The 115,343-nt window shown below is 69.5% G+C and carries 94 protein-coding genes and 1 pseudogene (2 of these 95 cut by a window edge); 50 read left to right on the top strand and 45 right to left on the bottom strand.

Annotated elements, in window-relative coordinates:
* Positions 1-884, bottom strand: the 5' portion of a protein-coding gene (locus ABZ824_RS01760; protein ID WP_356961087.1) for an LLM class F420-dependent oxidoreductase. The gene continues 109 nt to the left of window position 1, outside the view; the window shows 884 of its 993 coding nt (coding positions 1-884); the start codon lies at positions 882-884; its stop codon lies beyond the left edge, outside the window.
* 209 nt (positions 885-1,093) lie between these two features.
* Between ABZ824_RS01760 and ABZ824_RS01765 the strand changes: the two genes are divergently transcribed.
* Positions 1,094-1,642, top strand: a complete 549-nt coding sequence (locus ABZ824_RS01765; RefSeq protein WP_355078745.1) for a hypothetical protein — start codon at positions 1,094-1,096, stop codon at positions 1,640-1,642.
* Positions 1,643-1,757: 115 nt separating this feature from the next.
* Here the strand turns inward: ABZ824_RS01765 and ABZ824_RS01770 are convergent, their stop codons facing one another.
* From ABZ824_RS01770 to ABZ824_RS01785, 4 genes are all read right to left on the bottom strand, one after another.
* Positions 1,758-2,705: a TauD/TfdA family dioxygenase gene (locus tag ABZ824_RS01770; protein ID WP_355078746.1), complete on the bottom strand. Its 948-nt coding sequence runs from the start codon at positions 2,703-2,705 to the stop codon at positions 1,758-1,760.
* Between the two features lie 170 nt (positions 2,706-2,875).
* Entirely contained in the window at positions 2,876-3,766 is an 891-nt protein-coding gene (locus ABZ824_RS01775) for an ABC transporter permease (RefSeq protein ID WP_356961088.1), read from the bottom strand.
* The gene (locus ABZ824_RS01780) at positions 3,759-4,619 is read right to left on the bottom strand and encodes an ABC transporter ATP-binding protein (protein ID WP_356961090.1); all 861 of its coding nucleotides are present in this window, start codon (positions 4,617-4,619) and stop codon (positions 3,759-3,761) included. The genes ABZ824_RS01775 and ABZ824_RS01780 overlap by 8 nt, the downstream gene beginning before the upstream one ends.
* A complete protein-coding gene (locus ABZ824_RS01785) occupies positions 4,616-5,698 on the bottom strand; it encodes an ABC transporter substrate-binding protein (protein ID WP_356961091.1) in 1,083 nt (360 codons plus the stop codon). The genes ABZ824_RS01780 and ABZ824_RS01785 overlap by 4 nt, the downstream gene beginning before the upstream one ends.
* A gap of 781 nt (positions 5,699-6,479) precedes the next feature.
* Here ABZ824_RS01785 and mgtE point away from each other — a divergent pair.
* Positions 6,480-7,844, top strand: a complete 1,365-nt coding sequence (gene mgtE / locus ABZ824_RS01790; protein ID WP_355078750.1) for a magnesium transporter — start codon at positions 6,480-6,482, stop codon at positions 7,842-7,844.
* Between the two features lie 25 nt (positions 7,845-7,869).
* Here mgtE and ABZ824_RS01795 read toward each other — a convergent pair whose 3' ends face one another.
* The 9 genes from ABZ824_RS01795 to ABZ824_RS01835 all read right to left on the bottom strand — a co-directional run bounded on the left by ABZ824_RS01795 (position 7,870) and on the right by ABZ824_RS01835 (position 29,001).
* Positions 7,870-8,829 carry a hypothetical protein gene (locus tag ABZ824_RS01795; protein ID WP_356961093.1) on the bottom strand — a complete coding sequence of 320 codons (960 nt, stop codon included), beginning with the start codon at positions 8,827-8,829 and terminating at the stop codon, positions 7,870-7,872.
* Positions 8,830-8,959: 130 nt separating this feature from the next.
* Positions 8,960-9,922: a class 1b ribonucleoside-diphosphate reductase subunit beta gene (nrdF, locus tag ABZ824_RS01800; RefSeq protein WP_355078753.1), complete on the bottom strand. Its 963-nt coding sequence runs from the start codon at positions 9,920-9,922 to the stop codon at positions 8,960-8,962.
* A 231-nt stretch (positions 9,923-10,153) separates the two neighbouring features.
* A complete protein-coding gene (locus ABZ824_RS01805) occupies positions 10,154-11,041 on the bottom strand; it encodes a dioxygenase (RefSeq protein ID WP_356962415.1) in 888 nt (295 codons plus the stop codon).
* A gap of 148 nt (positions 11,042-11,189) precedes the next feature.
* Positions 11,190-12,008 (bottom strand): ABC transporter permease, encoded by an 819-nt coding sequence (locus ABZ824_RS01810; protein ID WP_356961095.1) that lies wholly within the window; start codon positions 12,006-12,008, stop codon positions 11,190-11,192.
* Entirely contained in the window at positions 12,008-12,829 is an 822-nt protein-coding gene (locus ABZ824_RS01815) for an ABC transporter permease (RefSeq protein ID WP_355078755.1), read from the bottom strand. Before ABZ824_RS01815 ends, ABZ824_RS01810 begins: the two co-directional genes overlap by 1 nt.
* Positions 12,826-13,812 (bottom strand): ATP-binding cassette domain-containing protein, encoded by a 987-nt coding sequence (locus ABZ824_RS01820; RefSeq protein WP_355078756.1) that lies wholly within the window; start codon positions 13,810-13,812, stop codon positions 12,826-12,828. The genes ABZ824_RS01815 and ABZ824_RS01820 overlap by 4 nt, the downstream gene beginning before the upstream one ends.
* On the bottom strand, positions 13,809-27,110 hold the full coding sequence (locus tag ABZ824_RS01825) for an amino acid adenylation domain-containing protein (RefSeq protein WP_356961096.1): 13,302 nt from the start codon (positions 27,108-27,110) through the stop codon (positions 13,809-13,811). The genes ABZ824_RS01820 and ABZ824_RS01825 overlap by 4 nt, the downstream gene beginning before the upstream one ends.
* 198 nt (positions 27,111-27,308) lie before the next feature.
* On the bottom strand, positions 27,309-27,770 hold the full coding sequence (locus tag ABZ824_RS01830; protein WP_355078758.1) for an AMP-binding protein: 462 nt from the start codon (positions 27,768-27,770) through the stop codon (positions 27,309-27,311).
* Positions 27,771-27,906: 136 nt separating this feature from the next.
* Complete coding sequence (locus ABZ824_RS01835) at positions 27,907-29,001, bottom strand: ABC transporter substrate-binding protein (RefSeq protein WP_356961098.1); 1,095 nt, start codon at positions 28,999-29,001, stop codon at positions 27,907-27,909.
* A gap of 188 nt (positions 29,002-29,189) precedes the next feature.
* On the opposite strand from ABZ824_RS01835, the gene ABZ824_RS01840 reads away from it, so the two are divergent.
* A complete protein-coding gene (locus ABZ824_RS01840) occupies positions 29,190-29,672 on the top strand; it encodes a hypothetical protein (RefSeq protein WP_356961100.1) in 483 nt (160 codons plus the stop codon).
* A gap of 109 nt (positions 29,673-29,781) precedes the next feature.
* Positions 29,782-30,309, top strand: a complete 528-nt coding sequence (locus ABZ824_RS01845) for a hypothetical protein (RefSeq protein ID WP_356961101.1) — start codon at positions 29,782-29,784, stop codon at positions 30,307-30,309.
* A 48-nt stretch (positions 30,310-30,357) separates the two neighbouring features.
* Here the strand turns inward: ABZ824_RS01845 and ABZ824_RS01850 are convergent, their stop codons facing one another.
* Positions 30,358-31,164, bottom strand: a complete 807-nt coding sequence (locus ABZ824_RS01850) for a VOC family protein (RefSeq protein ID WP_356961102.1) — start codon at positions 31,162-31,164, stop codon at positions 30,358-30,360.
* 240 nt (positions 31,165-31,404) lie between these two features.
* On the opposite strand from ABZ824_RS01850, the gene ctaD reads away from it, so the two are divergent.
* From ctaD to ABZ824_RS01895, 9 genes are all read left to right on the top strand, one after another.
* Positions 31,405-33,147, top strand: a complete 1,743-nt coding sequence (ctaD, locus tag ABZ824_RS01855; RefSeq protein ID WP_355078763.1) for a cytochrome c oxidase subunit I — start codon at positions 31,405-31,407, stop codon at positions 33,145-33,147.
* A gap of 182 nt (positions 33,148-33,329) precedes the next feature.
* Positions 33,330-34,547 carry a phosphoserine phosphatase SerB gene (gene serB / locus ABZ824_RS01860; protein WP_039795339.1) on the top strand — a complete coding sequence of 406 codons (1,218 nt, stop codon included), beginning with the start codon at positions 33,330-33,332 and terminating at the stop codon, positions 34,545-34,547.
* A 279-nt stretch (positions 34,548-34,826) separates the two neighbouring features.
* Complete coding sequence (locus ABZ824_RS01865) at positions 34,827-35,231, top strand: protease inhibitor I42 family protein (RefSeq protein WP_356961103.1); 405 nt, start codon at positions 34,827-34,829, stop codon at positions 35,229-35,231.
* Positions 35,228-36,031, top strand: a complete 804-nt coding sequence (locus tag ABZ824_RS01870; protein ID WP_356961105.1) for a peptidyl-tRNA hydrolase — start codon at positions 35,228-35,230, stop codon at positions 36,029-36,031. The genes ABZ824_RS01865 and ABZ824_RS01870 overlap by 4 nt, the downstream gene beginning before the upstream one ends.
* Positions 36,032-36,167: 136 nt before the next feature.
* On the top strand, positions 36,168-37,001 hold the full coding sequence (locus ABZ824_RS01875; protein WP_356961106.1) for an ABC transporter ATP-binding protein: 834 nt from the start codon (positions 36,168-36,170) through the stop codon (positions 36,999-37,001).
* 493 nt (positions 37,002-37,494) lie between these two features.
* The gene (locus ABZ824_RS01880) at positions 37,495-38,265 is read left to right on the top strand and encodes an NUDIX hydrolase (protein ID WP_356962416.1); all 771 of its coding nucleotides are present in this window, start codon (positions 37,495-37,497) and stop codon (positions 38,263-38,265) included.
* A 245-nt stretch (positions 38,266-38,510) separates the two neighbouring features.
* Positions 38,511-39,287: an enoyl-CoA hydratase-related protein gene (locus tag ABZ824_RS01885; RefSeq protein ID WP_355078767.1), complete on the top strand. Its 777-nt coding sequence runs from the start codon at positions 38,511-38,513 to the stop codon at positions 39,285-39,287.
* 37 nt (positions 39,288-39,324) lie between these two features.
* The gene (locus ABZ824_RS01890; RefSeq protein ID WP_355078768.1) at positions 39,325-40,302 is read left to right on the top strand and encodes a class I SAM-dependent methyltransferase; all 978 of its coding nucleotides are present in this window, start codon (positions 39,325-39,327) and stop codon (positions 40,300-40,302) included.
* Positions 40,303-40,499: 197 nt separating this feature from the next.
* Complete coding sequence (locus ABZ824_RS01895; RefSeq protein WP_356961107.1) at positions 40,500-41,663, top strand: class I SAM-dependent methyltransferase; 1,164 nt, start codon at positions 40,500-40,502, stop codon at positions 41,661-41,663.
* Between the two features lie 262 nt (positions 41,664-41,925).
* Here ABZ824_RS01895 and ABZ824_RS01900 read toward each other — a convergent pair whose 3' ends face one another.
* Positions 41,926-43,224: a PQQ-binding-like beta-propeller repeat protein gene (locus tag ABZ824_RS01900; RefSeq protein ID WP_356961108.1), complete on the bottom strand. Its 1,299-nt coding sequence runs from the start codon at positions 43,222-43,224 to the stop codon at positions 41,926-41,928.
* 232 nt (positions 43,225-43,456) lie between these two features.
* Here ABZ824_RS01900 and ABZ824_RS01905 point away from each other — a divergent pair, with 232 nt between their 5' ends.
* Entirely contained in the window at positions 43,457-44,206 is a 750-nt protein-coding gene (locus ABZ824_RS01905) for an acyltransferase (protein ID WP_355078771.1), read from the top strand.
* Positions 44,207-44,239: 33 nt separating this feature from the next.
* Complete coding sequence (locus ABZ824_RS01910; RefSeq protein ID WP_355078772.1) at positions 44,240-44,785, top strand: DUF1697 domain-containing protein; 546 nt, start codon at positions 44,240-44,242, stop codon at positions 44,783-44,785.
* 4 nt (positions 44,786-44,789) lie between these two features.
* On the opposite strand, the gene ABZ824_RS01915 is transcribed toward ABZ824_RS01910, so the two are convergent.
* From ABZ824_RS01915 to ABZ824_RS01925, 3 genes are read right to left on the bottom strand one after another with little or no spacing between them, the layout of a single operon-like run.
* A complete protein-coding gene (locus tag ABZ824_RS01915) occupies positions 44,790-46,043 on the bottom strand; it encodes a glycosyltransferase family 4 protein (protein WP_356961110.1) in 1,254 nt (417 codons plus the stop codon).
* Positions 46,040-47,707, bottom strand: a complete 1,668-nt coding sequence (locus ABZ824_RS01920) for a glycoside hydrolase family 57 protein (protein WP_356961111.1) — start codon at positions 47,705-47,707, stop codon at positions 46,040-46,042. Before ABZ824_RS01920 ends, ABZ824_RS01915 begins: the two co-directional genes overlap by 4 nt.
* Positions 47,704-48,522 (bottom strand): methyltransferase domain-containing protein, encoded by an 819-nt coding sequence (locus ABZ824_RS01925; protein WP_356961113.1) that lies wholly within the window; start codon positions 48,520-48,522, stop codon positions 47,704-47,706. Before ABZ824_RS01925 ends, ABZ824_RS01920 begins: the two co-directional genes overlap by 4 nt.
* 262 nt (positions 48,523-48,784) lie before the next feature.
* Here ABZ824_RS01925 and ABZ824_RS01930 point away from each other — a divergent pair, with 262 nt between their 5' ends.
* The 4 genes from ABZ824_RS01930 (at position 48,785) to ABZ824_RS01945 (ending at position 52,657) form a co-directional block, all read left to right on the top strand.
* Positions 48,785-49,570 carry an electron transfer flavoprotein subunit beta/FixA family protein gene (locus tag ABZ824_RS01930; protein WP_355078775.1) on the top strand — a complete coding sequence of 262 codons (786 nt, stop codon included), beginning with the start codon at positions 48,785-48,787 and terminating at the stop codon, positions 49,568-49,570.
* A gap of 36 nt (positions 49,571-49,606) precedes the next feature.
* Entirely contained in the window at positions 49,607-50,563 is a 957-nt protein-coding gene (locus ABZ824_RS01935; protein WP_355078776.1) for an electron transfer flavoprotein subunit alpha/FixB family protein, read from the top strand.
* Between the two features lie 242 nt (positions 50,564-50,805).
* The gene (locus tag ABZ824_RS01940) at positions 50,806-51,027 is read left to right on the top strand and encodes a hypothetical protein (RefSeq protein WP_356961115.1); all 222 of its coding nucleotides are present in this window, start codon (positions 50,806-50,808) and stop codon (positions 51,025-51,027) included.
* 574 nt (positions 51,028-51,601) lie between these two features.
* A complete protein-coding gene (locus ABZ824_RS01945; protein ID WP_356961116.1) occupies positions 51,602-52,657 on the top strand; it encodes a cobalamin-independent methionine synthase II family protein in 1,056 nt (351 codons plus the stop codon).
* A 270-nt stretch (positions 52,658-52,927) separates the two neighbouring features.
* Here the strand turns inward: ABZ824_RS01945 and ABZ824_RS01950 are convergent, their stop codons facing one another.
* Positions 52,928-53,785 carry a LysR family transcriptional regulator gene (locus ABZ824_RS01950; RefSeq protein ID WP_355078783.1) on the bottom strand — a complete coding sequence of 286 codons (858 nt, stop codon included), beginning with the start codon at positions 53,783-53,785 and terminating at the stop codon, positions 52,928-52,930.
* A 112-nt stretch (positions 53,786-53,897) separates the two neighbouring features.
* Here ABZ824_RS01950 and ABZ824_RS01955 point away from each other — a divergent pair, with 112 nt between their 5' ends.
* The 3 genes from ABZ824_RS01955 to ABZ824_RS01965 all read left to right on the top strand — a co-directional run bounded on the left by ABZ824_RS01955 (position 53,898) and on the right by ABZ824_RS01965 (position 57,309).
* Positions 53,898-55,190 (top strand): NAD(P)/FAD-dependent oxidoreductase, encoded by a 1,293-nt coding sequence (locus ABZ824_RS01955; protein WP_356961118.1) that lies wholly within the window; start codon positions 53,898-53,900, stop codon positions 55,188-55,190.
* Between the two features lie 263 nt (positions 55,191-55,453).
* Entirely contained in the window at positions 55,454-56,281 is an 828-nt protein-coding gene (locus tag ABZ824_RS01960; RefSeq protein ID WP_356961120.1) for a GNAT family N-acyltransferase, read from the top strand.
* Positions 56,282-56,286: 5 nt separating this feature from the next.
* The gene (locus ABZ824_RS01965) at positions 56,287-57,309 is read left to right on the top strand and encodes a lysophospholipid acyltransferase family protein (protein ID WP_356961122.1); all 1,023 of its coding nucleotides are present in this window, start codon (positions 56,287-56,289) and stop codon (positions 57,307-57,309) included.
* A gap of 253 nt (positions 57,310-57,562) precedes the next feature.
* Here the strand turns inward: ABZ824_RS01965 and ABZ824_RS01970 are convergent, their stop codons facing one another.
* Positions 57,563-57,877, bottom strand: a complete 315-nt coding sequence (locus ABZ824_RS01970; RefSeq protein WP_356961124.1) for a hypothetical protein — start codon at positions 57,875-57,877, stop codon at positions 57,563-57,565.
* A gap of 262 nt (positions 57,878-58,139) precedes the next feature.
* Here ABZ824_RS01970 and ABZ824_RS01975 point away from each other — a divergent pair, with 262 nt between their 5' ends.
* From ABZ824_RS01975 to ABZ824_RS02000, 6 genes are all read left to right on the top strand, one after another.
* Positions 58,140-59,369: a cysteine desulfurase family protein gene (locus ABZ824_RS01975; protein WP_356961125.1), complete on the top strand. Its 1,230-nt coding sequence runs from the start codon at positions 58,140-58,142 to the stop codon at positions 59,367-59,369.
* Positions 59,369-60,484, top strand: coding sequence for a tRNA 2-thiouridine(34) synthase MnmA (gene mnmA / locus ABZ824_RS01980; protein WP_356961126.1), 1,116 nt, complete (start codon positions 59,369-59,371; stop codon positions 60,482-60,484). The genes ABZ824_RS01975 and mnmA overlap by 1 nt, the downstream gene beginning before the upstream one ends.
* Before the next feature lie 72 nt (positions 60,485-60,556).
* A complete protein-coding gene (locus ABZ824_RS01985) occupies positions 60,557-61,675 on the top strand; it encodes a methionine synthase (RefSeq protein WP_356961127.1) in 1,119 nt (372 codons plus the stop codon).
* Between the two features lie 358 nt (positions 61,676-62,033).
* Positions 62,034-64,148 carry an NAD-dependent DNA ligase LigA gene (gene ligA / locus ABZ824_RS01990; protein WP_356961128.1) on the top strand — a complete coding sequence of 705 codons (2,115 nt, stop codon included), beginning with the start codon at positions 62,034-62,036 and terminating at the stop codon, positions 64,146-64,148.
* Between the two features lie 68 nt (positions 64,149-64,216).
* The gene (locus ABZ824_RS01995; protein ID WP_356961129.1) at positions 64,217-64,912 is read left to right on the top strand and encodes an SDR family NAD(P)-dependent oxidoreductase; all 696 of its coding nucleotides are present in this window, start codon (positions 64,217-64,219) and stop codon (positions 64,910-64,912) included.
* Positions 64,909-65,955, top strand: a complete 1,047-nt coding sequence (locus ABZ824_RS02000; protein ID WP_356961131.1) for an S-adenosylmethionine:tRNA ribosyltransferase-isomerase — start codon at positions 64,909-64,911, stop codon at positions 65,953-65,955. Before ABZ824_RS01995 ends, ABZ824_RS02000 begins: the two co-directional genes overlap by 4 nt.
* On the opposite strand, the gene ABZ824_RS02005 is transcribed toward ABZ824_RS02000, so the two are convergent.
* Both ABZ824_RS02005 and ABZ824_RS02010 read right to left on the bottom strand, forming a co-directional pair.
* On the bottom strand, positions 65,942-66,295 hold the full coding sequence (locus ABZ824_RS02005) for a hypothetical protein (protein ID WP_157170886.1): 354 nt from the start codon (positions 66,293-66,295) through the stop codon (positions 65,942-65,944). The genes ABZ824_RS02000 and ABZ824_RS02005 overlap by 14 nt on opposite strands.
* A 109-nt stretch (positions 66,296-66,404) precedes the next feature.
* Positions 66,405-66,761, bottom strand: coding sequence for a Uma2 family endonuclease (locus ABZ824_RS02010; RefSeq protein WP_356961133.1), 357 nt, complete (start codon positions 66,759-66,761; stop codon positions 66,405-66,407).
* A 413-nt stretch (positions 66,762-67,174) separates the two neighbouring features.
* Here ABZ824_RS02010 and ABZ824_RS02015 point away from each other — a divergent pair, with 413 nt between their 5' ends.
* From ABZ824_RS02015 to ABZ824_RS02025, 3 genes and pseudogenes are all read left to right on the top strand, one after another.
* Positions 67,175-68,419 (top strand): ATP-binding protein, encoded by a 1,245-nt coding sequence (locus tag ABZ824_RS02015; RefSeq protein ID WP_356961135.1) that lies wholly within the window; start codon positions 67,175-67,177, stop codon positions 68,417-68,419.
* A gap of 19 nt (positions 68,420-68,438) precedes the next feature.
* A complete protein-coding gene (locus ABZ824_RS02020; protein ID WP_355078797.1) occupies positions 68,439-68,762 on the top strand; it encodes a hypothetical protein in 324 nt (107 codons plus the stop codon).
* A 41-nt stretch (positions 68,763-68,803) separates the two neighbouring features.
* Positions 68,804-69,268: pseudogene (locus ABZ824_RS02025) on the top strand (GNAT family N-acetyltransferase); the annotation flags it as partial.
* Between the two features lie 110 nt (positions 69,269-69,378).
* Here ABZ824_RS02025 and ABZ824_RS02030 read toward each other — a convergent pair.
* Positions 69,379-70,029, bottom strand: a complete 651-nt coding sequence (locus ABZ824_RS02030; protein WP_355078799.1) for an amino acid-binding protein — start codon at positions 70,027-70,029, stop codon at positions 69,379-69,381.
* Positions 70,030-70,344: 315 nt separating this feature from the next.
* Between ABZ824_RS02030 and gatC the strand changes: the two genes are divergently transcribed.
* Positions 70,345-70,644 (top strand): Asp-tRNA(Asn)/Glu-tRNA(Gln) amidotransferase subunit GatC, encoded by a 300-nt coding sequence (gene gatC / locus ABZ824_RS02035; RefSeq protein ID WP_067797657.1) that lies wholly within the window; start codon positions 70,345-70,347, stop codon positions 70,642-70,644.
* Complete coding sequence (gene gatA, locus ABZ824_RS02040; protein WP_356961137.1) at positions 70,641-72,134, top strand: Asp-tRNA(Asn)/Glu-tRNA(Gln) amidotransferase subunit GatA; 1,494 nt, start codon at positions 70,641-70,643, stop codon at positions 72,132-72,134. Before gatC ends, gatA begins: the two co-directional genes overlap by 4 nt.
* A 60-nt stretch (positions 72,135-72,194) precedes the next feature.
* Here gatA and ABZ824_RS02045 read toward each other — a convergent pair whose 3' ends face one another.
* Positions 72,195-73,097: an SDR family NAD(P)-dependent oxidoreductase gene (locus tag ABZ824_RS02045; protein WP_356961139.1), complete on the bottom strand. Its 903-nt coding sequence runs from the start codon at positions 73,095-73,097 to the stop codon at positions 72,195-72,197.
* Positions 73,098-73,205: 108 nt separating this feature from the next.
* Here ABZ824_RS02045 and ABZ824_RS02050 point away from each other — a divergent pair, with 108 nt between their 5' ends.
* Positions 73,206-73,793: a TetR/AcrR family transcriptional regulator gene (locus tag ABZ824_RS02050; RefSeq protein ID WP_356961141.1), complete on the top strand. Its 588-nt coding sequence runs from the start codon at positions 73,206-73,208 to the stop codon at positions 73,791-73,793.
* Between the two features lie 108 nt (positions 73,794-73,901).
* Here the strand turns inward: ABZ824_RS02050 and ABZ824_RS02055 are convergent, their stop codons facing one another.
* The 3 genes from ABZ824_RS02055 to ABZ824_RS02065 are packed head-to-tail and all read right to left on the bottom strand — an operon-like array spanning position 73,902 to position 76,559.
* Entirely contained in the window at positions 73,902-74,348 is a 447-nt protein-coding gene (locus ABZ824_RS02055) for an SRPBCC domain-containing protein (RefSeq protein ID WP_356961143.1), read from the bottom strand.
* A 55-nt stretch (positions 74,349-74,403) separates the two neighbouring features.
* A complete protein-coding gene (locus ABZ824_RS02060) occupies positions 74,404-75,768 on the bottom strand; it encodes an alpha/beta-hydrolase family protein (protein ID WP_356961144.1) in 1,365 nt (454 codons plus the stop codon).
* Entirely contained in the window at positions 75,765-76,559 is a 795-nt protein-coding gene (locus ABZ824_RS02065) for a hypothetical protein (protein ID WP_356961146.1), read from the bottom strand. Before ABZ824_RS02065 ends, ABZ824_RS02060 begins: the two co-directional genes overlap by 4 nt.
* Before the next feature lie 167 nt (positions 76,560-76,726).
* On the opposite strand from ABZ824_RS02065, the gene ABZ824_RS02070 reads away from it, so the two are divergent.
* Together ABZ824_RS02070 and ABZ824_RS02075 are read left to right on the top strand one after the other, a co-directional pair.
* Positions 76,727-77,956 (top strand): histidine kinase, encoded by a 1,230-nt coding sequence (locus ABZ824_RS02070; RefSeq protein WP_356961147.1) that lies wholly within the window; start codon positions 76,727-76,729, stop codon positions 77,954-77,956.
* A gap of 314 nt (positions 77,957-78,270) precedes the next feature.
* Entirely contained in the window at positions 78,271-78,936 is a 666-nt protein-coding gene (locus tag ABZ824_RS02075; protein WP_356961148.1) for a response regulator transcription factor, read from the top strand.
* A 6-nt stretch (positions 78,937-78,942) separates the two neighbouring features.
* On the opposite strand, the gene ABZ824_RS02080 is transcribed toward ABZ824_RS02075, so the two are convergent.
* Positions 78,943-79,845 (bottom strand): hypothetical protein, encoded by a 903-nt coding sequence (locus ABZ824_RS02080; protein WP_355078807.1) that lies wholly within the window; start codon positions 79,843-79,845, stop codon positions 78,943-78,945.
* A 240-nt stretch (positions 79,846-80,085) separates the two neighbouring features.
* Between ABZ824_RS02080 and ABZ824_RS02085 the strand changes: the two genes are divergently transcribed.
* Complete coding sequence (locus ABZ824_RS02085; RefSeq protein ID WP_356961150.1) at positions 80,086-81,870, top strand: protein kinase; 1,785 nt, start codon at positions 80,086-80,088, stop codon at positions 81,868-81,870.
* Positions 81,871-81,880: 10 nt separating this feature from the next.
* Here ABZ824_RS02085 and ABZ824_RS02090 read toward each other — a convergent pair whose 3' ends face one another.
* The 3 genes from ABZ824_RS02090 to ABZ824_RS02100 are packed head-to-tail and all read right to left on the bottom strand — an operon-like array spanning position 81,881 to position 85,489.
* Entirely contained in the window at positions 81,881-84,373 is a 2,493-nt protein-coding gene (locus ABZ824_RS02090) for an FtsX-like permease family protein (protein WP_356961152.1), read from the bottom strand.
* A 46-nt stretch (positions 84,374-84,419) separates the two neighbouring features.
* The gene (locus tag ABZ824_RS02095; RefSeq protein ID WP_355078810.1) at positions 84,420-85,127 is read right to left on the bottom strand and encodes an ABC transporter ATP-binding protein; all 708 of its coding nucleotides are present in this window, start codon (positions 85,125-85,127) and stop codon (positions 84,420-84,422) included.
* Between the two features lie 53 nt (positions 85,128-85,180).
* Positions 85,181-85,489, bottom strand: coding sequence for a hypothetical protein (locus tag ABZ824_RS02100; RefSeq protein WP_355078811.1), 309 nt, complete (start codon positions 85,487-85,489; stop codon positions 85,181-85,183).
* 157 nt (positions 85,490-85,646) lie between these two features.
* Between ABZ824_RS02100 and ABZ824_RS02105 the strand changes: the two genes are divergently transcribed.
* The 3 genes from ABZ824_RS02105 (at position 85,647) to ABZ824_RS02115 (ending at position 90,238) form a co-directional block, all read left to right on the top strand.
* Complete coding sequence (locus ABZ824_RS02105) at positions 85,647-86,960, top strand: histidine kinase (protein WP_356961154.1); 1,314 nt, start codon at positions 85,647-85,649, stop codon at positions 86,958-86,960.
* A 181-nt stretch (positions 86,961-87,141) separates the two neighbouring features.
* Positions 87,142-87,795, top strand: a complete 654-nt coding sequence (locus ABZ824_RS02110) for a response regulator transcription factor (RefSeq protein WP_355078833.1) — start codon at positions 87,142-87,144, stop codon at positions 87,793-87,795.
* 70 nt (positions 87,796-87,865) lie between these two features.
* On the top strand, positions 87,866-90,238 hold the full coding sequence (locus ABZ824_RS02115) for a protein kinase (protein WP_356961156.1): 2,373 nt from the start codon (positions 87,866-87,868) through the stop codon (positions 90,236-90,238).
* A gap of 18 nt (positions 90,239-90,256) precedes the next feature.
* Here the strand turns inward: ABZ824_RS02115 and ABZ824_RS02120 are convergent, their stop codons facing one another.
* The 7 genes from ABZ824_RS02120 to ABZ824_RS02150 form a co-directional block, all read right to left on the bottom strand.
* Entirely contained in the window at positions 90,257-90,655 is a 399-nt protein-coding gene (locus ABZ824_RS02120; RefSeq protein WP_355078813.1) for a rhodanese-like domain-containing protein, read from the bottom strand.
* On the bottom strand, positions 90,652-91,200 hold the full coding sequence (locus tag ABZ824_RS02125) for a cysteine dioxygenase family protein (protein ID WP_356961158.1): 549 nt from the start codon (positions 91,198-91,200) through the stop codon (positions 90,652-90,654). Before ABZ824_RS02125 ends, ABZ824_RS02120 begins: the two co-directional genes overlap by 4 nt.
* A 165-nt stretch (positions 91,201-91,365) precedes the next feature.
* Entirely contained in the window at positions 91,366-92,466 is a 1,101-nt protein-coding gene (locus ABZ824_RS02130; RefSeq protein WP_355078815.1) for a cytochrome P450, read from the bottom strand.
* A 660-nt stretch (positions 92,467-93,126) separates the two neighbouring features.
* Positions 93,127-94,086 (bottom strand): SRPBCC family protein, encoded by a 960-nt coding sequence (locus ABZ824_RS02135; protein WP_356961160.1) that lies wholly within the window; start codon positions 94,084-94,086, stop codon positions 93,127-93,129.
* 60 nt (positions 94,087-94,146) lie between these two features.
* A complete protein-coding gene (locus ABZ824_RS02140) occupies positions 94,147-94,734 on the bottom strand; it encodes a TetR/AcrR family transcriptional regulator (protein ID WP_356961161.1) in 588 nt (195 codons plus the stop codon).
* A gap of 55 nt (positions 94,735-94,789) precedes the next feature.
* Positions 94,790-95,917: a Gfo/Idh/MocA family oxidoreductase gene (locus ABZ824_RS02145; RefSeq protein ID WP_356961163.1), complete on the bottom strand. Its 1,128-nt coding sequence runs from the start codon at positions 95,915-95,917 to the stop codon at positions 94,790-94,792.
* A 605-nt stretch (positions 95,918-96,522) separates the two neighbouring features.
* Positions 96,523-96,672, bottom strand: a complete 150-nt coding sequence (locus ABZ824_RS02150; RefSeq protein WP_355078819.1) for a hypothetical protein — start codon at positions 96,670-96,672, stop codon at positions 96,523-96,525.
* 124 nt (positions 96,673-96,796) lie between these two features.
* Between ABZ824_RS02150 and ABZ824_RS02155 the strand changes: the two genes are divergently transcribed.
* From ABZ824_RS02155 to gatB, 5 genes are all read left to right on the top strand, one after another.
* Complete coding sequence (locus tag ABZ824_RS02155; protein WP_356961164.1) at positions 96,797-97,684, top strand: hypothetical protein; 888 nt, start codon at positions 96,797-96,799, stop codon at positions 97,682-97,684.
* Positions 97,685-97,766: 82 nt separating this feature from the next.
* Positions 97,767-98,801: an ATP-dependent 6-phosphofructokinase gene (locus tag ABZ824_RS02160; RefSeq protein WP_355078821.1), complete on the top strand. Its 1,035-nt coding sequence runs from the start codon at positions 97,767-97,769 to the stop codon at positions 98,799-98,801.
* 255 nt (positions 98,802-99,056) lie between these two features.
* Positions 99,057-99,500, top strand: coding sequence for a hypothetical protein (locus tag ABZ824_RS02165; RefSeq protein WP_356961165.1), 444 nt, complete (start codon positions 99,057-99,059; stop codon positions 99,498-99,500).
* 37 nt (positions 99,501-99,537) lie between these two features.
* Positions 99,538-100,914, top strand: coding sequence for an alpha/beta fold hydrolase (locus tag ABZ824_RS02170; RefSeq protein WP_356961167.1), 1,377 nt, complete (start codon positions 99,538-99,540; stop codon positions 100,912-100,914).
* 64 nt (positions 100,915-100,978) lie between these two features.
* Complete coding sequence (gatB, locus tag ABZ824_RS02175; RefSeq protein ID WP_356961168.1) at positions 100,979-102,484, top strand: Asp-tRNA(Asn)/Glu-tRNA(Gln) amidotransferase subunit GatB; 1,506 nt, start codon at positions 100,979-100,981, stop codon at positions 102,482-102,484.
* Here gatB and ABZ824_RS02180 read toward each other — a convergent pair.
* From ABZ824_RS02180 to ABZ824_RS02190, 3 genes are read right to left on the bottom strand one after another with little or no spacing between them, the layout of a single operon-like run.
* Complete coding sequence (locus ABZ824_RS02180) at positions 102,481-103,422, bottom strand: superoxide dismutase (RefSeq protein ID WP_356961170.1); 942 nt, start codon at positions 103,420-103,422, stop codon at positions 102,481-102,483. The two genes, gatB and ABZ824_RS02180, sit on opposite strands and share 4 nt — an antisense overlap.
* A 54-nt stretch (positions 103,423-103,476) precedes the next feature.
* Positions 103,477-104,136, bottom strand: coding sequence for an NAD(P)H-binding protein (locus tag ABZ824_RS02185; RefSeq protein ID WP_356961172.1), 660 nt, complete (start codon positions 104,134-104,136; stop codon positions 103,477-103,479).
* Positions 104,133-105,074 (bottom strand): EamA family transporter, encoded by a 942-nt coding sequence (locus ABZ824_RS02190; protein WP_356961174.1) that lies wholly within the window; start codon positions 105,072-105,074, stop codon positions 104,133-104,135. Before ABZ824_RS02190 ends, ABZ824_RS02185 begins: the two co-directional genes overlap by 4 nt.
* A 79-nt stretch (positions 105,075-105,153) precedes the next feature.
* Between ABZ824_RS02190 and ABZ824_RS02195 the strand changes: the two genes are divergently transcribed.
* The gene (locus ABZ824_RS02195) at positions 105,154-106,041 is read left to right on the top strand and encodes a LysR substrate-binding domain-containing protein (protein WP_356961176.1); all 888 of its coding nucleotides are present in this window, start codon (positions 105,154-105,156) and stop codon (positions 106,039-106,041) included.
* Positions 106,042-106,584: 543 nt separating this feature from the next.
* Here the strand turns inward: ABZ824_RS02195 and ABZ824_RS02200 are convergent.
* Positions 106,585-107,691 (bottom strand): PQQ-dependent sugar dehydrogenase, encoded by a 1,107-nt coding sequence (locus tag ABZ824_RS02200; protein WP_356961177.1) that lies wholly within the window; start codon positions 107,689-107,691, stop codon positions 106,585-106,587.
* Between the two features lie 119 nt (positions 107,692-107,810).
* On the opposite strand from ABZ824_RS02200, the gene ABZ824_RS02205 reads away from it, so the two are divergent.
* Positions 107,811-108,692, top strand: coding sequence for a DoxX family protein (locus tag ABZ824_RS02205; protein WP_355080636.1), 882 nt, complete (start codon positions 107,811-107,813; stop codon positions 108,690-108,692).
* Between the two features lie 210 nt (positions 108,693-108,902).
* Here ABZ824_RS02205 and ilvD read toward each other — a convergent pair whose 3' ends face one another.
* Both ilvD and ABZ824_RS02215 read right to left on the bottom strand, forming a co-directional pair.
* Complete coding sequence (ilvD, locus tag ABZ824_RS02210; RefSeq protein WP_356961179.1) at positions 108,903-110,744, bottom strand: dihydroxy-acid dehydratase; 1,842 nt, start codon at positions 110,742-110,744, stop codon at positions 108,903-108,905.
* Positions 110,745-111,080: 336 nt separating this feature from the next.
* Positions 111,081-111,590 carry a PH domain-containing protein gene (locus ABZ824_RS02215; RefSeq protein ID WP_356961181.1) on the bottom strand — a complete coding sequence of 170 codons (510 nt, stop codon included), beginning with the start codon at positions 111,588-111,590 and terminating at the stop codon, positions 111,081-111,083.
* A gap of 426 nt (positions 111,591-112,016) precedes the next feature.
* Between ABZ824_RS02215 and ABZ824_RS02220 the strand changes: the two genes are divergently transcribed.
* The 3 genes from ABZ824_RS02220 to ilvC form a co-directional block, all read left to right on the top strand.
* Positions 112,017-113,951 (top strand): acetolactate synthase large subunit, encoded by a 1,935-nt coding sequence (locus ABZ824_RS02220; protein WP_355080631.1) that lies wholly within the window; start codon positions 112,017-112,019, stop codon positions 113,949-113,951.
* The gene (gene ilvN / locus ABZ824_RS02225; RefSeq protein WP_039799659.1) at positions 113,948-114,451 is read left to right on the top strand and encodes an acetolactate synthase small subunit; all 504 of its coding nucleotides are present in this window, start codon (positions 113,948-113,950) and stop codon (positions 114,449-114,451) included. Before ABZ824_RS02220 ends, ilvN begins: the two co-directional genes overlap by 4 nt.
* Positions 114,452-114,677: 226 nt before the next feature.
* Positions 114,678-115,343: the 5' portion of a ketol-acid reductoisomerase gene (ilvC, locus tag ABZ824_RS02230; protein ID WP_174372187.1), read on the top strand. It continues 336 nt past the right edge of the window; 666 of the gene's 1,002 nt are visible here — the first part of the coding sequence; its start codon is at positions 114,678-114,680; its stop codon lies beyond the right edge, outside the window.

Consider the following 115,343-nt stretch of genomic DNA (forward strand, 5'->3'; position numbering starts at 1 on the left):
CGGCGCAGGTTCTCGGCGATCTGCTCGGGGGTGCCGGTGGCGGCGCCGCTGTTGTACAGCTGCTCGAAGTAGGACTTGGCCGCGTCGGCGCCGATGACGGGCGTCAGGCGGGCTTTCAGCGCCTCCAGGCGATCCTCTACTTCGGCCTGCGTGGAGCCGATGACGACATTGAAGTTGGAACTGCGGGTGATCGCGTCGAAGTCGGTGCCGACGTCGGCGCAATGCGCGCGCAGCACCTCGGACTTGTGGGTGAACTCGTCGGGATTGCCGCTGAAGTTGGTGTACTGGGCGTATTTCGCCGCGATGCGCAGCGTCTTCTTCTCGCCTCCACCAGCGATCCACAGCGGAATCCCGCCCTGCTGGAGGGGAAGCGGGCGCACGATCGCGCCGTCCACCTGGTAGTACTTGCCGTCGAGGGTGGCCGAACCGGTGGTCCACGCCTGCCGGAAGATCTGCACGCCTTCGTCGAGGCGGCCCAGCCGTTCGCCCGCGGACGGGAATCCGTAGCCGTAGGCGCGCCACTCGTGTTCGTACCAGCCACCGCCGATGCCCATCTCGACGCGTCCGCCGGAGATCAGGTCGACCGTCGCGGCCACCTTGGCCAGGTAGGCCGGGTTGCGGTAGCTGATCGCGGTACACATCTGGCCCAGGCGGATACGCGAGGTGGTCGCGGCGAACGCCGACATCAGCGACCACGCTTCATGCGTCGCCTCCTCGGTGGGCACCGGAACGGTGTGGAAGTGGTCGTACACCCACAGCGATTCCCACACCGGGTTCGCATCGGCGCGCTGGGCGAGGTCTCGCATCACCCCCCATTGGTCCGCCGGATCGATGCCCACCAGATCGAGCCGCCAACCCTGCGGGACGAAGATGCCGAAGCGCACGAATATCTCCTTCGTGTGTACCCGAAACGGCCGCGGCGAGCGCCGCGGCCTCTACCTCACTGTTACCAGTGCGCCGCGCGCTGGCAACCGTTCGGCGCTCGACGCATCGAATTCACGCGATCGCCCTGGCCGAATGGGCCATTCCGGAAGGCTGCTCACCAACAGAATTCGCTGGCGGTAGGCGGGCGAATATCGCACGCTGGAAACGTATGAACGAGGAAAGAAGACATCGGGACAAAGAAACGCAGCCTCGGCTCGGCGTCGATTTCGGCCGGGTCATCCAGGGGGCCGCTCTAGCGCCCGGGGACGAGGACACAGTGTTCCTCTCCGGCGGGCTCGAGGAGGCGCTGCGCACGCCGCCCAGCGTGGGCGCTTTCGAGGTACTGCCGCGCCTGGTCCGGCGGTTCGAGGGGCGCGCCTGGGTGATTTCCAAATGTGGCCCGCGGATCGAGCAGCGCACCCGCCAGTGGCTCGATCACCACGACTTCTACGACCGCACCGGGATCGCCCGGGAGAACGTGCGCTTCTGCCGTGCCCGGGCGGACAAGGCGGTGCACTGCGCCGAACTCGGCATCACGCACATGATCGACGATCGCGTCGACGTTCACCGTGCGCTGCGTGAGGTAGTGCCGCACCGATTGCTGTTCGGCGCGCAGTCGGAGCCGGTCCCCGAGTGGGTGCGACACGTCCCGACCTGGGAGGACGCGGAGCGGGCCGTGCTGGAGACGACGGATCGGTTTCCGCGGGCGCACCTGTAGTCCGGTGCGCGGGGCCGGGAGCCGGTTTCCGGTTCGAGCGCTTCGGCTCGCGTGCTGTGACCGCACGAAATCGGCCGGGAGCTCGCGCGCCCGGCCGATCGCGTCTGTTCGATCCCTACGCGCCGGTGAACTTCTCTCCGGCCACGGACTTCGACGGCTCACCGTCGACGCCGACCGGGATGTCGCCCTCGAGGGTGGTGCGGTACAGCACCCGGGTGACATCGAGGTGGTCCAGATCGCTCGGGGCGAGATGCGCGGTGACCCGGTTGTCCCAGAACGCGATGCTGCCCTTCTGCCAGCGGAAGCGGACCGTGTAGGCGGGGTGGGTGACCTCGTCGAACAGCAGCTTCAACACCGCGTCGCTCTGGTTCGGGGTGAGCCCGACGATCCGGGTGGTGAAGCCGGGGTTGACGAACAGCGCCCGCTCACCGGTCACCGGGTGCACCCGGACGACCGGGTGCTCGGTGACCAGCGGCGCGGCCGCGACCTTCTTCGCGTAGTCGCTGTCGGAGTTCCAGGCCGGCCTGTTGCCGCCGAAGCGGTGCTCGGCGCGCAGCCCTTCGGCGAAGCGCTTGAGCGACTCGGGCAGGTTCTCGTAGGCGGCGACGAGGTTCGTCCAGCCGGTGTCGCCGCCGCGCTCCGGGGCGATCTCGGCGCGCAGGATGGAGGCCGCGGGCGGGTTGATCAGCGCGGAGACATCGGTGTGCCAGTGGTTGGTGTAGCTGTGCTTGCGCACACCGAACCGCTTCTCGTACAGCCGGCTGTCGACCGCGAGGATCTCCGGGTACTCCGTGGGCGCGTCGTCGTCGTACGGGTGCGACGGCGTGACCGCGCCGAAGCGGCGGGAGAAGGCGATCTGCTGTGCGTGATCGATGTGCTGATCGCGGAAGAACAGCACCTTGTAGGTGTGCAGCGCGTCGGTGATGGCCTCGACCTGCTGGTCGGTCAGCGACTCACGGAGATCGACGCCGGAGATCTCGGCGCCGATGTGCCCGGCGACGGGAGCGACGTGCACCGCGCCATCGGTAGCGGTCGAGACGGGGGATTCGTGTACAGCGGTCATCGGAAGAACTCATTTCGGATCAGAGGATCGGGCCGGCGGCAACCGGAGAGGCGGGGTCTGCGGCAAGGCGACAAGCGCTGCCGCAGACGCGCATGAAGTCGACGACGCGACGTTTGGTCAGCGCCTGCACGACGACTGCCTTCCGAGCGCGGGGTGGGCGGGCATGGTTATCAGGCGTTCGCCGGGGCGCGCCACCGCGACAGGCGGCGTTCCAGGGCGACCAGCAGGCCGTTGAAGGCGAGGCCGAGCAGCGAGATGGCGAGGATGCCCGCGTACATGTTCGGGATCGCGAAGTTCTGCTGCGCGGCGGTGATCAGATAGCCGAGACCGGCCCTGGCTCCGAACATCTCGGCGGCCAGCAGCACGAGGATCGAGCTGGCGGCGGCCATCCGCAGGCCGGTGAAGATGGACGGCAGCGCCGCGGGCAGGATCACCTTCTGGAACAGCCGCAACGGCGAGAAACCCAGGGAGGCGGCCGATTTGACGAGCAGCGGATCGACGGTGCGCACGCCGGTGATGGTGTTCAGCAGAATCGGGAAGAAGCTCGCGTAGACGACGATGGCGACCTTCGAGGTCTCGCCGATGCCCAGGATCAGCAGGAACACCGGCAGCAACGCCAGCGCCGCGGTGTTGCGGAACAGTTCGAGAATGGGGTTCAGGAAGTCCGCGACCGGCTTGTACCAGGCGATCGCGATGCCCACCGGAATGCCGGCTATCAACGCGAGCGAGTACCCGGCCAGCGAACGGTTCAGGCTCGCGGAGAGGTGGGTCCACATCTCCCCGCTCGCCACCAGATCGGCGAACGCCTGGGCGACCACCGAGAACGGCGGCAGGAATACCTCGTCCACCAGGCCGAGGGTCGGGGCGAGCTGCCACAGCAGCAGGAACAGGGCGATGACGACGGTCGGTTTGAACACCCGCCAGGCCAACCGGCTCACCGCGCGGATGGCTTGCGTTCCGGCGGAGGGCGCGGTCTCGGCCCTGCGCACCGGGACAGGCCGGGCCTGCGCGGCCGCGCTCTCCCGTACCGGCCGTTCGCTCAGCTGAATGGCACTAGACATTGGCCGTCCTCTCGGTGGTGGATTCGACGTCGGCCGTGTGGTCGGACAAGGACTTCAGTTCCAGGCTCGCGGCCCGCTGGACCTCGCTGTGCAGCAGCGTCCAGATCTCGTGGCGGTAATCCCGGAAGCGTTCGGAGGAGCGGATGTCGTCGTCGGTGTCCCGGTCGATCTCGACGTCGACGATGGCCTTGATCCGGCCGGGTCGCGAGGTCAGCACGGCCACCCGCTGGCCCAGGTACACCGCCTCATCGATGCCGTGGGTGATGAACAGGACGGTCTTGCCGGTGGCACGCCAGATGCGCAACAGTTCGTCCTGCAACGACTCCCGGGTCTGCGCGTCGAGCGCGGCGAACGGCTCGTCCATCAGCAGCACCTCGGGATCGAACGCGAGACTGCGCGCGATCGCGACGCGCTGTTTCATGCCGCCGGACAGCTCGTGCGGGTAGCGGTCGCCGAAACCGGCTAGCCCGACCAGCTCCAGATAGTGCTCGGCGAGTTCGCGGCGCGCCTTGCGGCGTAAACCCTTGGCCTCCAGTCCGAATTCGATGTTGGATCGGGCCGTCCGCCATGGCAGCAGCGCGTACTGCTGGAAGACGACGCCGCGATCCAGGCCGGGGCCGGTGATCGGCTTGCCGTCCAGCAGGATCTCACCGGAGCTGGGCTTGCTCAGCCCGCCCAGCAGGTCCAGCAGCGTGGACTTGCCCGAACCACTCGGGCCGACCAGCACCAGGAATTCGCCCTCGCGCAGCTCCAGCGAGATGTCGTCGAGCGCGGTGAATCGCTCGTGCGAGCCGCGCACCGCGAACTGCTTGCTCACTCCGGTGAGCGACAGTTTCGTCGCCGTCGTGGTCATTTCGCGGCCACCACCTCTCCGGTCGGCCCGGCCTCCGGCTTGTACTTGCCGTTGGCGTAAGGGTTGAACTTGTTGGTGAACAGATCCGCTGCCTTCAACTTGCCGTTCGGCAGTTCGCCGTTGCGCACCAGCCAGTCGATCCAGATCTGCAGTTCCTTGTCCGCGACCACCGCACCCGGCACCGGGATTCCGGAGCTGAGCCAGTACGGCACCAAGTTGGTGTTCTCGTTGCGGCCGCGCTTGTTGATGATCTGGGTGAACCGCTCGCGCACCTGCTCGCGGGGCGTCACCTGGAGCCAGCGGATAGCGCGTGCGGTGCCCTGCACGAAGTCCTCCACCGCTTCGGGATTCTTGGCGATGTAGTCGTTGCGGAAGACATAGGTGCCGTAGTCGAACGTGCCGAAGATGGCTTTGTCGGTGTAGAGCGGGTGGATGCCGCCGCGCCGGAGGGCGGTGTCCCGGAAGACGCTACCCAAGGCCGCGACGTCGACCTGTCCCTTGCGCAGCGCGTCCTCGGTGTTGGCCGGCGGCACGACGATCAGTTGCACCTGCTTGATCTCGTCTTCGGTCAGGCCTTGCTGATGCAGCCACTCCCTGGTGATGAATTCGTGGTGCGCACCGAGGGTGTTGACCGCGACCTTCTTGCCGATCAGATCGCGCGGCGAGTTGATGCCGGAATCGTCACGCACGTAGTAACCGGTGAACGACTGCTCGTCCGCGCCATAGGAACTGAGCACGGAGGTGACCTTCGCGCCGCCCGCGATCAGCTTGACCACCGCGCCGTTGAACGCGCTGCCGAACTCGACTTGGTTCGTCGCCGCGGCCTGGATATTGGCGGGGCCACTGGTGGTGTCGCCTTCCCAATGCAGGCTTACCTTGCTGAAATAGCCTAGGTCGTCGGCCAATTCGAAGGCGCTCACCTGCCCGGTGGAGCCTTGGTAGCGCAGCACGGTCTTGCCGTCCGCGGTCTTGGCGGGTGCGGACTCGCCGCAGCCGGTGAGCACGGACAGCCCGGTGAGCACCGCTACGGCGGCGGAGAGAGCGCGGGCGACGCGCCGGGACGAGGGGAGGAAAGGCATTGTTGTTCTTTCGAAGACGAGAAGACGCCGTGCGATTCGACGCTCGGCGTCCGGAGACACCACAGCGGGAGCGATGCGGCGGTGGACGACCGTGCGGGATCCGGTCGGAAACGAGGGCCGCGTTGCCTCAGCGGCAACAGATTCCGTGCGGAACGCGCATGAAGTCGACCGCGCGACGGCGGATCAGGGCGGTGGCTGTCGACACTTCGAAACTTTCGTGAGCTGTACTGGTGCCTGCGTGCGCCGATGTGTTTCGGCACTTGCCTGGCAAACACTGTCCCGGTTCCCAAGCATGGGAGCAACAGTTCGACGCCGACTGCGTATAACCCTGTTTTACGGCGGCCGATGGACTACGAAGGGGTCAGGCTGACGCGCGGTAACGCATCGCCCGGTTCCGGTCGTCCCGGCGGTCGTCGCTTGCGCTGCGGACGAGTCGCGTCGCGGTTTCCCGGTGCGGAGGTCTCGTATGACGCGCGGACCCCGGTGTGGAGCGGCTTCGGTCACAACACCCTGTCGTAAGGTGATCATCATCTCCGAAGCGATGTAAGCTGCACGAGGACATTTTCGTGTCCGTGAGATGTTGATCCGAACGGTGCGGATATCCGAGTTCCGCGGCGGCGACGAGAGGGAGGTGGGGTAGCGATGCGCAGCGAACCTCCCAGTCGAAGGCCGCGCGGCGCCGCCCCTTCGCATTCCTAGTCAGGTCGCGACGGCAGGGGCCGGCGCCCGCGGTGTGAATTTCGAGCTCTCCGTTCACTCACGCATGTGCTGAGGTCCTCTCATGTCGCAGACCGACATCATCGAAGTACGCCCGACGCTGTCCGAATCCCTCCAGGACATCGTCGAAACCCGCCGCGTGGACGCCGCGCTGGACTGGCTCGGCAACCACCCGCCGCACGTCATCGCCGATCAACTCGCCCGGATGGATGCCGTGCGGGCCGGGATGGCGTTCCGCCTGCTCGACAAAGACCTGGCGCTGGCCGTCTTCGAGGAACTCGAGCCGGTGGACCAGCAGCAGATCCTGCAGGGGCTGCGCGATCAGAGCTTCCGCGACCTGGTCGAGGGCATGGCGCCCGACGACCGCGCCCGAATGCTGCGCGAGGCGCCCGCCAAGGTCGCCAAGAAGGCGCTGGCCGGGCTGAGCCCGCGCGAGCGGCGGATGACCGCGAGCCTGCTCGGCTACCCGGAGGGGTCCGCGGGGCAGTACATGACACCGGAGGTGGTGGCGCTGCCGCGCGACCTCACGGTGGCCGAAGCGCTCGGCATGGTGCGGGCCAAGGGCGGCAACGCCGAGACGGTGTACACGCTGCCCGTCGTCGACGCGGGCAGGCGGCTGACCGGCATCGTCGAGCTGCGCGAACTGGTGCTCAGCAAGCCGGAGACGATGGTGTCGGAGCTGGTCGTCACCGAGCCCGCCTTCGCGCGCGCCACCGACGCCGCGGAGAAGGCGGCCCGCTTGATGCGCGAGACCAACGACATCAACCTGCCGGTCGTGGACAGCGAGGACCGGCTGGTCGGCCTGCTGACCATCGATGACGCGGTCGAGGTGATCGAGGCCGCCGACAGCGAGGACGTCGCGTTGCAGGCGGGATCCGCGCCGTGGGAAGGCCACTACATGGCCGCCGGGGTGTTCCAGCTGGCCCGCTACCGCGCGCTGTGGCTGCTGCTGTTGCTGTTCGCGGCGACCCTCACGGTGAGCGTGACGGACTTCTTCGAGGGCACCTTGCAGCAGGCGGCGCATCTGGCGCTGTTCATCCCGCTGCTGATCGGCGCGGGCGGCAACGCGGGCGCGCAGGCCGCCACCGCCTGCGTGCGCGCGGTGGCGGTCGGCGAGGTCCGGGTGTCGGACCTGTTCCGGGTGATCTGGCGGGAATGCCGGGTAGGTCTGGTGCTGGGATCACTGCTGGCGTCCGTCGGCCTGGCCATCGGGGCCTTGTTCGTCGGTCCGCGCATCGCACTGGTCGTCGGGATCACACTGGTCTTGATCTGCGGCTGGGCCGCCACCATCGGCGGCACCATGCCCCTGCTGGCCAAGAAACTGCGCATCGACCCCGCGGTCGTCTCCGCCCCGATGGTCACCACCCTGGTCGACGCCACCGGTCTGATCATCTACTTCACGACGGCCAAACTGGTCCTCGGTATCTGAGGGCGCGGTGTGCTCGACGATCGCCCTACGGAAAGAGCGTGAGTACTTGGCGCACAACATCTTCGAGGGCCGCGTCAGCCTTGCCGGTGAGCGAGATGGCGGGTAGGCGCGGCCCGAGCGAACCGCGGTTCTCCGATGCGAGCGGCGGTCCGACCGCGACGTTGTAGAACCGCAGTTCGTCGGCGGCATCTCGGTAGACGGTGCGGTCGCCGACGGTGAAAGCCGGACTGCCCGCGGTGACCAGCGACTCCGCGCTGTATTCGTACGCGAGACGAATCTCGTCGCCGTGATACGAGAACGTGCAGCTGGAGACCCGCTGTTGCGCGGGTTCCGCCGTGACGCCGAGCCGCGGCAGCACCGCGCAGGGGTCGGCGCCGGTCAGCACGGTGGTGATCGTCTCCGCCGCGCTGCCCTGACGTGGCTCCCGCTCCCATTCGGATACCGCCGTGGTGATCAGTGACTTGGCGATCGGGCACGGCTCGACCCCCAAGGGCGTGTCCACCCACAGGCCGATCGCGGCGAAGGAGGGGAAGCGTGCGGTGGCCGAACAGGAGCGCTGGACGAGTTGCCCGGCCTGTTCGGCGCTCAGTGTGTCCTTGTCCGCCAGCAAGGTGATGGTCACGTCGCCGAGTCGCTCGGTAGTACCCCGATCGTTCTTCACTTCCGGCGCCGGTCCCCCCATGGCCCAGCGGACGGATTTTCCCTTGTAGCGTTCCGAGCTGTCGAGTTCGGCCCTGCACGAGTTCAGCCCGTCGGTGCCGACGGTGCGCAATTGCCCGACTTCGGCCAGTTCGGCTCGAGGCAGCAACGCGCAGGTGTCCATCGCGCGCATGCGGCGCAGCACTTCCAGACGCTGGTCGTCGGTCTGCGGCACGGTCGACCAGAAGGATCCGTCACCGGTCTGCGGAGTCGCCGCCGGACCGTCGTCCTGACACGCGGCAGCGGTCAACAGCACCGCCGCGATCAGAGCCAGTCGTCGGTACATCGAGAAACCCCCTCTTCGGATCGGAATACAGTTGTGGCGCGGAATCTTCGCCGCCGGGTCGGCGATCGGAGACAAGGCGAGGGCCCGGCATCGCTGCCGGGCCCCGTTGTCCCACACCATAACTGATGGTTCAGAACTCCCAGTCTTCGTCCTCGGTGTTGACGGCCTTGCCGATGACGTAACTCGAGCCGGAGCCGGAGAAGAAGTCGTGGTTCTCGTCGGCGTTGGGGGAGAGCGCCGAGAGGATGGCCGGGTTCACCTCGGTTTCGTCCTTGGGGAACAGGCCCTCGTAGCCGAGGTTCATCAGCGCCTTGTTGGCGTTGTAGCGCAGGAACTTCTTCACGTCCTCGGTGAGGCCGACTTCGTCGTAGAGGTCCTGGGTGTAGTCGACCTCGTTGTCGTAGAGCTCGAACAGCAGCTCGAAGGTGTAGTTCTTGAGCTCGTCGCGCTCGGCCTGGGTGACCTGCTCCAGGCCCTTCTGGTACTTGTAGCCGATGTAGTAACCGTGGACCGCTTCGTCCCGGATGATCAGCCGGATCATGTCGGCGGTGTTGGTGAGCTTGGCCCGCGACGACCAGTGCATGGGCAGGTAGAAGCCGGAGTAGAACAGGAAGCTCTCCAGCAGCGTGGAGGCGACCTTGCGCTTGAGCGGATCGTCGCCCCGGTAGTACTCCAGCACGATCTCGGCCTTGCGCTGGAGGTTGCGGTTCTCCTCCGACCAGCGGAACGCCTCGTCGATCTCGCGCGTGGAGCACAGCGTGGAGAAGATCGAGCTGTAGCTCTTGGCGTGCACCGACTCCATGAACGCGATGTTGGTGAGTACCGCCTCTTCGTGCGGGGTGAGCGCGTCCGGGATCAGGCTCACCGCGCCGACCGTGCCCTGGATGGTGTCCAGCAGGGTCAGGCCGGTGAAGACCCGCATGGTCAGTTGCTTCTCGTCGGCGGTCAGGGTGTTCCACGACGGAATGTCGTTGGAGACCGGGACCTTCTCCGGCAGCCAGAAGTTGCCGGTCAGCCGGTCCCAGACCTCGGCGTCCTTTTCGTCGGGCACCCGATTCCAGTTGATGGCCGACACCCGATCGATCAGTTTCATCCTGCCTCCACGCCTTTCCCGAGCACCTGTCGTCACGGAATGTCTACCCTCGGGACACTACTCCTTGTGGCCGACATGTCCGCTCAGCACAACACCTTGTGTCGCCGCGGCAGGCGTCTACGTCGGGAAGAACGCTGTGACGCGCCGCGCGCGGCCCCCTATTGTGCGGCAAGCGGTGAGCCGCCGTGGCTCGGCCCCTGGCCCGTGGCGGTCGGGCACGGGGGCCGCCGGTCACCGCGGCGGGCGACCGCCGGGTGCGCCGCCGCCGGGTCCGCCGGGCGGGCGCCCACCGGACTGCGGCCCGGCACCGTTGTCCGACTGCGTGTTCTGTGATTTCTCGGCGACGCCCACGGTGAGCGCCACCCGGAGCCCGGAGGACGGCGTGCCCGTCACGGTGGCCAGTTCCGCGTCCCAGCCGTCGCCGAAGACGTTGTCGGAGGCCAGCGTGACCTGCGAAAGGTTGGTGACGCTGCGCGCGTAGCCGGAGTCGTGGGCGAACACCGCCTCGCAGATGTCCTGGGGCAGGGCGATCTGCGAGGTCAAACGGGCGTTCTGGCCCGCGACCGCGGTCTGCAGCGAGTCGTAGACCTCGAAATGGATGTGCGGCCACCGGCCCGAGTAGCAGGCGGGGAAGATCGAGGTGAAGGTCACCTTCCCGTCGTCGCCCGCCACCTGCACGCCGCGCAGATAGTTCTGCTCGGTGATGCCGCTGCTGTAGAGCGAGTAGCTGCCATCCCGGTCGCAGTGCCACACGTACACTGCCATGCCCGCCCCGGCGGCGCCGTTCTTCGCCAAGTCGCGCAGCGTCAGCTCGAGTGTCATCGGGACGCCCTGCGCGACATCGGAATAAGAGCCGAACGAGGTGGTGATGTCACTGCGCACCACGCCGGATTCGATGAGGATGTTGGGTCCGTTCGATCCGTCGCCCGGGTACGGACCCGCGGTCTCCTGCGGGGCGGCGGTGGCGCCGCCGGATTGTGTGGCGGTGGCGGACGCCGTCGCAGTGGCCGTGGCCGCGGTGTCGTTCGATCCCGACGCGCAACCGGCCGCGACCGCCGCCGCGCCCGCGGTCGCCCCGAGGAAGAACAGGGCGCGGCGGCGCGACACCATCACCTTCATGTCATGTGCGAGGCCGAGATCGTGCTCGTGCGCCTCGCCGCGTCGTTCGCCCACTGTGTGCCCTTTCGTTCGTCGACATCGTCCTTCGCGACGTTAGGAACGGGCGCTGCTGTCCGGCTGGGTTCACGCTGGGAGTTCGCTGTGCGACTCAGCGCCTGCTGGCCCTGCGATAGCCGATGCTCGCGGGCACCGCGAACACGACGATCGCGCCGAGCGACCACACGACGGTCAGGGTGAGCGGGCGGGCGAGCGGCCCGCCGTAGGCGAGCGCGCGCATGGCGTCGACCCCCACCGACATGGGCTGGTTGTGCACCACCGGCTGGATCCATTTCGGGAACGCGACCAGCGGCACGAAGCCGGTGCTGAAGAACATCATCAGTGAGGTGAGGATCGTGATGCTCTCCACCAGAGTCGATTTCGCGGTGAACACGGCGACCGAGGTGACGATGGTGGCGAATGCCACGCCGAAGAACGTCGGGAGGAACAGGAAGACGATCGTCGCCGCGACACCTTCGTGGAAGCGGAACCCGAGCACGAAGCCCACCAGCACGACGGAGACGGTGCACGCGAAGATGCGGCAGCCCTCGGCGAGCACCCGCGAGGCGAGTCCGGAGGCACGGTGCACGGGCAGCACCCAGAAGCGGGCCAGCAGGCCCGCGTCACGTTCGCGGCCGAGCAGAACACCTCCAGCGACCGCACCGGAGAGCGCGCCGACCAGAGCGACCAAGGGCACCGAGCCGTACAGCGCGCTCTCGCCGGTGAACTTCCTGATCTGCCCGCCGATGACGGTGTTCAGCATGATCAGCAGTAGGCACGGGATGATCAGCGTCTCCAACAGCGTGACCGGGTTGCGCGCCCAGCGCAGCAGCAGTCGATGGGTCTGGATCAGCGTGTGCCGCACCAGTGCCGACCCCGATATCTCCGAGCCGGTGAGCAACTCGTCCGAGTGTTCGATCAACAGTGCCATCACGCCCTCCTCGAGCTCAGTCGCATCGACAGCAGGACGGAGGTGGCCAGATAGCCCAGCGCCCAGACCAACGGCGGACCCATCAGTGACCAGGTCACCTCACCCGCGTTCGGTCCCTTGTCCCCGGCCAACGCCCGCAAGGCGATGGCCCACTGCGACACCGGCTGATTGCGCACGAACGGCTGCACCCATTCCGGGAACTGATCGGCAGGCGCGATGCCGGTGGACAGCATGCCCAGGATCAGCGGCGGCAACACCAGCGCCTGTGCCGTCGCCTCCGGGTTGTGCGACAAGGTGCCGATCACATCCCCGCCCCAGATCAGCGCGATCCCGACGAGCACCGAGAACAACACGAAGCCGACTGTGTGGGCGGGGCTGAGGTAGAAGCGGAACCCGATGACGTATCCGCAGATCAATCCGCTGATCAAGGCGATGATCAGGCGGAAGACGCTGCCGGCCAGGCGCGCGGTGACCGGGACCAGCGGGCCGATCGGCATCGAGCCGAAGCGCCGGTTCAGCCCGGCCACCGAATCGGTGGCGGCGCGGAAGGCCGCCGAGACCGCGGTGAACGCGGCGGCCTGCAGGATGACCAGCGGCATCATGTACTGCGCGTAGCTGCTGAATCCCGTGCCGATGACGGTCATGATGGTCTTCAGCGGGATGAAGAAGCTGGCGGTGAACGTCACGGGCGCGAGCACCGAGGTGAGCACCTCGCCGGTTCGCATCGACGGTGCGATCAACCGGGTGGTCAGCACCCACCACTGCTGCGGCCGCAGCGGCGTCGCACGGGTCTGGCTGAGCCAGGTCGCCGCCGCCGTCACGACGCGGCCTCCCGCCGTGCGATCTCTTCCGTCGTCGCCAGATGCCCGGTCAGCTGGAGGAATACGTCGTCGAGCGAGGGCCGACGCAGTGCGACGTCCACGAGATCGAAGCCCGCGCTGTCCAGCCTGCGCAGCGCCTCCAGCAGTGTCTTCGCACCGTCCGGGGCCGGTATGGCGATCCGATCGGAATCGGGACCGAGCGCGTCCCGATTCTCCTGCGGCAACAGGTGGCCCAGCGCGGCGGCGATGGCGGGCAGGTCCCGCAGATTCAGCGGCACCACCTCGCAGTAGCTGCCGCCGGTGCGCGCCTTCAACTCGTCGGCGGTGCCCTGGGCGATCACCACGCCGTGATCGATGACGATGATCCGGTCGCTGAGCGCGTCGGCCTCCTCCAGGTACTGGGTGGTGAGCAGGGTGGTGATGCCAGCCTTCTTGAAGCCGGCGACCAGATCCCACACCCCCTGCCTGCTGCGCGGATCCAGGCCGGTGGTCGGCTCGTCGAGGAACACCACGTCGGGCCGCACGACCAGACCGCAGGCGATGTCGATGCGCCTGCGCATGCCGCCGGAGTAGGTGCCGACCCGGCGGCCCGCCGCGCGTTCGAGGTCGAACTCGGCGAGCAGTTCGTCCGCGCGGGCGCGGGCGGTCCGCTTGCGCAGGCCCATCAGCCTGCCGAACATCACCAGGTTCTCGTAGCCGCTGAGCATGTCGTCCAGCGCGGCGTACTGGCCGGTCAGCATGATGCTGCGGCGGACAGCCGCGGGATCGGCCAGCACGTCGTACCCGGCGACCGTCGCCCGGCCGCGATCCGGCCGGACCAGTGTGGACAGCACGTTCACCATGGTGGTCTTGCCCGCGCCGTTCGGTCCCAGAATGCCGAGCACCTCGCCCGGCTCGGCCGCGAAGTCGACTCCGCGCAATGCCTTGACCGCGCCGAAGGATTTCTCGATCCCTTCGACTACGACTCCTTGGTCGGAATTCATCCTCGGCCTCCCAGATGTGCATCGAGCACGCGCGCGACGACCGGCAGCACGTGCGGCGCGGTCAGTTCGTCGTGGGTCGCCTCGATGTCGTGGTTGATGATCTCGCCGGTCACGTACGGCCCCCAGCCGTCCGGACCGAAGATGTCGGAGGTGTAGACGATCGCGCTGAAGTACACGATGTCGCCGTCGAACACCGGGCGGCGGTAACCGGTTCTGGTCCGCGCGGCGGCGTTGTAGGACGCGGCCATGCGCTCCAGCGTCGCGGCGTCGATCAGCGACACGCCGAGCCGATCGCGGATCAGATCGGCCGCCTGCTGCGCGGTCGCGTCCGCGGGGACGTCGTGGATGCCGAACACCGCGCCGAAGGTGTTCACGAACGAGCCCGCGGTGAGCCGTTCGATACTGTCACCGTCGATGTCGGCGGTGTCGGCGTCCAGCAGCGCGACCACGCCCACCTCGGCGCCTTCGGCCTTCAGCTTCGCCGCCGCCGCGTGGGCGATGAGGCCGCCGAACGACCAGCCGAGCAGGTGGTACGGCCCCTCGGGTTGCAGGGCCCGGATCTCCCGCACGTACCGCTCGGCGAACTCGTCGATCGAGCGCGCGGGCGGTTCGTGGCCGCCGAGGTCGGGCGCTTGCAGCCCGTAGATCGGGCGGCCGGGTGCGAGCGCGTCGGCGAATCCCAGGTAGGTCCAGGACATCCCGGACGACGGGTGGATGCAGAACAGCGCGGGTTGCTCGCCCCCGAGCCGGATCGGCAGCACCACGTCCAGCCCGAGGCCGCCCGCCGCGGGCACGGCCGGAGACGCCGTGGCCGCCGCTTCTTCCTCGGCGGCGGTCCGCGCCGCCGGGGTATGGGCGAACCGGGCCGCGGCGCTCAGGGCGTCGATCCACAGATCGGCCAGTTCGGCGACCTCGTCCTGGTCGAGCAGCGTGGACGGGAAGCCGAAGCTCGCCCGCAACCGGTCGCCGATCACGACCGCGTTCACGTCGATCGCCGATTGCAGCGGCACGCCGGGGTCTTCGGCGACGTGCACGTCGCCGAGTTCGTCGGTCGGCAGCCAGCCCAGGCCCTCGAGTCCGGCCGGGATGTCCCCGGTGGAGTAGCGGCCCAGGTAGTTGAAGCCGACCCGGCCCGGCAGCCGCCGCGGCAACTGGCGCGCGGTCTCGGCGTTGAGATAGCGCAGCAGGCCGAAGCCGATGCCTTTGTCGGGCACCGCGAGCAACTGGTGCTTCACGGCGCGGATCGCGGCGCCCAACGCGGGTCCGCCGGCCAGCGCGTCGTCGATGTCGATCTGTGCCAGATCGAGGCGCACCGGGTAGACGCTGGTGAACCAGCCGACGGTGCGGGACAGATCGGCGCCGGGCACCACTTCTTCCTGACGGCCGTGACCTTCCAGGCGCAGCAGCGCCGACGGGTCACCGGCGCGCCAGCGCACCAGGGCCAGCGCCAAGGTGGCCAGCAGCGTGTCGTTGACGCTGCCCTGGAACAAGCCGGGCAGGGTGGTGAGCAGCGCGGTGGTGACCTCGGCGGACACCTCTCGCTCGACCATGTGCAGCGTGCCGGTCCGGTCGACGGCGGGATCGAGTTCCCGGCCGCCGATCAGCGGATCGGGTCCGGCGAGCACGTCGTGCCAGTACGCCAATTCGGCGACCCGCTGTTCGGAGTGCGCCTCCTCGGTCAGCGCGTGGGCCCACCGGCGCATCGAGGTTCCGGTCTCCGCCAGCACCGGGGTGGCGCCCGCCGACACCTGGGCCCACGCGGCCACCAGGTCCGGGATCAGGATGCGCCAGGACACCCCGTCGATCACCAAGTGGTGCGCCAGCACGATCAACCGGCCCGATCGGGTGCGCGAGCCCGCGTCGCCGACCGGGTCGAGCCAGATGAATTGCAGCACCGTGCCGTTGGCCGGGTCGAGCCGGTCGGCGGCGGCGTCCAGCTCCGTCATGGCGAACTCGTGCAGTTCGATCGGGTCGACGGCGGTGAACTCGACGCGGTGCACCAGCGCGTCCACGTCGACCGATCCGGGGGAGCCGACCAGTATGCGCGGGCCGTCCGCGCCGTCGGTCACCAGCCGGGCGCGCAGCATGTCGTGCCGGTCCACCGCGGCGGCGAGCACGGTGACGATCTGCGACCGCTCGATGCCGACCGGTAGCTCCAGGACCGCCGTCTGGGCGAAGCGGTCGTGGTTTCCGCCGCGCTCCAGCATGTAGTGCGCGATCGGCGTGAGCGGCAGTTCGCCGACGCCGCCGCCGGGCAGCTCGTCCAACGTCACCGCGGCGCCCGCGGCGTCGACGGCCGCGGCCAGCGCCGCCACCGTGCGGTGCTCGAACACCTGCAGCGGGGTGCAGGTGATGCCGTGCTGCTTGGCGCGCGACACCAGCTGGATCGCCAGGATGCTGTCGCCGCCCAGCGCGAAGAACGAGTCGTCGGCGCCCACCCGCGCCACTCCCAGCAACTCGCCGAAGATCGCGGCCAGCTGCTGTTCGGTCGGCGTTTCGGGCGCGCGGTACTCGGTGCGGTCGGCGCGGAACTCCGGCGCGGGCAGCGCCTTGCGGTCCAGCTTGCCGACCGCGTTGAGCGGGATCTCGTCCAGCACGACGAACGCCGAGGGCACCATATAGCCGGGCAGGATGTCGGCGGCGAAGGCGCGCACCTTCGCCACGTCCAGCTCGGAGCCCGGCGTGCGGACCAGGTAGGCGGCCAGCGCGGTGGCCCCGGTGGGGCCGGGTACGCCGAGCGTCACCGCGAAGTCCACGCCGTCGGCGCGGCCGAGCACCGCGTCGATCTCGCCCAGCTCGATCCGCTGTCCGCGCACTTTGACCTGGAAGTCGGTGCGGCCCAGGTACTCCAGTTCGGGTCCGGAGTCGCCGCGGATCCAGCGCACCAGATCGCCGGTGCGGTACATCCGTTCACCCGCCGTGCCGAAGGGACCGGCGACGAAGCGGGCAGCGGTCAGACTCGGCCGCGCGTGGTACCCGCGCGCCAGCGACGGCCCGGCGAGATACAGCTCGCCCGCCACGCCGAACGGGACCGGGCGCAACCGGTCGTCGAGGACCAGGACCTGGGCGCCCTGCACCGGCGTGCCGACGGTTACCGGGGCGCCCGCCGCCAGCGGCGCCGAACCCGTTGCCCAGATGGTCGATTCGGTGGGTCCGTACAGGTTGACCATGGTGCGTCCGGTGGCCCAGCGCTCGACCAGTTCCGCGCCGACCGCCTCGCCTGCCACCGCGAGCACCCGGACGCCGGTCACCTCGGCGGGGTCGAGGGTCGCCAGCGCGGAGGGCGTGATCACCATGTGGCTGACCTGTTCGGTGTCGATCAGCTCCGCCAGCGCGCCGCCGCCGAACACCTCCGGCGGTGCCACGACCGACGCGCCGCCGGAACCGAACGCCATGATCGCCTCGAACACCGACGCGTCGAAACTCGGTGACGCCACCTGCAGCACCCGGGAGTGCTCGTCCAGGCCGAGCGAATCCCGTTGCGCCGCAACCAGATCGGCGATACCGCGATGGGATACCGAGACGCCCTTCGGTGTGCCGGTCGAGCCGGAGGTGTAGATCATCCACGCCGCGTTGTCCGGCCGGATGGGGCCCGGCAGCTCACGCTCGCCCAGCGGCCGGCTGCTCGCGGCGCTCCACCGCTCGACGAGCGCGAGGTCGTCGAGCACCAGCCAGTTCGTGCTGTCGGGCAGCATGGGCCGGAACGCGGCGAGGGTCAGACCGAGCGTCGCGCCGGAGTCGGTGAGCATGTGATCGATGCGCTCGACCGGGTGCTTCGGATCGACCGGAAGGAACGCCGCGCCCGCTTTCGCCGCGGCCCACATGCCGATGAGCAGTTCCGGCGAACGCGGCAGCCCCAGCGCGACCACGGTTTCCGGGCCGCCGCCCGACTCGAGCAGCACTCGGGCCAGGCGATCGGCGTGCGCGTCGATCTCGGCATAGGTGGTGGTCTGCCCGTCGGACACCAAGGCGATGCGGTCCGGGTACCGCCGCACGGTGTCGGCCAGCAGGTCCGGCAGGATCGTGGTCGCCGCCGCGGCGGGGCCACGCACGGGTACCAACGTCGCCCGTTCGGTGTCGTCGAGAATGTCGATATCGGCGATGCGTACCTCGGGCCGCGCCAGCACCGCCGCGAGCACGCGCCGCCACCGGGTCGCGAACACGGCCACCGTCGCCTCGTCGAACAGATCCGTGGCGTAGGTCAGCACGGCCTCGATGCCCGCCGGACCGCCGGCGGCGAAGCGCTCGCGCAGATCCAAGGTCAGGTCGAACTGGGAGGCGTCGCGCTCGAAGTCCTCCACCTCGAACCGCAGGCCGGGCAGTTCCAGCACGGGTTCGACGAAGTTCTGCAGCGACAGCGAGACCTGGAACAGCGGGTGGTGCGCGGTCGAACGAGCCGGATCCAGCACCTGGACCAGCCGCTCGAACGGCACGTCCGCGTTGGCGAAGGCGTCCAGGTCCGTGGACCGGACGGTGTCAAGGAACGCGGCGAAGCCCGCGCCCGGATCGACCGGGGTGCGCAGTGCCAGGGTGTTGACGAACATGCCGACGAGCTGGTCAAGCGCTTCCTCGCCGCGTCCGGCGACCGGGGTGCCGATCAGCACGTCGTCGGTGGTGGCGAGGCGCGCGAGCAGCACCGCGAGCGCCGCGTGCACGACCATGAACGGGCTGACGTGGTGCGCGGTGGCGAAATCCACCAGCGCTCGGTGCGTCTCGGCGTCGACGGTGAAGCCGAAGTCGGCGCTGTGCATGGTCTGCACCGCGGGGCGTGGCCGATCGGAGGGCAGTTCCAGCACGTCGGGCGTGCCGGCCAGGGTCGCGCGCCAGAACTCGATCTGCCGCGCCGCCAACGATTCCGGATTCGTTTCGTCGCCGAGCACCTCGCGATGCCACAGCGCGAAATCGGCGTACTGCACCGGCAGCGGGACACGGACGGCGTGCCCGCCCGCGGACCGTTCGGAGTAGGCGGCGACCAGGTCGGCGGCCAGCGGTGCCATCGACGCGCCGTCGGCGCTGATGTGGTGCACCACCAGCACGACGACGTGCACCGGCGGCGTGGCGGCGGCGATCTCGCCGGAACTCGCGGTGTAACTCGATGAGACCGGTGCGGTCGCGCTGACGGGCCCGGACGAGATCGGTGCTTCGCCGGTGGAAGGAGCCGACGACACCGGTCCCGCACTCGCGGAGGGCTCGACGTCGCCGTGGATCCGGAAAAGGCCGACCCGCAGCGGCGGCTGGGTGGCGAGATCGAAGCCTGTTCCCGCCAATTCGGTGATCCGCTCCCGCAGTTCCGCGCCGTCCTCGGTGTCGGTCACCGGCATCGCGGGCACGGCCACGTCGGCGTCGACCACGACTTGACGCGGCCCTTCCGCGTCGGCGGGGTAGAGCGTGCGCAGGCTCTCGTGCCGGTCCACGACGTCGACGAGCGCCGCGCGCAGCGCCTGGACGTCCAGCTCTCCGGTTAGCCGCAGTGCCACCGCGATGTTGTAGGCGGCGGAAGCCGGATCCATCCGGTTGAGCACCCACATGCGCTGTTGCGCGGGAGACAGCGGAACCCGGTCCGGCCGGATGCGGGGCGCGAGGCCGAACCCGCCCGGTGCGGCGCCGGTGGCGGGCACCACCCGGGCCGACAGCTGGGCCACGGTCGGCGCGTCGAACAGATCACGCAGCGCGATCCGCGAGCCGAGCGCCGCGTTCACTCGCGCCACCACCTTGGTCGCGCTCAGCGAGTTGCCGCCGAGTTCGAAGAACGACTGGTCGACGCCGACGCGCTCCCGTTCGAGCACCTCGCCGTACACGGCGGCCACCGCCTCCTCGACGGGCCCGCGGGGTGCGAGGTAAGGCCGGTGGCTGTCGGAGAAGTCCGGCACCGGAAGGGCTTTGCGATCCAGCTTGCCGACCGGGGTGAGCGGGATGGTCTCCAGCACGACGAGGTAACCGGGCACCATGTAGCCGGGCAGTTCGGCGGCCACCTGCGCGCGCAGCCGCTCGACGTCAAGCCGCGCGCCTTCGACGGGCAGCACGTAGGAGACCAGCACGGTCGTCCCGGCGGGGCCGGTGCGCCCGATGGTCACCGCGTATTCGACCTCGTCGTCGCGGGAGAGTACCGCGTCGATCTCGCCCAGCTCGATCCGCAGGCCGCGGATCTTGACCTGGAAATCGCTGCGGCCCAGGTACTCCAGCTCGGGACCGGCGCCGTTGTCGACCCAGCGCACCATGTCGCCGGTGCGGTACATCCGCTCGCCGGGTTCGCCGAAGGGGTCGGCGACGAACCTGCTCGCGGTCATCTCGAACCGGTTGAAGTAGCCGCGCGCGAGCGCGGGACCCGCGAGGTACAGCTCACCGGGCACTCCCATCGGCACGGGACGCAGCCAGGCGTCCAGCACCACAGTGTCCGCGCCGCGGATGGGGCCGCCGATCGTGATCGGCTCTCCGCTGACGAGTTCGCCCGGCCCGGTCGCCCAGATGCTGAACTCGGTGGGGCCGTACAGGTTCACCATCCGCCTGCCCGGCGCCCACCGCTCGATCAGCTCCGGCGTCGCCGCTTCGCCCGCGACCGCGAGGACGCGCAAGTGTTCCAGCCCGGCGGGTTCCATGGTGGCCAGCGCCGACGGCGTGATCACGGCGTGGGTGACGCGCTGGGTGCGCAGCAGCGTCTCCAATTCCGTCCCGCCGTAGACATCCGGCGGCGACACCACCAGCCTGCCGCCCGCGCCGTGCGCGATGAGCAGTTCGAACACCGAGGCGTCGAAACTCGGCGAGGCCACTTGCAGCGCGCTGGTGGTGTGGTCGAGCGCGAGCGTCTCCCGTTGCGCGGTCACCAGATTCGCGATGCCGCGGTGGCTGAGCAGCACGGCCTTGGGCTTGCCGGTGGAGCCGGAGGTGTAGATCAGGTACGCCGTCTGATCGAGGTCGATCGGCCCGCCGCGCTCCTCGTCGGTGATCGGCGCTTCGGACACCGTCATCACCCGGCGGATGGTGTTCAGGTCGTCGAGCAGCAGCCAGTCGATCGTGCCGGGAAGCGTCTCGCCGGTCGCGGTGACCGTCACGCCGATCGGGGCCTTGGAGTCGGTGAGCATGTGCTCGATGCGTTCCACCGGGTAGTTCGGGTCCAGCGGAGCGAACGCCGCGCCGGTCTTGGCCAGCGCCCACACGGCGACCACCGATTCCAGCGAACGGGTGAGCGCCAGCACGACGAACACCTCCCGCCCGACGCCGCGGCGCAGCAGTACCCGGGCGAAGCGGTTGGACCAGGCGTCGAGTTCGGCGTAGGACATGGTGAGCTCGCCCGCGGTGATCGCGATCGCGTCCGGATCGATGCGCGCGCCCGCGGTGAGCAGCTCGGGCAGCGTGGCAGGCGGCACGGACTCCGGGCCGCGTACCGGCGCCAGCGCGGCGCGCTCGGCGTCGTCGCAGTATTGCAACTGGGAGACCAGCGCGTGCGGGTTGTCCGCGAGCTGGGTCAGCAGCCGGACGAAGCGATCCAGCAGTGGCCGGGCCTCCTCCGCCGGAAGCTGGTCGGCCATGTACTTCAGCGTGATCCGCAGCGTGTCCCGGCCGTCGTCGCCGCGCAGCGGGATCACCATGAGGTTGAGCGGGTACGGCGTCGCGTCGGTGCCCTCCACGTCGAGCACCCGCATGCCCGCGATGTCCAGCGCCTGCGACAGCGCTTCGCGGTCGATGGGATAGGACTCGAATACGGTCAGCGTGTCGAACAATTCGGCGAGGCCGACCGCCTGGTGGATGGCGGCCAATCCGACGTGCTGATGGTCCATCAGCCGCGCCTGCTCGGCCTGCACGCGCGCGAGCAGGTCGGCGACCTTTTCCGCCGGATCCAGCCGCACCCGCACCGGCAGCGTGTTGATGAACAGGCCGACCATCTCCTCGACCCCGGCCAGCTCCGGCGGTCGTCCCGAGACCGTGCCGCCGAACACCACGTCGGTGCGTCCGGTGAGCATGGCCAGCAGCATCGCCCACGCGGCCTGCACCAGGGTGTTCACCGTCGCGCCCGCTTCCCGGCCCGTGGCCTCCAGCCCGGCGACGGTGTCGCGGGACAGGTCGACGGAGGTCATGCCGGTTTCGGTCGATTCGATCCCGGCGAGGGTGGGCACCGCGCGGGTCGGCGTGTCGACACCGGCCAGCGACTCGGTCCATGCGGCGAGGGATTCCGCGTCGTCCTTGGTCTCCAGCCAGGTAAGGAACTCACGATAGGAATGCGCGGGCGGCAGGGCCGCGGCGTCACCGTCGGTGACGTAGAGGGTGAGCAGTTCGCGTACCAGCAGCGGCGTCGACCAGCCGTCCAGCACCAGGTGGTGGTTGGTCAGCACGAAACGGTAGGTGTCCGGGGCGATCCGGATGAGCGTGCAGCGCAGCAGCGGGGGCCGGGTGAGCTCGAACCGAGTGCGGGCGTCCACCGCGATCAACCGGTCGACTTCCCCGGCGCGCTCGGCCTCGTCGGCGATGCCGGTGAGATCCGCTTCCCGCCAGTCGATCTCGGCGTCGGCCAGGACGAGCTGGCGCGGACCGTCCTCGGTCTCGACGAAGGCGACGCGCAGGTTCTCGTGGCGGGTCACCAAAGCCTGTGCGGCACGGCGCAACCGGGCCGCGTCGACGGTGCCTGCCAAGGTGAGCAGCGACTGCACCGTGTAGCCGTCGGCGGTGTCGGAATCGTAGAGCGCGTGGAAGAGCAGGCCGTACTGCAGTGGCGAGAGCGGCCACACGTCGGCGATGTTCGGGTAGGCGCGCTCCCAGTCGTCGATCTGCGCCTGTGTGACGGTGACCAGATCGAAGTCCGACGGTGTGCGTCCGCCCGCGCTCGCGGACGCGACGTGCCGAGCCAGCGCGCCGAGCGCCTGCTCCCACAGCGCGGCGAGTTCGCCGAGATCCGCCTCCTCGAAAAGCCGTCCGGCGTAGGCCCAGGTCACCTCGAGTCCGGCATCGGTGAGCACGGCGTTGATGTCGACCGCGGCGGCCAGCGGCGCGCGGTCGTCCTGGGTCGCGGCGAACCGGCGCGGCAGCCACGGTTCCGCTTCGCCGCCGGTGGACGCCCGCCCGAGGTAGTTGAAGCTGATCTGCGGGGTGGGCGCGTCCGCGAGCGCAGCCGCGGTGCTCGGGACCAGGTAGCGGAGCATCCCGAATCCGATGCCTTTGTCCGGCAGCGCGCGCAGCTGTTCCTTGGTCGCCTTGATCGCGGCGCCCGCCGCGGCCCCGCCCGCGAACGCGTCCGCCACGTCGATGCCGGTCAGATCGACCGCGACGGGGTAGACGCTGGTGAACCAGCCCACCGTGCGCGCCACGTCGGCGCCCGGCAGGACGGTTTCCGCGCGGCCGTGGCCCTCCAGCGTGAACAGCGTGGAGCTGCGCTCGCGCCACCGTGCCACCGCCAGCGCGAGGGCTGCCAGCAGCACGTCGTCGGCCCCGCAGTGGAAACGATCCGGCGCGGTGGTGAGCACGGACTGCGCGATGTCCGGCGGTACGACGGTCGCCAGGTGCGCCATGGAGCCCACCACATCGACGGCCGGGTCCATCGTCGCCGAGCCGAGCGCGGGGTCGGGTGTCGCCAGGACGCGTTGCCACAACGGCAGTTCGCCGGTGCGCGAGGCCGCGTGCTCGCGCTGGCCGTGCGCCCAGCGCCGGAACGAGGTGCCGACCGGAGCGAGCTCGGCGCCCAGCGCGGCGGTGGCGAGGTCCGGCAGCAGGATCCGCCAGGAAACGCCGTCGGTGACGAGGTGGTGCAGCACAAGCCACAGCAGCGGCGCGGCGTCGGCACGCTCGATCCACACGAATCGCGCGACCACGCCTGCCTCCGGGTCGAGCAGGTCGGCGGCGCGCTGCAACGCACGCTCGCAGGTCGCGTCGAGGTCAGCGTCCACGGGCACGATTTCCAGCAGGGCGCCCGCGTTCACCGCACCGGGCTCGGCGACCACCCAGTTCCAGCCGTCGCCGGTGCGGCGCAGCGTCGAACGCAGCAGGTCGTGCCGGTCGAACAGCGCTGCGAGCGCGGCGACGAGATCCGTGCGTTCCATGCCCGACGGCAACTCGATCAGCACCGCTTGGGCGAACCGCCGCCAGGTGTCACCGGTCTCGAGCATCGCGCGCACGATCGGCGTCAGCTCAACGTCGCCGACTCCGCCGCCGGGCAGCTCGTGCACCACTCCGGTCGGCACATCGGTGGCCACCGCGGCCAGCGCGGCGACGGTCTTGCGCTCGAAGACATCCCGTGCGCCGAACCCGAGCCCGGCCGCCTTCGCCCGCGACACCAGCTGGATCGAGACGATGCTGTCGCCGCCGAGCGCGAAGAAACTCTCGTCCACTCCCACCGATTCCAGGCCGAGCACCTCCGCGAACAGCGCGGCGAGCGTCTCCTCGCGCGGTGTGGACGGCGGCCTGCTCGCGGTGGTGCGCGCGCCGAATTCCGGTGCGGGCAGCGCCTTGCGATCCACCTTGCCGAGCGGCGTGAGTGGAAGACGGTCGAGCACCATGATCACGGCGGGCACCATGTAGGCCGGAAGCGACTCTCCTACCGCGGCTTTCAGCGCCTCGGGGTGGATCTGCGCACCCGGCTCCGGCAGCACGTACGACACGAGCGCGGTGGCGCCCGAACCGGTTTCGACGCCGAGGGTGAGTGCGAAGTCGACGTCGGGCTGCCGCTGTAAGGCGGCATCGATCTCGCCGAGCTCGATGCGGAAGCCGCGCACCTTCACCTGGAAGTCGCTGCGTCCCTGGTACTCCAGTTCGACGCGGCCGTCGTTGTGCACCCAGCGCACGAGATCGCCGGTGCGGTACATCCGCTCGCCCGTGCCGTACGGGTCGGCGACGAAACGGTCGGCGGTCAGCCCGTTGCGCCGGTGGTAACCGCGCGCGACGCCGGGACCGGCGAGGTAGAGCTCGCCGACGGTGCCCGGCGGCAGCGGACGCAGCCACGGATCGAGGACCACCGCCGACACGTCGCGGGCCAGACTGCCGATGGTGACCGGACCGTCCGGCGTCAGCGGGGCGCTGAGGGTGACGGTGATGGTGGTCTCGGTGGGCCCATAGCCGTTCAACAGGGTCCGGCCCGCCCATTTGGTCACCAGCTCGGGCGGGCAGGCGTCGCCGCCCACGATCACGGTGCGCAACTCGGGCAGGCTCGCCGGGTCCAGCGAACCCACGACGGCCGGGGTCACGTTGAGGTGGGTGACGCGGTGGGCGCGCAGTACCTGGGCCAGCTCCTCGCCCGCGTACGCCGACGGCGGCACCACGGCCAGCGTCGCGCCCGTGGCCAGGGTGACCAGGATCTCCTCGACCGAGATGTCGAAACTCGGCGACACGGCGTGAGCGACGACGGACTCGGCGTCGATGCCGAATCCGGCGCCGGAGCTCGCCACCAGGTTGGCCAGCCCTCGGTGCGGGACGAGCACGCCTTTCGGGAGCCCGGTGGAACCGGAGGTGTAGATGATGTACGCGGCCTGGTCCGGGTGCGTCGCCGCGGTGCGGTCGGCGTCGGTCAGCGGCGCGGCATCCTGCTCGGCCATCGCCCGTTCGGTGCCCTCGTCGTCGAGCGACAGCCAGGACACCCGGCGCGGCAACGACTTTCGCGCGGCCGCCGTCGTGATGCCCGCGACGACGCCGCTGTCGCCGACCATGTGCTCGATCCGGTCGGCGGGGTAGGTCGGGTCGATCGGCACGAACGCCGCGCCGGTCTTGGCCACCGCGATCGTCGCCAGCACCGACCCGATGGACCGCGGGATGGAGATCGCCACGGTGCGCTCGGGCCCGGCGCCCGCGGCGATCAGCACCCGGGCCAGCCGGTTGGTGTAGTCGTCGACCTGACGGTAGGTCAGCGCGGTCTCGCCCTCCACCAGCGCGGTCGCCAGCGGATCGCGGGCCGCGCCTTCGGCGAGGAGGGCGGGCAGCGTCCGCGCCGCGACGCCGGCGGGTCCCCGGGCGGGTGCGAAGCCGGTGCGCTCGTCGTCCGACAGCACCGGCACACTCGCCAGCGGCGCGTCCGGCCCGGCGGCCAGGAAACGGTGCAGGAACGACAGGAAGCGGCGATGCTGGCCGGTCAGCTCGGCCTCGGTGTAGAGGTTGCCGTTGGCCTGGAAGTCGATGTGCGTGCTCTCGCCGCCGACGCCCGGATACAGGTTGACGAACAGGTCGTCGATCAACCCGGAGGTCAGCACGTGCAGCCGCCCGGTCACCGGGCCGAGCTGGATTCTGGTGTCGACCATCATCAGGTTCACCGACGGGCCGAACGACCCGGCCTCGTCCATCGGCCAGCCCAGATCGCGGAAGATGTCCTCCTGCCGGTAGCGCTGGCGCCGCAGCGCCCCGGTCAGCTCGCCCTGGGCCGCCCGGATCACCTCGCCGACGGTCGTGGCGGGCGTCAGCCGCAGCCGCAGCGGGACCACGTTGGCGATCATGCCGCCGGAACGCCGCAGCGTCGCGGTGGTGCGCGCGGACACCGGCAGGCTCAGCACGACTTCCGGCGCGCCGGTCATCGCGGACAGATACGCGCCGAAGGCGGCGACCACGGTCGGCGCGACACCGGAGGACACCTGCTCGGCGACGGCGTCCAGCAGGGTGCCGGTGTCGGCGGGCAGCGCACCGGTGACCCGCCGCGGATGCCCGTCCACGCCCGCGGTGCGGCCGGCCAGGCTCACCGGATCGGCCATGCCGTCCAGATGCGCCTGCCAGTGCTCCCGGTCCGCGCCGAACCGCTCGGAACTGCGGTAGGCCAGATCGGCCTCGACGATCTTGCGCAGGTCCTCGGCCTTCGCGGGCGACGCTTCGCGGCCCTCGACGGCGGCGTTGTACAGCTCTCCGGTGCGCTGCACCATGGTCAGCGCGCCCATGCCGTCGAGCACGATGTGGTGGATGCGCGAGTACCAGAACCAGCGGTCCGCGCCGACGCGCAGCATGGCGATGCGCACCAGCCGGTCGCGGGTCAGCTCCAGCGGGGCCTCGTACTCCGCGCGCATCCACGCGTGCGCGGCCGCCTCGGGATCGGGTTCGGAACGGAAGTCCAGCGTTTCCAGACTGTCGTCGAGCGTGGGGTCGACGAATTGGAACGGATGTCCCTCCACCTCGACCAGGCGCAGGTAGCCGGTGCCGAACTCGCGCCCGGCCTGCCGCGCCGACCGCGCGAGCAGGTCGAGGTCGATCGGACCGTTCAGTTCGACGTACTGGGCGATCGAGATCGGAGTATCACCGGCGACGTGCTGGGCGAACCAGATGCCGCGCTGTGCCGCCGATAGGGCGAAAGCCCCATCGGGAAGAACTGTGTCGGAATCTTTCGCCGAAAGGGAAGGCTGTTGCATGACGTGTCCTACGTTCTGACCGCGATCCGGCCGATCGGCAGTGACCGCCCGTAGCCACCGCGGTAGCGGTAGTACCTGCCGCCGCACAGCACGCGGCAACTCAATTCTGAACCGGCGCGGTCGACGCTGCGGGGGTATTGGGCACACTGCGCGACCCGAACATCGCTGTTCGGGTCGCGGGGGAGGGGTTGTGTCCGGTCAGGCGGCTTTCGGGAGAAGATCCAGGTCGGCCGCGCCCAGCGGGGCGGCGGAGCTGGTCAGGTAGCGCTGCAGAGTGGAGCGCTCGTCCAACACCAGCCAGGTGATCGCTTCCGCGGACTCGGGCTGCTGGTCCTTGGTGGTGACGCCCACCGAGGTGCCGAGCGCGTAGGAGCCGTCGTCGGTCACCGGGACGGCGATGGCGCCGATCTTGGTGGCGGCCCGCTCGGCCACGACGGACTCGATCGCCTGGTCGATCGCGACCGCGATCCGGGTGCCGGGTCCGGCGCCGAGGCGCAGCAGCAGCCGGGCCAGGCGATTGGACCAGCGGTCCAGCTCGGCGTAGGTCAGGTCGCAACCGGCGGTGGATGCCACGACCGCGTGCGGATCGACCTCGGCGACGGGCTGTGCCACCGGCAGGGAGTACAGGTTGTCGGCGAGCGAATCGGTCAGCGTGTGCATGTCGTGTCCTCGGGGTCGATTGAGAGGTTCTCGGCGTACCTCTGAATCTCGTCCTCGAGCGGACTTTTCGACAGCAACCCCAGCGCTGGTCCGCGCACTCCAAGGGTGCGGGAAACCTCACCCAAGGGGTGGGCGGTCAGTCGGTCACGTAACCGTTGAGCGTGTTCCGCAGGTCGGCGAGCAGGGCGCGGGCGGCGGTGAGGCCGTCGCCGTGCCAGACGCTGTCCTCCACGGCGAACACCCGGCGATCGGTGGCGGCGCCGAGTTCCTTCCACTCGTCGGTGCGCAGCACCGCTTCACCGTGTTTCTTGCCCTCCTGGCCCGCGAGGATCACGTAGATCAGGTCGCCCTCCGCCTTGGTGGCGAACTCGCTCTCGCGCACGTCGAACGAGGCGCCGCGCTGCGCGGCAGGACGCTGCACGCCCGCGTCGGCGAGCACCTGGCCGGAGAAGCTGTCACCGCCCTGTACTCGCTGGGCGTCGGCGGTGAACCGGAGGATCGATGCCTGGGTCTGGCCCGCCGCCAGCGTGGTGCCGGTGTCGCGCGCCTCGGTGCGGTAGTTCTGCAGTGCGGTCTCCGCCGCGTCGCGCCGTCCCATGCCCGCCGCGAACGCAGCGAACTCGGCTTGCCAGCTGTTGTTCGAACCGACCAGCACGGTCGGTGCGATGGCTTGCAACGCGCTGAAACTCGCTGTGCCGGTGGGGTTCTCGCCCAGAATCAGATCGGGATGCAGGGCTGCGATCCGGGCCGGGTCCGGCTGCGCGGCGGTGCCTACGCCGGGGATCTTCAGCACGCCGGTGCCCAGATAGGCCGGTTGCGGGCTCGGGCCGTCGAGGGTCACCGTCCCCACGACCCGCTCCCACAGGCCGACCGCGCAGACGGCGTCCAACGCGGAGGTGCTGAGCACGACGATGCGCTGCGGGTCGGCGGGGACCTCGGACACGCCCGCCGCATGGGTGACGCTGCGGGTGTCCCCGCCCGCCGGGTCGGGCGCGCTCGGCAGCGCGCACGCCTTGGTGGTGTCGCGCTCCAGCCCCACCACACCCGCGCCCGCGATGTTGGTGGTGGTGCGCACGATGGAGGCGGAGTCGTCGGTGGCGCCGCCGCAGCCCGCGAGCGCGAGCGCGGCACACCCGGCCACGACCGCCCGGAACCGATGACCGGCCGCGCCGTTCCGATGACGAATCGCGCGAATTCGGGTGCGTACCTGCATCACGTCGCTCACCGGCATGCGAGTGAGGGTACATGTCGGCGGTGGCGGGTCCCTGGCAGAGGTCGCGGCGGTTGGCGGCAGGCGTGCTGGTGCAACGGGTTCCGCTGTTTCGGCGGCTCCGATCGTGCTTTCCGGATGCCGACCGTTATGTTACTGTCTCGGCAAGGTCGCGAACGGGGAGTTGCGCGACATCGCAAGGGGGAATCATGAGATTGTATTTCGGTCGGTTCGCGCTGTTCTTGTTCATGATCGTCTGTACATTCGCTGCGGGCGCGACGGCAGCCGCGACGCCTCCGCCGGGGTCGAATTTCGACTATCAGAAATTCGCGGCCGATATGGCGGCTTGCGATGCGGACGGCAGCACTATGAACGAGAACCAGGTCCTGTACGGCGCCGTTCATCCGAACGGATCCAAAATGCAGTTCCGATGCTACGCGTTGCGCCACATGGTCGACGGTGGGCACGATCCGTTCGTCAACCCGAAGGCCTTTCTGGACTGCATGGATCGTTTGGTGAGCTTCGGATTTCCCCGGGATGGGAACAAGCCGGGTCATAAACAGCATATTTTGCAGTACAACGGCACCAGCAGTCGAGCGAAGCTCGCCTACGACACGAACCGCGGCAACGACATCCTGACTGTCTATACTGAGCCGCGGGACAACGAGTGGCTCGCCTGCGCGACCATGTAATTCACTCGAACGGGGGTGCTGAACGCAGATGGGCATACGCCGACGTGAGCTGGTCGCCGCTGCCAGGCGTGATGAGGACGAGATCGAGGAACCGCTGGCGCGTTTGCGGATGCACCTCACGGAGATGGTCCGTTTCTGTGGGCGGGTATATTGCGGCGAATCCTCCAGCCACGCTCTAGCGGTCCATGCCATTCGTGCACGCGACGCCATAGGGTTTGTCGATTCGATGGAGGCATTGACCGAGTTCGATCGCCTGCGGCTGGCGGCGTTGGAAAGCGTTTCCGGTGAGATCGAAGGTTTGGACGCCGATACTGTCGACTTGGCGAACGCGGACCGGTTGGCAGACGGGGTGACGCGGTTCTTCCGGCAGAAAAAAGTGACGGAACGCGCGATGACAGGGATTTTCCTGATCTGTCTGAACGAGGCGTACGCTGTCGCCGGAGGATATCGGGATCCCTATCTCGGGGCGAGGAACATCGCCGAGATGAGGTTGTTCACCGATTCCGAAGACGAGCCGTTCGTCGCGTCGTGCGACGAATTGGCGGCCCGATTCGAAGAATCCGCCGGCGACAACCCGGAAGTGGTCGCGCGGATCGAGGACGTCATGGCGGCGTACACGCGCGCGAATCCGGTGTGAGCGTGCCGTACGCCGAGGCGACAAGCGGCCCGTGCGGGCCCGCCGGGCTCAAAGCCGATTGCCCCCGATGCTGAAGCGGGCGCCGGTGGCGTCGGTGACCGCGGCCATCCGGCCGTAGGGCGTGTCCTGGGGCGGCGAGAGCACCGTCCCGCCCAGTTCGGTGAGCCGCTCGACGGTCTTGTCCACGTCGTCCGCGCCGAAGTAGACGATCCAGCCCGCGGGTGCGCCCTCGGGCAGGAAGGCGGACGCGTCCATGACGCCGCCGAGCATCGGGCTCTCGGCGTGGATGGTGGAGTAGCGGAACTCCGGGGCGTCGGAGACGGTGAAGACGTCCGACCAGCCGAAGACCTCCCGGTAGAAGGTCAACGAGGCGTCGTAGGCGCGGGTGTGCAGCTCGAACCAGGACGGCGCGCCGGCGTGCTCACGCCACTCCCCGCCGGAGACCAGACCCATGGTCTCGAAGCCGGGGAACGTCCCGGCCTGCCAGATGCCGACGCCCGCACCCCCGACGTCGCCGAGCACGGCCATCGTGCCCAGCTCGCCCACCGCCATGGGCGGCACGACCAGCGACGCCCCCGCCGCCGTCGCCGCGTCGGCGGTGGCCTGTGCGTCGGAACTGGCCAGATACACCGTCCACTGTTCCGGGCTGTCGGTGTCGCCGGGCATCCTGGCCATCGCGCCCGCCACCGCGCGCCCGTCCTTGCGGAAGGTGACGTACCCGCCGAACTCCTCGCCCGCGCTCTCGGCGGTCCAGTCGAACAGTTCGCGGTAGAACGCGATACTCCGATCGAGGTCGGAGCTGTACAAATCGACCCAACAGGGATCGCCGATCTTCGTGCGGTTGGTTCCGGTCATCGCTGCTCTCCTGGCCTGAGGTGAACTCGTGTCACCTCTACAGACGCCCGCCACCGACAGAACTCATCGGTCCCGGAAAACAACACAGCTACGACAGAGAGTAGGACCCGTTCGGTCGGGCGCATCTTCACGGGTTTACGATTCGGAGAGCGCAAGCGAACTGTCGTCTGTTCCGACATCGGGATGGATGCGATCAGCGGAGCCTGCGGAGCGACCTAAAGGCACCTTTCAGGAGGATCAGTGACTGCCGTAGAGCCCCAGCCAGTCCCTCAGTTGGAAGCGACTCGGCCTTATCCGGCTCGGACCGGGCCGAAGGGCTCGTTCATCTACAAGATGGTCACCACCACGGACCCGAAGGTCCTGGGTGTCATGTACCTGACCACGTCGATGGGCTTCTTCCTCATCGGTGGCCTGATGGCCCTGCTGATGCGCGGTGAGCTGGCCCGGCCGGGCCTGCAGTTCCTCTCGACCGAGCAGTTCAACCAGCTGTTCACCATGCACGGCACGATCATGCTGCTGTTCTACGCGACCGCGATCGTGTTCGGCTTCGCGAACATCATCCTCCCGCTGCAGATCGGCGCCCCCGACGTCGCCTTCCCGCGCCTGAACGCCTTCAGCTACTGGCTGTACGCGTTCGGCGCCAGCATGGCGACCGCGGGCTTCATCACCCCGGGCGGCGCCGCGGACTTCGGCTGGACGGCGTACGTGCCGCTCACCGACATCCTGCACTCCCCGGGCGTCGGCACCGACCTGTGGATCCTGGGCCTGGCGGTGTCCGGTCTGGGCACCATCCTCGGTGGCGTGAACATGCTGACCACGGTGGTCTGCCTGCGTGCTCCCGGTATGACCATGTTCCGGATGCCGATCTTCACCTGGAACATCGCCGTGACCAGCGTCCTGGTGCTGCTGGCCTTCCCGCTGCTGACCGCCGCGCTGTTCGGCCTGGCCTACGACCGTCACCTGGGCGGCCACATCTACGACCCCGCGACCGGCGGCATCCTGCTCTACCAGCACCTGTTCTGGTTCTTCGGCCACCCCGAGGTGTACATCATCGCGCTGCCGTTCTTCGGCATCGTCTCGGAGATCTTCCCGGTCTTCTCGCGTAAGCCGATCTTCGGTTACACCACGCTGGTCTACGCCACCCTGGGCATCGCCGCGCTGTCGATCGCGGTGTGGGCGCACCACATGTACGCCACCGGCGCCGTGCTGCTGCCGTACTTCTCCTTCATGACCTTCCTCATCGCGGTCCCGACCGGTGTGAAGTTCTTCAACTGGATCGGCACCATGTGGCGCGGTCAGCTGACCTTCGAATCGCCGATGCTGTTCTCCATCGGCTTCATCGTCACCTTCCTCTTCGGTGGTCTGTCCGGCGTCATCCTGGCCAGCCCGCCGCTGGACTTCCACGTCACCGACTCGTACTTCGTCGTGGCGCACTTCCACTACGTGCTCTTCGGCACCATCGTGTTCGCCACCTACGCGGGCATCTACTTCTGGTTCCCGAAGATGACCGGCCGGATGCTGGACGAGCGCCTGGGCAAGTGGCACTTCTGGACGACGTTCATCGGCTTCCACACCACCTTCCTGGTCCAGCACTGGCTGGGCGCGGAGGGCATGCCGCGCCGCTACGCCGACTACCTGCCCAGCGACGGCTTCACCACGCTGAACACGATCTCCACGATCGGCGCCTTCGTGCTCGGCGCGTCGATGCTGCCGTTCCTGTGGAACGTCTTCAAGAGCTACCGCTACGGCGAGGTGGTCACCGTGGACGACCCGTGGGGCTACGGCAACTCGCTGGAGTGGGCCACCACCTGCCCGCCGCCGCGGCACAACTTCTACGAGCTGCCGCGCATCCGCTCGGAGCGTCCCGCGTTCGAGCTGCACTACCCGCACATGGTCGAGCGCATGCGCGCCGAGGCGCACGTCGGCTGGGGCGCGGGCAAGCACGCCACCGACCTGCACGAGCCGAACGTCCTCGCGCAGTAGGGCGCTTGCCCGGCGGGGCCGGACGGGCGACGTCCGGCCGCGCCGTAGGATTCATCGCGACGAGTGTGCACCCGCTGGTCACCAGCGGGTGCACACTCGTTTGTGGAGATCAGTACGCACCGTGCGTTGCGACAACGACGTCCAGCACAGCGACGGCGAACATCGAACATGGAGCGCATCAGTTGGCCGACACCACCGTCCTCGTCACCGTCACCGGGCCGGACCGCCCCGGTGTGACGTCCGTGCTGCTCGCGGCCATGTCCCGGCACCGAGTGAGCCTGCTGGACGTGGAGCAGGTCGTGATCCGGGGCAGGCTGACCCTCGGTGTCCTGGTGACCTGCCCGACCGACGCCGAGGCGTTGCAGGACGAGCTCGAAGAGGCCATGAACACCGTCGGCATGAACGTCGACGTGGAGGTGGACGCGGCGATCGGCAGGCAGCCGATGTCCACCCACGCGGTGGTCATTCTCGGCAGCCCGGTCACCGCGCGCGCGTTCAGCGCGGTGTCGCGGCAACTGGCCGCGCTGGGAGCCAACATCGACACCATCCGCGGTATCGCCGACTACCCGGTGACCGGCATGGAGTTGATGGTCACCGCGACCGACTCCGGCCCGGACACCGATTCGCGGCTGCGCACGGCGCTGGCCGAGGTCGCGGTGGCCGAGCAGGTGGACGTCGCCGTGGAACGTGCCGGGCTGGCGCGCCGGGGCAAGCGGCTGATCGTGTTCGACGTCGATTCCACCTTGATCCAGGGTGAGGTCATCGAGATGCTCGCCGCGCACGCGGGCGTGGAGGACGAGGTCCGCAAGGTGACCGAGGCCGCCATGCGCGGCGAGATCGATTTCGCCGAATCGCTGCGGCAGCGGGTGGCGACGCTGGCCGGGCTGGACGAGTCGGTGATCGAGGAGGTCGCCGACCGGATCGAGCTGACCCCCGGCGCCCGCACCACCATCCGCACGCTGCGCCGGATCGGTTTCCGCTGCGGCGTGGTGTCGGGCGGTTTCCGGCAGGTGATCGAACCGCTGGCACACGAGCTGGAACTGGACTTCGTGCAGGCGAACACCCTGGAAGTCGTGGACGGCAAGCTGACCGGCCGCGTCGTCGGCGAGATCGTCGACCGCGCGGCCAAGGCGACCGCCCTGCGCAAGTTCGCCGCCGACGCCGGGGTGCCGATGGAACAGACCGTCGCGGTGGGTGACGGCGCCAACGACATCGACATGCTCAACGCCGCCGGGCTCGGCGTCGCCTTCAATGCCAAACCGGCGCTGCGCGAGGTCGCCGACGCCGCGCTCTCCCATCCGTATCTGGACGCGGTCCTGTTCATCCTCGGGGTCACCCGGCACGAGGTGGAGGCCGCCGACGCCAGGGACGGCCTGCTGCGCCGCGTCCCGCTGGGCTGAACATCCGCCCGATTCCGCCTCGGTAAACGCTGTCGGACGTAGTCGGTCGATAGCTTCGCGCAGGGCGGGAGTGAAGGGCGGAGGTACGCCTGGATGGGCGCTGTCGGACGCAGTCGGTCGATAGCTTCGCGCAGGGCGGGAGTGAAGGGCGGAGGTACGCCTGGATGGGTGCTGTCGGACGTAGTCCGTCGACAACCCCGCGCATGGCCGCAGCCAAGGCGGAGGTACGCCCGCATCGGTAGGCTCGCTGCTGTTGATCATGCGGCGATCGGAGGACGGGTGCGCAAGTCCCTGCTTGTGCTGCCCGCCGGATCGGCGGCGGGGTGCGGCGTGCCGGATGTGACGACAGAGTCCGCGAATTCCGTTGTCCGCATGGGCGAAGCGGACGGTCGACAACAGCGACCCCCGCGTATGGGGCGGCGGCTGGTGATCGCGCACCCCGCGAATCCGTCCACCGGCTACTCGGGGAGCATCGCGAAAGCCGGTGCGGCCGTGGCGGAGCAGGACGGAGCGGCGGATCTCGAACCCGACCCACCCGCGCCGGGCGCGGGCAGGACGTGGGTGTGGAGTTTCGTCGGCGTGGCGTCCCGTGCGTCGCCGCTGACGATGGAGTACGCGCGTCCGTGGGAGCCGGGTTCCGAACCGGCCCGGACGTTTTCGTCGACGATCGAGGTGGAGCGATGACGAGCATTCCGGAATGCGGCGCCGAAGTCCGTGAGAACGGCGAGATCCGCGGCGTGGCAACGGCATCGGACGTCGAAGGGTTCCGGGCCCGGCACGCGGAGCTGGCCGGCGGCTACGGCGCGGGCGATCCGGACGACCCGGCCATGGTGCAGGCGATGCAGATGGTCCTGCATCTGCCGAAGATCGACCCGCCGCCGCGCAGTGCGCTGCTCGCCGCCGCCGCGTCGGCCGCGGTGGCACTGTGCCTGGACGAGCGAGTCGGGCCGGGCGGCGAGTGGGAAGAACGCTATCTGGCCTGGAAGCGCTCCCGGATCCGCAAGGTGGCTCGGCGCGCTCGCGGCGCACAGTGGCAGGCGACTTGCGCTGTCGCGGGCGTGACGGTGGAAATCGACGGCGCGCAGGCGCGGGCGCTGGTCCCGGGGCCGGTGGGTCAGGTCGACCCGCGAATCAAGCGTCTGCAGATCGGCGGCACCGACCTCACGCACGACGAGCCCGGCCCGCCCGATCCCGAACTGCCGGTGTTGTGGGTGAACGCCGGGCTCGGGATGACGTTGGGCAAGGCCGCCGCGCAGGTGGGTCACGCGAGCATGCTGCTGGCCGGTGCGCTGCCGGTGGAGCACGCGCTGCGCTGGGCGGAACTCGGCTTCCGCTGCGCGGTCCGCGAGGCCGACCCGCGGCGCTGGGCGTCGCTGGCCGAGCACGTGGCGGAGGGCGCGGCGATCGCGGTGCGCGACGCCGGATACACCGAAGTGGCGCCGGGCTCCATGACGGTGATCGCGGTGCCCGCCCGGTCCTGGTGAACCCTCCGCTACGGCGCGGCGCGCGTGTCGGTCGGTGCGGCCGATCCGGCCGGGACGGCGGCGTTCCAGCACAGATCGACCGACCGGGTCTGTTTTCCCTCCCTGCGTTGGCAAGTGCCCCCCGGGGTGGGCCAAGATGGAGCGCGTGCCGCAACCGGATCCCGATCTGCTCATCGATTTCACCGACGTGACCGTCCGCCGCTCCGGCCGTAGCCTCGTCGGGCCGGTCACCTGGCAGGTCGAGCTCGACGAACGCTGGGTGGTCCTCGGCCCCAACGGCGCGGGCAAGACCTCCCTGCTGCGTATGGCCGCCGCCGAACTGCATCCCACCGCGGGCATCGCCCATCTGCTCGGGGAGCGCATCGGAAAGGTGGACATCAGCGAGCTGCGCCCGCGCATCGGGCTGTCGTCGGCGGCGGTGGCCAGCCGGGTTCCGACCGACGAGAAGGTCAGCGATCTGGTGGTGTCCGCGGGTTACGCGGTGCTCGGCCGCTGGCGGGAGCGCTACGACGACGTGGACACCGATCGCGCCATCGACATGCTGGAAAGCCTCGGAGCCGAACATCTCTCCGACCGCACCTACGGAACGCTGTCGGAGGGCGAACGCAAACGCGTGCTCATCGCCCGCGCGCTGATGACCGATCCCGAGCTGCTGCTGCTCGACGAGCCCGCCGCGGGCTTGGACCTGGGCGGCCGCGAGGAACTGGTGGAGCGGCTCGGCGATCTCGCCGCCGATCCGGACTCGCCCGCGATCGTGCTGGTCACCCACCACGTGGAGGAGATCCCGCCCGGATTCACCCACGGCCTGCTGCTCAACGAGGGCGAAGTGGTCGCGCAGGGCCTGCTCTCCGACGTGCTCACCGCCGAGAACCTCAGCGACGCCTTCCGCCAGTCGATCGCGCTGGATCGAGTCGACGGCCGCTACTTCGCGCGGCGTTCGCGGCGGGCGGGCAGTCACCGCACCCGCTGACTCGGACGGCGTGCGATCGCGCAATTCGGGTGCGTCAGGCGTACCTCCGCCTTCGCTCCGGCCGTGCGCGTTGCGTGTACCTCCGCCTTCGCTCCGGGCGTGCGCGTTGTGCGTACCTCCGCCTTCGCTCCGGGCGTGCGCGTTGTGCGTACTTCCGCCTTCGCTCCGGGCGTGGGCGGGCTGCGGACGGACGACGTCGGACTTCGCGTGTTGTGCGTACTTCCGCCTTCGCTCCGGGCGTGGGCGGGCTGCGGACGGACGACGTCGGACTTCGCCTGTTGTGCGTACTTTCGCGTTCGCTCCGGGCGTGGGCGGGCTGCGGACGGACGACGTCGGACTTCGCCTGTTGTGCGTACTTTCGCGTTCGCTCCGGCCGTGCGCGGGCTGAGGACGGACTTCCGACTGCACCTATTAAGGTGCAAGGGTGAGTGAGACAGTAGCGCAGGCAGACTCTCAGCAACCCGAACCGCCGCTCAAGGACGCGTCCACGGTGATGCTGGTGCGCGACGGAGCCGACGGGCCCGAGATCTTCCTGCAGCGCAGGGTCGGCGCGATGGCCTTCGCCGCGGGCATGACCGTGTTCCCCGGCGGCGGCGTCGACCCGTCCGACGGAACCGCCGACATCGCCTGGGCCGGTCCCGAACCCGCATGGTGGGCCGAACAATTCGCGACCAGCGAAACCAGGGCGAAGGCGCTGGTCTGCGCTGCCGTCCGGGAGACGTTCGAGGAGTGCGGCGTGCTATTGGCCGGGCCGACCGCCGACAGCGTCGTCTCCGACACCACCGATTACCACGAGGCTCGCGCAAGGCTCGAGCGCAGGGAACTGTCGCTGGCGTCCTTCCTCGCGGAGGAGAAGCTGGTGCTGCGCGCCGACCTGCTGCGGCCGTGGGCGAACTGGATCACGCCGGTCATCGAGCCGCGTCGCTACGACACTCGCTTCTTCGTCGCGGTGCTGCCGCAGGGGCAGCTCGCCGACGGCGCCACCTCCGAGGCGGCGGAGGTGCAGTGGCGCACCCCCGCCGAGGCGCTGGCACGGTGGCGCTCGGGAGCAGACGTCCTGCTGCCACCGACTTGGTCGCAGCTGATCGCGCTCGGCGAATTCGGCTCCACCGCCGACATCCTCGCCGCGCGGCGGACTATCGATCCGATCATGCCGGTGCTGGCCGATCTGGACGGCAAACAGCTGCTGTCCTTCCCGGACAACCGACGCTATTTCGCCGATCTCCCCGATGCCGGGCGGCTCAAGGGCTCGACGCGCCCGTGACCGTTCGGGCGCTCCCCGCCTGAGCGGGCTTTCCGGCCATGCTGCGGTGCCTGCCGGCCGTGCACAGGTCTGCCGTGCGGGCTTGCCCGGTGGTTGGTAGGGCACCGGCGAGGGGTGTGCCGCCTGCCGGGTCCGACCGCTCGCGCTGTGCCTCCTGTCCGCATCGGCGGACCCTCGCGCTGACATCGTGCCGCGTTCCCAGGGCCCACCGCTCACGCCGGTCAGCACCCGGTAGCGTGCGTCCCATGGCCGAATTCGTGACCCTGGAGCTGACCGAAGGCGATGCCGCACGGCGCGTGGCCGTCCTCCGGATCGCCCGCCCGCCGATGAACCTGCTGAACCTGCAGCTGGCGCGGGAGCTGGCCGAGGCGGCGGACGCCGTCGCGGCGGACCAGGGTGTCGCCGCGGTGGTGGTGTACGGCGACGAACGAGTGTTCTCGGCGGGCGACGACGTGGCCGAACTGTTCGGGCTCGGCAGCGCCCAGGCCGCCGCCATGGCGGCCGACCTGCAGCACGCCCTTGGCTGTCTGGCCCGGATTCCGCAACCCACCGTCGCGGCGATCAGCGGTTACTGCCTCGGCGGCGGGCTGGAGTTGGCTCTGGGAGCGGACCGCCGCATCATCGGTGACAACGTCAAATTGGGCCTGCCGCAGATCGAGACGGGATTGATCCCGCTCGCGGGCATCCGGCGCCTGTCCCTGCTGATCGGGCCGGGCGCGGCCAAGGACCTCGTCTACACCGGTCGTTTCGTCGAACCGGACGAGGCGAAGGCGCTCGGCCTCGTCGACGAAGTCGTCGCGCCGGACGACGTGTACACCGCCGCGATGCGGTGGGCGCGCCAGTTCGCCGACGGTCCCGCCCGCGCGCTGGCCGCCGCGAAAGCGGTTTTCGAAGCCGGTCCGCACGGCCTCGATCGCGCCCGCGGCGAGTGGTCGGCCCTGTTCACGACGGAAGATCGCCTGATAGGAACAGGTTCTTATCTGGCCAACGGTCCAGGGTCGGCCGAATTCGTGGGCCGATAGCAGGCGTCAACTGCGGATTTGGGTAGGCTTGCCGACCATGACGGTACGTCCCGACGACCCCGCGCCGAACCCGCACGCCACCGAGGCAGAGGTCGAAGCAGCGCTCAAGGATACGAAGCTGGCCCAGGTGCTCTACCACGACTGGGAAGCCGAGACCTATGACGACAAATGGTCCATTTCCTATGACGAGCGCTGTATCGAATACGCGCGCGGCCGGTTCGACTTGGCTGTCGGCCCCGCGCCGCTGCCCTACGGCAAGGCGCTCGAACTGGGCTGCGGTACCGGATTCTTCCTGCTGAACCTGATGCAGGCGGGCGTGGCGAAATCGGGCTCGGTCACCGACCTGTCGCCGGGCATGGTGAAGGTGGCGCTGCGCAACGCGCAGAACCTCGGACTGGACGTGGACGGCCGGGTCGCCGACGCGGAGACCATCCCCTACGACGACGACACCTTCGATCTGGTGGTCGGCCACGCGGTGCTGCACCACATCCCCGACGTCGAGCTGGCGCTCAAGGAGTGCCTGCGCGTGCTGAAGCCGGGCGGCCGCTTCGTGTTCGCCGGTGAGCCGACCACGGTCGGCAACTTCTACGCCCGCTGGCTGGGCCGCATCACGTGGAAGGCCACCACCACGGTGACCAAGCTGCCGATGCTCAGCGACTGGCGGCGTCCGCAGGAGGAGCTGGACGAGTCCTCGCGCGCGGCGGCCCTCGAGGCCGTCGTCGACCTGCACACCTTCGATCCGCGCGCCCTGGAGTCGATGGCTCGCTCGGCGGGCGCCGTCGAGGTGGCGGCCAAGACCGAGGAGTTCGCGGCCGCCCTGTGGGGCTGGCCCGTGCGCACCTTCGAGGCCGCGGTCCCCGCCGAGAAGCTCACCTGGCGCTACCGGATGGCGATGTACCGCGCCTGGCTGGGCCTGAGCTGGGTGGACGAAAACGTCATGCGCCGAGTCGTCCCGCGCCAGTTCTTCTACAACGCCATGATCACCGGCGTGAAGCCCACCTCCGCCGGAAAGTAGTGGCGCGCGATATCTGTCGCGACCGCATCGCTCATCGCGGCAGCACCATCGGGGCTGCCGCGGTGGGGTGTACCCGAGCCCATGTCGCCGCGCCGGTTCGAATGCCGTGACCGGGCTCGGTCTTCCATGATCCGAACCGGCACGATCACGATCGCCGGAATCAGGCGGGTCGACTCGATCCCGATGCGGGACCGATAGTGGGCTATCTCTTCACCCGCGCCGACGTCGGGTACCTGGGTAGCGCGACCGGTCGGGCCGCACTGGCCGATGTTGATCGCCTGGCGCTGACGTCCGTGTCCCTGCTGAAGGATCTCGAGCAGGTGCGCGGCGCCTATGGTGACCGCGCCGCGGCGCTGGTCGAGACGGTCCGGTTGCGCCGCCGCGCCACGGCCAAACTGGCCGACGCGGGGGAGTGGTTGTTCACCGACGACGCCTTGCAGCAGGCGACCCCGACCGCCGTCGCCAGGCACCGGGCCACGCGCCTGGCCGGGCGGGCGGTGCACGACGTGACCTGCTCGATCGGCGCGGAGCTGGCGGCCCTGGCGCCGCACTGTCCCGCCGTGCTCGGCAGCGATCTGGACGACGTACGGTTGGCGATGGCGTCCCGCAATCTGTCCGGTCATCGGAATGTCTTGCTGGCCAAGGCGGATGCGCTGACACCGTGCAGCGTCGACACCGTCGTGACCGCCGACCCGGCCCGGCGCGCCGACGGCCGCCGCACCCACGACCCGGCCAAACTGCAACCGCCACTGCCGGATCTGCTCGACGCCTATCGTGGGCGCGATCTCGCCGTGAAGTGCGCTCCCGGTTTGGATTTCGACCGCCTCGGCTGGCCCGGCGAGGTGGAGGTGGTGTCGCTCGACGGCTCCGTGCGCGAGGCGTGCCTCTGGTCGTCGGGACTCACCGAGCCCGGCGTCACCCGTCGTGCCACGGTGCTCTCCTCCAAGGCCGCCGCCTGGACTATCACCGACGCCGAACCCGACGTCATCGACGAGCGCCCGCCGGGGCAGTGGATCGTCGACCCGGACGGCGCGGTCGTGCGCGCCGGTCTCGTCCGCCACTACGCCGCGAAACACGGCTTGTGGCAACTCGATCCCCGCATCGCCTATCTCACCGGCGATACCGTGCCCGAGGGAGTACGTGGCTTCCGCGTCCTCGACCGCATGGACTTCCGCGAGAAGGCCCTCCGCGCCGAACTGCATCGCCGTGACTGCGGACCCCTCGAAATCCTCGCCCGGGGTGTCGACATCGACCCCGATGCCCTCCGTTCGCGCCTCAAACTCCGTGGCAGTCAACCGCATACGCTGGTGATCACTCGCATAGGCCGTAGCGCGACGGTCTTCCTCTGTGTCACCCCGTGACCATCCGGGGCGAATCGTGCCCTACGCCGGAAGTCCCGCGACGACGAGCCGTGCGGCGTCGGCCACCTTGGTCCGTCGGCTGTGCGGGCAGATCGCTGCCGAAGATCGGCGACTCTACCGGCCGCGCCCACCGGCCGCGTCGCCCGCGCGGATCAACCCCGCGTCTGCACTGCGGGCCCGGTATCCGAAACGAGTCTGCCCGGCTGGTATTCGCGCGCGGGCCGCTCCGGCGGGCACCGCAGCCGGACCTCGCGACCGGGCGCTACTCCGGTGTGAACGCGAAGATCTCGCCGATGCGGGTGGCGACCACGACCTCACCCTTCGCGCCGACCGACGTACCGGTGGTCGTACCCTTCGCGCCCGGGAGGACGTCGGAATCGATGGTGGTTCCGGTCCGCGTGTCGAAGGTGACGAGGTTCAGGCCGTCGCCGATCGCCGCGGTGACGTAGCCGGTGTCGCCCGCAGTCTGCGCCGCAGGGCCGCGCAGCGCCAGATCCTTACGTTCCCAAACCGTCTCGACACTGTCGCCGTTGTCCCGCAGTGCGAGCAGGTAGCCTTCCTCGCCCGACGGGATGATCAGGCCGTCGTCGGACACCGAGATGCCGCCGCGCGGCGTCCAATCCAGCCGGTGCACCCACTTGGTCCGCCCGTCAACGGTGTCGAGCGCGATCAGGCGGTTGTTGTTGTCGCCGACGTAGACGGTGCCGCCGTCGGCGGACAGGGCCGGACTGGTCGCGCTGCCACCGAGCAACAACTCGGCGCTCCACTCCCGCGCGACCTTCGCGCCGGTGTAGCGCAGCGCGACGAGGGACGCGGCAGGCCGCCCCGGCTGCCACAACGTCACGTAGAAACGGCCACTGGCGGCGTCGATGGGGGAGATGTTCGCGACCGGGCAGTGCGGCCCTCCGGTGGCGCAGTCGTCCAGTCCCTGTCCCGCGTCCGGCCAGCCGAGGCCCGCGTGCGCGAGGAAGTCCGGTTCGCCGAGCAACTGCACGCTCGGAACCGCCCGGTCCCCGGTCTGCCTGGACAGCACGTCGACCTGACCGGACTGGCTGATCGTCAGCAGTTTGCCGTCCCCGGTGAACTGCACCGAGACCGGCGTCCCGGCCACGGGCGTCGCCCACCGCGGCTGCCCCAGGTAGTTGAAGGAGATCACCCTGCTGTCGTCGCCGATATAGACATTGGACATCCAGTCGACCGCCGACGGCGAGGAGATCGCGCTCGGGCCGAGGGCGTTGCAGAACCGCTTGCGGCCGGTGGCCATCTGGAAGGAGAAGATCGAGCAGTTCGCCAGACGCGTGGTGACGAACAGTTGGCCGTCGGGCCCCAGCGTGATCGGCTGGGCGATCGGTCCGCCGACCGGCCGCTGCCAGCTCAGTCCGAGCTTCCGCGACCCGGTGACCGGAGCGGCGCCGCTGTTGCGGCCGTCGTGGTAGGCGGCGGTCCAGCCCTTGCCGGTGCCGACGGTGATGTCGTCGTAGTCGGTGCCGCAACCGGCCAGCGTCAGCGCGCCGACCGCGGCCAGCACGACCGCGGCGCGTTTCCGGGACGGTCGCCACATGGAAGTAGCCAGTACGCCGCCGCTTCGCACCTGCCGTACTCCTGTCGTCGTTGGCTCGCACCCGCGCCCTGTCCGGCGCAGGAGTCACTGTACGGGAGGCCTTTGCGCGGGTGAACGAGTCCCGGCGTTGTCGTAGCGGGTCCTCGTCGCGATGCTCGCCACGGGCGATAGGCTCTATCCGTCGCCGCCGAGGCGGGCGACGGCCGGTAGGACCACGACAGGAGAACCGTTCGTGACGAGCATGTGGGGCGCACCGTTGCGCTCGCGCTGGCGGGGATCGCGCCGCCGGGATCCGCAGCAGGCGCGTTTTCTGACGCGGGCGTCGCTGCGCTGGGTGCTCGCGAACCGGGCGTACACGCCCTGGTATCTGGTGCGTTACTACCGGCTGTTCAAGTTCCGCCTGGCCAACCCGCACATCGTGCTGCGCGGCATGGTCTTCCTCGGGCGCCGCGTCGAGATCCACGCCACGCCGGAACTGAGCCGCATGGAGATCGGCCGCTGGGTGCACATCGGCGACGGCAACGCGATCCGTTGCCACGAGGGTTCGCTGCGCATCGGTGACAAGGTGGTGTTCGGCAAGGACAACGTGGTCAACACCTACCTCGACATCGAGATCGGGGAATCGACCCTGGTCGCCGACTGGTGCTACATCTGCGACTTCGACCACAAGATGGACGACATCAACGTGCCGATCAAAGACCAGGGCATCGTGAAGAGCCCGGTGCGCATCGGCCCCGACACCTGGATCGCGGCCAAGGTGACCGTGCTGCGCGACACCCGCGTCGGGCGCGGCTGCGTGCTCGGCGCGCACGCCGTGGTCAAGGGCGAGATCCCGGACTTCAGCATCGCCGTCGGCGCGCCGGCCAAGGTGGTCAAGAACCGCAAGGCGGCCTGGGAGGCGGGCGCCGAGCAGCGCGCCGAATACCTTGCCGCGCTGGAGGACATCGCGCGCAAGAAGAACGGTGCCGCGCAGAACGCCTGAGAGTTCGTCGGTGCGGGCGGGTAGGTTCGCGCTATGACTGCCTACGCCGCCCTGTTGCGCGGGATCATGCCGAGCAATCCGAACATGAGCAACGCGAAGTTGCGCGCGGTGTTCGAATCGCTCGGATTCGAGGGCGTCGGTTCGGTGCTGACCAGCGGCAACATCGTGTTCCGCAGCGCGGAGACCGACGTGCCCGCGCTCGAGGAGCGTATCCAGCAGGCGCTGGTCCAGGAATTGGGCATCGGCGGCGGCACGATCATCCGCAGCCACGACGAACTGCGCGCGTTGCTGGACACCGACCCTTTCCACGGCCTGACCCACGGACGCGGCACGTATCTGATCGCCACGTTCCTCAAGGACACGGCCGAGCCTCCGGCAACCCTGCCCGAGCGGCCGGACCCGCTCACCCGGGTCGTGGGCTACGACGAGGCGGCCCGTGCCTTCCTCGCGGTCATCGACAACAGTCAGCCGGGCAAGACGCCCGACTTCATGGCCTGGCTGGAGAAGACATACGGCAAGGACATCACCACCCGCACCTGGCTCACGATCGAGCGCGTCGTCAAGAAACTGGCGGCTTAGCGGGCTACTTCGGATCGCGTTCCGGCAGCGGGCGTTCCACGATGGACGGGCGGCCCAACGGGTTGCGCACCCGCCGCTTGGCCGAGTGGTACACCTGAGCGGTCTCGGCGGCCACCACGTCCCAGGCGAAGTCGGCGGTGAGCCGTTCCCGGGCGGCGTAGGCGCGCTGCTGCGCGGCGGCGGGGTCGTCGAGGGTGGCGCGGACCGCCTCGACCAATCCGTCGACGTCGGCGGGCGCGAAGGAGGCGCCGGTGACGCCGTCGATCACGGCCTCGCCCAGGCCGCCCGCCGTCGAGGTGATCAGCGGGGTGCCCGCCGCGGCCGCCTCCAGCGCGACGATGCCGAACGGTTCGTATCGGCTCGGCAGCACGATCGCGTCGGCGCCGTGCAGCCAGCCGAGCAGTTCCGCGTGCTCGAGCTGACCGGCGAAGTTCACCGCGCGGGCGACGCGGTGCACCCGGGCGCGCTCGCGCAACCACTCGAACTGGGTGCCGATGCCCGCGACGGTCAGGGTGGTGCCGGGGTGGGCGCGGCGGATGCGCGGCAGCGCGGCGATCGCGTCCTGCACGCCCTTCTCGTACTCGAGCCTGCCCACGTACAGCAGCCGGGGCGGACCGCTGCGCGGCGCGCGCGGGCGGAAAGTCCACGCGCCCACGTCGATGCCGTTGCGGATCACCGTCATCGGGATCCGCTCCGGACCGTAGAGCCGCTCGACTTCGTCCTGCATGGACGACGAGCAGGTGATCAGCGCGTCGGACTCGTTGGCGAGCCACCACTCCACCGAGTGCACCTGCTTGTTGACCTTGCCCGCGACCCAGCCGCTGTGCCGCCCGGCCTCGGTGGCGTGGATGGTCGACACCAGCGGCACGTCGTAGTACTCGGCCAGGGCGATGCCGGGGTGGGCGACCAGCCAGTCGTGCGCGTGCACCACGTCCGGCGTCCAGCCGTCGCCGATGCCAGGCTTCCCGAGCGCGACGCCCGCGCGCACCATGGCGTGGCCCATGGCCAGCGTCCAGGCGAGCATGTCCTCGCCGAAGTCGAACACCGGCGGGTCCTCGGCGACCGCGACCACCAGCACGCCTTCGGCGATGTAGGAGTGCGTGGGATGGGTGGAGGCGTCGGTGCCGGAGGGGCGCCGGGACAGGACGACCACCTCGTGGCCGGCCGCGGCGAGTTCGACGGCGAGGTGATGCACGTGCCTACCCAGCCCGCCGACCACGACGGGTGGGTACTCCCACGACACCATCAAAATCTTCATGCAAGTCCTTCTGCGGCCGAGCCCGGGTCCGCCGGAACCGGCCCGTGGTCCGTGGTGGCGGAGTCCGGGCCTGGTTCGGCGGCGGATACTGCCCCGGTGGCGCTGGGTACGGACCCCGCGGAGGTGAGTCGTCGCGCGTCCACGCCGGGGAAGAGTCCGTCAGCTGCCCCCCATCCTGCCGCCAACTGCCGTGCTTTCGCGAGTTGGCCCGCCCCGACGGCCGCGGCGATTTCCCGGACGGCGTGGGCGTGGCGGTGCGCGCGGTCGCGCGCGTACCCCGCGGCGGAGTCCTTGCTGACCATGAACGCCCAGTCGCTGGAGACGGTCAGGATCGCTTCGCGCAGCAGTTGATCGGCGACGTGATCGCGGAGTCCGGGTGCGCCGCCCTGGGCGGCGCGCATCTTGTCGACGGTGTCCAGGGTCAGCCGCACGATGTCGTCGTTGAGCTCGACCAGGTCGCGCACCTGTTCGCCCGCCCACACCCGCCAGTCCTTGCCCGAACCCCAGGACGAGTCGGCCAGTGGCACCGGTTCGCCCAGGTAGCCGCGCGCTCGGGCGTCGGCGAGGGTGCCCACGGTGACGCCCGCCTCCGGCAGCGCCCGCAGTACCTGCGCCAGCCACTGCGGGCCCTCGTGCCACCAGTGGCCGAACAGTTCGGTGTCGAACGCGGCGACGACCAGGGCGGGCCTGCCGATCCGCTCGGACTCGGAGATCAACCGCTCGCGCACCGTCCGCACGAAGTCGTCCACATCCCGGACGACGGCCGCGGCGGCGAGTTCCGGATCGTAGGGAGCCTTGTCCGGGCCCGCGACGGTCTTGCCGGTTACCCGCGCGGGTTTGAGACCTGTGGCGTGGTCATAGTGATGAAAGTCACGATAGGCGCCGTGGCCGGGATAGCCGGATTTCGGTGACCACACGCGGTAACTCACCTGCAAATCGCGCCCGAACGCGACCACGTCGGAATCCCGGACCGGTCGGCCGAGCGTGGTATCGCCACGCAGCGCGGGGCCGTCGACCATGAAATGCGTCACACCCGCGGCGGCGTAGCCGACCTCCATGCCGGGGGTGTAGCCGCATTCCGGCGCCCAGATGCCGGTCGGTGTGTGGCCCCAGCGGTGTCGCGCGTCGGCCAGGCCCTCGGTGAGCTGGAACTGGCGCAGCCGTGGGTCCAGCAGCGGCTGGAACGGGTGGGCCAGCGGGCCGCCGAGCAGTTCGATGGCCTCCGCGTCGACGAGCGCGCGCCAGACCGGCGCGGCGCCGTGCCGCCAGTACTGCTCGAACTCGGCCAGGGCGGCGGCGGCCAGGCGGTGTTCGTGCCTGCCCAGCGCGACATTGCCCGCCATGGCGGCTTCGTCGGCGCGCAGCTGCCAGTTGCCCAGCCAGTGGTGCATGCCCGCCAGGCAGTGCGGGTCGTCCAGCTGGGCCGCGAGTACCGGTGTGATACCGAGGCTGAGCAGATGCGAACGGCCTTCGGCCGCAAGGGTTCGCAACACTTCGACGACGGGCAGGTAGGAGGCGGCCCAGGACTGGTAGAGCCATTCCTCGCCGACCGGCCAGCGACCGTGATGTGCCAGCCAGGGCAGGTGGGAGTGCAGGACCAAGGTGAACTGGCCCGGCACGGGACTTGCCGCGTGCCCGCCGGGCACGGTACCGCGATCGGTCAAGGCTTCACCGCGATGGCGATCAGATCCAGGCTCGCGTCGATGTTCGCGGCCAGCAACTCGAAATCGGCCACCGTGACGCTCGCGACGTCCGCGGTGAGTTCCGCGGGCCAGGGTTCCCCGGCCAGCGCGCGTTCGATCTGCGCGTCGATGAACGACCCGCCGTGCTTGGCGTCCAACGCTTTCAGGCCGGGCCCGTGGTGCACGCCGATCATCTCCGACACCTCGAATCCGGCCTCGACCAGCAATTCGGTCAGCTCGGCCGCGTTGAGTTCCCTCGTGTGGAACGGGTTGAGCGGAGTGTCGCGACCGGGCGAGAAGGTGATCCGGTTGGGGGTGCTGATCAGCAGCTCACCGCCGGGACGAAGCACGCGCAGGCATTCGCGCAGGAACTGGGCCTGGTCCCAAAGGTGCTCGATCACTTGGAAGTTCACCACGACGTCGACCGAGGCGTCCTCCAGCGGCAGCTCGGCGAGGTTGCCGTGGAGCATCTCCACGCGGGGGTAGCGCACGCGCACGTGTTCGACGGCGCCGGTGTCGTAGTCGACGCCGATCACCTTGGTGGCCACGCCGGCGATCATGTCGGCGCCGTAGCCCTCGCCGGAGCCCGCTTCCAGCACGGTCTTTCCGGCGCAACGGTCCAGCAGCCGGGCGTAGGCGATCTCGTGCCTGCGGAACCAGTAGTTCTCCTCGGCGATGCCCGGAACGGTGCGCTCGCCGGTCAGCGGCAGTGGTTCGACGGCGCCGGTGCTCGTCTCGGATGCCACGGTGATGCCGGACGGGTCGTCCACTGCGGCAGGGATCACAGCCTCGCTCATCACTCCGACGTTACTGGCACGGCATCCGCGGGGCATACCCCACCCGGCCGCCCCGGAGTGCGGCTTCGCTCGCCGGGAAAGGGGTCGCCGGAACCGCGCACTGTAGTGCGTGGTAACCAATTGTGAGAGAGAAGCCACTAAGTTACCCACGGGTAACTTAACGTAAGGTAATGTCACGGCCTGAGCCACCCACCGGGGCGTACGGCGCAGTTCGTGCGACCACCACATACGTGTAACCAGAACAGGAGGTCGACGAAGACCGATGCCGAACATCGTCGTACTCATCAAGCAGGTTCCCGACACCTGGTCCGAGCGCAAGCTCACCGATGGTGACTTCACGCTCGATCGCGAGGCCGCCGACGCTGTCCTCGACGAGATCAACGAGCGCGCCGTCGAAGAGGCGCTGCTGATCAAGGAGGCCCAGGGCGGTGAGGTCACCGTGCTGGCAGCCGGTCCCGACCGCGCCACCGAGGCCATCCGCAAGGCGCTGTCCATGGGCGCCGACAAGGCCATCCACATCAACGACCCGGCCATCCACGGCTCCGACGCCGTGCAGACGGCGTGGGTGCTGGCGAGTGCGCTCGGTCAGGTCGAGGGTGTCGAGCTGGTCATCGCGGGCAACGAGGCCACCGACGGCCGCGCGGGCGCGGTGCCCGCGATCATCGCCGAGTACCTCGGCCTGCCGCAGCTGACGCACCTGCGCAAGCTGGTAGTCGACGGCGACAAGATCACCGGTGAGCGCGAGACCGACGAGGGCGTGTTCAAGCTGGAGGCCTCGCTGCCCGCCATCGTCAGCGTCACCGAGAAGATCAACGAGCCGCGTTTCCCGTCCTTCAAGGGCATCATGGCCGCGAAGAAGAAGGAAGTGCAGACCTTCACGCTGGCCGACCTGGGCGTCGACCCCTCGACCGTGGGCGTCGCGAACGCGGGTTCCGCCGTCACCGCCGCCACGCCGAAGCCTCCGCGCACCGCGGGCGAGAAGATCGCCGACGAAGGCGACGGCGGCACCAAGATCGCCCAGTACCTGATCGGCCAGAAGATCATCTGATCTCGGTAGCGCTGCAGACTTCCTAGGAGAGAACACATGGCTGAAGTACTCGTGCTCGTCGAGCACGCCGAGGGTGCGATCAAGAAGGTCAGCACCGAACTGCTCACCGCCGCTCGCGCCCTTGGCGAGCCCGCCGCCGTCGTGCTCGGCACGGCGGGCACCGGCGAGAAGCTGGCCGACGCGCTGGCCGCCGCGGGCGCCGAGAAGATCTACATCGCCGAGTCCGACGATGTGGAGAACTACCTGGTGACCCCGAAGGTCGACGTGCTGGCTGCGCTGACCGAGTCGGTCTCGCCCGCCGCCGTCATCGTCGCCGCCAGCGCCGAGGGCAAGGAGGTGTCGGGTCGCCTCGCCGCCCGCATCGGCTCCGGCCTGCTGGTCGACGTCATCGACGTGAAGTCCGACGGCACCGCCGTGCACTCCATCTTCGGTGGCGCGTTCACCGTCGACGCCAAGGTCACCGGCGATGTCCCGGTGATCTCGGTCCGCCCGGGCGCCGTCGAGGCCTCCGCGCAGGCCGGCGCAGGCGAGAAGGTGACCGTCGAGGTGCCCGCGCAGGAAGAGGGCGTGGTCAAGGTGACCTCGCGCGAGCCGGTCGTCGGCGGTGACCGCCCGGAACTCACCGAGGCGAGCATCGTGGTCTCCGGTGGCCGCGGCGTCGGTTCCGCCGACAACTTCTCGGTGGTCGAGGCCCTGGCCGACTCGCTCGGCGCGGCCGTGGGCGCGTCGCGCGCCGCCGTCGACTCGGGCTACTACCCGGGCCAGTTCCAGGTCGGCCAGACCGGTAAGACGGTCTCCCCGCAGCTGTACATCGCCCTCGGCATCTCGGGCGCGATCCAGCACCGCGCGGGCATGCAGACCTCGAAGACCATCGTCGCCGTCAACAAGGACGAAGAGGCGCCGATCTTCGAGATCGCCGACTACGGCATCGTGGGCGACCTGTTCAACGTCGCGCCGCAGCTGACCGAAGCGGTCAAGACGCACAAGGGCTGACGCCCTTCGGCCGGTGAAAGGCGGCCCCGACCTTCAGGCCGGGGCCGCCTTTCGCTGATTTGGTCAGCTTGCGGTTCTGGTGCTCGATCCCCAACGCGCCCTTGGGATCACCGGATGGGCCGAGACTGCTCGTGGTCGGCACGGTGGATGACCCCATTCGCCGATCTCACGCGTTGCTTGCTAGTTTCATTGGCGTCAAATCCCCCGAAGGGGGGGAGTCATCGACACTAGGGGATTCAGAAGTGAAGAAGACGGTTACGGGACTGCTGATGGGCGCGCTGGCCACGGGGGCACTGATCGCCTTGGCGCCTGCGGCGCAGGCAGAGGTGTATCCGAACGAAAAGGAATGCCTGGCCGCCGCGAAGCGAGAGGAGGCGCGGCGCGTTTCCGAGGGTGACATCAACGTCCCCCATTACAGCTGCAAGGCCGTAGGAAACGGATGGCGAGTGGGCATCTTCCGCTGATCGGAGTGGTGAGGGCGGGCTGACCTGGTCCGCACCACCCTCGCCGGACGATCTGCCGCACAACCCCAGGGCCACCGCGTCGATTGCTGCGCGGTGGTCCTGTTCCGTTTTCGACCACCGCCGAGAATACTTGCCTCCGGCCACCGGAACTCTCGTGTGAGACCGATGATGGCCTGTCGAGAGGCTGCGAGGCAGGCCGGTTCGGCGGCGGCCGACTGGCAATTCGAGTCTCGCGATCCACCACTTGCGACTGTGACCTGATCCAACTGGTCGAGCGAATAGCCGCCGCGCGGCCGACATGTTGTTCGTGCGCCTCGCAAGGAAACGAGAGAACTGCCGCCGGGTTCGAGCGACTCCGCCGAGGCGCTGGTCGGCTCGAACCGTTGTGGCCAATGAGGATGTAGAGGCGCTGATCGTCGAGCGCTTGGTTCGTTGTGCTCGGCCGGGAAAAATCGGCGCGAAATTGGTGCGAACTCTCGAGGCCAGGTGAGCGAAAATCGTGTCCAATGCGAAAGAAATTACGGCGCAGGTGATTTCGCATCGGAGATGCGGGTGGCGGACTTACACTCGGCCGGTGAGCATCCCAACGGAACCGATCGGTAGCATCCCTCGACCTCACGATCTGTTGGCCGCCATGGCCGACGAATCCGGCGACGCCGCCGCGCTCGCCGAACTCCAGCGGAGCGCGGTCGCCGAGACCATCCGCAAGCTGGAAGAACTCGGCTCTCCCGTCGTCACCGACGGCGAGCAGTCCAAGCCGAGTTTCGCCACCTATCCGATTGCCGGGCTGGATAATCTGGCCCCGGACGGGGCGATCATCCCGTTCGCCGACGGACACCAGAGACAGCTGCCCCGGCTGGCCTCCGGTCCGTTCCGCTATGCCGCGCACGCGGCGGACTACCTGCGCGACGCGCAGCAGCACGCCACCGTTCCGGTGAAGCAGGCCGTCATCGCGCCATCGGCGCTGAGCCTGCTGTATCCGGCCGACGGGATCGAGGGTTACCCCCGCGAGCAGTTCCTCGCCGACCTCGCCGACGCGGCGGAGGCCGACATCCGCGGCTGCCTGGAGGCAGGCGCGCACCTGGTGCAGCTCGACTTCACCGAGGGGCGGCTGTCGCTCAAGCTGGATCCGAGCGGCGGTGTGCTCGACCAGTTCATCGAGCTGAACAACACAGTGCTCGACCGGTTCTCGGACGAGGAGCGGGCCAGGATCGGCGTGCACACCTGTCCTGGCGGCGACCAGGACTCCACGCACAGCCTGGACGTGGACTACGTCGAATTGCTGCCGAAGCTGCTGCAACTGCGGGTGGGCGCGTTCTACCTCCAGTTCGCCAGCGAACCGGACCCGGAGAAGGTGCTCGCCGTGGTCGCCGAGCACCTGCCCGCCGAGGCGCGGGTGTTCATCGGCGTCACCGACCCGATCGACCCGCAGATCGAGACACCCGAACAGGTCCGCGACCGGGTGCTGCTCGCCGCCCGCTACCTGCCCGTCGAACGGTTGGGCACCTGCGACGATTGCGGCTTCTCTCCGTTCGCCGACGACACCTCTACCTCGCGGGAGACCGCGTTCGCCAAGATCCGTGCGCGTATCGAGGGCACGGCGCTGGCGGCGACGGAATTGGGCGTCTGAATTGCGGTGACTCGCCCCGGTTCAGGCCGGGGCCGGTCCTCTCCGCCGCAGGGGCGGATTGCGGTTGCAAGCTGGTTCAGCCCAGACACGCAGCAGGGTCGTTGCGTTGTAGTGGAATTCGATAGACGCATGTGGAGCGGCCCCGCTCCGGACGGTGCGGGCCGGTCGTTCCGGTTATGTGTGCGAGTTCCCGTCAGGCGGTGAATTCTCCGTCTTGCACGCTGATCCGGACACAGAGGGGAGAGGCGGCGGCTACCCCCGATGCTCGAATCAGCAGCGGTGCAGGGCGGTGAGCAGGGTGTCGAGGATCGGTGAGCGCCGGGCGTCGGCGCGCAGGACCGCCGACACGGGGATGCGCAGCTTGGATTCGGCCAGCCGCAGCACCACCAGACCCTCGGTCGTGCTCTCCGCGTAGAGCACCGTCCACGCCTCGGGCCGGTTGATCAGCTCCATCGTCGCGGTGTGGTCCGGCGGGATGGGCGGGCCGAAGGTGGGGCCGGTAGGCAGTTCGGCGAACGCGTTGCGAATCACCGTGTGTAGCAACACCTGTTCCTGCTCCGGGGGGAGTAACAGGGGGTAGGAGGCCAGATCCGCCAGGGTCACCGTGTCCTTCGTGGCCAGCGGATGCGCGCTGGAGGTGGCGATCACCAGATCCTCGACCCACAGCTGCTCGACCACGAGGCCGGGCTGGTCGACGCGGCCGCGGATCAGGGCCAGATCGCAGTCGCCGTCGGTCACCGCGGTGATGCGCTGACGGAAGGGTTTGATGACGAACTCGATCTCCGCCTCCGGATGCGCGGCGCGCGCTCCCGCGATGGCCGACAGCGAGCGGGTGGCGAAGGACATGTTCGCGGCCAGCCGGATGCGCGGGCCGACCGTCCGCACGGCGGCGCGGATCGCCGACTCCAGACTCAGCATTTGTTTCGCAAGGGGAAGTAGCCGTGCGGTGGCGTCGGTGGGCACGACCGAGCGGGTCGAGCGCTCGAACAGTTGCACGCCGAGGTCGCGCTCGAGCCGGGAGATCTGGTGGCTGATCGCCGACTGCGAGATGAAGCAGCGCGCCGCGGCGCCGCTGAAGCTGAGCTCCTCGCACACCGCGACGAAGTAGGTGAGCTGCCGAAGTTCCACGGCGCCTCCTGATTGATTACGAATCGAGATAAGAGTCATCTTAATTATGCGCCCACACACCTGAAATATCCGCCCTCCGGATCGCGGTTCGTAATGAGAGAAGGAGGCTGTCATGCAGTACGTGGACGCGGGAATCGAAACCGCGGGTGTCGTCATTGTCGGATCGGGGTTCGGCGGGCTCGCCGCCGCCAAGCAACTGGCCAAGTCGGGGGTGGACTATGTGCTGATCTCCAGCACGCCCGAGCATCTGTTCCAACCGCTGTTGTACCAGGTAGCGACCGGTGTGCTCACATCGGAGGAGATCGCGCCGCCGATCGCGGGCATCCTGCGCCGCCATCGCGAGGCCGACGTTCGCCTCGGCACCGTGGTCGGCATCGATCCCGACCGCGCCATCGTCACCTACGAACACGAGGGCGTTTCGCACCGCATCCGCTACGGCTCGCTGATCGCGGCCACCGGCGCGAGCCAGTCCTACTTCGGCCGCGACGACTTCGCGGAGAAGACCTATTCGCTCAAGACCATCGATGACGCGCGGCGGCTGCGCGCCCAGATCGCGCGCGTCTTCGCCGAAGCCGCGCAGGCCGACGAGCAGACCAGGCGCAAGCTGCTGAGCTTCGTCGTGGTCGGCGCGGGCGCGACCGGCGTCGAGGTGGCCGGTCAGCTGAAGGAGCTGGCGAAACGGTATTACCACCAGGAGGTTTCGGTCACGCTCGTGGAGGGCGCGGGCGAGGTGCTCCCGCCGTTCGGCGGCGGGCTGTCGGAGTACGCGAAGAAGTCGCTGACCGGCAGCGGCGTGGAGGTGCTGCTCGGCACCTTCGTCACCGACATCGAGCACGGCAAGGTCACCGTCAAGAGCGCCGACGGGGTCGAGCATGCCATCGCGGCCGAGACCGTGGTGTGGTCGGCGGGCGTGCAGGCGGGCGGGTTCGCGAAGATCCTGGCCGAGGCCACGGGCGTGGCGACCGACCGGGCCGGCCGGCTGCTGATCAACCCCGATCTCACCGTCGGCGGCTACGCCGACATCTACGCCATCGGCGACATGACCTCGCTCAACGGCTACCCCGGGCAATCGCCGGTGGCCATGCAGGAAGGCAGGCACGCCGCCGACATCATCCGCCGCAAGAAGCAGCCCGGCACGCCCTTCACCTACTGGGACAAGGGCAGCATGGCGGTGATCAGCCGGTTCAGCGCCGTGACGAAGCTGAACGACCGCATCACCTTCCGCGGTGTGATCGCCTGGTTCATGTGGCTCGCGGTGCACCTGTTCTACCTGGTCGGTTTCCGCAACCGCTTCGCCGCGGTCGCGTCCTGGCTGGTCGCGTTCATCTTCACCGGGCGCCCCGGTTTCGCCGAGGAGGAGGCGACCGCGCCGAAGGTACTCGCCGCGGAGAGGCGAGCCGCTTAAATGGCTTCTCGCACCTGAGAATCGCGTCGCGCACGATCGAAAGCGGCGCGATTCACGGTGCGCGCGGCATTCACGCTGCCCAGGAACGAACCGCGACTCGCATGGTAAACCGCATGTCGGAAGCGGTTTCGGTGCGGGAGGGCGAACGCGGTGGAACCGTTCGGTGAACGCTCGGTGTGACAGCCGTCTCGTTCACCCAACCGGCATCGTGGCGACACTTCGAGGTTGCTGGGGCGCATTGTAGGGCTGGCTTCATCGTGGATATGACTATTTCGTCCGTGCTGACAGCCCCGGCTCGACCGACGGACTCCGGGGAGGGGCGGTCGCGTTACTCGCTGGTGGTCTCCTCCGACCTCGATCACCGCGTCGCCGCGCAGCGCCTGCGCTACAACGTGTTCGCCAACGAGCCGGGTTTCCGGATTCCGGACGACGGCAGCGGTTTGGACGCCGACCATTTCGACGAGCACTGCGACCACATGCTGGTGCGCGACGACGCCGGCGGGGAATTCGTCGGCTGCTACCGGATGCTGCCGCCGGACAAGGTCGCCGCGGCGGGCGGGTACTACACGGCGACGGAATTCGATCTCGCTCAACTGGATCCGGAAGGCATTCGGATCGTCGAGATGGGCCGCGCGTGCGTGGTCCCCGACCACCGCAACGGCTCGGTGCTCACCCTCATGTGGGCGGGGATTTTGCACTACATCCAGCTCACCGGCTACGAGTGGGTGATGGGCTGCGTGTCGGTGCCGATGCAGGACACCCCGGCCGACCCGCCCGGAGTGAACGTGCGCGGCGTGCGCGACATGCTGCTCGGGCGGCACTCCTCCGACCCGGAGCGTCGGGTGCACCCCTACAACCCGGTGATCGTCGACGGCAAGACCCTCGACGAACTGACCCCGCCGTCGCGGCCGAAGCTGCCCCCGCTGGTGCGCGGCTACCTGCGGCTGGGCGCGGAGATCTGCGGCGAGCCCGCCCACGATCCCGCCTTCGCGGTCGCCGACTTCGTCGTGCTGCTCGGGCTGAACACCATCAACACCCGCTACCTCAATCGCCTACAAGACGCCGCCGCGTCGTTCGACGGGGGACGGTGAGGACCGTGGTCTTCGACGCGCCACCCGCCACGTCCGCCGCGCACGCATGGATGCCGTCGAGCCCCTGCGGTTCCGGCTGCATCGATTCGGTCGACCAAGTCGGCCCGGCGCGGGTGGCCGCCCGGCTGGCCGGAGTCGCCGGTCTGCTGCTCAGCTACCCGATCGCGCACGCGGTGACCCCGCGCGGCAAGCGCGCGCCGTTGCAGCGCGGCTACGCGCGCCTACTGCTCGGTTCCATCGGCCTGCGGTTGCGCGTCGTCGACAACCGGGTGACCGCGGAAGAGCGCGGTGTCGTCGATGAGGGCGACACCACGCTCGCACCCGCCGGTTTCGGCGCCGCAGGCCGGGGTGTGCTGATCGTCACCGGGCACATCAGCTGGACCGACATCGTCGCCTTGGCCTCGGTGCAGCCGCTCGGCTTCGTGGCCCGCGCCGACATGCTGGACTGGCCGATGATCGGCAAACTCGCCGAGTTGATGCGGGTGATCCCGATCGAACGCGAGAGCCTGCGGCAGTTGCCGGGCGTAGTGGCCGCGGTCGGAGCGCGGCTGGCCGCCGGTGAGCGGATCGGCGTCTTCCCCGAGGGCACCACGTGGTGTGGCCGCGCCTACGGCAGCATGCGTCCCGCGTTGCTCCAGGCGGCGGTCGACACCGGCACCCCCGTGCAGCCGGTGCGATTGCGGTACCTGGACCGGCACGGCGTGCCGTGCACGGTGCCCGCTTTCGTCGGCGTCGACACCTTCGGCTCCTCCGCCGGGCGGGTGCTGCGTTCGCGCGGAATGGTCGCCGAAGTGGTGCTGGAACCGGTGCTGGAACCCGGCCCCGACCGGCGCGAACTGGCCCGCCGCTGCGAGGCCGCGGTCCGCGGCACCGCGTCGCCACGCCACGGTGCGGAAACCACGGAGTGGATCGAGGCGGGGCACACCCGAGTCCAGGACCCGTCGCTCGCGACCGACGCACCAGAAGTGCGCCGCCCGCGCCGCCGCCCGATGCTGCGCGGGCGCCGGAGTGCTGCGGTCGCGCGGTAACGCGACAGGTTTCGCGAGTGGCACACCATCGAGAGGTCCACTCGCGGTTTGCCACAGCCATGTGCCACTCGCAGACGTTTCGCGGTACGCACGGTGTTCGGCATCATGGCTGCGGGTGCCTCGTGGCGCATCGGTGTGGGCCTGGCTCGCTCCCGTCCACGCCGTGATTGTGATCACCGGCGTCGAATGCTGGAGGGCTGCACCGAGTCCGGGGCGAGCCGATGTCGGCCCGCCCCGGATATAGGGAAAGAACTCAGAAACCGCTTCCCGTCGGCGGCCGCCACCCGTGGTCCCACCCGGGCCTGCCGTGATCCCAGTCGTCGTGGCGGTTGCGGCCGCGGAACCAGTCGTCGTTGCGGCCGCGATCCCAGTCGTTGTGCCTGCCGCGATTCCAGTCGTCGTGGCCGTGGCGGCCGTGGGTCGCATCGAGCTGGTCGGCCTGCTCGAGCACGATCGGGTCGGCGAGCGCGGGCACCGCGACGGCGGCGACCGGCATCAGGGCGAGTACGGACGCGGCCGCGGCGCGCGCCAGCACGCGTCGCGTGCGTCCATGGGTGTGATGGTCCATCGGAACTTCCTCACTATCGATTCGTCCGGGCGTCGACCGCTCGGCGTCCCGGCCCCGGATCCACTCCCGGAACGGAACGGATCGGCGATCAACACGCTGAACAACGTACCGCTAAATAGCGGTACATTCAATAGGTGAAAACCCTGAGATTCCGCCGGTCGCAGGGCGTTCAAGCCTGAACCGGGTCCGTGAACGGACCCCGCGCGAGCGGGCGAGCAGGGGGGAATAACCGGCGAAGGGTGACGGCTATCCTTAACTGGTCATGAAGTCGGCTTTTTCGGGTCCGGTCAACGGTGCTGCGCCCCAGACGGTCTACCTCGATCACGCGGCCACCACACCGATGCTGCCCGCGGCCATCGAGGCGATGACGGCTGCCTTGCGCAGCACGGGCAACGCGTCCTCGTTGCACGGCTCCGGGCGCGCCGCCCGTCGGCTGCTGGAGGAGGCGCGCGAGTCGATCGCGGCCGACCTGGGCGCCCGGCCCTCGGAGGTCATCTTCACCTCCGGCGGCACGGAGAGCGACAACCTGGCGGTGAAGGGCATCTTCTGGGCGCGCCGCGACGCCGATCCGCGCCGGAACCGGATCATCGCCAGCTCGGTCGAGCACCACGCGGTGATCGACGCGGTGGAGTGGCTGGAGCGGCACGAGGGCGCGGAAGTCACCTGGCTGCCGGTCGACGCCGAGGGCGTGGTCGCGGCCGGAGCGCTGCGCGCCGCGCTCGCCGCCCATCCCGACGAGGTCGCGCTGGTCACCGTCATGTGGGCGAACAACGAGGTCGGCACGATCCAGCCGATCGTCGAACTCGCCTCCGTCGCAGCCGAATTCGGCGTGCCGATGCACAGCGACGCGGTGCAGGCGGCGGCGCAGCTGCCCATCGACTTCGCCGCGAGCGGCCTGTCCGCGGCCAGCTTCGCCGGGCACAAGGTCGGCGGCCCGCACGGTATCGGGGTGCTACTGCTCGGCAGGCAGGTGCCGTGCGTGCCGCTGCTGCACGGCGGCGGGCACGAGCGCGACCTGCGGTCGGGCACCTCGGACACGGCGGCCGCGATCGGGCTGGCCGCCGCGCTGCGCCAGACTTCGATCGAACTACACGCCCGGACCGCCGAGCTGGTCGCGTTGCGGGACGCGTTGATCGACGGCATCCGCGCGACGGCGCCCGACGCGGTGCTCAACGGTCCGGTCGGCGAACGGCGGCTACCCGGCAACGCGCACGTCACTTTTCCCGGCTGCGAAGGGGATTCGCTACTGATGCTGCTGGACGCGGCGGGGATCGAATGCTCGACCGGTTCGGCGTGCACCGCGGGCGTCGCCACGCCCAGTCACGTGCTGATCGCGATGGGTGTCGAACCCTGGCAGGCGCGCGGATCGCTGCGCTTCTCGCTGGGGCACACCTCGACGCGTTCCGACGTCGACGCAGTACTGAAAGTCTTGCCGCAAGTGGTGGAGCGGGCCAAGGCCGCAGGCCTGGCCGGTGCGAAAGGAGGTGTTTGATGCGGGTACTCGCCGCGATGAGCGGTGGTGTGGATTCGGCCGTGGCGGCGGCGCGTGCCGTCGACGCCGGTCACGAGGTGGTCGGGGTGCATCTGGCGCTGTCGGCGACACCGGGCACGCTGCGCACCGGATCGCGCGGTTGCTGCTCGAAGGAGGACGCGGGTGACGCCCGGCGCGCCGCCGACGTGCTCGGCATCCCGTTCTACGTCTGGGATTTCGCCGACCGCTTCAAGGAAGACGTCATCGACGACTTCGTCGCGGCCTACGCGGCGGGCGAGACGCCGAACCCGTGCCTGCGCTGCAACGAGAAGATCAAGTTCTCCGCCCTGGCCGACCGGGCGGTGGCGCTCGGCTTCGACGCCGTGGTCACCGGGCACTACGCGCGGCTCGAGGACGGTGTGCTGCGGCGCGCCGTCGACGCCGACAAGGACCAGTCCTATGTGCTGGCGGTGCTGACCGCGCAGCAGCTCTCGCGCGCGATGTTCCCGGTGGGCGACACCCCCAAGCCACAGATCCGCGCCGAGGCCGCCGAGCGCGGGCTCGCCGTCGCGAACAAGCCCGACAGCCACGACATCTGCTTCATCCCCTCCGGCGACACGCGCGCCTTCCTTGGCGCGAAGATCGGCATCCGGCCCGGCGCGGTCGTCGACGCCGACGGCCGGGAGCTCGCGCGGCACGAGGGCGTGCACGGATTCACCATCGGCCAGCGCAAGGGCCTGGGGTTGCCGGGTCCCGCCGCCGACGGCAAGCCGCGGTACGTCACCGGCATCGATCCCGAGTCCGGCACGGTCCGCGTGGGGTCGGCCGAGGACTTGCAGGTCTGGACGATCGAGGCGGAGCGCGCGATCTGGACGTCCGGCTCCGCGCCCGCGGGCCCGATCGAGTGCGTGGCGCAGGTGCGCGCGCACGGCGGCACCGCGCCCGCGGTGGCCGAGGCGGTGGGCGACGGACTGCTCGTGCGGCTGCGCGAGCCGCTGACCGGCGTCGCGCGCGGCCAAGCCGTGGTCGTCTACCGTCCGGATCCCGCGGGTGACGAGGTGATCGGCAGCGGGACCATCTCCGGCACCGCGCAAGAGTCTGTCACGAGTGAAACGGGGGCCGAGGCGGCGCGGTGATCCCGCACCATCCTCCGGTGTCGTCCGGTGCGGAAAACTGGGCTGTGACCGTCGAGAACGGCGGGTCCCGTAATGGCGGAATCGATCGGATGGAGTGCGGCAACGGTGTACGAGACCGGCACGGATGACGTGACGCGAGATGGCGGGACGGACGTGACCGCCGAGCCGGTGCGTTTGCGAGGCGGCGTCGCCACCGGCGTCGGCTCTTGGCCGGGCACCGACCCGCGCGAGGCCGCCGCGACCATCGTCGGCGAACTCGGTGAGTTACCGCACCTGGTGGAGCTGCCCGGTCGGGGCGCGGGCGCGGACCTGATCGGCCGCGCCTCCGCGTTGCTGGTCGATCTGCGTTTCGACACCACCTCCAGGGGCTATCGACTGGCGCCGCGCCCGGGTTCGGTCTCGCGGCGCGCCCATGACCTGCTGCGGACCGATCTGGACGCGCTCGAGGAAGCGTGGGAGAACGCGGGCCTGTCCGGTCGCGGCCGGACGGTGAAGGTGCAGTCGGCGGGCCCGCTGACGCTGGCCGCGCAGGTCGAGTTGCCCGGCGGTCATCGCGTGCTCACCGATCCCGGCGCGGTGCGCGACCTCTCGGAGTCCCTGGCCGAGGGGCTGGCGCAGCACGTGGCGGAGGTGCGCAAGCGGCTCGGCGCGCAGGTCGTCGTGCAGCTGGACGAACCGTCGCTGACCGCCGTGCTGGACGGCTCCCTGCGCGGGGTGAGCGTGCTGAACACCGTGCGCGCGTTGCCCGAACCGGAAGCGCTGGCCGTGCTGGACGCGGTGATCACCGCACAGTCCGCGCCGGTGCTGGTGCACAGCTGCGCCGAGCCACCCGCGCTCGGTGCGCTGCGCCGTAGCGCCGCCGCGGGGATCGGGTTCGACCTGAGCATCATCGGCACCGGGCAACTCGACGAGGTCGGGGAGGCGCTGGAAGCGGGCAAGCAGCTGGTGCTCGGTGTCGTCCCCACCGAGGCGCCGGCCACGACGGTCACCTGGCGGACCTTCGCCGAACCGGGCGTGCGGCTGATCGATCGGCTCGGCTTCGGCCGCCGCACGCTGGCGGAGCGGGTCGCGGTCAGCCCGGCATGCGGACTGGCGGGCGTCCCGCTGGAGTGGAGCAGACGAGCGCTGCGCTTGGCCGCGGATGTCGCGCGCGCGTATACCGAAGAGCCGGAGGACCTTTCGTTCTCCTGACGTCGTCGTGTGAGAACGCGAATCCCCGCCCGGACCGACCGCCTTCGTGCCGGAACCAGCTCGGTTGTGGGCAGTCGGGGGGAGCCCCGCTCACGGGATCGTCAGCGCCGAGAGAGAACTACGCTGCGCATGGTGCAGCCCCCGGAACGCCCGGTCGTTCAGAGCGGCACAAGGCTTCCAAATCAGCGGCGCGGGCATCATGCCGTGGTGTGGGCGCCGCAACGGCGAGCTGGGGCAAGGCCGCCGGAACGCTGTGCTCGCGCCGAGAAACGGACCGGCCGGAATTCGTGTCCGCCAGGGCGGCGACGTGCGCGAACACGGCGGCTCCCTGTCGGTGGCCTCCGCTAATGTGCGATGGGTGAGTGACAGCGAGAGCGCGGCGGCCCCGGCGACGCCAGAGCAGCGGGTGGACTGGCAGCAACTCGCGGACGAGGTGCGTGAGCATCAGTTCCGCTACTACGTCCGGGACGCGCCGATCATCTCCGACGGCGAGTTCGACGCGCTGTTGCGGCGGTTGCAGGCCATGGAGGACGAGCATCCGGACCTGCGCACGCCGGACTCGCCGACCCAGCTGGTCGGCGGTGGGTTCGCGACCGATTTCACCGCCGTCGACCATCTCGAGCGGATGCTGTCGCTGGACAACGTGTTCGACGTCGACGAGCTACGCGCCTGGGCCGCCCGGGTGGAGGCGGAGACCGGGCCGGATCTGCACTATCTGTGCGAGGTCAAGATCGACGGCGTCGCGCTGAACCTGGTCTACGAGAACGGCAGGCTGGTCCGTGGCGCCACCCGAGGCGACGGACGCACGGGTGAAGACGTGACGCTCAACGCGCGCACCATCGATGACATCCCCGGCGAGCTGAACCCCAGCGACGAGTTCCCGATCCCGCGACTCCTGGAGGTCCGCGGCGAGGTGTACTTCCGGCTGGAGGATTTCGAGACGCTCAACGCCGCCATCGTGGCCGAGGGCAAGCCGCCCTACGCCAACCCGCGCAACACCGCGGCCGGTTCGCTGCGGCAGAAGGATCCGTCGGTCACCGCGCGGCGCAGGCTGCGCATGATCTGTCACGGCTTCGGCCGGATCGAGGGCTACACGCCGACCTCGCAATACGAGGCGTACCGCGCGCTCGCCGCGTGGGGCCTGCCGGTGTCCGAGCACACCAGACGGGTGCAGGGCATCGACGCGGTGATCGAGCGGGTCGCGTATTGGGGCGAGCACCGGCACGACATCGAGCACGAGATCGACGGCCAGGTGATCAAGGTCGACGAGACCGCGCTGCAACGCCGCCTCGGCTCCACCTCGCGCGCTCCGCGCTGGGCGATCGCCTACAAGTACCCGCCCGAGGAGGCGACGACCAAGCTGCTGAACATCCAGGTGAACGTCGGCCGCACCGGGCGGGTGACGCCGTTCGCGGTGATGGAGCCGGTGTCGGTCGCGGGGTCGACGGTCGCGATGGCCACCCTGCACAACGCGGCCGAGGTCAAGCGCAAAGGCGTGCTGATCGGCGACACGGTCACCATCCGCAAGGCGGGTGACGTGATCCCCGAGGTGCTGGGGCCGGTGGTGGACGCGCGCCCCGAAGACGCGCGCGAGTTCGTCATGCCGACGCACTGTCCCGAATGCGGCACCGAACTGCGCCCGGAGAAGGAGGGCGACGCCGACATCCGCTGCCCGAACCAGCAGTTCTGCCCGGCCCAATTGCGCGAGCGCGTCTACCACGTGGCAGGCCGCGGCGCTTTCGACATCGAGGCCCTCGGTTACGAAGGCGCGATCGATCTGCTGAAGTCCGGCGCTATCACCGACGAGGGCGACTTGTTCGACTTGGACGAGGCGACGCTGCTCACCACGTCGCTCTACGCCAACAAGAACGGCAGCCTCTCCGCCAACGGCAAGCGGCTGCTGGAGAACCTGGCCGCGGTCAAGAACCGGCCGCTGTGGCGGGTGCTGGTCGGCCTGTCCATCCGGCACGTCGGCCCCACCGCGGCGCGGGCGCTCGCCGCCGAGTTCGGCAGCTTGGACCGCATCGAGGCGGCGTCGGTCGAGGAATTGGCCGCCGCCGACGGCGTGGGCCCTACCATCGCGGCCGCGGTGGCGGAGTGGTTCACCGTCGACTGGCACCGCGCCGTGGTGGCGAAGTGGCGGGCCGCGGGTGTGCGGATGGAGGACGAGCGGGACGAATCCATCGAGCGCAACTTGGAGGGTCTGTCCATCGTGGTGACCGGTTCGCTGCAAGGCTTCACCCGCGACGGCGCCAAGGAGGCGATCCTGGTGCGCGGCGGCAAGGCGGCCAGTTCGGTTTCGAAGAAGACCGCGTTCGTGGTGATCGGTGACGCGCCGGGGTCCAAGGCCGCCAAAGCGGAGGAACTCGGTGTGCCGATTCTCGACGAGGAGGGGTTCCAGCGGCTGCTGGCCGGTGGTCCCGAGGCGGTCACGCCGGAGACGGCCGCGGAGGACGCCGAAGCCGAGGAGTGATCGGCGCTTGACCTGAAGATACGTTGAGGTATGAGGATCGACTGGTAGGCGACTACCAGGAGGTCATCATGTCTCGTCCTACCGCACTGATCACCGGCGCATCGGCAGGATTCGGCGCTGCGCTCGCGCGGGCGCTGATCGAACAAGGGTGGCGGGTGCTGGGGACCGGGCGTCGTGCCGACCGGTTGACGCGGGTGGCCGCCGAACTCGGGCCGTCGTTCCAGGCGGTCCCCGGCGACGTCACGGATCCGGCGGATCGCGCCCGGTTGGCGGACGCCGCGCGCGGTGCGGGGGAACTCGCCCTCGTGGTGAACAACGCCAGCCGTCTCGGGCCGAGTCCGTTGCTGGGCCTCGCGGACTATCCACTCGACGAGTTCGAGCGCGTCTTGCGCACGAATGTGGTCGCACCACTGGCGATTCTGCGCATCGTGCTGCCGCTGCTGCGGCCGGACGGCGTCGTGGTGAACATCAGCTCCGACGCAGCGGTTGAGCCGTATCCCACGTGGGGTGGATACGGTTCGTCGAAGGCAGCGCTCGACCAGCTCACGGCGATCCTCGGTGCGGAACATCCGGGCCTGTCCATCTACGCGTTCGATCCCGGCGACATGCGTACCGAGATGCATCAGGCCGCGTTTCCCGGCGTCGACATCTCCGATCGGCCCGAGCCCGCGACAGTGGTGCCCGCGCTGCTGCGGTTGCTCGCCGAGAAGCCGAAGAGCGGGCGTTATGCCGCCGCGGATTTCGTGGCCGGGCGGGCGTCATGACGGTGCGGACCGAACTGCCGTTCTTCGATCTGTCCCCCGATCGCAACGCCACCCTCCCGCCCGAGGCGAGAGGGATGGCGCGCGACGAGGTCCGTTTGCTCGTCGTCGAGGACGGTCTGACGCACGCCCGATTCCGAGAGCTGCCCGACCGCCTGCACCCGGGCGACCTTCTGGTGGTGAACAACTCGGCGACCATGTCGTCGGCGGTCGACGCCACGGTGGATGGAGAGCCGGTCGTGCTGCATTTCTCCACCTGGCTGGACGACGGCCGCTGGGTGGTCGAGGTCCGGACCACCGAGCGCACTCCCTATCCGTCCGAGCGGCTCTCGGCCGGGACCGTGTTGCGATTGCCGGGTGCGACGGCCACACTGCGGGCGCCCTGGCTTCCCGGCGGACGTCGTCTCTGGAGCGCGGACGTCACCGGCGACGTGTTCGGGTTGCTCGCCGCACACGGCCACCCCATCACGTATGCCTATGTGCCGCAGCGGTGGTCGGCGGCCTATTACACGACGGTCTTCGGCAGGGTGCCGGGCAGCGCGGAAATGCCGAGCGCGGCACGGCCGTTCACCGAGCGTGTGGTGTTGGATCTGATCACCGCAGGGATTGCTCTCGCGCCGATCACCCTGCATACCGGCGTCTCCTCGCCCGAGGCCGGGGAACCGCCGAGCCCGGAACGGTTCGCCGTTGCCGCCTCGACGGCGCGGCTGGTGAACGACACGAAAGCCGCCGGCGGGCGGGTCATCGCGGTGGGCACGACGGTGACGCGGGCGTTGGAGACCGCCGCCGACCCGTCGGGACTGGTCCACGCGTCGCGCGGGTGGACCGACCTGGTGCTCGGCGCACGGCGACCGGCACGCGTGGTGGATGGTCTGATCACCGGTTGGCACGCGCCCGGCGCATCACACCTGGATCTCCTGGTAGCAGTGGCGGGGGAGGAAACCGTCGCCGCCGCGTATGCCGCCGCCGTGGACACCGGCTACCTGTGGCACGAGTTCGGCGACAGCGCTCTGCTGTTCGGGCGTGACCCGCTCAGTGGACCGTGACCGTGGCGCCCAGCTGGCCCGCGATGTCGAACCGCCCGCAACGGCCGTCGCTCAGGTCGAGCTTCTGGGTGATGATCTTGCCGCGGCGATTCTTGAACGTCGCCTCGGCGGACACGTCGGCGCTCGCCGTCGAGCACACCTTCGACACCACGCCGGGCGGGTCGTAGCTGACCGTCCCTCCGCCCTGGCAGGTGTTCGTGCTGTTGGCCAGGAACACGCGTGCGGTGCCCTCCGGACACGGCGCGTCCGCCACCGCCTCCGGCGCCACGGTCAGCGAGCCCAGCGCGAGCGCGGCGACGGCGGAGCCTCCGACCACTACGCGACGAACCGTCGATCCCATCGTTACCCTCATCCCATCGAACAACTTCGGCAGTACGCCGCGGCAAGACCGCAGCGTGCAGGCATGCTAACCCGCTATCACGCCTGCTGTCCTGGCGACGGTCGTCCAGCTACCGGGAGAACAGCAGATCATCCACGGCGATGGTGGTGTCGGCGTAATGGACGGGAATGTGGTCGCCGGGCCGGTACCTGGTCCGAGTGCGATAACCCTCCGACGTCGGTTCGGTGTGTTCGTAGATCACGTCTTTGGTGACGACCCAATAGGTCGGATATCCGGCGCGGCTGTACAGATCCGCCTTGCGGTTGAGATCCTGCACCACCGTTTCGTCCGAAACCTCCACCACAAGAAGGACATCGGAAGCCGCCCACACCGACAGCTTGTTGCCGATCAGGTCGACGGGCTCGGCCTGAGCGAAGTGCCCAGCAGTCGGGATCGGGCAACGACTGACCGGTAGGTAGGGTCGCATTGGTCACTTCGACACCTGCCCGCGGCAGCCGACCGACGATCCGGCCGACTGTGAACCCGGGCCAGTCCCCGATAACCACCGGCCATACCTCCCCCTCGACGAGTTCGACACGATGGTCGAACGCGCCCGCCTCCCACGCGCGCAGGAACTCGCTGCGCGTCCAGCGGTAGGCGATCGAAGCCTCGGTCATGCGATCAGGGTGCCGTGCCGCCGATCGCGCAGCCATCGGTCGCAGACCTGTTCGCCCAGGTAATGCTCGTGATCGAACAAAGAGAGGGAGGACGTTCGAGCCTTCGGCGAACCGTGTGTTGGCTCGGTGCGCGTGTCGCCGACGTGGGGCAAGATCAGGCGCGGATCGCGGACGCTACCGGCCTGATGTCGCCCACCCATGCCACAGACGGAAGTATGGCGGCATGCTGCGCAGTTTTCAGGTGACCAATCACAGATCGCTGGCCGACGAGCAGGAGTTGCGGCTCACCAGAGGAAGCGGGCCGGTGGCGGTGCCGGTGACCGCCGTGCACGGCGGCGCCGCTGCGGGCAAGACGAACCTGATCGACGCGCTCGGGCAGATGCGCGACGCGGTGTTGCACTCGGTGACCGGGTGGGACCCGTACGCGGGCCCGGTGCGGGCGCCGCATCTCGGATTCCCGGACCGGCCTTCGGAGTTCGTGGCGGCGTTCGTCGCCGAGGGCGTGCCGTACACCTACGGGTTCCGGCTGGACAACGCCGACGTGACGGCGGAATGGCTGCACACCCATCCGCGCTCGCGCAAGCGAATCGTGTTCGAGCGCAACGGGGAACAGATCAAGATCGGCCCGATGTTCGAGGCCGCGCGCTACGGGATCACCGCGCTGGCTCCGCTGGTTCGTCCGAACGCGTTGCTGCTCAGCCTCGCCGGTCAGATGTATTCCGATGCGCTCGTGCCCGCCTACCGCTGGTTCGATTCCATGCTCGAAGTGCAGCGCGGTCCCGCCGAACCCGACGCCATCGCCCATCGGCTGGGCAGTCACATCTCCCGATCCCCGGACAACGCGGCGCGGCTGCTGATGCTGCTGCGCACGGCCGAGCTGGGCATCACCGACCTGCTCGTCGCCGAAAACGACCCGTTGTACGCCGACTACCTGCGTGATCTGGACGCCGACATCGCCGGTCTCGGCAAGCAGATCGATCTGTGCGCCTCCTCGCCCGGCCACGCCGATCAGTTGCTGCGCGACAACGGCCTGACCCCGGTGCTGCTCGAACGTGAGCTGACCAATCTGAAGGCCGCGCGCGATGCCTTGTACACGCGCATGGTGGCCCGGCGCGGCGTCGGCCTGAGCCTGGTGCACGACGGCATCGACGCCCCGTTCGGCATCGGCGACGAATCCTCCGCCACGCTGTCGTTGCTGCGGGTCCTGCCCGCCATGCTCGACGCGCTGGACGAGGGCCGTGTGCTCGCCGTCGACGACATCGGCGCGTGCCTGCCCGCGGAGGAGACCGATCGGTTGATCCAGCTGTTCCAGAATCCGGAGACGAATGCGCGCGGGGCGCAGTTGATATTCACCACGAACAATCGGACGCTGATCGATCGGGGCAACGGACGATCGCAACGCACCCGCACATCGGTCTGGCAGGTACGGCGCACGGCTCAGGGCGCCAGCGACCTCACGCCGGTGTGACGCGACTTAGCATGGGGGCATGTTGGAGTTCGTCGCGCTGGTAACCCTGACCGCGGTGCTGGTGTCGCTGATCGTGTTCACCATCCGCGGCAAGCGGGGCTACCGCCCGGCGAACCCGGAGGAGGGGACGCTGTACGTCACCGGTGTGAGCCCGCGCCCCGACGCGACGGGCGAACAGTACGTGACCATCACCGGGAATCTGAGCGGTCCTTCCGTCTCCGGCAAGGTCGTGTACGGCCGTTTCGCCTGGGACACGAGTTCCTGGCCGTCGATCGGCGACCTGCTCACCGTCGTCTATCCGGCGGGCAAGCCCGACCGCTGGCAGATTTCTCGTCCCGGCTGAGCGGTCGCCGTGCCGTGGCCCACACTATGGTCGATGGCATCATGCCGGGTATGGATGAGCGGGACGTGGGTGTCGTCGTCCGGGCGGCGCGGCCCGAGGAGTACGCGACGATCGGCGACTTGACGGTGGAGGTCTACGTCGGCGAAGGCTACGTGGCAACGGGCAGCTGGTACGCGGGCGAGCTGGCCGACACCGCCCGCCGCGCCGCCTCGGCCCGGGTCCTGGTCGCCACGCACGCGGGCCGGATCGTCGGCTCGCTGACGGTCGCACCCGCGGGCAATCCGTACGCGGAGATCGCGCTGCCGGGTGAGCTCGAGTTCCGCATGCTCGCCGTCGCGAAAGCCGCGCGCCGACTCGGCGCCGGGACGGCACTGGTGCGCGCCGTGCTCGATCTCGCCCGCGCGGAAGGTTGCGCGGCGGTCGCCCTCACCACCATGGCCGCCATGGTCGACGCCCGGCGGATATACGATCGCTTCGGCTTCGTCCCCGTACCGAGCCGGGACTGGCGTACCCCCGCCGGGGAGCTGCTGCATGTGCTCCGGCTACCGCTCGGCCCTTCTGGCGATTCCGCCCAGGTAGTCGTCCGCGGCGCGGAATCCGCTGCGCCGCTTGCGAATCAGCCGAGGACGGTGGCGACTATCCCGGCGAGGTAGCCGAGCCGGGCCACCTCGGAGGGCCGGAAGTCGGGGCCGCCCGGCCTGCCGAGCAGCAGCACCTTTCCGGTGTTGCCGAGCGGAGCGGCGGCGAGTTTGGTGTCCATGTCCCGCCAGATCTCGGGCACCCAGTCGGCTTCGGGGTCGAGCACCGTCGGCTTCTCCAGCGGCATCCACGGTGCCGAACCCGCTTGTGTCTGTGGCGCACTCGGGCTGCCGACCACCCGGTAGGCGCCGTGCGGCCCGATGTCGATGATCGTGCTCCAGCCGACCCGCAGCACCCGCGGCACACCATCCACCAGCACCTGCATCCGGTCGTCGCGAGCGCTGGCCACGTGATCGATGAGCTCGAGTTCGCGATGGGTGTCGAGCACGCCGGAGTACGGGCGGATCGAGTCCACGTGCACGTCGCCGATCGATTCGGCGGCGGTGATGAGGGTGTCGGGGAGTGCGCCGGAGGGCACCTCGACGACCAGATCGTCGACGGCGTAGCCCGCGCCGCGTTCGACCACGTCCAGCGAGAGGATGTCGGCACCGACGGAGCCGAGTGCGAGGGCGAGCGCACCGAGGCTTCCCGGTCGATCCGGAAGTTGCACGCGGAGCAGATACGACACGTGCGTTTCCTTTCTTAGGGCGGCCGAGGCTCTGAACGGATACCCGGGTGACGCAATACTTACACCCCTTACGGCCGGTTATCGAGTCGAAGACCGGCGAGTGACGCGCGCCACTCGATGAATTCACGCGAAACCGGCGTGTCGGGCTAGCCCGAGCGGCCGTGTCGCGCGCCGGAGGGGGTTGCCGGGGGCCTGCTGGGCGATGGTTCCTCCGCCGCGCCGACGAAGCCCGGGTGCCGGGTGGTGACCCGGTCCCCGGTGGCTAGGCTGTGTGGGTTGAGCACTGTTGATAACGAAGCCGAAAGGGGTCCCGCGGTGCCCGCCATCTCCCGCGACGAGGTCGCACACCTCGCCCGGCTGTCCCGGCTCGCGCTGTCCGACGCGGAACTGGATCAGTTCGCCGGACAGCTGGATTCGATCCTGAGCCACGTGCGGACCATTTCCGAGGTAGCCGCCGCCGACGTCCCGGCTACGGCGTCGCCGAACCCGGCGACCAATGTGACCCGTCCCGACGAGGTGGTGCCGGGCCTGACCCCGCGGGAGGCGCTGTCGGGCGCGCCCGCCGTGGACGAGCAGCGGTTCATGGTGCCGCAGATTCTGGGGGAGGGCGAATGAGCGCAGCATCGCATCACGATTCCGTCTTGACGACGCTGTCGGCGGCCGAGCTGGCCGACAAGATCCACGGCCGCGAGCTGTCCTCGGTCGAGGTCACCCAGGCGCACCTGGACCGGATCGCCGCGGTCGACGGCGAGTACCACGCCTTCCTGCACGTCGCGGGAGAGCAGGCGCTAGCGGCCGCGGCCGCGGTGGACGCCGCGATCGCCTCCGGCTCCGAGCCCGCCTCGCCGCTGGCCGGAGTCCCGTTGGCGCTCAAGGACGTGTTCACCACGACGGACATGCCCACCACCTGTGCGTCGAAGATCCTCGAGGGTTGGGTGTCGCCGTACGACGCGACCCTCACCACGCGGTTGCGCGCGGCGGGCATCCCGATCCTCGGCAAGACCAACATGGACGAGTTCGCCATGGGCTCCTCCACCGAGAACTCCGCCTACGGTCCCACCCGCAACCCGTGGGACACCACGCGCATCCCGGGCGGTTCGGGCGGCGGCTCCGCGGCGGCGCTGGCCTCCCATCAGGCCCCGCTGGCCATCGGCACCGACACCGGCGGATCGATCCGCCAGCCCGCGGCCGTCACCGCCACCGTCGGCACCAAGCCCACCTATGGCACGGTGTCGCGCTTCGGCCTGGTCGCGTGCGCGTCGTCGCTGGACCAGGGCGGTCCGTGCGGTCGAACGGTGCTGGACACGGCGCTGCTGCACGAGGTGATCGCCGGATACGACCCGCGCGACTCCACCTCGCGCGACGTGCCGGTGCCGCCGGTGGTGGCCGCCGCGCGCGCCGGGGCGCAGGGCGATCTGCGCGGCGTCAAGATCGGCGTGGTGAAGGAACTGCACTCCGACAGCTACCAGCCCGGCGTGCTCGCCTCCTTCGACGCCGCCGTGGCGGTGCTGAAGGATCTCGGCGCCGAAGTGATCGAAGTGTCCTGTCCGCACTTCGAATACGCGCTGTCGTCCTACTACTTGGTGATGCCGTCGGAGGTGTCGTCGAACCTCGCGCGGTTCGACGCGATGCGCTACGGCCTGCGCGTCGCCGACGACGGTCAGCACAGCGCCGAGCAGGTCATGGCGGCCACGCGCGCGGCCGGGTTCGGCCCCGAGGTCAAGCGGCGCATCATGATCGGCACCTACGCGCTGTCGGCGGGCTACTACGACGCCTACTACGGCCAGGCGCTGAAGGTGCGCACGCTGATCGCCCGCGACTTCGACAAGGCCTACGAGCAGGTCGACGTGCTCGTCTCGCCGACCAGCCCGTTCACGCCGTGGAAGCTGGGCGAGAAGGTCGACGATCCGCTGGCCATGTACCTGTCGGACCTGTGCACCCTCCCGACCAATCTGGCCGGTCACCCCGCCATGTCGGTCCCCTCCGGGCTGAGCAAGGACGACGGCATGCCCGTCGGGCTCCAGATCATGGCCCCTGCCCTCGCCGACGATCGCCTCTACCGGGTGGGCGCGGCCTACGAGGCCGCTCGCGGTCCCGTCGCCTGATATTTCGCACCGAGCCGCTCGGCTCACCGCACCCGCGGTGCCGAGCGGCTCGGTGAACAATCAGGCGGGCCAGGTGAATTCGGGGTCGCCGGCGTAGTCGGCGCGGCGTTGATCCAACGCGAGTGCGACCATCTGGTGCGCGCCAGGCCCGATGATCTTGCGTAGCGGGGGATTCGGCATGTTCACCAACTCGATCAGACCCGCGGCGCCGACCTCCGGAGGCGCTTCGATCCACTCGGACTCGGTGTCGGCGCCCGATTCGACCGGAGCGGCAGGCTCGTTCGGTGTGTTCGCCGGCTCGGCTTCGGTCGACTCCGTTCCGGTCGCCTCGGCCGGGTAGTCCGGCATGCCCAGGATGGCGTTACGTACCGGCGCATAGGCGGGAATGCCGCTGGCGAATCGCATGCTCGACTTGGCCCAGTCGGTGTCGAAGCCGCCCATCTGCGCGAGCGTGACCCGGATGCCGAAGGGGCGCAGTTCGTCCGCGAGCGAGGCGCTGAATCCCTCCAGTGCCCACTTGCTCGCGTTGTACAGCCCGAACAAGGGGAGACTGCCCACGGCCCCGACCGTGGAGATCTGCACGATGTGTCCCGAACCCTGCGTGCGCAGATGGGGCGCCGCCGCTTGGGAAACCCAGAGGGCGCCGAAGAAGTTGGTGTCCATCTGGTCGCGGATCTGTGTCTCGGTCAGTTCCTCCACGGCGCCGACCAGGCCGTAACCCGCGTTGTTGACGAGCACATCGATCGTGCCCGTCAGCGCGAACGCCTTGTCCACGGCGGCGATCACGCCGGCGCGGTCGCGAACGTCCAAGGGCAACACGGTGAGACGGTCGTCGGCAATGCCCGCGAGGTTCTCCGGGTTTCTGGCGGTCGCGACGACGCGATCCCCCTCGGCGAGCGCGGCCGTCGTGAAGGCGCGGCCGAGTCCGCGGCCTGCGCCGGTGATGAACCACGTTCTGGTCATGGGCGATCCTTTCGTCGCGAGACGCTCCGTCTCGTCGGATACCGTGCCAAGTCGCTCGCGCCTTGTCAAGACGAGACGTTTCGTCTCGTCATCTGCTACCGTGACGGCATGCCCGAGACTCCCGCCGCCGCGCGCCGCAGCGAGCGCTCCCGTGCGGCGATACTCGCCGCGACCGCCGAGCTGATCCGTGAGGTGTCCTACGCGAAGCTGGGCATCGAGGCCATCGCGGCCCGCGCGGGTGTCGGCAAACAGACGATCTACCGCTGGTGGCCGTCGAAGGGGGCGGTGGTGTTCGACGCCATGCTCGAATCCGATTCGGGGCCGGAGGGTCCGGCGCTACCGGACACCGGCGACATCGCCGCCGATCTGCGCCAGTTGCTGCGCGGTTCGGTCGTCGCGCTGACCGATCCCGGGTTCGAATCCTTCCTCCGCGCGATGTACATCGAGATCCAGCAGGACGCCGAGTTGGGCGCCGCCTACCGTGAGCGCCTGTTGCTGCCTCAGCGCGCCGCCGTCGCCGACCGTTTGGCCGCCGCGGTCGCCGCCGGTGAACTGCGTGCGGACCTCGATCTCGAGCTCGCCGTCGATCTGCTACTCGGTCCGGCGCAGATGCGGTGGTCCCTCGGGCTCGGTGGTCTCACCGAGGAATACGCCGATGCCGCGCTCGACGCCGCGCTGGCCTATCTGCGCGCGTGAACCCGTCCGGTCCGACTCGGGTTCCAGCGGCGTGGACTCCGACGGCGTCCGACTCCAGCAGGCCGGTTCGGCAACAAGGAGTCGTTCGGCGCCCGAGGGTTTCCATCGTCAGGAAGCCCGCAGCGCTTCGGTCTGCTTCTGGATGCCGTCGGTCATGCCCTCGAAACCCCGGCGCAGATTCTTGCCCAGCGATGCGACGACCACGGGATGCAGCCATCCGCCGAGTTCGAAATGGGATTCGTAGCGAGTGCGGTTGTCCGGAAGCGGCGTCACGGTGTGGGAGCGCAGGCTGTGCAGCGCGCCCAGGGGTACGGGTTTCATCGCGTAACTCAGCTCGCGGCCCTGGGTGTGCGAGCGGATCCATTCCCGCTGCTTGCGCGGCTTCGAGCCGGAGACCTGGACGAGCATGTCGATCGGCTCGCCCGGCACCAGCGAACTGCGGCACTCCGTGACGAAGGGATTCCATTCGCCGTAGCGCGGGAAGTCGGTGATCACCTGCCACACCAGGTCGGCTGGGGCGTCGATGTCGGCGGCGAGGTCGATGACGAAGGCCATGAAGAAATTAGAACATGTTCTATGGCGGTTGCGGGCGAGTGGCGTGCCGAACAGCTCAGCACGAGCCCATCGCCGTCCCTTGATCCTGGCCGTACCGGTGGCCGTGGCCCGGCGGAGCGTGCAGCGCGGCGAGCAGATCGGCGGTGGTCTGCGCGAAGCTGAGCACCGGAAGCCATTGCGGAACCGGAGCGTCGACGCGGGCGCCGGTCAGGTCGGGCGCGCGCCACAGCTGGGAAAGCGACCAGTGGATCACCGGATCCGAGCTATTGGCCAGCACGGTCGCGCCGGCGCGGTGGACATTGTCGGCCGGTGGACCCGCCCAAAGAACCGCGCAGGTTCGGTCGTCCTGCTCGGCGTCGTCGGCGAAGACGGCGTTGCCGCCCAGAGCGCCCAGGCTCTGCCCGTACAGGTACAGCTTCGGCTTGTGCGCCAGGCTTTGGATGTGGCGCTCGACGGCGGTGAACAAGGCGCGAGCGGCCGTCACCGCCGATTCCCGGCCGAACACGAACGTCGCCCAGCTCGGGAGATAGGAGTATTGCAGCCCGACCAGCGCCACGTCACCGCCGAAGCGCCGATCGAACCCCGCCACGGCGTTCGCGTCGATCCAGCCCGATCCGGTGGGCACCGTGACGACCAGGTGCGAGCGCGCGAAGCCGCCCGACCGTTCCAGTTCCCGGATCGCCAGCGCGACGCGGCTGTCCAGGTCGGGTGCGGAGGCCACCCCGACGTAGACTCGCACGGCGCGCACCGACGCGTCGCTCACGAATTTGCGCCCCTCGGCGCCCAGCGACGTCCAGCTCACCGCCGACTCCGCGCTACCCGACCCGGCGTGCGAAACCGGTCGCACCAGAGTGGGATCCAGCTCGGCGTTGGCCCGCGCGTACGCCGCCTCCCGCCATCCGACCACCGCGGGCACACCGACCAGGTACAGCAGCACCGCCGCGACGGCGGCCAGCGAGACGCTCCGCGACCAGCCCAGTTTCCGCCAAGACCAGGCGATCGAGCGGGTGGCGGCGGCGAACAGCCCGACGATCAGCGCCGCGCCGAGCGCGCAGCGCACCCAGTAGTCGGCGCCGATCGGCGGCGTGCCCATCGCGGCGCGCAGCCGGTTCTGCCAGTGTCCCGCGTTCGCCGCTGCTCCCACCACCAGCACCGATATCGCGATCAGCAGGGGCAGCCGCAGCCACGCATGGTGCCGATCGAAGTCGAAACCCCGTCGCCGCACGATGATTCGCAGCGTTCCGGCCACGCCGAGCGTCAGCGCCGCGAGGAGCCCGGTCAGCACGGCTTGCGCGCCCGGTGTGCGAGGGAGCAGACCCGGGGCCAACGACGCCAGTGTGCCGAGCCCGATGCCGAGTGTCGTGCCGATCCGCGGCGGTCGCGCCTGGAGTCGGAGACGGCGGTTCGGGAACGCCGTCATCGCCGCACCGTTGCCGCGACGGACGCAGGTGGCGGGCAATCCGCGAGTCCGGAGCCACGCCGCCGGTTGTGGACGACGAGAGCCGCGCTCAGGCCGGCGATTCCGGCGGCGAGCACGCCGAGCAGCTTCCAGCTCGACGCGGAGTCGGACTCGGCGGCGTCGAACAGGGGCTCGACCACCGGTACGCCGTAATCCTGCCGCCGCGAGTTCAGATCGACCGCGGTGTTCGCGATCGATGCCATCGCATCGCAGCGGGCGCGGGAGAACGGGTCCACGCGGGTGGCGCAGGCCTGGTGCATCTGCCGGTCCAGCGACGCGTCGAGGGCCTGCCGCGCCCACGGGCCCAGCGGTTCGCCGCGCTGGTCGGCGTAGCGCAACAGGTCGTAGCCGAGGTCATGGGCCTTGCACGCGGTGTCGAACTCGGCGGGCAGCGTCACCGGGGACGAGCAGTCGCCGTCCGGATCGACCAGCAAACCGTCCACCGTGCTGGGCCGGTAACCGAACGACGCGACGAAGTCCGCCGGGATCGCGGTGAGCGCGTCGGGGCCACCGGCGGCCAGCTCGGCGACGGCGGCGCTCGCCTGCGGGCTCTCGATCGGCGCGGCCGCCGCGGCGGCCTGCGGGGCGGGGGAGAGGAAGACCGTCGCCGCCACGGTGGTCAGCGCGGTCGCGGTGAGCGCGGCGTAGCGTCGCGTGTGCGCGGTGACGGAAGAGGCTGCGGCGGAATGATTTCGGGCTCCTACGGCCGAAGCGAACCGGGTCTCGCGCCCGGCGCTGGTCGGTGTGCTCATGGCGACGACGTTAGGGGCCGGCTTTCCGGTCCCGCCTCACGCCCAAGGAGGTTTCGCGCGCCGTGCCGCCGGGGGAGCCGCCGCGCCGCCTCACACCGGGGTAGCGGGGCGGAAATCACCCGTGGGTATGAGGCCGCGGTGAACTGGGAGTTCCTAGTGTCGTAGGCATGAACCGAGAAAGTCGCGGCTGGACGCGACGGCTGGACGCGCGGACCTGGTTCGACCTGGGCACGGTGCTGGTCGCGCTGATCTGGTACGCGGTGGCCTGGCCGACCCTGCACCTGACCCACGCGGTGCCCGCCGCGGCGCAGCCGTTCATCGCGGCGCTCGCCGCGTTCCCGGTGCTGCTCGTCCGGGTCAACCCGGCGCTGGGCTGGGCCATCTCGGCGGGCTCCGCGCTGGTGATCGCGCTGGCGATCCCGCATCAGCCGAACAACGACCTGCCGTTCCAGGTCGTGCACGTGCTCTGTGTGCTGGTGCTGCTGTTCGCGGTGGCGTTGCGCGCCCCGGGACAGATCGTGGCGGTGTCCTGGGCGGCGACCGCGCTGCTGTTCGCGACCACCATGCCCGGCGAGGGCGAAGCGTTCGCGAACGCCGCGTGGGGCTGGCCGATCGCGCTGGCCGCGCTGGTGCTGTTCGGACTGCTCGTCCGCTGGCTGGCGCTGTCGCGGCGACAGCTGGTGCGCCAGGAGGAGGAGAACGAACTCGAGCGGGCCCGCAGGGCCATCTTGGAGGAGAAGGCGCGCATCGCCCGCGATCTGCACGACGTCGTGGCCCACCACATGTCCTTGGTGGTGGTGCAGGCGCAGACCGCGCCGTACCGGGTCGAGGGCGTCACCCCGGCCGCGCGCGCCGAGTTCGAGTCGATCGGCGCCACGGCGCGCGAAGCGCTCAACGAGATCCGCGGCATGCTGGGTGTGCTGCGCAGCGACGGCCAGTTGCCCGAGCACGCGCCCCAGCCGAAGGCGGCCGACGTGATCGGCCTGTTCGAAGGCGCGCGCCGCGCTGGTGTCCGTATCGAGTGGATCGTCGAGGGTGCGCTGGACACGATCCCGGAGACCACCGGCCTCGCCTTGTTCCGCGTCGTGCAGGAATCATTGTCCAACGCCTCCCGGCACGCCCCGGGCGCGCCGGTCAAGGTGCGTATCGCCCGCGACGCGGAGCTGCTGCTCGACGTCGATAACGAGCCGGGGGCCGCGCCCGCCCGGACGGTCGGCAACGGCGGCCACGGCATCGCGGGTATGCAGGCGCGAGCGCTGGCCGTGGGCGGCGAGGTGACGGCGGGGCCGCGCGCGGACGGTGGATTCCGGGTCCACGCGCGCTTCCCGCTCACCGTGCCGGAAGCGGCTGCCGCAGTTGTCGGTGCCGGCGCTGTGCACGGCGAACCAGGACGCTGAGCACCGCCGGGAGGATGCGCAGTGCGCTGCGGGTTCCTGCGGATGCCGATCGGAGGCAGCGACGGAAGGCAGGTGCCGCCGTTGCACAAAGCAACCGAGGCTGCCGGGCACGACACCGAATCGGGAGTTGAGCGGTGTCGAGACATCGCATCAGAGCAGACCGTGGCTGCAGCGCCCGAGCGGCGATCAGATGTGCTGGCCTCGGACACGGGCCGAGCGTGCCCGTCGATGCACAGTCGGGACGGTGGGCCCTGGCATGCTCGTGCGTCCGGTCGGCGCGACGCGCAGTCGTACGGGGCAATTAGGGTGAGCTGGTGGCAATTACGGTGTTGATCGCCGACGACCAGGCGATGGTCCGTCAGGGGTTCGGGGCGCTGCTGGCCGCGCAGCCGGATATCAGCGTGGTGGGCGACGCGGCGGACGGCAAGGTCGCGGTGGCCGAGGCGAAGCGGCTGCGCCCGGACGTCGTGCTGATGGATGTGCGCATGCCGGAGATGAACGGGCTCGACGCGGCCCGCGCCATCCTGGCGGCCGGGTTCGACCCGCCGGTGCGCGTACTGATGCTCACCACCTTCGACGTCGACGACTACGTCTACGAGGCGCTGAGCCTCGGCGCCAGCGGGTTCCTGCTCAAAGACGCGCCCGCCGAGGAACTGGTCCGCGCGGTGCGGGTGGTCGCCGACGGTCAGGCGCTGCTCGCGCCCACGGTCACCCGCAGACTCATCGCCGACGTCACCCGCCGCCGCAGCGCTGCCCGCGCCAAGCCGTCGCCGCAGCTGTCCGCGCTGACTCCCCGGGAGCGGGAAGTGCTGGAACTGATCGCGAAAGGCATGTCGAACTCCGAGATCGCCGAAACCCTGTTCGTGGCCGAGCAAACCGTGAAAACCCATGTCTCCAAGGTGTTCTCGAAGCTGAATCTGCGCGACCGGGCGCAAGCCGTGGTGCTGGCCTACGAAACCGGCTTGGTCACCCCGGGCTGAGCCGGGTCACATCGGCGGGCAGGACCCGCCGCGCAGTTCGTCGAGATGACCGCCGAGCATCCGCGCCATCCGGCTCAGGATGGTGGTGGAGTCGTCGAAGCTGCCGGAATCGGCCGTCGCCGCCAGCGCGACGGCGACCATGCCGGACCGCACCGGCACCAGGCCGAACTGGCGGACGGTGTAGACGCCGGTGTCGTCGTCGGGACCCCAGCCGCCTTTGAAGGCCGTGCCCTCCAGGACGCCGAGACCCCATGCCTGCTCGGGCGTTATCTTCGTCATCAGCTCGGTGACCTGGAACGACTCGGGCAGGCACGGCAGCCGGGAGGCGAAGCGGGCTTGATTGGCCAGCGTCCATTCGGTGCCGCCGAAGGAGGTGTAGTCCAAGGTGGTGCGCGGGCCCGCCACCCCGGTCGTGGCGTCGCCCGCCTCGTCGATCACGTCCTGCACCGCCTTGGCCGCTTCCAGCCCGTCGCCGAGCGATTGCCACAGCGCCTCCGCGGCGTCGTTGTCCGACCACGTGATGGCCGCCTCCACGTCGTGGATGATGCCCTCCTGCGGGTCGTGCCGCAGCGCCGCGATCGCGAGCGGCACCTTGATCGTCGACCACGCGATGCCGCTGACCCAGTCGCCGAAGACGGTCATCCGGCCCCCGCCGACGGGGATGATCGCCATGCCGACCTGGCCGCCGAGCTGGGGCTGTAACTGGGTGAAATCGGCGGCCAGCGAGTCGGGCATGGATATGGCGAGCCGCGGCCGCCACGCCCCCGCGGTGTCGACGACGACCGCCGGGGGATCGGTGTCGGCCCGATTGCCGGGAAGCAGCGTGCACGAAGTCAGCGTGAGCAGCACCACCATCGCTGCGGCGCGCAGCACCGAACGACACGACGAAGCGGATCCCGTCGACCTCACCACCGAGTCCTCCCCACCACCGGTGACGCGTCGCGCTGTAGAACGGCGGTGCAAAATATCTCATCGGGCCCGTCCGGTCGGTGACCGGACGAGAGACATCACCGCGGCGCGCGGCGGCGTCGACGGCACGATGTCTCGAACATAGTTTTGCCGATCTTCCCGGAGAATTCGAAACCCCGTGGCCACGGCGTCACCCGGTAGGCTCCAGGATCGGTAGGAAAGCGGTCACCTGAAGGGGGCGTGTTGCTCGACAGCGGTGCGGTGTTCGCCGGGTTCACCATAGAGAAGCTCCTCGGTCAGGGCGGCATGGGATCGGTGTATCTCGCCCGTCATCCCAGACTTCCTCGGCAGACCGCGCTCAAACTGCTCAACCGGGAGCTGTTCACCGACGTGGAGGTCCGGGCCCGCTTCGAGCGGGAGGCGGACCTGGCGGCGCAGTTGGACCATCCGAACATCGTCGCGGTGTACGACCGCGGCACCGAGGACGAGCAGCTGTGGATCTCCATGCAGTACGTCGACGGCGTCGACGCGGCCACAGTGAACCCGCAGAACCTGCCGCCGGAGCGTGCCGTGCAGATCGTCGAAGGCGTCGCCTCCGCCCTTGACTACGCGCACGGGATGGGGGTGCTGCACCGCGACGTCAAGCCGGCGAACATCATGCTGGCCCGCGCGGTGGGCGGCCACGGTGAGCGGGTCTTCCTCACCGATTTCGGCATCGCCCGGCTGCGTGAGGATTCCACCCACCTGACCCAGACCGGCATGTTCACCGCGACGCTGGCCTACGCCTCGCCCGAGCAGATGACCGGGGCCCACCTGGACCACCGCTCCGATCAGTACTCGCTGGCGTGCGCGCTGTATTGGTTGCTGACCGGCGTCGCCCCGTTCGACGCGCCCGCCCCCGCCGACATCATCCGCGGCCACCTCCAGTTGCCGCCGCCCTCCGTCGCGGCCCGGCGCGCCGGTCTGTCGCCCGCGCTGGACGCGGTGATCGCCAAGGCCATGGCGAAGCGACCCGACGACCGATACGTCTCCTGCGTCGAATTCGCCTCGGCCGCGCGGCGAGCGCTCACCGAGCCCGCTCCGACGGTGGTGGCCGCGCAGTACCAACCGCAGCCCGCGCCCACCGTCCTCGCGCAACCGGCCTATCCCGGGCCGGAGGCGAGTCCGCCGACCTACGTCCCCACCGCCTCCGCCCCCGGCTATACCGCTCCACCGCAGTACAACCCGAACCCCATGAGCGGCCAGCAGTTCTCGGCGTCCAATGGGTATGCCGCGGCGGCTCCGCAGCCGAGTTACCCTGCGGCGCCGCCGCCTTCGGCTCCGGCGCCGATCGCCTATCCGCCCCACCAGCCGAGTTATCCGTCGCAGGGCCGCTCCAATACCGGCCTGATCGTGACCATCGTCCTGGTGATCGTGGCGCTGCTGGTCGGCGTCGGCATCGTCGTCGCGAAGGTCGGATTCTCGAATTCCGCGTCGCCGCTCGACCTCCCCACCAAGACGCCGTCGGGCCCGTCCGCAGCGGACAAGCTCGCCGAAGCGTTCCCGAAGCTGCTGCCGCAAGGCGTCGATACGAAATACGACATCGGCTCCGGACCGGGCTATCGCGGCAAGACCTGCTTCCTCGGCACCGCCAAGCCGGGCGGCAAGGTGTCCAGCGCCAACGGCGTACCCGACTTCCCGAACTGGGCGACGGCCTGGAACTGCTGGGGCACACCGATCGACGAGCCCGACTACGTCCTCATCGGCTTCAAGTCGTCCGCCGATGCCCAGGCCGCGGTGCGGGACCTGCCGTCGAATACCGCGACGACCGAACGCAACAACGGCGAGTCGTATTCGACCTACCGGTGGCAGGAGAAAGCGAGCGGACTGCCGGACGGCTATCTCGTCGTCGACTTCGCCGACGACCCGGCCCGGTCGAACTACCTGCTGTTCGCCACGGTGACCCTCACCGACAGCATGCCGACCTCCGGGTTCGGCATCACCTCGGCGAAATTCAAGGCCTGGTTCGCCGACCTGCCGCTGTGAACCAGGAGTCTCAGTCGACGGCCAGCGCCTCCACGATGGGCAGCCGGGCCGCGCGCAGCGCGGGTGGAATCGACCCGAGCAGCGCCAGCGCCAGCGCGATCACGGCGTAGACCAGCAGCATCGGGCTCGGCCGGTAGGCCACGTCGATGGTCAGGGCGTGTCCGATGGCGACCGTGCCCAGGAACTGCACCGACGCGCCGAGCGCCAGACCAAGCACCGCGCCGACGATCCCGATACCGGCGGCCTCGGCCAGCACCGAGCGCATCAGGAACTTGCGCCCGGTGCCCATGGCACGCAGTACGCCGAGTTCCCTGCGGCGCTCCAGCACCGAGAGCATCAACGTGTTGAGCAACGCGACGGTGGCGACCAGCACCACGATCCAGAGAATGGCGTTGCTCATCGCCATGCCCTGCCGGATGCTCGACGAAGCGGCCACCACCGTGTCCGCGCCGGTGTCCACGTTCAACTCCGGCGGCACCACTTGCCGTATCGCCGCGAACACCGCCGCGCGGTCGGCGCCCGGTGCGATGTCGACCGCGATGACCGTCTCCCCGGGCCGTTCGTACCAGCTGCGCATCAGGTTCAGGTCCATCATCACCACGCCGGCGATGGCGGAGAAGTACGGAATCACCTGCAACACACGCACGGTGTGGGGGCCGGTAGGGGTCGGCAGGGTCAGTTCCGCGCCCGCGCCGACGCCGAGTGAGCGCGCCACGTCGCGCGAGATGGCCACGCCTTCCCCGGCCGACAGCCGGGCGACCGATTCGTCGGTGAGCATGCGCATCCGCGTTTCCCTGGCGTCGGGCGGAAACCCTTGCAGCATCACGCGACTGCCGCCCAGCGTGGCGAAGGCCATCTGCGCCGGGCTGAGATGCGCGACGCCTGGCACCGCCGCGAGCTTGCCCGCCAGATCCGCGGGCAGCAGCGGCCCGGTCGGGAACTGCGCCATCGAGGCGGGGCTGACGTAGACGTCGTTGCGGGCCAGATCGGTGAAAGTGACCGTGGCCGAGTCGATCATGTTGCTGGACGCGCCGCTCATGCCGACGGTGGCCCCGACACCGATCATCACCGTCATCGCCGTCGCCCACACGCGCCGCGGCGAACGCTCCAGCGTGGTCGCGCCCAGGGCGCCGGGGGCGCGGAACCAGCGCGCGATCCCCGCCGCGGCCCGCACGATCGGGCCGGTCGCGGCGAAACAGATCAGGATCGCGGCGATGAACGACATCGAGATCGCGGTCAGCGAGTAGCGGCCGAGATCGCTGCTCGCGATCAGCACCGCCGCCCCGGCCAGCCCGCCACCTGCGATGACGGCGAGCCAGCGCAGCAGCGGGCTCGCGGTGTCGGTCCGGCCCGCTCCGACTGGAGCCAGCGCCTCGATGGGCTGGACCTTGTACACCTGGCGGGCGGCGAGGGAGGCCGCGAGCACGCTGGTGAACACGCAGGCCACGACGGCGAACGGAATCACGTACCAGGGCACCGAGTATTCGGTGCGCGCCTCCACGGACTGCACGATCGCGGTGGGCAGTGTGCCGATCGCGATGCTGCCCATGAACACACCCAGCGCCGCGCCGACCGCGCCGCCGAGCACGCCGAGCAGCGCCGCCTCGGCCAGCAGGTCGCGCACCATCGGGCCGCGCTTGCCGCCGATCGCGCGCAGCAGCGAGAGCATCGGCCTGCGCTGGGCGATCGCCATGCTCATCGCGTTGTAGATGAGGAACGCCGAGACGATCAGCGCGGCCGCCGACGCCATGGTGGTGGAGTAGCGGACGATCTGCACCGCGCCGCCCGCCTGCGCGGTGCGCAGACTCGGCTCGGCCACCACCGCGCGGCCGTCCACCGCGTCGGTGAGTGCCGCGCGCACCTGGCCGAGGTCGGCGCCCTGAGCGGGAATGATCTGCACCGAGTCCAGCCGCCCGGCCCGGTCGGTGATCTTCTGTGCCAGCCCGAGCGGGGCGGCGATGAGGTGGCCGTCGTCGAGTTTCCGGGAGGTGTCCGCGTCGAGGACACCCGCGACCGTGACCGTCGTGCCGCCCAGCGCGAACTGCTCGCCCTCGGTGCGGCCGAGCCCGGTGCCCACCAGCACCCCATTGGGCACCGAGAGCAGCTTCCCCGTGAAAGCGCTCATCGGCGCGGTCAATTCGCTGCCAAGCGCGCCGATGTTCGAGTCGGCGCCGATCAGCAGCGCGCGGTCGGCGCCGGTGCCGATCTGCGCCCGCAGCATCGGCACCGCCACCGCGACGCCGGGTGTGGTCGCGATCCGCCGCAGCAACTGCTGGTCGAATCCCGCGTCGGTGATCCCGCTGACCTCCAGCTGCGCCTTCCCGCCCAGGCCGCGGGTCAGTCTGTCCACCGAGCCGGTGACCGATCCGGAGATGCTCAGCACCGCCACCAGCAGCGACGCCGACACGCCCATCACGATCAGCGACATGAAGGTGCGGCCGCGATGGGCGAGCAGCTCGCCGATGTTGAACAGCCGCAGGCGATCCCACGCCGCGCCGATCATGCTGTTTCCCTTCTCGCCCGCAGGTCCACGCCGCGCCGCCGACCGTTCACGCGTTGACCGTCCGCTCGACCTTGTCGTTGGACCCGATCCGGCCGTCGCGCAGGGTGATCACACGGTCGCAGTAGGTCACCGCGCCCATGTCGTGGGTCACCATCACCACCGAACTGCCCGATGCGGCGATCTCGCCGAGCAACTCGAGGATGGCGGCGCCGGTCTTGGAGTCGAGATTGCCGGTGGGCTCGTCGGCCAGAATCAGCGGCGGGTCCATGATCAACGCCCGCGCCACCGCCACCCGCTGCATCTGCCCGCCGGACAATTCGGCTGGACGGTGTTCGGCCCGCGCCGCGAGGCCCACCCGGTCGAGCAACTCCAGGGCGCGCGGCTTGGCCTTGCGCAAACCCGTGCCGTCCAGCAGTTTCGGTATCGCCACGTTCTCCCACGCCGAGAGCGTGGGCAGCAGGTTGAAGAATTGGAAGACGAATCCGACCTGGTGACGCCGGAATTCCGACTGCTGCTCCTCGTCCAGCACGCCGATCTCCTCGCCCCGGAACCGGATCGAGCCCGCGTCGGGACTGTCCAGCGCGCCGAGCAGATGCAACAAGGTGCTCTTACCGGAACCGGATGGCCCGATGATCGAGGTGAATTCCCCAGTCTCTATGCGCAATGCGACGTCGTCGAGTGCGCGGACCGCCTGGCCGCCGACCCGATACTCCTTCGTCACGCCCGATAGTTCCAGCATTGCCGGTTCCGGCATCGTCGTCCCCCGCTCCGTATGGTCGATCAAAGTTCTTCGTTCCTCGTCGCGCGTTACCGCGCCATGGCCTCCGACGCGAGTTTGCGGCGACGATACTGTGCGTCGAGCACCGCGCGCAGCACCGGCTGCTCGGCCGCCAGTTCGAGATAGGCCTCCATCGCCGTCGATCCCTGGTCGAGTTTCGCGGCGAAGTGAAGATTCCACCGGTAGCGCAATGTGAGCAGGAGCCCGTCCTCGCCGCCGAACAGCCGATCCAGATCGGGGAGTCCCGCGAACAGGTCGGGATCGGCCGGGTCGAGCGCCGCGCGGGTGAGTACGGTGTGCACGATGTCGGTTCGAGCGTGCTGATCCGTCCAGGACATGGCCATCGCCTTCCTCTGTGAATACCGCCAACGCTACGGACGCGACCGTCTTGTTGTCGTCGTGCCAGGGACCCGAATGCGTCTCCGACCACGGTAGGAGCGGCGGCCCGCTCGCGGGACGATGTACCGGCCCGGATCAGGCGGCTAGCCTTACAGAATGGGTTCGACCGGCGTATCCGAAGCACCGCCAGGTACGCCTCGCGCGGGCCGCGTGCCGGCCTCGATGCGGCGTGTCGGGGAGCGGTGCGCCGAGTTCGCGCGCGATCCGGTCGCGGCCTTCCGGCGCAGCGTCGAGGAGTTGCCCTACGACTACCCGCCCTCGGTGATCGTCAGCGTCGACATCGCGGTCTTCGCCGTGGCGGTCGCGGCGGCGATCCAGCGGCACAGCTATTTCCCGACCCTGCTTCCGATCGTGGCGGTGCTACTGACCTGCGCTTTCGGTCCCTTGCACGCGTTGCTCGGCGTGTTGCCGCGCCCGCTGCTGCTCGGCGCGATGGCGATGACGGCCGAGGCGCTGTTCCTCGCTCAACCGGTCGAGGCCGATTTCGCGCCGTTCGTCCTGGTGGCCGCCGCGGGCGAGATCGCGGCGATCGCGCCGAAACGGGTGAGCATCCCGGTCACCATCGCGATGATGCTGCAACTGGTCGCTTTCGCCCTGATCGGCCATGTGACCGAAGGGTTGCCGACCTATCTGGTCGGCATCGCCTTCGGCTGGATGGCCGGGTTGATGCTGCAGTACCAGCGCCGCTTCCTCTACCAGGAACGCGGGTATCAGGACATCCGCGCCGCGCAGGCCGCCGACGAGGAGCGGCGCCGGATCGCCCGGGAAGTGCACGACGTGATCGCGCACTCGCTGAGCGTCACGCTGTTGCATCTCACCGCCGCCCGGCACGCGCTGCAGACCGACCGCGACGTGGACGAAGCCGTGGAAGCGCTGACCGACGCCGAACGGCTCGGCAGGCAGGCGATGGCCGACATCCGCCGCACGGTGGGCCTGCTCGACGCGCGCCCCTGGAAGCAGGCGCCGGAACCGGGTGTGGAGGACATCGAGGATCTGGTCGGCGATTTCGTGCGGGCCGGTCTGGACGTGCGCTATGACCGCGAGGGCGATCTCGGCGCGGTGTCGCCCGCGGTCGGGCTCGCGCTGTACCGGATCGGCCAGGAGTCGCTGGCGAACGTGGTCAAACACGCGCACGGCGCGTCCGCCAGGATCCGGGTCGCGGTGGACACGACGATGGTCACCCTCACGGTGGAGAACACGGTGCCCGCCGGGCTGCCCGCCCAGCGCGGCGCGGGCATGGGTCTGTCCGGTATGCGGCAGCGCGCCGAACTGCTCGGCGGGCGCATGACGGCGGGCCCGTCCGGCCGCGGCTGGTCGGTGCGAGCCGGTATTCCGCTCGCGCCCGGTCGCGGCGGATTCTCGTGTTCGGTGCTGCCGGGAACCTCCACCAGCGGCCGGGAGGTTTCGTGAGCGAGCGTCGGCGAACCGGAGCATCGGGCGTTGTCGGGTCCGGGCAACAAGATGGAGTTGTGCGCGTTCACCGGCGAGTGAACCGAGAACGGAGCGTGCCGTCGTGCAGGTCGGAGCCGAACGCCACCGGGGTGCGGTCGTGAGCGTGACGACACCCGCCAGTGGCGAGGACGCCGTAACCGTGCTGGTGGTCGACGACCAGGAACTCGTGCGCGGCGGTCTGCGGCGCATCCTGCGCAGGCGGGACGGATTCGTGGTCGCCGAATGCGCCGACGGCGACGAGGTGCCCGCCGCCGTCGCGGAGGTCGGCCCCGACGTGGTGCTGATGGACCTGCGGATGAAACGGGTCGGCGGCATCGACGCGACCAGGATGCTGCGGGCGCGCGACGGGGCTCCGCCGGTCCTGGTGCTCACCACTTTCGACGACGATCAGTTGCTGTCCGGAGCGCTGCGCGCGGGCGCGGCCGGATTCATCCTCAAGGACTCGCCCGCCGAGGACCTCATTCGCGCGGTACGGATGGTCGCGGGCGGCGGCGCCTGGCTCGACCCCGCGGTGACCGGCCGCGTGCTGTCGGCCTACCGCACCGTACGCCCGGTGCGCACCACCACGGATGCACGCCTGTCCGAGCTGACCGCGCGCGAATACGAGGTGCTCGAACTGATCGGGCGCGGCCGGGTGAACGCGGAAATCGCTCGTGAACTCGGCATCTCGGAAGTGACCGTGAAAAGTCATGTGGGGCATATCTTCGGCAAGCTCGAGCTGCGGGATCGGGCCGCGGCGATCGTGTTCGCGTTTGACCACGGGGTGGTGACACCCGGAGAATCCAATCTATGACGGGCAGGCTCCGGTCGCGTACCGCGTGATCTCGGTGTGCGTTCCAGGCCCGGGATGCGGAGGATGACGGGTGCAGGAACCTGGGCCGAGAACCGGGACGCGGTTCGGGCCGTACGAACTGCGGTCGTTGCTGGGCAAGGGGGGAATGGGAGAGGTATACGAGGCGTACGACACGGTCAAGGACCGGGTGGTCGCGGTCAAGCTGCTCTCCGAAGAACTCGCCAAAGACCCGATGTACCAGTTGCGTTTCCGGCGCGAATCGCAGGCCGCGGCACGGCTGGCCGAACCGCACGTCATCCCGATCCACGACTGGGGCGTCATCGACGGGGTGCTGTTCATCGACATGCGGTTGGTCCGGGGCGTCGATCTGCGCACCCTGTTGCGCGGCAAGGGTCCGCTGAGCCCCGCTCGCGCCGTCGGCATCATCGAGCAGATCGCTTCGGCGCTCGACGCGGCGCACGCGAACAATCTGGTGCATCGCGACGTGAAACCGGCGAACATCCTTGTCACGGACGCGGATTTCGCGTATCTAGCCGATTTCGGTATCGCGCATACTGAAGGCGACAGCGCGGTGACGCTGGTCGGCATGGCCGTCGGCTCCTACATCTACATGGCTCCTGAGCGCTTCGACGTCGGCCCGGTGACCGGCCGCGCCGACGTCTACTCGCTGGCGTGCGTGCTGCACGAGTGCCTGACCGGAGCGACGCCGTTCCCGGCGGCCAGCATGAACGTGCTGATCAAATCGCACATGTCCGATCCGCCGCCGCGGCCGAGCGCGCAGGCCAGTGGCATTCCCGCCGCGTTGGACGAGGTGGTGAACCGCGGTATGGCCAAGGACCCGGCCGACCGCTACCCGACCGCGACCGCGCTGGCCAGGGCTGCCCGCGCCGCCCTCACCTCGGCGCCTGCCACCGGGCCGACGCTCGTGGTGCGCGCGCCGGACCGGTCGCAGCAGGCCGGTGCGGCGGTCGCGCCGGAATCGACCGGCGAGCTGCCCGTGATCCATCCGAGCGCGCCGACGGTGGTCCGGCCGACGGAGTTCCAGTTCACGCCGCTTCCGTCGGCTGATGCGCCGGAGCCGCCGCGAGCCCCGTTCCCGCCGGAGGTGGACTTGCCTCCGATACGTCCCTTCCCGGACGCGCACCTGTATCCGGAAACCCAGGCGTATCTGGAGGCGGCGGGATATCCGCAGGCGCCGGAGCCTGCCGCGCCGCCGACACGGGTGTATCGGCAGGGCTACACCGATTCCGCCGCGCCGGGGGTTTTCGATTCCGCGTACGCGGGGCAGGCGGACGACGCCGCGTACCCCGATCCGGATTCCACCCGGGTGTATCCGGAGCCCGCTGCCCCGCCGACGCAGGTGTTCGGGCAGGGTTCAGCCGCGCCGGGGGTTTTCGATTCCGCGTACGCGGGGCAGGCGGACGACGCCGCGTACCCCGATCCGGATTCCACTCGGATGTTTTCGGAGCCCGCTGCCCCGCCGACGCAGGTGTTCGGGCAGGGTTCAGCCGCGCCGGGGGTTTTCGATTCCGCGTACGCGGGACAGCCGGATGACTCCGCGTACGCCGATCCTGATTCCACGCGGGTATACGCGGAACCGACTGTGGCGCAGGCGTATTCCGATACGCCGCCGCAACCCTATTCGCAGGCCGCCGAAAACGTCTTCGCCGAAAGTCATCCTGGGCTCGGGAACTACCCGCAGTATCCGGATCGAGAACAGCCACCCGCACCGCCCCGCACGCCCGACCACTTTCCCGCACCGGACTCGGCCCCGACCGAGTATCTGGCGCCGGCGGAGCACCACGCACACGCAGCTCGCACCGACTATCCGCCGCATGGCGATTACCCCGCGCGCACCGGCCGCCCCCTGGGCCGGGACGAACCGGAGTACGGCTACGACGAGTACGACGAGCCCGATTACTCCGAGTCTCGTCCGAGTCGCTCCATAGCGCTGCCCATTATGGTGGCCGTTTTCGCCATCGTCGCGCTGACAGTCGGCGGCGCGATCGCCTGGCAGTCGTTCGGCCGCGGGCAAGTCGAGACGACCTCCGCCGCCGCGCACTCCGAGGAGTCCGCGCCGGTGGCCGGGCCAACCACTCGGGCGCCGAGCCGCACATCGGCCCCGTCGGCCACGTCGACCTCGGCGAAGCCGACTCAGGTCACGCTGCCCGCGGGCGCGAAGCCGTGCGGCCAGGGGCAGGCCGCCGCCGGGACGTTCACCCAGTCGGCGACGGGTACCGCCGTGACCAGCTGCGCGTTCGCCGAGGAGGTGCGCAGAGCCTATGCCGCACTCGGCCAGACGCAGAACGCGACTCGTGACGCGCCGCGCTCGGTCGTCGCGACCAGCCCGGTCACCGGCCGCAGCTACACCATGAACTGCCTGCCCGAAGGCCAGGTCGTCACGTGCAGCGGCGGCGAGAACGCGGTGGTGTACGTCTACTGACGGTGCGGCGCAGGTCGGCTACGGCACGGCGGGGCTTCCGCCCGGGACCACCGGCAAGCCCGCCGCCTTCCAGGCTCGGAACCCTCCGACGAGGTCGGTCACCTGACGCAGTCCCAGACGCAGCCCGTCGGCGGCCGCGAGACTGGAGGCGTAGCCCTCGTTGCACACGATCACCACCGGGGTGTCGGCGGCGACGCCGGGCAGCCGGTGGTCGCCGTTCGGGTCGAGGCGCCACTCCAGGACGATCCGCTCGACCACGACCGCGCCGGGTATCTCACCCTCGGCACTGCGGTTCGCGTGCGGCCGGATGTCCACGATCAGTCCGCCCTCGGCCTGCACCGCGGCGGCCTGCTCCGGCGTCACCCGTTCCAGCTGCGCTCTGGCCCTGGTTACCATGTCCTCGGCGCCTGTACTCATCGTGCATCCACTCCGCTCGCTGACGTCCCTGCGAAGTCAGCCAGCGTACGGTATTCGCGGACCGGTCGAAGCGGGGGAGAGTACGCGTGCACCGACGCGGCGGGCCACGGCTTGTCGTTGCGCAGCTGATGCGCTCGATCGGGACCGAATCCGACCGTGTCACCTGCCCGTCGTTCCGCCTTCTGGACCGTCCCGCCCAGATGCAGATATTCCTCGCTGAGTTCCCCCACGGTCATGGTGAACGAGCCGGACGCGCCGCCGTGGTCGTGCGGTTCGGTGCCCTGCCCAGGAGCCCAGGACAGCAGCCACAACTCCACGCCCATGGTCAGGGCCAGGCGGGTCCACCAGCGCTGCTCGGCGTCGAAGCGCACGATGTCCAGCAGCGGCGTGGCCAATTCCGCGGCCACCAAGCTGGTCAACCGGTGTAACTCGGCGGGTGACCACAGCGTCCGCTCCGGGTGGATGGCGTCTCGAACCAGCGGCACGTCGATGTCGGGATGGATATCGCGCGCGTGCTTGAGGTTCACCGGAACGGATGTGGTCACATGTGCTCCTGACGGGATCGATCGGATGAGCGGCTCGTGGCTGCCGCGTGGATTCTCCGCCATTGCGCCCGGATTTTCACGAATCACGATCAGGGCGAATAAAATTCATCGATCGCCGTCACGGCCGCACACCGGGCCTCGGCGTGCGGCGCCACCGCCGTTCGGCTACCCGAACCCGGGCATCGGCGGGGATTCCGGGAAGACGACGGGCAACGACACGAGGGCACGGTGGAACGGTCCAGGTCGCCAGGACAGCTCTTCCGGCTCGACCGCCAGTCGCATCTCGGGCAGGGCATCCAGTAGTTGGTCGATGGCGTCCTGCGCGATCAGGTACGCCATCGATTTGGCGGGGCAGGAGTGCGGTCCGGCTCCCCAAGCCAGGTGCGCCCGGCTGTCGGTGTGCTGGCCGGTGTGGATCGCCGGATCGTTGTTGCACGCGGCCATGCTGATCACGACCGGCTGGTGCGCGGGCAACCACACGTCGTCGATCAGGATCGGCTGTTTCGGGTAGCTGAAGCAGTAGTTGGCGCCGGGCGGGTCGTCGAACAGCACCTCGTCGAGTGCGTCGCGGGTGGACAGGCTGCCGCCGAATATCCCGCCCGCGAATCGGCGGTCGGTGAGCATCAGCCGCAAGGTGTTGGCGATCAGGTTCTGCTGTGGCTCGATCCCCGCCCCGTACAGGGTGACCAACTGGTGGATCATCTCCATGTCGTCGAGGCCGACAGGGTGCCGCAGCAGTCGCGACGTGATGTCGTCCCCCGGACTCCGCCGTTTCATCTGCACCAGGTCGAACAGCGCGTCGGCGAGCATCGCGTTGCCCTTGTCCGCGTTGACGCCCTCGAAGATGGCGGCCATGCCGATCGCGACGTGCTGCCCGATCTCCGGCGGGCAGCCGAGCATCGAATTGAGCACCGCGAATGTGAGCGGGAACGCGTACTGGCTGATCAGATCCGCCGCACCGTCCTGGCAGAAGGCGTTGATCAGCGGGCCCGCGATCTGTTCGGTCGTCGCGTGCAGTGCGTGCAGGTCGACCGCGTCGATAGCGGCGACATTCACCTGCCGGTAGCGCTGGTGCTCGAATCCGGTGTTGCGCAGCGCGTTCGGCCGCCACTCCATCATCGGCAGGATCGGGCAGCCACCGGGAATGCCTTGCTGCCAAGTGCGTGGGTCCGAGGGAAAGTGCACCGGGTCGTTGAGGATTCGCAGCGCCGTGTAGTAACCGATCACCAACGTCGCGGGCACATTCGGCGCCAGTTCGATCGGCACGAGCGAGCCGTACCGGCGGCGCATCTCACGGTAGGCGTGATGCGGGTCCGCGGCGAATGCCTCCGTGTACAACGCGACCCGTGGCCCGTCGGTGTCTAGTGGCGAATTGTGCTGAACTGGACAGCTTTTCGTGCTCTCAGAAGTGGATTGCGGGGACTGTGGCGTGGACAAAGGGCATGACTCCAGAAGAGGAGGCTCGTCGCCGGTGCGTGCGGGCACGCGGGGTCGGCTACGCGCCGGTCAGGTGCATGTTTTCCGATGTAGCTACGGGATCGTAAGCAGTTCCGGCGCCGTGGTGGGGCGGTTTGAGTCGCCCGATCGGTGAACGCGGAGCTGTCCGCGGCGGCTGCGTCGGTCCGGGGCTTGCTCGCGCCGCTCGGCAGGCGCCTCTCGACCGTGTTTCGTCATGGCCGCCCTCGTCGTCCCCGTAGGGGGTTATCGGCTCAGTGCCGCATCGCAATTCATCCGGGAAGGTGATCCGTCGCACTGGCGATTCAGTGATGGCAGAGGCCTCGGTCGCGTACGTCCGCTCATTCGGACGGGCGCGGATGCCCCGCCGGAGCGCCTCTTCAGCGTCAGCGGAAGCGTCGTGGCGACTGACTCACCAAGCCCCGCCGTTGCGCGACCGGCGGTTCGGCGTTCATGCGATGGTCGGCCTGATCATTCGCCGAGGTCCGCCGCATACCGTTCGGCGAGCGCGGCGACGCGTTCGGCGGGCCAAGGGCAACGAATGTCCCCTCGGGTAGCGGCGAAGAAGAATTCCAACTGGACGTGCCAGGCGGCCAGCAGTTGGGGCCGTAACCGAGCCAGTTTTTCGGGCAGGGTCTGGGTCAGCTCCACCCGCACGCCGAGGTCGGGATCGGCTTCGAAAGACCAGCGCACGGTGCCTGCCACCGCGCCGTCGTGCCGCCACTCGTACTCCAGCCACCGAGGCGGCTCGACACCGACGAGCTCACCCGCCTCGACGTGCGCGTTGGTCGCCCGGATCGGCGGCGGGCCGCCCACGGTCGGAGTCTGCTCCTCGGTGAGCAGCGACCACAGCCGATCCCGCGGCTGCCACACCAGGTCGCGAGCGAAGCGCAGCACATAGCCGTCGGCGACCTCGGCGCAGTCGCCCGTGTCCAGCCCGAATTCCGCTGTGTAGGACTCGATATCGGCGAGCCAGGTGGTGTCCGGTTCGGAGTGGCCACCGTCGAGCGCGGCCGTGAGTGCCGCCAGGCAGCGGTCCCAGCCGACCGCTGACCGCGCGGCGCCGAGCCGCGCGCCGGGTCCGCCGCCGAGAACATGGGTGAAGATCAGCAGCGTTCCGTCCCCATCGGCCACCAGCTCGAAGCGCAGCACGTCCCGGTTCCAACGGAACATGTAGACCTTGGGTGGGTCGAATTCGAGCACCTCGCCGTGGGACATGCTGTCGGCTGTCTCCGGTGCGTCGGCGAAGGTGAATCGCATCGCGGCGCCGGGCCGCGGTTCGGTCGTGACAGCGGCGGGGAACCAGGCGGACATCTGGCTCGGATCGCTGATCGCGCGCCACACTTTTTCCGGGGGATGGGCCAGCCTGCGTTCGAACCGCAGGGTGGGCGCGCCGTCGACGGTGCGCAGTCGTGCTCGGGGCTCGCTCATCGGTGTCCTTTCTCGTCGGGCATGGCGTCGAGATGACGTTCCAGGGCGTCGAGGCTGGTTTCAGGGCTGTGGCCACGACCGCAGTGCGATGTCCACGGTCCGGCGCAGGTGCGACGGTTTCGCGCCCGAGGCCGCTTGGACCGCGATCCCGTCGGAGACCGTCATGAGGTAGCGGGCGAGGTCGGCGGGTTTGCTGTCCTCAGGGAGGTCGCCGTCGGCGCGTGCTCGCTCCAAGCGCCGCCGCAGCGCGGCCTCGCCCGCGAGGCGCACCGCTACCGCGCTCTTGCGGCTGTGCTCGGCTTCCGGCCCGCAGGCTTGCGCGCTGCGCACCGATAGGCAGCCGGGGCTGTCGTGCCCGGTGGTCAGCTCGATCGCACCGGCGAGGTACGCGGCCGCGACCGCGCGGGCGGTCGGGAGTTCGATGGCTTCGGTGAGGTAGCGCCCGGGTCCGTCGACATAGCGTTCGAGCGCTCGGTCGAACAGTTCGGCTTTGCTGCCGAAGGCGGCGTACAAGCTGGGACGGTTGATGCCCATCGCCGCGGTGAGATCCGACAACGCCGCGCCCTCGTAGCCGTACCGCCAGAACACCTCCAGCGCGCGGTCCAGCGCGCTGTCGATGTCGAAGCCCCGGGGCCTGCCTCCCGGCATGGGCACCTCCCACTGCTGTTTGCCTATCGGTACCTTAGGTCGCCGCGGTGCGCGCTCACAGGTCGCCGACCGGTCTGCGCACACCGGTTTCCGCGGCTTCGGCGATGGCGTCGACGAGACGGCGCTGGCGCAGGCCCACGGTGAAGTCGGGCCGAGCGGTCCTGCCCTCGGCGATGGCGCCCGCGGTCTCGCGGTAGACGCCCGCGACGTGGGCGACCGGGCCTGGGGGCAGTGTGGACGGCACCAGGCGGTAGCGCTCCGGGACCGGGAGTTCGCTGATCAACCCCTGATCGGTGCGCAGTTCGATGCGCCAGTCGGACCAGTGCGGATACATCCCGGCCTGCACCGGGCTGATCGCAAGAGCCCCCTCCGTACCGCGAATGTGCAGCGCGAATCCGGACGGAGCGTCCGCGTTTCCGCCGTGCACGGTCACCGCGGCGACCGCGCCGCTCTTCAGGCGACCGGCCAGGACCAACTGCTCCGGCTGCCGATTCGGGACGGTCCGGCCGGTGCCGACGACGGTCAATTCGTCGTGCGGTGTGGCGACGACGGCGGACACTTCGGCGAGTTCACCGGCCAGGTGTTCGAGCACCGCGAGCACGTGCCCGGCCATGATCGTCAGCAGACCGGTGCCCTGGGCGGGATCGGTGGTCCAAGCCAATTCCGGCCGAATCGAACCGCCGCCGAACGGATCTCCGGCGGCGATGACGGTGACCGCGGAAACGGCGCCGATCCGGCCCGCCGCGAGTAGATCTCGGACGAAGTTCACCGACGGCGAGTGGTAGCCCTGCAAGACCACCGCGTGCACTACATCCGCCGCTGTCGCCGCCGCGGTCAGCTCGGCGCTCTCGGCCGCGCTCGCGCCCATCGGCCACTCGCAGACGACGTGCTTGCCCGCCGCGAGCGCCGCGCGCACCACCGCCGCGTGCCCCGGTGACTTCACTGTCGCCACAACCAGGTCCACCTCGGGATGCGCGGCCAACTCGGCCGCGTCGGTGAACGCGTGCGTGGCGCCGGTGGCCTCGGCCGCGGCGGCGGCCGAGACGGGGTTGGTCGTCGCCACCGCCGCGACGCGGAACTCGGGCAGTGCGGCCAGCGCGGGCAGGTGGGTCGCGGCGGCCCAGCTTCCGGTGGGATTCGCGCCGACGACGCCGACACCGAGCGGGGTGGTGCTACCGGTCATGAGGACTCCTAGTTCTGTACCGTTTGGTAGTAAACTAGGCGCGCTGCGGCCGCGCGGCAACCGATAATGTACCGACAGGTAAAAAATTCGCCGCTGATTCGAGAGTGCGCCCCTCCCGCTCGGCTCCAATGATGGTTGCTGAGAGATTGCGAATAAGTGTGCGAGAGATTTGCGCCGGATCGGGACGGCGGTGCTCCGGGGTGGTCTGGCGCGGGAATGCCCGCGGATCGGAAGTTCACGTCCGGGCAGTGGCGCCACTCTGGCGAATTGGCGGTGACCGTGCTTGCGGCGGGGAGCGTCGGCCGGGCTCGGTCCGATCGTGGCTGCCGAACTGCATGGCGGTGGTCGTTCCCGGCCTCGCCCGCCGCGCGGCGGATGTCGCCGCTGGTGCGGCCCTCGACGGCGACGAGGAGGGCTTGCGTCGACCGCCTCGATGTGCTTTCCGCCAAGGCGGGTGCATCTCGTGGTGAAGCCCGCCAAACGCGCTCGCGGGAAGCCTTGCCCTCGGGGGCATACCTCCGGCACCCAAAAAATCCTGCGGTAATACTCGAATGCTATTGAGCGCGACCGGGGTGCGCTGACCCGTTCGGCAGTGGCCGTGGCGGTCAGAGGTTTTCGGTGAACTGGGGCGTAATCAATTCATCTAGTACGTTCTCCGGGATAACGAGAAGCAGTTCTCGGGTGAGGCCGACGGCGAACGTCGGTTCCGAACCCGGCCGCTCGGCGACATCGGGCGGGTAGGTGGAGGTGTCCATGCTTGTTGACCGCGCCGTCGTCATCTGGCGGGGAGACAAGAGTCAGTCGACCCGAGGCCGCGCCCCTGCCGTCGCGGTCGCCGGTCGGCGAGCCGGGGGAGTTCGCGAGAAGAATGTGCCGAAAATGTCTACTGATCGATTCCGCAGAGTTCGAAACGTCCTGGGTTGTGCGGCGCTTGCCGCGGCTCTGGTAGCCGGGTGTAGTACCAACCGCGCCGAGGATTCGTCGAGCGAGCCGACCATCACCGAGGCCGCGGCCCGCACCGACCAGAAGGGCCTGTCCATCATCGTGCCGGGCACCTTGGCAGCGAGCTATGCCGAGCTCGCCGCGGGCGTGCGCGGGAAGATGGGCATGGCCATCGTGCCGGTCGGCGGCGAGCAGCCGATCACCTTCGGCGAATGGACCAGCGGTCCGGCCTGGTCGACGATGAAGGTGCCGCTGACCGTCGCCGCGCTGCGGCGTAGTCCGAGCAGCTCGAACTACGCCGCGTCGGCCGCGATCACGCAATCCGACAACGCCGCCGCCGACGTGCTGTGGCAGTCGCTGGGCACGCCGCAGGAGGCGGCGCAGGCCGTGCAGGCGGTGCTGCGCGAAGGCGGGGACAGCAAGACCGTCGTGCCCGCCACCCGTGCCCGTGCCGAACACTCGGCCTTCGGTCAGGCGGAGTGGTCGCTGATCGACCAGGTGCGGTTCGCTTCACATTTGCCGTGCCTGCCCCAGACCGACCGCGTGACTTCGCTGATGGAACAGGTCATCGCCAGCCAGCGGTGGGGTCTCGGCGAGTTCGGCGGCGCCGAGTTCAAGGGCGGCTGGGGGCCGGACGTGTCGGGCAACTACCTGGTGCGGCAGTTCGGGATCATCAACATCCCCTCGGGGCAGATCGCGATCGCGGTCGCGGTGCAGCCGGAGTCGGGATCGCTCAGCGACGGCATGAACATTCTGGACAAACTGGCCACCGTCGTCTCCCAGCATCTCGGCGAGCTGGCCGGGGGTCATTGCGCGGCCGCGTGAGGTCATCTGTCCAGGTCAGTGTTACGCGACGTTCACGGGGGCGGGGCTGCCGAGATCGGACATGGGGGGCAAGATAGCGGCCATGCGCATCGGAGTTCTGACCGGAGGCGGAGACTGCCCAGGACTGAACGCGGTCATCCGCGCCGTCGTTCGCACCGCGAACGGCCGTTACGGAGACGCGATCGTCGGCTTCGAGGACGGTTGGCGCGGCCTATTGGAGGACCGAAAGATCCAGATCCGCAACGACGACCGCACCGACCGGATCCTCACCAAGGGCGGCACCATCCTCGGCACCGCCCGCACCAACCCCGACGTGCTGCGCGCGGGCCTCGGCCGGATCAAGCAGACCCTGGACGACAACGGCATCGAAGCCCTGATCCCGATCGGCGGCGAGGGCACGCTCACCGCCGCGAGCTGGTTGTCCGACGAAGGCGTACCGGTGGTCGGCGTCCCGAAGACCATCGACAACGACATCGATTGCACCGACGTCACTTTCGGCCACGACACCGCCTTGAACATCGCCACCGAGGCGATCGACCGGCTGCACACCACCGCCGAATCGCACCAGCGCGTCATGCTCATCGAGGTGATGGGCCGCCACGCGGGCTGGATCGCGGTCGGCGCCGGCATGGCGGCGGGCGCCCATCTGACGCTCGTGCCGGAGGTCCCCTTCGAGGTCGACGAGGTGTGCGCCATGATCAAGCGGCGTTTCCAGCGCGGTGACAAGCACTTCATCTGCGTCGTCGCCGAGGGATCGCACCCCGCGCCGGACTCCGGGTTCACCTTGCGCGAGGGCGGCATCGACGAGTTCGGCCACGAGCGGTTCACCGGCGTCGCCCAGCAGCTCGGCGTGGAGATCGAGCGGCGCATCGGCAAAGAGGTCCGCACCACCGTGCTCGGTCACGTGCAGCGCGGCGGCAGCCCCACGCCCTACGACCGGGTGCTGGCCACGCGCTTCGGCCTGCACGCGGCCGAGGCGGTGCACGCGGGCAAGTTCGGCCAGATGGTCGCGTTGCACGGCACCACTATCGACCTGGTCCCGCTGTCGGAGGCCACCAAGCAGCTCAAGCGGGTGCCTTCGGAGCGCTACCGCGAGGCGGAGGCGTTCTTCGGTTAAGGGCGGGCATATGGCAGATGAACGCAGCGGCGAGCCGTGGTTACCTCCGCTGGCGGGGATCCATACCGTCGAACTGAAGCGACGGCTTGCTCGGCTACCCCGCGCCGGTAGCAGCGCTGAGGAACGTGATCAGGTGGACGCGATGTTCGGCCGAGATCGGCTCGATGAGGGCCTCGAGGCGTGGTGATCGTCTCGGGGGCGACCGCGCCGGCCGCTTCGACGCGGATGTGCGTATGTCCGGATACGCTGGCCGGTATGGCCGAACTCCCTGTGCACGATCTGCCGGATACTGCCGTCGACGTCCTGCGCCGTCGAGCGCGCGCGGCCGGGTTGCCGCTGTCGCGGTACATCGGGCGCGAACTGGTCGCGCTGGCCGGTCGACGCACGGCGGACGACGCGGTCGTCGAGTTCTTGGAGTCCGAAGGACGCGACCTGGCCCCGCAAATAGACGATGACGCGGTGGCTCTGGTACGGCGGTACGACCTTTCGATCGAGGCGCTCGACGTTCTGGGTCGCCGTGCTCGCTCCGCGGGTGTTCCGCTGGGGGAGTACGCGCGTCGCGAACTGGTGCGGCTGGCGCGGCGCAGCACCATCGGGGACGCGTTGCTGGAGTTCCGCGAGGTGCAGGAGCGGGATCCGGGTCTGCGACTCGACATGGCGGAGATCGCCGCGGCCGTGCGGTACGCGCGCGGCGAATAGGCCAGGGCCGGCCCGCGTCGTCGGTACCCTGAGTCGCATGCGCAGTGGGCGACTGATCGCGTTGGCACTGTTGGTGATCACGGCAGTGGCGGCCGGGTGCTCGGAGTCGAATCCGCCCGAGCCGACCACGGGTGACTGGCACGGCGCCGTCGAGGTCCCCGGCCAGCCGGTGCAGGTCGGCGTGAGTTTCCACGACGACGGCACGGCCACCGTCGACATCCCGGCGCAGGGCATGAGCGGCGTGCAACTCAAAGACGTCAGCACCGACCGCAACGGCGTGTCTTTCGCGGTCCCCGACGTCCCTGGCGATCCGGTGTTCCACGGCAAGTACGAGTCCGGAACCGACCGGATCACCGGAGATCTCACCCAGGCGGGGCAGAAATTCCCGCTGGCGCTGAGCCGGGGCAAGGTCGTACCGCCGGCCCATCCGCAGGAACCGAAGCCACCGTTCCCGTACAAGAGCGAGGATGTCACCTACGGTAACGGCGGCATCACCATCGCGGGCACGTTGACCGAACCGCAGGGCCCTGGCCCGTTCCCCGCCATCCTCATGATCACCGGAAGCGGCGCCCAGAACCGCGACGAGGAACTGATGGGGCACAAGCCGTTCCTGCTGCTGGCCGACACCTTCACCCGCGCGGGCTACGCCGTGCTGCGCACCGACGACCGAGGCGTCGGTGGCACCGGCGGCAAACTGGACGACGCGAACTACACCGACCTGGCCGAGGACGCCGCCGCGGGCGTCCGCTTCTTGCGGGCCCGCTCCGAGATCGACCCGGCGCGGGTCGGGCTCTTCGGCCACAGCGAGGGCGGCTACCTCGCGCCGCTGGTCGCCGCGCGCCCCGACAGCGGCGTCGCGTTCGCCGTCCTGATGGCCGGACCCGGCGTCCCGGGCTCGGACGTGCTCGTCGAACAGACCCGCTTGCTCGCCACCGCGAACGGAACACCTCCCGACCAGGTGGAGACCCAGGTCCGCGACATGGCCGAACTGTCCGCCCTGCTGAAGGCGGGCGACCTCGACGGAGCGAGACAACTGGCCGTTCGGCAGAACCAGGCCCTGCCCCCCGACCAGCGCGTGCCCGACGATCAGGCGGCCGCGCAGATCACGCCGTATCTGGCCGCCCTGGTCGCCTACGATCCGGCGCCCGCGCTCTCCGCCCTGCGGATTCCGGTGCTCGCGTTCTTCGGCGGCAAGGATCTCCAGGTGCCCCCGGCGCAGAGCGAGCAGCCGATGCGCGACCACCTCGCCGCCGATCCCGATGCGACCGTCCACGTCTTCCCGGGTCTCAACCACCTGATGCAGCACACCGAGACCGGCCTTCCCCGCGAGTACGGCGCCATCGAAACGACCATTTCTCCCGAGGTGCTCGACTACGTCACCGGCTGGCTGCGGCAGCGGGTCCCGGTGAAGTAACACCGCGCCGCGGGACGCGAGAGCCGCTGCGCTGCGACGGGAGCGCTTACCTAAACTGATGGCCATGAGCGCACCCACGGTCGACCTGATGGATTACTCGGATGTCATCGCCCGGTTCGAGCCGGTGCTCGGCATGGAGGTCCACGTCGAGCTGAACACCGCGACGAAGATGTTCTGCGGTTGCCCGACCGAGTTCGGCGCCGAGCCGAACACGCAGGTGTGCCCCGTGTGCCTCGGCTTGCCCGGTTCGCTCCCGGTGGTCAACCAGAAGGCCGTCGAATCGGCCATCCGGATCGGGCTGGCGCTGAACTGCTCGATCACGCCGTGGGGCCGGTTCGCGCGGAAGAACTACTTCTACCCCGATCAGCCGAAGAACTACCAGATCAGCCAGTACGACGAGCCGATCGCCACGAACGGGCACCTGGACGTGGTGCTCGATGACGGCAGTGCCTTCCGTGTCGACATCGAGCGCGCGCACATGGAGGAGGACACCGGCAAGTCGGTGCACATCGGCGGTGCGACCGGCCGCATCCACGGCGCGAGCCACTCCCTGCTCGATTACAACCGGGCGGGCGTGCCGCTGATCGAGATCGTCACCAAGCCGATCACCGGCGCGGGGGAGCGCGCCCCCGAGGTGGCGCGGGCGTACGTGACGGCGCTGCGGGATCTGCTGAAGTCGCTCGGGGTGTCCGACGTGAAGATGGAGCAGGGTTCGCTGCGCTGCGACGCGAACGTCTCCCTGATGCCGATCGGCGCAACGGAATTCGGCACCCGCACGGAGACCAAGAACGTCAACTCCCTGCGCAGCGTCGAGGTCGCGGTGCGCTTCGAGATGCGCAGGCAGGCCGCTGTGCTCGCGGGCGGCGGCACGATAGTCCAGGAGACCAGGCACTTCCACGAGGCCGACGGCACCACTTCGCCCGGCCGCCGCAAGGAGACCGCCGAGGACTACCGCTACTTCCCCGAGCCGGACCTCGAGCCCGTCGCGCCCGCAGCGGAGTGGGTCGAGCAGTTGCGCGGCACGATTCCCGAGTACCCCTGGCTGCGCCGCGCGCGCATCCAGTCCGATTGGGGCCTGTCCGACGAGGTGATGCGCGACCTGGTCAACGCGGGCGCGCTGGACCTGATCATCGCCACCGTCGACGCGGGCGCACCGGCCAACGAGGCGCGCTCCTGGTGGGTCGCCTACCTCACCGAGAAGGCCAAGGAGCGCGAGGTCGCGCTGGAGGAGCTGCCGATCAGCCCGGCCCAGGTCGCCGAGGTGATCAAGCTGGTCGACGCGAAGACGATCAACAACAAGGTGGCCAAGCAGGTCGTCGACCACGTGCTGGCAGGCGAGGGCGACCCGGCGCAGATCGTCGAGGCCAAGGGCCTCGGCATGGTCAGCGACGACAGCGCCTTGCAGTCGGAGGTGGAGAAGGCCCTGGCCGCGAACCCCGACATCGCCGACAAGATCCGCTCCGGCAAGGTGCAGGCTGCGGGCAAGATCGTCGGCGACGTCATGAAGGCGACCCGCGGTCAGGCCGACGCGGCGCGCGTCCGCGAACTGGTCCTGGCTGCCTGCAGCTAGGTTCGGCGCTCGACCCCGACCGCGCTGTATGACGTGGTCGGGGTCGGTGGCGTGGTGTAGCGCGCGTTCGGCAGGTAGAGCCGTTCCTCGTACGCCGCGACGGTGGTCGGTACGTCGAAGCGCGGGTCGGTGACGCGTCCTACGAGCGATCCTGTAGTGCCCGCGTGGTCGAGCGCGACCACCGCGATCGTGTTGGACCGGTTCTGCACGACCAGAAGTGTGTCGCCGCGCAGCAGCAGTCCGTCCCCGTTGGGCAGCGTCTCGGCGCCGAGGTCGATCCGCCGCGTCGTGCCCGTCGCCGGGTCGACGCGGAACAACCGGCCGGTCACCGACTGCATGATGATCAAGCCGGTGCCGTCGGGTGTGCGCACGATCCCGTTGGCGTTGATCGCTCCGGGCTCGTAGCGGATGTCGCCGGTCAACGGGCGTCGCACCACCGCCGTGGGTGAGGGCAGAGCGTCCTGGTCACCGACGGGCAGGTGGTAGAGCACGGGCGTGCGCGAGTCGGTGAACCACGCGCCAGTGGGCGTCAGCACGACATCGTTGACGAACGTGTCCGGCGAGATGCCGAGGGAGTAGCTCGCCAATACCGCGCCCGTGCCGGTGTCCACGACGCGTGCGTCGCCTCCGGCGCCCCCGGCGACGAACAGCCGACCGTGGTGGTCGACCTGGAGTCCGAGCGCGGGCGTACCCGGCCCCTGGCTCAGGATCTCGCCTCGCCCGGTCACCAGGTCGGCGCGGTAGATGGAGCCGTCGACTCGCGAACCGAAGTAGGCCACCGGCCGTGAACCGATGGCGATGCCTTCCGGTTGGAACCCGGCGGGCAGGTCGATCCTGGCGGCGAGGACCGGAGCGTGTGCCGCCGCCCGGTCCTCGGGCGCCGACGCCGCGACGCCGAGACACCCGAGCGCGGCCGAGATCGCCAGGACTCGCTTCATCTCATTGTTCCTCTGTATCGGTGGTCGCGGGCCTGCGGCGTCGGGCCGAGACGTTCAGGCAGTGCCGAGCGTTTCGACGTCTCCGTAACCGACCGTGAAATGACGGTTCCCGCAGGGGTTTTCGAGCTCGTCCAGGATGGCTACGGCAAGGTCTTCCGCCGAGATCCGGGACGCGCCGTCAGCGCTGGTGATGAGCGTCGTGGTGCCCCGCCGGTACTTCCCGGTGCGCTGTCCGGGTTCGAGGAGGGCGGGTGGGCTGAGATAGACCGAGTCGGCCGGATGCGCCCGGCAGGTCTCCCATTGCGCGACGCTCGCGGCGGCGATGGTGCGGATCGACGCCGGTACGTATTCCGGACTGTCGATCACCAGCCGCTCGGGGTGTCCCGGAACCCGTAGCGGCGCGGCGCCGCCGACGACGAGGATGCGCCTCCCGGTGGCCGCGGCCGCGTCGAGCAGGGCTGTTGTGGTCGTCGTGACGGTGTGTTCCTGCCCGGCGGCCGCACGGGTCGCGGCCACGATCGCGTCGGCGCCGTCGAACAATTCGCTCATCCGGACCCTGTCGTTCGCGTCGCCCTCGGCAACGGTCACCATGGGCGGCAGGGCGATCCGCCGCCCTGTCCGGAAGACGGCGACGATCTCGTGGCCGCGGTCGGCGGCCTCGTCGACGACGCACGAGCCGACCATGCCTGCGGCTCCGACAACGGCGATCTTCATTTCGATATCCCTTCGGGTGCTGCGACAGGAGCGGAGGAGCGGGTGGGCGCGGGAAGCTGTCCCGCGACGATCGCGGCGAGCGCGAGCCCGAACCCCGCGAGTTGGACCGGGCCGAGTGTCTGGCCGAGCAGAACCGCGCCGAGAACCGCCGCGACCAGCGGCGAGAGCAGAACCAGCACCGCGACGGAGGTGACGGGCAAGGAGCCGATGCCGCGGAACCACAGGACATACGCGAGCAGACCCCCGACCAGCCCCAGCCATAGGTATCCGAGAACGGCGGGCGGGTCGATCGCGGGAGGCGGCCCTTCGACGAAGAACGTGAGAGGCAGCAGGAACAGCCCACCGGCGGTGAGTTGCCAGCCCGCGAACGCCGTGGGACCGGCCTCGGCAGGCCGCCCCCACTTCTTCGTGAGGGTCAGGCCGAGCGCCATGGAAGCCGCGGCGGCAAGGCCGGCGACAACCCCGGTGAGGTCGAAGGCCGCGTCCGGCCCGATCACCACCAAGCCGACGCCGACAAGGCCTATCGCTCCCCAGACGAGGCGCCAAGCGGAGGGGCTTTCGCCCAAGATCACCACGGCCAAGACGGCCACGACGAGCGGCTGGGCCGCCGCCAAGGTCGCGGCCACGCCGCCCGGTAAGCGTTCGGCGGCGAGGAACAGCATCGGGAACAGCAGCCCGATGTTGAGCACACCCAGCACCGCGGCTTTGCCCCACCAGGCTCCGCGCGGCAGCGTCCGCGTGATCGCCAGCGCGATCAGACCCGCAGGCAAGGCCCGCAGGAGACCGGCGAACAGCGGGTGTCCCGGTGGGAGCAGCTCGGTGGTGACGACATAGGTCGTGCCCCATGACGCGGGAGCGAGCGCCGTCAGGACGGTGCGCGGCAGGGTTCCCAGTGGCGCAGTTCCGCCGAAAACCGCCTGTGTTGCTGAACTTTTCACCTTCGCAGTCTCGCGCGGAAGTGATCAATGAGTCCAACACATGTTTGTCAATTCATCAATCTTGTTTCAAGATTGATCCATGGAGCTCCAGCAGATGCGCTACGTCATCGCCGTGGCCGAGACGAACAGCTTCACCCGGGCCGCCGAACGATGCCTTGTCGTGCAGTCCGCCCTCAGCCATCAGATCGCGCGTCTGGAACGGGAATTGGGCGCGCGACTCTTCGAGCGCACCAGCCGCCGGGTGCGCCTCACACCGGCCGGCGCGGCGTTCCTCCCCGCCGCCCGCCAGTGCCTCGACGCCGCCGAGCGCGCCGCCGCCGAGGTGGCCGCGGCGGTCGGCGAGGTGCGCGGGCGGCTCGCCGTCGGGCTGATCCCCACCGTCGCCGCGGTGGATATCCCGGAGGCGCTGCGCGATTTCCGCCGCCGTCACCCGCACGTGCGCATCAGCCTGCGCGTGGGTGCGAGCGAGGAGCTGGTGGAGAAGGTCGAGCAAGGAGCCATCGACGTCGCATTCCTCGGATTGCCGACGACGGCACGACCCCGAGGCGTGGTCGCGCACGAACTCGCCCGCGACCGGCACGTAGCCGTCGTCGCGCTGGACCATCCGCTCGCCGGAGAGCGATCGATCGACCTGCGCACGCTGTCTGCCGAGGTCTTCGTGGATCTCCCGGCCGGGACCGCCGGACGTCTCCAGTCCGACCAAGCCTTCACAGCCGCCGGTCTGGACCGCGACGTCGCTTTCGAAGTGACCAGCGCGGACTACATCGCCCGACTCGTCCGCCCCGGCCTCGCCATCGCCATGCTCCCGTCCACTTACGTGCCCCAACTAGAGGGCGTGACCACCATCGAGGTCACCGACGCCCCCGCCCGAGTCGAATACGTCATCTGGAGCCGCAGCCGCACACCGGCGGCCACCGCGTTCCTCACCGTTCTCGGCATCGCCGCGCAGGCCTCGGACGACTCCTGAAGAATCTCGCCGCATTTCGGCCCGAGCGCCGCACCGGGAGAGATGCTGTGGAGTGACATTCTGACCTTCTTCGCCCCCCTGACCTGATCGGACTGTGCCGGATGTGTCGGTGTCGAGTGGCACGAGCGAAACCTGGGTCCGTCCGTCGCTTCTCAGGGCGGTCGGCGCCGGTTCCGACAGCGAGATCGGCGCGCATGCCGTTGCGCGCTCGGCTCAGTTGGGGCGGCTGTTCGTTCGTGCGGAAAGAGTGAGCGGCAGCCACCGCCCACCTGGCCGAGGCAAAGCCTCAGATCGCACGGTTACGGCAGCGCGGGCCCAGCACATCTTGCCAAGGCGGAGCCCTGAGGCCACGCGGTTACTGCCGTCCGCGCCCAGCGCACCTCGACCACGTCTTTCGAGCGAAGCGAGACCGAGCATGCGCCCGTTCGCGGCCCGGCTCGCGTCCGAGTGACCGCCGCGTCCGCGACGAAGTCGCCAGCGGCGGTCGCTCGGACGCGAGCCAAGAGGGGGCCGCGAACACGCCGCGCCCGCGCGGCCAACAACTCAGTCCGGTCCGCCGCCTCCGGCCTGCGGGGGCGGGATGCGGACGACGCGGTCGTCGAACGGTCCCGGCTGGCCGTCGGTCTTGTTCACCGTGGTCACCCAGATGGTTCCGTCGGCGCCGACCGCCGCGCCGCCGAGTTGCCCGTACTTGTCCTGCGCGGTCAGCGTCGGCGTCGCGGTGACCGCGTGGGTGGTGGGGTCGGCGGCGGCGATGGCGAGGGCCTTCGCGCGGGTCATCGAGATCGCGACACCGTCCGAGGCGGCGGCGCACCCGGCGACGCCGGGCCGATCCGGCCAGGTCCACATGGTGGTGACCACGCCGTCGCCGCCGAGTCGCTGCAATCGGTCCTCGGCGGCGGTGCGGTCGGTGATCCAGATGCTGTCCTTGCTGTCCCGGCACACGTCCCCGGCGGTCCCGATGCCCGAGACGGCGACTTCCGGCGTGAGTGTGCGGCCGGGCACGGGGGAGTTCACGCGCAGCAGCTTGCCCGCGAGGGAGCCGGCCGAGGCGGCCGCGCCGGGATTGCCCGCGTCGCCGGTCAGCACGAGCATCTGGTCGGACGAGGCGAATTCGATCGCGCCGTGATTTCCGCTGGAGCCCTTCGGGATTCCGGTGAGCACGTCCTTCGGTGATCCGCCTTCGGCGATGCGGACCACCCGGTTGTCGCTGCCGGTGGTGATGTACGCGTACATCAGGCCGTCTTCGTTGTAGGTCGGGGACAGCGCGATGTCGCTGAGGCCGCCGTCGCCGGAGCCGTCCACGTCCAGGCGGGCGATCTCGACCGGCGGCTGGTCGGGCACCACCTTCAGGATCCGCCCGGTCCTGCGCTCGGCGACCAGCGCGCCGTCGGGAAGCGCGACCAAGCCGCCGGTGGTGTCCAGGCAGGTGGCCACCACCGCGGGGTCGGGATCGATGCACGGGCCGCTCGGCCGGGTGGTCGAGGTGGGCGGCTGGCTCGGTTTCTTCGGGTCGATGTTGGCTCCGTGCAGGGTCGGTTCCGGGGTGAACGGGCTGGACGCCGAATCGTCGAACCGGGCGCATCCGACCAGCAGGACGGAGCCGAGCGCCAAGCTCGCCGCGACGCGGCCCACGACAACCAAACTCATAGCCCAGACGTTACGGAAATTCCGTCGCCCGCGCCCTTCCGGGTGGGGGTGTCGCGCGCGCACTGACACGCCGCGCTGTACTTGCCCGCCCCGGTGCGGTGCGGCATAGGGTATTGGCCGTGACCGACAAGCCGAAAGACACGCCCGAATCCGAGGCCGGGAACGCCGCTCCTTCCACGGCCGAGCAGGCGGCGGTGTCGTCCACCGGTCGGGGAGTGACCAGCCCGTACGATTCGCCGACCGAGCAGTTCGAGCGGGTGGATCCGGCCCAGCGGCCGCAGCTGTCCAAGGACGTCCCGCGCACCGAGGAAGAACTCGGGCTAGAGCCCGAGGTCCCCACCACCGGCGCGAACAGAACCGCTGCGGGCGCGACAGCGGCGCCCACCTACGACTACGCCAGCATCCCACCCGCCCCGGCCCCGCCGAGCGACACCGCGCGGCTACGTCGCCGCAACGGCGAGGTCCGCCGCGGCACGCTCGATCTCGGATTGTTGCTGCTCCGCTTGGTCGTCGGCGCCACTTTCCTCTACCACGGCCTGCAGAAGCTGACCGGCTGGTTCCACGGCCCCGGCTTGGACGGCACCCGCGACATGATGGAGCGCGGCGGCTGGGACCACCCGAGTGTGTCCGCCCTCCTGGTGACAGCGGGCGAGGTCGGCGGCGGTGCGCTGCTGATCCTCGGCCTGCTGACTCCGCTGGCGGCCGGTGCGGTGCTCGCGGTCATCCTGGACGCCTGGGCCTGGAAGCAGGGCATGGCCCCCGGGTTCCAGTACAAGGCCGGTCCGGGAGCGGTGGAATACGAGAGCGTCCTCGCGGGCGTCTCGGCCGTCATCATCCTGACCGGCCCCGGTCGCCTGTCCTTCGACCGCAACCGTGGCTGGGCCATCCGCCCCGCCTCCGGCTCCTTCGTCATCCTGCTTCTCGCTGTGGCGGCCGCGGTCGGCGCGTACTGGTACCTGCACGGCGGCAACCCACTGACGGGCATCGGCCCCTTCGACTGATCAGGACGAACAAGAGGCCCTTCATCCCGTAACGGGAAGAAGGGCCTCCGTCGTTCGACCACCTGAGGCTGCCCGTGACAACTGATTTCGCATGGACATGGGTAACTCGCCGGGTACGCCCAAAATCCGTGACCCACCTGACGCGGGACCTGAGACCAGGTCCTGTCGCACCGAACTCGTACGGCCTCGAGACCCGGAGAGGCGGGAAGCCTAGGGCACGTGGCGGACAGCGCCCTTGTCGGCTGAGGTCGCCATCGCGGCGTACGCCCGCAGCGCGGTCGTCACCGGACGATCGCGGTTGACCGGCTGCCACGGCCGCTCGGAGGCTTCCATCTTCGCGCGGCGCTCGGCGAGCGCCGCATCGTCGACGAGGACCTCGAGCGTGCGGCTGGTCACGTCGATGCGGATCTGGTCGCCGTTCTCGATCAGGCCGATGACACCGCCGCTGGCCGCCTCGGGGGAGATGTGCCCGATCGACAGGCCCGAAGTGCCGCCGGAGAAGCGGCCGTCGGTGATCAGCGCGCACTCCTTGCCGAGGCCGGAGCCTTTCAGGAAGGCGGTCGGGTGCAGCATCTCCTGCATGCCGGGGCCGCCCGCGGGCCCTTCGTAGCGAACCACGATCACGTCGCCCGGCTTGATCTTCTTGCCGAGGATGACCGCCACGGCCTCCTCCTGCGAGTCCACCACCACCGCGGGGCCCTGGAAGGAGAACAACTCCTCGTCGATGCCCGCGGTCTTGAGCACCGCGCCGTCGGGCGCGATGTTGCCGCGCAGCACGACCAGGCCGCCTTCCTTGGTGTAGGCGTGCTCGAGGTCGCGGATGCAGCCGCCCTCGGCGTCGGTGTCCAGCGACGACCAGCGGTTGTCGGTGGAGAACGGCTCGGTGGTGCGCACCCCGCCCGGGGCGGCGTGGAAGAGTTCGATGGCTTCCTGGGAGGCCTTGCCCGAGCGGATGTCCCAGGTGTCGAGCCATTCGTCGAGGCTCGCGGTGTGCACCGTGGTGACGTCGGTCTCCAGCAGGCCCGCCCGGCGCAGCTCGCCGAGGATCGCGGGGATGCCGCCTGCGCGGTGCACGTCCTCCATGTGGTAGTCGGAGTTGGGCGACACCTTCGACAGCGTGGGCACCCGGCGGCTGATCTCCTCGATGGTGTGCAGATCGAAGTCGACCTCGCCTTCCTGCGCGGCGGCGAGCGTGTGCAGCACGGTGTTGGTCGAACCGCCCATCGCCACGTCCAGCGCCATCGCGTTGCGGAAAGCCTTGGCGTCGGCGACATTGCGCGGCAGCACGGACGCGTCGTCCTCGCGGTACCAGCGGTTGGCGATGTCCACCACCACGGTGCCCGCCCGCTCGAACAGCGCCCGGCGCGCGGCGTGCGTAGCGAGGGTGGAGCCGTTGCCGGGCAGCGCCAGACCAAGTGCCTCGGTGAGGCAGTTCATCGAGTTCGCGGTGAACATGCCCGAGCAGGAACCGCAGGTCGGGCACGCGGAGCGCTCGACCTCGGACAGACCCTCCTCCGACACCGCCTGATTCGCGCTCGCGGAGATCGCGGTGATCAGGTCGGTCGGCGCCTGCGCGACCCCGCCGACGACGACGGCCTTGCCCGCTTCCATCGGCCCGCCGGAGACGAACACCGCCGGAATGTTCAGCCGCATGGCCGCATTGAGCATGCCCGGGGTGATCTTGTCGCAGTTGGAGATGCAGACCAGCGCGTCGGCGGTGTGCGCGTTCACCATGTACTCGACGGAGTCGGCGATGATCTCGCGCGAGGGCAGCGAGTAGAGCATGCCGCCGTGACCCATGGCGATGCCGTCGTCGACGGCGATGGTGTGGAATTCGCGCGGCACGCCACCGGCGGCGCGCACCGCGTCGGCCACGATCTCGCCGACATTCTTCAGATGCACATGGCCGGGGACGAACTGGGTGTAGGAGTTCGCGATGGCGACGATCGGCTTGCCGAAGTCGGTGTCGGTCATGCCGGTGGCGCGCCAGAGTGCGCGTGCGCCTGCGGCATTGCGGCCGATGGTCGTGGTTCGTGAACGAAGCGGTGGCATTTCGATGGTCCTCGGGTCGCGGGGGCTGACGTGCGACGGCGCAGAGCGTGCTCGGCGGAGCACCACGTTACTCCCGGTGGGCGTGCCCACCTGCTGGGTGGTGTGGCGTCTCATCGCGGTCGGCCGGGTCGGGTGTGTCGCCGGTGCGTGGTGTCGCGGGCGACGACGGTGACGCCGGAGGTACCGGAACGTCGGGGTGGGGACGAGGAGGATCAGTGCTCCGGGGAAATCATCCCATCACTCGACCGCAACCTCCCAACGGCGGCGAATGTTCCGCTTCGGCGCGATGGGGCTCGAGCCGGGCAACTGGAGCGTCGGTCGGTGTGACCGAACTCGCTACGTCGCGCTGTCGCGTCGCGTGCCTTCTTCGGCGTTCTCGCCGGACTTCGCCAAGCCATTGGTCGCCGGATCGCCCTCGGTATTCGAGGTTCCGCTACTCGCGTCCGCAGGTTCGGCGGGGGATTCTCCCGTCGCGGGTTCCCGCGGCTCCGCGAACGGGTCCGGAATCCGTCCGCCGGAGAAAGCGGCCAGATCGCGCAGCCGGTCATAACTCACCGCGGGCAACTTCACTTCGCTGCCGTCGGTCAGGTCGGCGCGCACGTATCCACGCTTCGGGATTCGCACACCCTTCACCTGTGCCCAGTCGAGGTGGCGGGAGCCGAACAGCGTTCGCAAATCCAGCCCCGCGTCCGAGACGCCGGTCTGCGTCCGCAGCACCCAAGCCAGCACCGCGACGGGGATCAGCAGCAGCCACCACAGTCCGGCGGGCCAGCCGACGAAGGGGAAGAACACGCACATCAGCAGGATGAATACGCCCAGGAACGCCAGCCGTGGGATGCGGATCACATGGGCGTCCGAGGCGCCACCCGTATCCGTCGTCCCCGCGGGTGTGTGGGACGATTCAGACGGTGGCACGGACTGATGCGGTGATGACACACCACCATCCTCGCATCCTGATGAACGGACACAAGCAACCGCACTCTCCCACATAATGGGACACACGGGGTCATCTGTTTGACTCTTCGGTTCACACCCGCTTAACGTCGTGCGCGTGAATCGAAACGAGTTGCTCGTAATCGGCCGGCGCGTCCAGCGTTGAGCCTGACACACTGAGTCGAATACGTCAGCTCGCGTTGCGACGCGCCACCCTCGATCAGCCCTGCGCTGTCGGGGGCTTTTTTATGTTCGGACTAATGTCCGGCATGGCGAAGCGCAAGACACCGCTGACACAACATCCGGGGTCGGAACCACAACCAGTAAGGAACGAAGACGGTGAGCGCACCTACCGCACGGCCCGGGCCTTCGGCCCGTAGGCCAGCGCCTTCGGCGAATCAGCAGGCCACGCCCGCTGCCAACGCGACGTCCGCGGCCAACCGCCGCCAGCTCCCGCCCGAGCGGGTCACCGGCGCGCAGTCGGTCATCCGGTCGCTCGAGGAGCTCGGCGTCGACACCGTATTCGGCATTCCGGGCGGCGCGATCCTTCCCGTCTACGACCCGCTTTTCGATTCCACCAAGGTGCGTCATGTGCTCGTCCGCCACGAGCAGGGCGCGGGCCACGCCGCCACCGGTTACGCCCAGGCGACCGGCAAGGTCGGTGTGTGTATGGCCACATCCGGCCCCGGCGCGACCAACCTGGTCACCCCGATCGCCGACGCGCAGATGGACTCCGTCCCGATCGTCGCCATCACCGGCCAGGTCGGCCGCGGCCTGATCGGCACCGACGCGTTCCAGGAAGCCGATATCTCCGGCATCACCATGCCGATCACCAAGCACAACTTCCTGATCACCGAGGGCGTCGACATCCCGCGCATCATCGCGGAAGCGTTCTACCTCGCCGCCTCGGGCCGTCCCGGCGCCGTGCTGGTCGACATCCCGAAGGACGTGCTGCAGGCGCAGACCACCTTCACCTGGCCGCCGGAGATGCGGCTGCCCGGCTACCGTCCGGTCACCAAGCCGCACGGCAAGCAGGTGCGCGAGGCCGCGCGGATGATCATGGAAGCCAAGGCTCCCGTGCTCTACGTCGGCGGCGGCGTGATCAAGGCCGACGCCTCGGCCGAGCTGCTGCAACTGGCCGAGCTCACCGGCATCCCCGTGGTCACCACGCTGATGGCGCGCGGCGCGTTCCCCGACAGCCACCGCCTGAACATGGGCATGCCCGGCATGCACGGCACCGTGGGCGCGGTCGCCGCGTTGCAGCGGTCGGATCTGCTGATCACCCTGGGCGCGCGGTTCGACGACCGCGTCACCGGTCAGCTGGACTCCTTCGCACCCGGCGCCAAGGTCATCCACGCCGACATCGACCCGGCCGAGATCGGCAAGAACCGCCACGCCGACGTCCCGATCGTGGGCGACTGCCGCGAGGTGATCATCGAGCTGATCGAGACACTGAAGGCCGACCCGTCCGCGGGTGACGCGCTGCCGCTGGCGCTGACCGACTGGTGGACCTACCTCGACGGCGTGCGCGACGCCTACCCGCTGGGCTGGACCCCGCCCGCGGACGGTTCGCTGTCGCCGGAGTTCGTCATCGAGGCGCTCGGCCGCCTGGCCGGACCCGACGCGATCTACTGCGCGGGCGTCGGCCAGCACCAGATGTGGGCCGCTCAGTTCATCAAGTACGAGAAGCCGCGCACCTGGCTGAACTCCGGTGGTCTGGGCACCATGGGCTACGCCGTCCCGGCGGCCATGGGCGCCAAGATGGGCGCGCCGGACAAAGAGGTGTGGGCGGTCGACGGTGACGGCTGCTTCCAGATGACCAACCAGGAGCTGGCCACCTGCGCCGTCGAGGGCGTCCCGATCAAGGTCGCGCTGATCAACAACGGCAACCTCGGCATGGTGCGCCAGTGGCAGACGCTGTTCTACCAGGAGCGTTACTCCAACACCGACCTGGGCACGCACACCCTGCGCATCCCCGACTTCGTGAAGCTCGCCGAAGCCCTCGGCTGCCACGGCATCCGGGTGGAGCGCGAGGAGGACGTGGAGGCCGCGATCCGCGAGGCGCAGTCCATCAACGACCGTCCCGTGGTGATCGACTTCATCGTCGGCAAGGACGCCCAGGTGTGGCCGATGGTCGCCGCGGGCACCAGCAACGACGAGATCATGGCCGCTCGCGGCATCCGCCCGCTGTTCGACGACGACGAGCAGGCCTCCGAGCCCGCGGTCATCCACACGGCGATGTCGCACGAACAGAACAAGGTGAACAACGGATGAGTACCACGCATACCCTCAGCGTTCTCGTCGAGGACAAACCGGGCGTGCTGGCACGGGTCGCGGCGCTGTTCTCCCGCCGCGGCTTCAACATCGAGTCGCTGGCGGTCGGTGGCACCGAGCTCCCCGAGATCTCGCGCATGACCATCGTCGTCACCGTCGAAGACCTGCCGCTGGAGCAGGTCACCAAGCAGCTCAACAAGCTGGTGAACGTCATCAAGATCGTGGAGCAGGATTCCGACAGCTCGGTGGCCCGCGAACTGATCCTGGTGAAGGTGCGCGCCGACGCCAGCGTGCGGACCCAGGTGATCGAGGCCGTGGGGCTGTTCCGCGCGAAGGTCATCGACGTGTCGCCGGACGCGCTCACCGTCGAGGCGACCGGAACCCGGTCCAAGCTCGACGCGCTGCTGCGGATGCTCGAACCGTACGGCATCCGGGAGATCGTGCAGTCCGGTGTCGTCGCGGTGGGGCGTGGACCGAAGTCCATCACCGCCACCCGATGAGCTGACGAGCGGCATACCGATGGGGCCGACCGCACAGCGGCGGCCACACGCTAGTCTTTCTGCGATCGACGGTTGGCGTGCCGCCTCCCCGCTCACGCGGGAATGATCCCCTCCCGCGGCTGCGGGGGTGATCCGATCCAGAACAACGTAAATCCGCACCGGCGCAAGCCGGTGTGCCCCGCCTCGCGCGGGGATGATCCCGGAAGGAACCACAGTGGCAGTCGAGATGTTCTACGACGACGATGCCGACCTGTCGATCATCCAGGGCCGCAAGGTCGCTGTCATCGGCTACGGCAGCCAGGGGCACGCGCACTCGCTGAGCCTGCGCGACTCGGGCGTCGAGGTCCGCGTCGGTCTGGCCGAGGGTTCGAAGTCGCGTCCGAAGGCCGAGGAGGCGGGCCTGACCGTCGGCACGCCCGCCGAGGTCTCGGAGTGGGCGGACGTCATCATGGTGCTCGCGCCCGACACCGCGCAGGCGTCGATCTTCACCAACGACATCGAGCCGAACCTGAAGGACGGCGACGCGCTGTTCTTCGGCCACGGCCTCAACATCCACTTCGGCCTGATCAAGCCGCCCGCCAACGTCACCATCGGCATGGTCGCCCCGAAGGGCCCGGGCCACCTGGTGCGTCGTCAGTTCGTCGACGGCAAGGGCGTTCCCGCGCTGATCGCGATCGACCAGGACCCGAAGGGCGAGGGCCAGGCGCTGGCGCTGTCCTACGCCAAGGGCATCGGCGGCACCCGCGCGGGCGTCATCAAGACCACCTTCAAGGAAGAGACCGAGACCGACCTGTTCGGTGAGCAGGCCGTGCTGTGCGGCGGCACCGAGGAACTGGTGAAGACCGGTTTCGAGGTCATGGTCGAGGCCGGTTACGCGCCGGAGATGGCCTAC

Origin of the sequence: Nocardia sp. NPDC047038 (assembly GCF_040644075.1) — a bacterium.
Lineage (GTDB): Bacteria > Actinomycetota > Actinomycetes > Mycobacteriales > Mycobacteriaceae > Nocardia > Nocardia sichangensis.

Excerpts from the sequence above, each read along its gene's own strand:
- ABZ824_RS02055 (WP_356961143.1), bottom strand. The coding sequence starts at position 74,348 with ATGGCCTTCGTCATCGACCTCGCCGCCGACATCGACGCCCCAGCCGAC.
- ABZ824_RS01845 (WP_356961101.1), top strand. The coding sequence starts at position 29,782 with ATGCACCTCACGGAGATGGTCCGTTTCTGTGGGCGGGTATATTGCGGC.
- ABZ824_RS01825 (WP_356961096.1), bottom strand. The coding sequence starts at position 27,110 with ATGCAACAGCCTTCCCTTTCGGCGAAAGATTCCGACACAGTTCTTCCC.
- ABZ824_RS01880 (WP_356962416.1), top strand. The coding sequence starts at position 37,495 with ATGCTGGTGCGCGACGGAGCCGACGGGCCCGAGATCTTCCTGCAGCGC.
- ABZ824_RS01935 (WP_355078776.1), top strand. The coding sequence starts at position 49,607 with ATGGCTGAAGTACTCGTGCTCGTCGAGCACGCCGAGGGTGCGATCAAG.
- ABZ824_RS02070 (WP_356961147.1), top strand. The coding sequence starts at position 76,727 with ATGAACCGAGAAAGTCGCGGCTGGACGCGACGGCTGGACGCGCGGACC.
- ilvN (WP_039799659.1), top strand. The coding sequence starts at position 113,948 with ATGAGTACCACGCATACCCTCAGCGTTCTCGTCGAGGACAAACCGGGC.
- ABZ824_RS02195 (WP_356961176.1), top strand. The coding sequence starts at position 105,154 with ATGGAGCTCCAGCAGATGCGCTACGTCATCGCCGTGGCCGAGACGAAC.
- ABZ824_RS01995 (WP_356961129.1), top strand. The coding sequence starts at position 64,217 with ATGTCTCGTCCTACCGCACTGATCACCGGCGCATCGGCAGGATTCGGC.
- ABZ824_RS01975 (WP_356961125.1), top strand. The coding sequence starts at position 58,140 with ATGAAGTCGGCTTTTTCGGGTCCGGTCAACGGTGCTGCGCCCCAGACG.
- ABZ824_RS02140 (WP_356961161.1), bottom strand. The coding sequence starts at position 94,734 with ATGCCGGGAGGCAGGCCCCGGGGCTTCGACATCGACAGCGCGCTGGAC.
- ABZ824_RS01875 (WP_356961106.1), top strand. The coding sequence starts at position 36,168 with ATGGAGCGCGTGCCGCAACCGGATCCCGATCTGCTCATCGATTTCACC.
- ABZ824_RS01780 (WP_356961090.1), bottom strand. The coding sequence starts at position 4,619 with ATGACCACGACGGCGACGAAACTGTCGCTCACCGGAGTGAGCAAGCAG.
- ABZ824_RS01960 (WP_356961120.1), top strand. The coding sequence starts at position 55,454 with ATGACTATTTCGTCCGTGCTGACAGCCCCGGCTCGACCGACGGACTCC.
- ABZ824_RS01910 (WP_355078772.1), top strand. The coding sequence starts at position 44,240 with ATGACTGCCTACGCCGCCCTGTTGCGCGGGATCATGCCGAGCAATCCG.
- ABZ824_RS02090 (WP_356961152.1), bottom strand. The coding sequence starts at position 84,373 with ATGATCGGCGCGGCGTGGGATCGCCTGCGGCTGTTCAACATCGGCGAG.
- mnmA (WP_356961126.1), top strand. The coding sequence starts at position 59,369 with ATGCGGGTACTCGCCGCGATGAGCGGTGGTGTGGATTCGGCCGTGGCG.
- ABZ824_RS01810 (WP_356961095.1), bottom strand. The coding sequence starts at position 12,008 with ATGGCACTGTTGATCGAACACTCGGACGAGTTGCTCACCGGCTCGGAG.
- ABZ824_RS01900 (WP_356961108.1), bottom strand. The coding sequence starts at position 43,224 with ATGTGGCGACCGTCCCGGAAACGCGCCGCGGTCGTGCTGGCCGCGGTC.
- ABZ824_RS02155 (WP_356961164.1), top strand. The coding sequence starts at position 96,797 with ATGTCTACTGATCGATTCCGCAGAGTTCGAAACGTCCTGGGTTGTGCG.
- ABZ824_RS02185 (WP_356961172.1), bottom strand. The coding sequence starts at position 104,136 with ATGAAGATCGCCGTTGTCGGAGCCGCAGGCATGGTCGGCTCGTGCGTC.
- ABZ824_RS01830 (WP_355078758.1), bottom strand. The coding sequence starts at position 27,770 with ATGCACACGCTGACCGATTCGCTCGCCGACAACCTGTACTCCCTGCCG.
- ABZ824_RS02180 (WP_356961170.1), bottom strand. The coding sequence starts at position 103,422 with ATGAAGCGAGTCCTGGCGATCTCGGCCGCGCTCGGGTGTCTCGGCGTC.
- ABZ824_RS02200 (WP_356961177.1), bottom strand. The coding sequence starts at position 107,691 with ATGAGTTTGGTTGTCGTGGGCCGCGTCGCGGCGAGCTTGGCGCTCGGC.
- ABZ824_RS01915 (WP_356961110.1), bottom strand. The coding sequence starts at position 46,043 with ATGAAGATTTTGATGGTGTCGTGGGAGTACCCACCCGTCGTGGTCGGC.
- ABZ824_RS02150 (WP_355078819.1), bottom strand. The coding sequence starts at position 96,672 with ATGGACACCTCCACCTACCCGCCCGATGTCGCCGAGCGGCCGGGTTCG.
- ABZ824_RS01820 (WP_355078756.1), bottom strand. The coding sequence starts at position 13,812 with ATGAATTCCGACCAAGGAGTCGTAGTCGAAGGGATCGAGAAATCCTTC.
- ilvD (WP_356961179.1), bottom strand. The coding sequence starts at position 110,744 with ATGCCACCGCTTCGTTCACGAACCACGACCATCGGCCGCAATGCCGCA.
- ABZ824_RS01955 (WP_356961118.1), top strand. The coding sequence starts at position 53,898 with ATGCAGTACGTGGACGCGGGAATCGAAACCGCGGGTGTCGTCATTGTC.
- ABZ824_RS01985 (WP_356961127.1), top strand. The coding sequence starts at position 60,557 with ATGGCGGAATCGATCGGATGGAGTGCGGCAACGGTGTACGAGACCGGC.
- ABZ824_RS02095 (WP_355078810.1), bottom strand. The coding sequence starts at position 85,127 with ATGCCGGAACCGGCAATGCTGGAACTATCGGGCGTGACGAAGGAGTAT.
- ABZ824_RS02005 (WP_157170886.1), bottom strand. The coding sequence starts at position 66,295 with ATGGGATCGACGGTTCGTCGCGTAGTGGTCGGAGGCTCCGCCGTCGCC.
- ABZ824_RS01970 (WP_356961124.1), bottom strand. The coding sequence starts at position 57,877 with ATGGACCATCACACCCATGGACGCACGCGACGCGTGCTGGCGCGCGCC.
- ABZ824_RS01870 (WP_356961105.1), top strand. The coding sequence starts at position 35,228 with ATGACGAGCATTCCGGAATGCGGCGCCGAAGTCCGTGAGAACGGCGAG.
- mgtE (WP_355078750.1), top strand. The coding sequence starts at position 6,480 with ATGTCGCAGACCGACATCATCGAAGTACGCCCGACGCTGTCCGAATCC.
- ABZ824_RS01805 (WP_356962415.1), bottom strand. The coding sequence starts at position 11,041 with ATGAAGGTGATGGTGTCGCGCCGCCGCGCCCTGTTCTTCCTCGGGGCG.
- ABZ824_RS01930 (WP_355078775.1), top strand. The coding sequence starts at position 48,785 with ATGCCGAACATCGTCGTACTCATCAAGCAGGTTCCCGACACCTGGTCC.
- ABZ824_RS01885 (WP_355078767.1), top strand. The coding sequence starts at position 38,511 with ATGGCCGAATTCGTGACCCTGGAGCTGACCGAAGGCGATGCCGCACGG.
- ABZ824_RS02015 (WP_356961135.1), top strand. The coding sequence starts at position 67,175 with ATGCTGCGCAGTTTTCAGGTGACCAATCACAGATCGCTGGCCGACGAG.
- ABZ824_RS01840 (WP_356961100.1), top strand. The coding sequence starts at position 29,190 with ATGAGATTGTATTTCGGTCGGTTCGCGCTGTTCTTGTTCATGATCGTC.
- ABZ824_RS01890 (WP_355078768.1), top strand. The coding sequence starts at position 39,325 with ATGACGGTACGTCCCGACGACCCCGCGCCGAACCCGCACGCCACCGAG.
- gatB (WP_356961168.1), top strand. The coding sequence starts at position 100,979 with ATGAGCGCACCCACGGTCGACCTGATGGATTACTCGGATGTCATCGCC.
- ABZ824_RS01785 (WP_356961091.1), bottom strand. The coding sequence starts at position 5,698 with ATGCCTTTCCTCCCCTCGTCCCGGCGCGTCGCCCGCGCTCTCTCCGCC.
- ABZ824_RS01925 (WP_356961113.1), bottom strand. The coding sequence starts at position 48,522 with ATGAGCGAGGCTGTGATCCCTGCCGCAGTGGACGACCCGTCCGGCATC.
- ABZ824_RS01795 (WP_356961093.1), bottom strand. The coding sequence starts at position 8,829 with ATGTACCGACGACTGGCTCTGATCGCGGCGGTGCTGTTGACCGCTGCC.
- ABZ824_RS01775 (WP_356961088.1), bottom strand. The coding sequence starts at position 3,766 with ATGTCTAGTGCCATTCAGCTGAGCGAACGGCCGGTACGGGAGAGCGCG.
- ABZ824_RS02165 (WP_356961165.1), top strand. The coding sequence starts at position 99,057 with ATGGCCGAACTCCCTGTGCACGATCTGCCGGATACTGCCGTCGACGTC.
- ABZ824_RS01850 (WP_356961102.1), bottom strand. The coding sequence starts at position 31,164 with ATGACCGGAACCAACCGCACGAAGATCGGCGATCCCTGTTGGGTCGAT.
- ABZ824_RS02170 (WP_356961167.1), top strand. The coding sequence starts at position 99,538 with ATGCGCAGTGGGCGACTGATCGCGTTGGCACTGTTGGTGATCACGGCA.
- ABZ824_RS02060 (WP_356961144.1), bottom strand. The coding sequence starts at position 75,768 with ATGACGGCGTTCCCGAACCGCCGTCTCCGACTCCAGGCGCGACCGCCG.
- ABZ824_RS02010 (WP_356961133.1), bottom strand. The coding sequence starts at position 66,761 with ATGCGACCCTACCTACCGGTCAGTCGTTGCCCGATCCCGACTGCTGGG.
- ABZ824_RS02105 (WP_356961154.1), top strand. The coding sequence starts at position 85,647 with ATGGGTTCGACCGGCGTATCCGAAGCACCGCCAGGTACGCCTCGCGCG.
- ABZ824_RS02135 (WP_356961160.1), bottom strand. The coding sequence starts at position 94,086 with ATGAGCGAGCCCCGAGCACGACTGCGCACCGTCGACGGCGCGCCCACC.
- ABZ824_RS02050 (WP_356961141.1), top strand. The coding sequence starts at position 73,206 with ATGCCCGAGACTCCCGCCGCCGCGCGCCGCAGCGAGCGCTCCCGTGCG.
- ABZ824_RS02100 (WP_355078811.1), bottom strand. The coding sequence starts at position 85,489 with ATGTCCTGGACGGATCAGCACGCTCGAACCGACATCGTGCACACCGTA.
- ABZ824_RS02045 (WP_356961139.1), bottom strand. The coding sequence starts at position 73,097 with ATGACCAGAACGTGGTTCATCACCGGCGCAGGCCGCGGACTCGGCCGC.
- ABZ824_RS01770 (WP_355078746.1), bottom strand. The coding sequence starts at position 2,705 with ATGACCGCTGTACACGAATCCCCCGTCTCGACCGCTACCGATGGCGCG.
- ABZ824_RS02145 (WP_356961163.1), bottom strand. The coding sequence starts at position 95,917 with ATGACCGGTAGCACCACCCCGCTCGGTGTCGGCGTCGTCGGCGCGAAT.
- nrdF (WP_355078753.1), bottom strand. The coding sequence starts at position 9,922 with ATGAAACTGATCGATCGGGTGTCGGCCATCAACTGGAATCGGGTGCCC.
- ABZ824_RS02020 (WP_355078797.1), top strand. The coding sequence starts at position 68,439 with ATGTTGGAGTTCGTCGCGCTGGTAACCCTGACCGCGGTGCTGGTGTCG.
- ABZ824_RS02120 (WP_355078813.1), bottom strand. The coding sequence starts at position 90,655 with ATGAGTACAGGCGCCGAGGACATGGTAACCAGGGCCAGAGCGCAGCTG.
- ABZ824_RS02160 (WP_355078821.1), top strand. The coding sequence starts at position 97,767 with ATGCGCATCGGAGTTCTGACCGGAGGCGGAGACTGCCCAGGACTGAAC.
- ABZ824_RS02000 (WP_356961131.1), top strand. The coding sequence starts at position 64,909 with ATGACGGTGCGGACCGAACTGCCGTTCTTCGATCTGTCCCCCGATCGC.
- ABZ824_RS02065 (WP_356961146.1), bottom strand. The coding sequence starts at position 76,559 with ATGAGCACACCGACCAGCGCCGGGCGCGAGACCCGGTTCGCTTCGGCC.
- ABZ824_RS01835 (WP_356961098.1), bottom strand. The coding sequence starts at position 29,001 with ATGCCGGTGAGCGACGTGATGCAGGTACGCACCCGAATTCGCGCGATT.
- ABZ824_RS01765 (WP_355078745.1), top strand. The coding sequence starts at position 1,094 with ATGAACGAGGAAAGAAGACATCGGGACAAAGAAACGCAGCCTCGGCTC.
- gatA (WP_356961137.1), top strand. The coding sequence starts at position 70,641 with ATGAGCGCAGCATCGCATCACGATTCCGTCTTGACGACGCTGTCGGCG.